The 112,215-nt window shown below is 68.3% G+C and carries 101 protein-coding genes, 2 tRNA genes and 2 pseudogenes (1 of these 105 only partly in view); 50 read left to right on the forward strand and 55 right to left on the reverse strand.

Translation table 11 applies throughout. The annotated features are described in order from the left end of the window. Positions 1-1,221: ABC transporter ATP-binding protein (locus ACTJKF_RS12080; RefSeq protein ID WP_440623771.1), on the forward strand; the 1,221-nt coding region annotated here is incomplete at its 5' end. 73 nt (positions 1,222-1,294) lie between these two features. On the opposite strand, the gene ACTJKF_RS12085 is transcribed toward ACTJKF_RS12080, so the two are convergent. Beyond that, complete coding sequence (locus ACTJKF_RS12085; RefSeq protein ID WP_440623772.1) at positions 1,295-1,789, reverse strand: hypothetical protein; 495 nt, start codon at positions 1,787-1,789, stop codon at positions 1,295-1,297. Beyond that, on the reverse strand, positions 1,786-2,337 hold the full coding sequence (locus ACTJKF_RS12090; RefSeq protein WP_440623773.1) for a hypothetical protein: 552 nt from the start codon (positions 2,335-2,337) through the stop codon (positions 1,786-1,788). The genes ACTJKF_RS12085 and ACTJKF_RS12090 overlap by 4 nt, the downstream gene beginning before the upstream one ends. Before the next feature lie 288 nt (positions 2,338-2,625). Between ACTJKF_RS12090 and ACTJKF_RS12095 the strand changes: the two genes are divergently transcribed. The 3 genes from ACTJKF_RS12095 (at position 2,626) to ACTJKF_RS12105 (ending at position 4,969) form a co-directional block, all read left to right on the forward strand. Continuing rightward, positions 2,626-2,823, forward strand: coding sequence for a hypothetical protein (locus ACTJKF_RS12095; protein ID WP_440623775.1), 198 nt, complete (start codon positions 2,626-2,628; stop codon positions 2,821-2,823). A gap of 150 nt (positions 2,824-2,973) precedes the next feature. Next, on the forward strand, positions 2,974-4,395 hold the full coding sequence (gene otsA / locus ACTJKF_RS12100; RefSeq protein ID WP_440623776.1) for an alpha,alpha-trehalose-phosphate synthase (UDP-forming): 1,422 nt from the start codon (positions 2,974-2,976) through the stop codon (positions 4,393-4,395). After that, entirely contained in the window at positions 4,388-4,969 is a 582-nt protein-coding gene (locus ACTJKF_RS12105) for an AAA family ATPase (RefSeq protein ID WP_440623777.1), read from the forward strand. The genes otsA and ACTJKF_RS12105 overlap by 8 nt, the downstream gene beginning before the upstream one ends. A 31-nt stretch (positions 4,970-5,000) precedes the next feature. On the opposite strand, the gene ACTJKF_RS12110 is transcribed toward ACTJKF_RS12105, so the two are convergent. Together ACTJKF_RS12110 and ACTJKF_RS12115 are read right to left on the reverse strand one after the other, a co-directional pair. Continuing rightward, positions 5,001-6,368: an MFS transporter gene (locus tag ACTJKF_RS12110; RefSeq protein ID WP_440623778.1), complete on the reverse strand. Its 1,368-nt coding sequence runs from the start codon at positions 6,366-6,368 to the stop codon at positions 5,001-5,003. 182 nt (positions 6,369-6,550) lie between these two features. Further along, positions 6,551-6,931 (reverse strand): DUF5594 family protein, encoded by a 381-nt coding sequence (locus ACTJKF_RS12115; RefSeq protein ID WP_440623779.1) that lies wholly within the window; start codon positions 6,929-6,931, stop codon positions 6,551-6,553. 156 nt (positions 6,932-7,087) lie between these two features. On the opposite strand from ACTJKF_RS12115, the gene ACTJKF_RS12120 reads away from it, so the two are divergent. Further along, a complete protein-coding gene (locus ACTJKF_RS12120; protein WP_440623780.1) occupies positions 7,088-7,450 on the forward strand; it encodes a hypothetical protein in 363 nt (120 codons plus the stop codon). Between the two features lie 215 nt (positions 7,451-7,665). Here the strand turns inward: ACTJKF_RS12120 and ACTJKF_RS12125 are convergent, their stop codons facing one another. Further along, a complete protein-coding gene (locus tag ACTJKF_RS12125) occupies positions 7,666-8,001 on the reverse strand; it encodes a hypothetical protein (protein WP_440623781.1) in 336 nt (111 codons plus the stop codon). Between the two features lie 143 nt (positions 8,002-8,144). On the opposite strand from ACTJKF_RS12125, the gene eco reads away from it, so the two are divergent. Continuing rightward, positions 8,145-8,645 carry a serine protease inhibitor ecotin gene (gene eco, locus ACTJKF_RS12130; RefSeq protein ID WP_440623782.1) on the forward strand — a complete coding sequence of 167 codons (501 nt, stop codon included), beginning with the start codon at positions 8,145-8,147 and terminating at the stop codon, positions 8,643-8,645. 207 nt (positions 8,646-8,852) lie between these two features. On the opposite strand, the gene ACTJKF_RS12135 is transcribed toward eco, so the two are convergent. From ACTJKF_RS12135 to ACTJKF_RS12145, 3 genes are all read right to left on the reverse strand, one after another. Beyond that, positions 8,853-8,929: transfer RNA gene (locus ACTJKF_RS12135), tRNA-Met, on the reverse strand. A gap of 229 nt (positions 8,930-9,158) precedes the next feature. Continuing rightward, positions 9,159-9,233: transfer RNA gene (locus ACTJKF_RS12140), tRNA-Arg, on the reverse strand. Positions 9,234-9,381: 148 nt separating this feature from the next. Next, positions 9,382-9,564 carry a rubredoxin gene (locus tag ACTJKF_RS12145; protein WP_034190709.1) on the reverse strand — a complete coding sequence of 61 codons (183 nt, stop codon included), beginning with the start codon at positions 9,562-9,564 and terminating at the stop codon, positions 9,382-9,384. A gap of 195 nt (positions 9,565-9,759) precedes the next feature. Between ACTJKF_RS12145 and ACTJKF_RS12150 the strand changes: the two genes are divergently transcribed. The 5 genes from ACTJKF_RS12150 to ACTJKF_RS12170 all read left to right on the forward strand — a co-directional run bounded on the left by ACTJKF_RS12150 (position 9,760) and on the right by ACTJKF_RS12170 (position 17,818). Then, positions 9,760-10,164: a DUF4399 domain-containing protein gene (locus tag ACTJKF_RS12150; RefSeq protein WP_440623783.1), complete on the forward strand. Its 405-nt coding sequence runs from the start codon at positions 9,760-9,762 to the stop codon at positions 10,162-10,164. Between the two features lie 228 nt (positions 10,165-10,392). Further along, on the forward strand, positions 10,393-12,342 hold the full coding sequence (locus ACTJKF_RS12155) for an ATP-binding cassette domain-containing protein (protein WP_440623784.1): 1,950 nt from the start codon (positions 10,393-10,395) through the stop codon (positions 12,340-12,342). A gap of 241 nt (positions 12,343-12,583) precedes the next feature. Then, on the forward strand, positions 12,584-14,566 hold the full coding sequence (locus tag ACTJKF_RS12160; protein WP_440623785.1) for a DNA topoisomerase IV subunit B: 1,983 nt from the start codon (positions 12,584-12,586) through the stop codon (positions 14,564-14,566). 224 nt (positions 14,567-14,790) lie between these two features. Continuing rightward, the gene (gene parC, locus ACTJKF_RS12165) at positions 14,791-17,112 is read left to right on the forward strand and encodes a DNA topoisomerase IV subunit A (RefSeq protein ID WP_440623786.1); all 2,322 of its coding nucleotides are present in this window, start codon (positions 14,791-14,793) and stop codon (positions 17,110-17,112) included. A 247-nt stretch (positions 17,113-17,359) separates the two neighbouring features. Then, positions 17,360-17,818, forward strand: coding sequence for a CopD family protein (locus tag ACTJKF_RS12170; protein WP_440623787.1), 459 nt, complete (start codon positions 17,360-17,362; stop codon positions 17,816-17,818). Between the two features lie 62 nt (positions 17,819-17,880). Here the strand turns inward: ACTJKF_RS12170 and ACTJKF_RS12175 are convergent, their stop codons facing one another. Beyond that, positions 17,881-18,765 (reverse strand): LysR family transcriptional regulator, encoded by an 885-nt coding sequence (locus ACTJKF_RS12175; RefSeq protein ID WP_440623788.1) that lies wholly within the window; start codon positions 18,763-18,765, stop codon positions 17,881-17,883. Positions 18,766-18,877: 112 nt separating this feature from the next. Between ACTJKF_RS12175 and ACTJKF_RS12180 the strand changes: the two genes are divergently transcribed. Beyond that, entirely contained in the window at positions 18,878-19,324 is a 447-nt protein-coding gene (locus tag ACTJKF_RS12180; protein ID WP_440623789.1) for a multidrug/biocide efflux PACE transporter, read from the forward strand. 57 nt (positions 19,325-19,381) lie between these two features. Here ACTJKF_RS12180 and ACTJKF_RS12185 read toward each other — a convergent pair whose 3' ends face one another. The 7 genes from ACTJKF_RS12185 to ACTJKF_RS12215 all read right to left on the reverse strand — a co-directional run bounded on the left by ACTJKF_RS12185 (position 19,382) and on the right by ACTJKF_RS12215 (position 27,747). Then, positions 19,382-20,590, reverse strand: coding sequence for a chromate transporter (locus ACTJKF_RS12185; protein WP_440623790.1), 1,209 nt, complete (start codon positions 20,588-20,590; stop codon positions 19,382-19,384). 202 nt (positions 20,591-20,792) lie between these two features. Next, positions 20,793-23,132 carry a bifunctional diguanylate cyclase/phosphodiesterase gene (locus ACTJKF_RS12190; RefSeq protein WP_440623791.1) on the reverse strand — a complete coding sequence of 780 codons (2,340 nt, stop codon included), beginning with the start codon at positions 23,130-23,132 and terminating at the stop codon, positions 20,793-20,795. Between the two features lie 220 nt (positions 23,133-23,352). Continuing rightward, positions 23,353-24,234 carry a PhzF family phenazine biosynthesis protein gene (locus ACTJKF_RS12195; protein WP_440623792.1) on the reverse strand — a complete coding sequence of 294 codons (882 nt, stop codon included), beginning with the start codon at positions 24,232-24,234 and terminating at the stop codon, positions 23,353-23,355. Positions 24,235-24,241: 7 nt separating this feature from the next. Beyond that, a complete protein-coding gene (locus ACTJKF_RS12200; RefSeq protein ID WP_006478174.1) occupies positions 24,242-24,700 on the reverse strand; it encodes a RidA family protein in 459 nt (152 codons plus the stop codon). A 42-nt stretch (positions 24,701-24,742) separates the two neighbouring features. Next, positions 24,743-25,924: a PLP-dependent aminotransferase family protein gene (locus ACTJKF_RS12205; RefSeq protein ID WP_440623793.1), complete on the reverse strand. Its 1,182-nt coding sequence runs from the start codon at positions 25,922-25,924 to the stop codon at positions 24,743-24,745. Positions 25,925-26,090: 166 nt separating this feature from the next. Then, complete coding sequence (locus ACTJKF_RS12210) at positions 26,091-26,999, reverse strand: DMT family transporter (protein ID WP_440623794.1); 909 nt, start codon at positions 26,997-26,999, stop codon at positions 26,091-26,093. Positions 27,000-27,054: 55 nt separating this feature from the next. Continuing rightward, entirely contained in the window at positions 27,055-27,747 is a 693-nt protein-coding gene (locus tag ACTJKF_RS12215; RefSeq protein ID WP_440623795.1) for a VOC family protein, read from the reverse strand. Between the two features lie 238 nt (positions 27,748-27,985). Between ACTJKF_RS12215 and ACTJKF_RS12220 the strand changes: the two genes are divergently transcribed. From ACTJKF_RS12220 to ACTJKF_RS12235, 4 genes are all read left to right on the forward strand, one after another. After that, positions 27,986-29,446 carry a PLP-dependent aminotransferase family protein gene (locus tag ACTJKF_RS12220; RefSeq protein ID WP_440623796.1) on the forward strand — a complete coding sequence of 487 codons (1,461 nt, stop codon included), beginning with the start codon at positions 27,986-27,988 and terminating at the stop codon, positions 29,444-29,446. A gap of 158 nt (positions 29,447-29,604) precedes the next feature. Continuing rightward, the gene (htpG, locus tag ACTJKF_RS12225) at positions 29,605-31,503 is read left to right on the forward strand and encodes a molecular chaperone HtpG (protein ID WP_440623797.1); all 1,899 of its coding nucleotides are present in this window, start codon (positions 29,605-29,607) and stop codon (positions 31,501-31,503) included. A gap of 8 nt (positions 31,504-31,511) precedes the next feature. Continuing rightward, complete coding sequence (locus ACTJKF_RS12230) at positions 31,512-32,108, forward strand: chorismate--pyruvate lyase family protein (protein WP_440623798.1); 597 nt, start codon at positions 31,512-31,514, stop codon at positions 32,106-32,108. Then, positions 32,108-32,584, forward strand: coding sequence for a DNA-deoxyinosine glycosylase (locus ACTJKF_RS12235; protein ID WP_440623799.1), 477 nt, complete (start codon positions 32,108-32,110; stop codon positions 32,582-32,584). The genes ACTJKF_RS12230 and ACTJKF_RS12235 overlap by 1 nt, the downstream gene beginning before the upstream one ends. 57 nt (positions 32,585-32,641) lie before the next feature. Here the strand turns inward: ACTJKF_RS12235 and ACTJKF_RS12240 are convergent, their stop codons facing one another. The 5 genes and pseudogenes from ACTJKF_RS12240 to ACTJKF_RS12260 form a co-directional block, all read right to left on the reverse strand. Then, positions 32,642-33,757: a succinylglutamate desuccinylase/aspartoacylase family protein gene (locus ACTJKF_RS12240; RefSeq protein WP_440623800.1), complete on the reverse strand. Its 1,116-nt coding sequence runs from the start codon at positions 33,755-33,757 to the stop codon at positions 32,642-32,644. Positions 33,758-33,813: 56 nt separating this feature from the next. Next, on the reverse strand, positions 33,814-34,590 hold the full coding sequence (locus ACTJKF_RS12245) for an ABC transporter substrate-binding protein (RefSeq protein WP_440623801.1): 777 nt from the start codon (positions 34,588-34,590) through the stop codon (positions 33,814-33,816). Positions 34,591-34,931: 341 nt separating this feature from the next. Further along, positions 34,932-35,255, reverse strand: coding sequence for a helix-turn-helix domain-containing protein (locus ACTJKF_RS12250; protein ID WP_440623802.1), 324 nt, complete (start codon positions 35,253-35,255; stop codon positions 34,932-34,934). After that, positions 35,252-35,538, reverse strand: a pseudogene (locus ACTJKF_RS12255) (type II toxin-antitoxin system RelE/ParE family toxin). The gene ACTJKF_RS12250 and the pseudogene ACTJKF_RS12255 overlap by 4 nt, the downstream one beginning before the upstream one ends. A 242-nt stretch (positions 35,539-35,780) precedes the next feature. After that, complete coding sequence (locus ACTJKF_RS12260; RefSeq protein WP_440623803.1) at positions 35,781-36,035, reverse strand: hypothetical protein; 255 nt, start codon at positions 36,033-36,035, stop codon at positions 35,781-35,783. Between the two features lie 140 nt (positions 36,036-36,175). Between ACTJKF_RS12260 and ACTJKF_RS12265 the strand changes: the two genes are divergently transcribed. The 3 genes from ACTJKF_RS12265 (at position 36,176) to mctP (ending at position 39,081) form a co-directional block, all read left to right on the forward strand. Beyond that, entirely contained in the window at positions 36,176-37,093 is a 918-nt protein-coding gene (locus ACTJKF_RS12265) for a spermidine synthase (protein WP_440623804.1), read from the forward strand. A 198-nt stretch (positions 37,094-37,291) separates the two neighbouring features. Next, a complete protein-coding gene (locus ACTJKF_RS12270) occupies positions 37,292-37,534 on the forward strand; it encodes a DUF3311 domain-containing protein (protein ID WP_011657556.1) in 243 nt (80 codons plus the stop codon). Continuing rightward, the gene (gene mctP, locus ACTJKF_RS12275) at positions 37,531-39,081 is read left to right on the forward strand and encodes a monocarboxylate uptake permease MctP (RefSeq protein WP_440623805.1); all 1,551 of its coding nucleotides are present in this window, start codon (positions 37,531-37,533) and stop codon (positions 39,079-39,081) included. Before ACTJKF_RS12270 ends, mctP begins: the two co-directional genes overlap by 4 nt. Before the next feature lie 83 nt (positions 39,082-39,164). On the opposite strand, the gene ACTJKF_RS12280 is transcribed toward mctP, so the two are convergent. The 5 genes from ACTJKF_RS12280 to ACTJKF_RS12300 form a co-directional block, all read right to left on the reverse strand. Further along, positions 39,165-39,620 (reverse strand): VOC family protein, encoded by a 456-nt coding sequence (locus ACTJKF_RS12280; protein ID WP_440623806.1) that lies wholly within the window; start codon positions 39,618-39,620, stop codon positions 39,165-39,167. 243 nt (positions 39,621-39,863) lie between these two features. After that, complete coding sequence (tal, locus tag ACTJKF_RS12285) at positions 39,864-40,817, reverse strand: transaldolase (protein WP_440623807.1); 954 nt, start codon at positions 40,815-40,817, stop codon at positions 39,864-39,866. Between the two features lie 168 nt (positions 40,818-40,985). Further along, complete coding sequence (locus ACTJKF_RS12290; RefSeq protein WP_440623808.1) at positions 40,986-42,197, reverse strand: benzoate/H(+) symporter BenE family transporter; 1,212 nt, start codon at positions 42,195-42,197, stop codon at positions 40,986-40,988. 59 nt (positions 42,198-42,256) lie between these two features. Further along, on the reverse strand, positions 42,257-43,432 hold the full coding sequence (locus tag ACTJKF_RS12295) for a vWA domain-containing protein (RefSeq protein WP_440623809.1): 1,176 nt from the start codon (positions 43,430-43,432) through the stop codon (positions 42,257-42,259). 21 nt (positions 43,433-43,453) lie between these two features. After that, entirely contained in the window at positions 43,454-44,296 is an 843-nt protein-coding gene (locus ACTJKF_RS12300) for an AAA family ATPase (RefSeq protein ID WP_440623810.1), read from the reverse strand. A gap of 245 nt (positions 44,297-44,541) precedes the next feature. Here ACTJKF_RS12300 and ACTJKF_RS12305 point away from each other — a divergent pair, with 245 nt between their 5' ends. Then, positions 44,542-44,901 carry a c-type cytochrome gene (locus ACTJKF_RS12305; RefSeq protein ID WP_440623811.1) on the forward strand — a complete coding sequence of 120 codons (360 nt, stop codon included), beginning with the start codon at positions 44,542-44,544 and terminating at the stop codon, positions 44,899-44,901. 41 nt (positions 44,902-44,942) lie between these two features. Continuing rightward, positions 44,943-45,302, forward strand: coding sequence for a c-type cytochrome (locus tag ACTJKF_RS12310; protein ID WP_440623812.1), 360 nt, complete (start codon positions 44,943-44,945; stop codon positions 45,300-45,302). Positions 45,303-45,430: 128 nt separating this feature from the next. On the opposite strand, the gene ACTJKF_RS12315 is transcribed toward ACTJKF_RS12310, so the two are convergent. Then, positions 45,431-45,898 (reverse strand): DUF1841 family protein, encoded by a 468-nt coding sequence (locus tag ACTJKF_RS12315; RefSeq protein WP_440623813.1) that lies wholly within the window; start codon positions 45,896-45,898, stop codon positions 45,431-45,433. Between the two features lie 195 nt (positions 45,899-46,093). Here ACTJKF_RS12315 and ACTJKF_RS12320 point away from each other — a divergent pair, with 195 nt between their 5' ends. Continuing rightward, a complete protein-coding gene (locus ACTJKF_RS12320) occupies positions 46,094-47,023 on the forward strand; it encodes a DMT family transporter (protein ID WP_440623814.1) in 930 nt (309 codons plus the stop codon). 105 nt (positions 47,024-47,128) lie between these two features. Here the strand turns inward: ACTJKF_RS12320 and nth are convergent, their stop codons facing one another. After that, on the reverse strand, positions 47,129-47,773 hold the full coding sequence (nth, locus tag ACTJKF_RS12325) for an endonuclease III (protein WP_440623815.1): 645 nt from the start codon (positions 47,771-47,773) through the stop codon (positions 47,129-47,131). After that, positions 47,770-48,789 carry an electron transport complex subunit RsxB gene (gene rsxB, locus ACTJKF_RS12330; protein ID WP_440623816.1) on the reverse strand — a complete coding sequence of 340 codons (1,020 nt, stop codon included), beginning with the start codon at positions 48,787-48,789 and terminating at the stop codon, positions 47,770-47,772. Before rsxB ends, nth begins: the two co-directional genes overlap by 4 nt. Before the next feature lie 156 nt (positions 48,790-48,945). On the opposite strand from rsxB, the gene ACTJKF_RS12335 reads away from it, so the two are divergent. Beyond that, complete coding sequence (locus ACTJKF_RS12335) at positions 48,946-49,578, forward strand: TetR family transcriptional regulator (protein WP_440623817.1); 633 nt, start codon at positions 48,946-48,948, stop codon at positions 49,576-49,578. A 104-nt stretch (positions 49,579-49,682) separates the two neighbouring features. Here the strand turns inward: ACTJKF_RS12335 and ACTJKF_RS12340 are convergent, their stop codons facing one another. Together ACTJKF_RS12340 and ACTJKF_RS12345 are read right to left on the reverse strand one after the other, a co-directional pair. Further along, on the reverse strand, positions 49,683-51,170 hold the full coding sequence (locus tag ACTJKF_RS12340; protein ID WP_440623818.1) for a polyhydroxyalkanoate depolymerase: 1,488 nt from the start codon (positions 51,168-51,170) through the stop codon (positions 49,683-49,685). A gap of 207 nt (positions 51,171-51,377) precedes the next feature. Then, positions 51,378-53,207 carry a glycoside hydrolase family 15 protein gene (locus ACTJKF_RS12345; protein WP_440623819.1) on the reverse strand — a complete coding sequence of 610 codons (1,830 nt, stop codon included), beginning with the start codon at positions 53,205-53,207 and terminating at the stop codon, positions 51,378-51,380. Between the two features lie 180 nt (positions 53,208-53,387). On the opposite strand from ACTJKF_RS12345, the gene ACTJKF_RS12350 reads away from it, so the two are divergent. Beyond that, a complete protein-coding gene (locus tag ACTJKF_RS12350) occupies positions 53,388-54,635 on the forward strand; it encodes a lactonase family protein (protein WP_440623820.1) in 1,248 nt (415 codons plus the stop codon). Positions 54,636-54,732: 97 nt separating this feature from the next. On the opposite strand, the pseudogene ACTJKF_RS12355 reads toward ACTJKF_RS12350, so the two are convergent. Continuing rightward, a pseudogene (locus tag ACTJKF_RS12355) lies at positions 54,733-56,391 on the reverse strand (DNA translocase FtsK); the annotation flags it as partial. A gap of 2,711 nt (positions 56,392-59,102) precedes the next feature. Continuing rightward, on the reverse strand, positions 59,103-59,648 hold the full coding sequence (locus ACTJKF_RS12360; protein ID WP_440623821.1) for an META domain-containing protein: 546 nt from the start codon (positions 59,646-59,648) through the stop codon (positions 59,103-59,105). A 216-nt stretch (positions 59,649-59,864) separates the two neighbouring features. Here ACTJKF_RS12360 and purT point away from each other — a divergent pair, with 216 nt between their 5' ends. The 4 genes from purT (at position 59,865) to ACTJKF_RS12380 (ending at position 63,777) form a co-directional block, all read left to right on the forward strand. Beyond that, positions 59,865-61,079: a formate-dependent phosphoribosylglycinamide formyltransferase gene (gene purT / locus ACTJKF_RS12365; protein ID WP_440623822.1), complete on the forward strand. Its 1,215-nt coding sequence runs from the start codon at positions 59,865-59,867 to the stop codon at positions 61,077-61,079. Between the two features lie 18 nt (positions 61,080-61,097). Beyond that, on the forward strand, positions 61,098-61,310 hold the full coding sequence (locus ACTJKF_RS12370) for a DUF6726 family protein (RefSeq protein ID WP_440623823.1): 213 nt from the start codon (positions 61,098-61,100) through the stop codon (positions 61,308-61,310). A 94-nt stretch (positions 61,311-61,404) separates the two neighbouring features. Beyond that, positions 61,405-61,788 carry an MliC family protein gene (locus ACTJKF_RS12375; protein ID WP_440623824.1) on the forward strand — a complete coding sequence of 128 codons (384 nt, stop codon included), beginning with the start codon at positions 61,405-61,407 and terminating at the stop codon, positions 61,786-61,788. A 429-nt stretch (positions 61,789-62,217) separates the two neighbouring features. After that, the gene (locus ACTJKF_RS12380) at positions 62,218-63,777 is read left to right on the forward strand and encodes a DEAD/DEAH box helicase (RefSeq protein WP_440623825.1); all 1,560 of its coding nucleotides are present in this window, start codon (positions 62,218-62,220) and stop codon (positions 63,775-63,777) included. A gap of 280 nt (positions 63,778-64,057) precedes the next feature. Here ACTJKF_RS12380 and gluQRS read toward each other — a convergent pair whose 3' ends face one another. Together gluQRS and ACTJKF_RS12390 are read right to left on the reverse strand one after the other, a co-directional pair. Continuing rightward, positions 64,058-64,951 carry a tRNA glutamyl-Q(34) synthetase GluQRS gene (gene gluQRS / locus ACTJKF_RS12385; RefSeq protein ID WP_440623826.1) on the reverse strand — a complete coding sequence of 298 codons (894 nt, stop codon included), beginning with the start codon at positions 64,949-64,951 and terminating at the stop codon, positions 64,058-64,060. 22 nt (positions 64,952-64,973) lie between these two features. Beyond that, complete coding sequence (locus ACTJKF_RS12390; protein ID WP_440623827.1) at positions 64,974-65,828, reverse strand: sulfurtransferase; 855 nt, start codon at positions 65,826-65,828, stop codon at positions 64,974-64,976. A 220-nt stretch (positions 65,829-66,048) separates the two neighbouring features. Between ACTJKF_RS12390 and dnaE the strand changes: the two genes are divergently transcribed. The 3 genes from dnaE to ACTJKF_RS12405 all read left to right on the forward strand — a co-directional run bounded on the left by dnaE (position 66,049) and on the right by ACTJKF_RS12405 (position 72,409). After that, positions 66,049-69,582 (forward strand): DNA polymerase III subunit alpha, encoded by a 3,534-nt coding sequence (gene dnaE, locus ACTJKF_RS12395; protein WP_440623828.1) that lies wholly within the window; start codon positions 66,049-66,051, stop codon positions 69,580-69,582. 304 nt (positions 69,583-69,886) lie between these two features. Further along, positions 69,887-70,981, forward strand: coding sequence for a glycosyltransferase family 9 protein (locus ACTJKF_RS12400; RefSeq protein WP_440623829.1), 1,095 nt, complete (start codon positions 69,887-69,889; stop codon positions 70,979-70,981). A 249-nt stretch (positions 70,982-71,230) separates the two neighbouring features. After that, positions 71,231-72,409, forward strand: coding sequence for a glycosyltransferase family 9 protein (locus ACTJKF_RS12405; protein ID WP_440623830.1), 1,179 nt, complete (start codon positions 71,231-71,233; stop codon positions 72,407-72,409). A 172-nt stretch (positions 72,410-72,581) separates the two neighbouring features. Here the strand turns inward: ACTJKF_RS12405 and ACTJKF_RS12410 are convergent, their stop codons facing one another. The 3 genes from ACTJKF_RS12410 to ACTJKF_RS12420 all read right to left on the reverse strand — a co-directional run bounded on the left by ACTJKF_RS12410 (position 72,582) and on the right by ACTJKF_RS12420 (position 75,735). After that, on the reverse strand, positions 72,582-73,862 hold the full coding sequence (locus tag ACTJKF_RS12410; protein WP_440623831.1) for an O-antigen ligase family protein: 1,281 nt from the start codon (positions 73,860-73,862) through the stop codon (positions 72,582-72,584). Between the two features lie 134 nt (positions 73,863-73,996). After that, positions 73,997-74,839: a glycosyltransferase family 2 protein gene (locus ACTJKF_RS12415; protein WP_440623832.1), complete on the reverse strand. Its 843-nt coding sequence runs from the start codon at positions 74,837-74,839 to the stop codon at positions 73,997-73,999. 143 nt (positions 74,840-74,982) lie between these two features. Beyond that, on the reverse strand, positions 74,983-75,735 hold the full coding sequence (locus ACTJKF_RS12420; RefSeq protein ID WP_440623833.1) for a glycosyltransferase family 2 protein: 753 nt from the start codon (positions 75,733-75,735) through the stop codon (positions 74,983-74,985). A 224-nt stretch (positions 75,736-75,959) separates the two neighbouring features. Here ACTJKF_RS12420 and msbA point away from each other — a divergent pair, with 224 nt between their 5' ends. Both msbA and ACTJKF_RS12430 read left to right on the forward strand, forming a co-directional pair. After that, on the forward strand, positions 75,960-77,711 hold the full coding sequence (gene msbA / locus ACTJKF_RS12425) for a lipid A export permease/ATP-binding protein MsbA (protein WP_440623909.1): 1,752 nt from the start codon (positions 75,960-75,962) through the stop codon (positions 77,709-77,711). A 110-nt stretch (positions 77,712-77,821) separates the two neighbouring features. Next, complete coding sequence (locus tag ACTJKF_RS12430; RefSeq protein ID WP_440623834.1) at positions 77,822-78,223, forward strand: RcnB family protein; 402 nt, start codon at positions 77,822-77,824, stop codon at positions 78,221-78,223. 57 nt (positions 78,224-78,280) lie between these two features. Here the strand turns inward: ACTJKF_RS12430 and ACTJKF_RS12435 are convergent, their stop codons facing one another. From ACTJKF_RS12435 to upp, 14 genes are all read right to left on the reverse strand, one after another. Then, positions 78,281-78,865, reverse strand: coding sequence for an FUSC family protein (locus ACTJKF_RS12435; protein ID WP_440623835.1), 585 nt, complete (start codon positions 78,863-78,865; stop codon positions 78,281-78,283). A 36-nt stretch (positions 78,866-78,901) separates the two neighbouring features. Beyond that, positions 78,902-80,161, reverse strand: a complete 1,260-nt coding sequence (locus ACTJKF_RS12440) for an MFS transporter (protein ID WP_440623836.1) — start codon at positions 80,159-80,161, stop codon at positions 78,902-78,904. Continuing rightward, the gene (locus ACTJKF_RS12445) at positions 80,158-81,120 is read right to left on the reverse strand and encodes a PRC-barrel domain-containing protein (RefSeq protein ID WP_440623837.1); all 963 of its coding nucleotides are present in this window, start codon (positions 81,118-81,120) and stop codon (positions 80,158-80,160) included. Before ACTJKF_RS12445 ends, ACTJKF_RS12440 begins: the two co-directional genes overlap by 4 nt. Positions 81,121-81,378: 258 nt before the next feature. Next, complete coding sequence (locus ACTJKF_RS12450; RefSeq protein ID WP_440623838.1) at positions 81,379-82,590, reverse strand: collagen-like triple helix repeat-containing protein; 1,212 nt, start codon at positions 82,588-82,590, stop codon at positions 81,379-81,381. A gap of 456 nt (positions 82,591-83,046) precedes the next feature. Next, entirely contained in the window at positions 83,047-83,382 is a 336-nt protein-coding gene (locus tag ACTJKF_RS12455; RefSeq protein WP_440623839.1) for a YggL family protein, read from the reverse strand. A 124-nt stretch (positions 83,383-83,506) separates the two neighbouring features. Next, on the reverse strand, positions 83,507-84,976 hold the full coding sequence (gene rng / locus ACTJKF_RS12460; RefSeq protein ID WP_440623840.1) for a ribonuclease G: 1,470 nt from the start codon (positions 84,974-84,976) through the stop codon (positions 83,507-83,509). 8 nt (positions 84,977-84,984) lie between these two features. After that, complete coding sequence (locus ACTJKF_RS12465) at positions 84,985-85,662, reverse strand: Maf family protein (protein ID WP_440623841.1); 678 nt, start codon at positions 85,660-85,662, stop codon at positions 84,985-84,987. Positions 85,663-85,713: 51 nt separating this feature from the next. Then, complete coding sequence (gene rlmH / locus ACTJKF_RS12470) at positions 85,714-86,184, reverse strand: 23S rRNA (pseudouridine(1915)-N(3))-methyltransferase RlmH (RefSeq protein ID WP_440623842.1); 471 nt, start codon at positions 86,182-86,184, stop codon at positions 85,714-85,716. 19 nt (positions 86,185-86,203) lie between these two features. Next, complete coding sequence (rsfS, locus tag ACTJKF_RS12475) at positions 86,204-86,650, reverse strand: ribosome silencing factor (protein ID WP_440623843.1); 447 nt, start codon at positions 86,648-86,650, stop codon at positions 86,204-86,206. 4 nt (positions 86,651-86,654) lie between these two features. Next, a complete protein-coding gene (locus ACTJKF_RS12480) occupies positions 86,655-87,368 on the reverse strand; it encodes a nicotinate-nucleotide adenylyltransferase (RefSeq protein ID WP_440623910.1) in 714 nt (237 codons plus the stop codon). 41 nt (positions 87,369-87,409) lie between these two features. Then, complete coding sequence (gene hemF, locus ACTJKF_RS12485; protein ID WP_440623844.1) at positions 87,410-88,330, reverse strand: oxygen-dependent coproporphyrinogen oxidase; 921 nt, start codon at positions 88,328-88,330, stop codon at positions 87,410-87,412. A 118-nt stretch (positions 88,331-88,448) separates the two neighbouring features. Further along, complete coding sequence (gene purD / locus ACTJKF_RS12490) at positions 88,449-89,726, reverse strand: phosphoribosylamine--glycine ligase (RefSeq protein WP_440623845.1); 1,278 nt, start codon at positions 89,724-89,726, stop codon at positions 88,449-88,451. A 105-nt stretch (positions 89,727-89,831) separates the two neighbouring features. Then, positions 89,832-90,560 (reverse strand): YebC/PmpR family DNA-binding transcriptional regulator, encoded by a 729-nt coding sequence (locus ACTJKF_RS12495; RefSeq protein ID WP_321820505.1) that lies wholly within the window; start codon positions 90,558-90,560, stop codon positions 89,832-89,834. Between the two features lie 218 nt (positions 90,561-90,778). Continuing rightward, positions 90,779-91,429: a uracil phosphoribosyltransferase gene (gene upp / locus ACTJKF_RS12500; RefSeq protein ID WP_006478229.1), complete on the reverse strand. Its 651-nt coding sequence runs from the start codon at positions 91,427-91,429 to the stop codon at positions 90,779-90,781. 262 nt (positions 91,430-91,691) lie between these two features. On the opposite strand from upp, the gene ACTJKF_RS12505 reads away from it, so the two are divergent. The 17 genes from ACTJKF_RS12505 (at position 91,692) to ACTJKF_RS12585 (ending at position 109,011) form a co-directional block, all read left to right on the forward strand. Beyond that, positions 91,692-92,471, forward strand: a complete 780-nt coding sequence (locus ACTJKF_RS12505) for an SDR family oxidoreductase (protein WP_440623846.1) — start codon at positions 91,692-91,694, stop codon at positions 92,469-92,471. 52 nt (positions 92,472-92,523) lie between these two features. Next, positions 92,524-92,916, forward strand: coding sequence for a methylglyoxal synthase (locus ACTJKF_RS12510; protein ID WP_440623847.1), 393 nt, complete (start codon positions 92,524-92,526; stop codon positions 92,914-92,916). A gap of 179 nt (positions 92,917-93,095) precedes the next feature. Further along, positions 93,096-94,070 (forward strand): quinone oxidoreductase family protein, encoded by a 975-nt coding sequence (locus ACTJKF_RS12515; protein ID WP_440623848.1) that lies wholly within the window; start codon positions 93,096-93,098, stop codon positions 94,068-94,070. A 191-nt stretch (positions 94,071-94,261) separates the two neighbouring features. Further along, a complete protein-coding gene (locus ACTJKF_RS12520; protein WP_440623849.1) occupies positions 94,262-94,384 on the forward strand; it encodes a hypothetical protein in 123 nt (40 codons plus the stop codon). Next, positions 94,381-94,473: a K(+)-transporting ATPase subunit F gene (gene kdpF, locus ACTJKF_RS12525; RefSeq protein WP_006752209.1), complete on the forward strand. Its 93-nt coding sequence runs from the start codon at positions 94,381-94,383 to the stop codon at positions 94,471-94,473. The genes ACTJKF_RS12520 and kdpF overlap by 4 nt, the downstream gene beginning before the upstream one ends. Then, a complete protein-coding gene (gene kdpA, locus ACTJKF_RS12530; protein WP_440623850.1) occupies positions 94,470-96,275 on the forward strand; it encodes a potassium-transporting ATPase subunit KdpA in 1,806 nt (601 codons plus the stop codon). The genes kdpF and kdpA overlap by 4 nt, the downstream gene beginning before the upstream one ends. A gap of 45 nt (positions 96,276-96,320) precedes the next feature. Beyond that, entirely contained in the window at positions 96,321-98,432 is a 2,112-nt protein-coding gene (kdpB, locus tag ACTJKF_RS12535) for a potassium-transporting ATPase subunit KdpB (RefSeq protein WP_440623851.1), read from the forward strand. A 25-nt stretch (positions 98,433-98,457) separates the two neighbouring features. After that, entirely contained in the window at positions 98,458-99,039 is a 582-nt protein-coding gene (gene kdpC / locus ACTJKF_RS12540; RefSeq protein WP_440623852.1) for a potassium-transporting ATPase subunit KdpC, read from the forward strand. Between the two features lie 149 nt (positions 99,040-99,188). After that, on the forward strand, positions 99,189-102,026 hold the full coding sequence (locus ACTJKF_RS12545; protein ID WP_440623853.1) for a DUF4118 domain-containing protein: 2,838 nt from the start codon (positions 99,189-99,191) through the stop codon (positions 102,024-102,026). After that, on the forward strand, positions 102,019-102,717 hold the full coding sequence (gene kdpE / locus ACTJKF_RS12550) for a two-component system response regulator KdpE (RefSeq protein WP_440623854.1): 699 nt from the start codon (positions 102,019-102,021) through the stop codon (positions 102,715-102,717). The genes ACTJKF_RS12545 and kdpE overlap by 8 nt, the downstream gene beginning before the upstream one ends. Positions 102,718-102,874: 157 nt before the next feature. Beyond that, the gene (locus ACTJKF_RS12555) at positions 102,875-103,159 is read left to right on the forward strand and encodes a putative hemolysin (protein ID WP_440623855.1); all 285 of its coding nucleotides are present in this window, start codon (positions 102,875-102,877) and stop codon (positions 103,157-103,159) included. A 182-nt stretch (positions 103,160-103,341) separates the two neighbouring features. Beyond that, entirely contained in the window at positions 103,342-103,662 is a 321-nt protein-coding gene (sugE, locus tag ACTJKF_RS12560) for a quaternary ammonium compound efflux SMR transporter SugE (RefSeq protein WP_440623856.1), read from the forward strand. A 221-nt stretch (positions 103,663-103,883) separates the two neighbouring features. After that, positions 103,884-104,501, forward strand: a complete 618-nt coding sequence (locus ACTJKF_RS12565; RefSeq protein WP_057929256.1) for a DUF4126 domain-containing protein — start codon at positions 103,884-103,886, stop codon at positions 104,499-104,501. Between the two features lie 107 nt (positions 104,502-104,608). Continuing rightward, positions 104,609-107,113 carry an ABC transporter permease gene (locus tag ACTJKF_RS12570; RefSeq protein ID WP_440623911.1) on the forward strand — a complete coding sequence of 835 codons (2,505 nt, stop codon included), beginning with the start codon at positions 104,609-104,611 and terminating at the stop codon, positions 107,111-107,113. A 42-nt stretch (positions 107,114-107,155) separates the two neighbouring features. Then, positions 107,156-107,566 (forward strand): group II truncated hemoglobin, encoded by a 411-nt coding sequence (locus ACTJKF_RS12575; protein WP_440623857.1) that lies wholly within the window; start codon positions 107,156-107,158, stop codon positions 107,564-107,566. A gap of 99 nt (positions 107,567-107,665) precedes the next feature. Then, complete coding sequence (locus tag ACTJKF_RS12580; protein ID WP_440623858.1) at positions 107,666-108,397, forward strand: alanyl-tRNA editing protein; 732 nt, start codon at positions 107,666-107,668, stop codon at positions 108,395-108,397. Further along, the gene (locus ACTJKF_RS12585) at positions 108,394-109,011 is read left to right on the forward strand and encodes a DUF924 family protein (protein WP_440623859.1); all 618 of its coding nucleotides are present in this window, start codon (positions 108,394-108,396) and stop codon (positions 109,009-109,011) included. The genes ACTJKF_RS12580 and ACTJKF_RS12585 overlap by 4 nt, the downstream gene beginning before the upstream one ends. Before the next feature lie 108 nt (positions 109,012-109,119). On the opposite strand, the gene ACTJKF_RS12590 is transcribed toward ACTJKF_RS12585, so the two are convergent. The 3 genes from ACTJKF_RS12590 to ACTJKF_RS12600 form a co-directional block, all read right to left on the reverse strand. Continuing rightward, positions 109,120-111,009: an ArnT family glycosyltransferase gene (locus ACTJKF_RS12590; RefSeq protein WP_440623860.1), complete on the reverse strand. Its 1,890-nt coding sequence runs from the start codon at positions 111,007-111,009 to the stop codon at positions 109,120-109,122. Positions 111,010-111,223: 214 nt separating this feature from the next. Next, entirely contained in the window at positions 111,224-111,985 is a 762-nt protein-coding gene (locus ACTJKF_RS12595) for an SDR family oxidoreductase (protein ID WP_440623861.1), read from the reverse strand. A 20-nt stretch (positions 111,986-112,005) separates the two neighbouring features. Further along, positions 112,006-112,215: the 3' end of a TIGR00730 family Rossman fold protein gene (locus ACTJKF_RS12600; protein ID WP_440623863.1), read on the reverse strand. The gene runs 372 nt beyond the window's last position; only the last 210 of its 582 coding nucleotides appear in the window; its start codon lies beyond the right edge, outside the window; its stop codon occupies positions 112,006-112,008.

The raw sequence follows: 112,215 nt of genomic DNA on the forward strand, positions 1-112,215 counted from the left end.
CTGCTCGTGCTCGACGATGCGAACCTGTCGCTGCGCGAAGGCGAGATCGTCGGGCTGCTCGGCCGTTCCGGCTCGGGCAAGTCCACGCTGCTGCGGATCATCGCCGGCCTGATCGAGCCGACCGGCGGTGAGGTGACCTATCTCGGCAAGCCGCTGGACGGCCCGGCCGAAGGCGTCGCGATGGTGTTCCAGACGTTTGCGCTGTTCCCGTGGCTGACCGTGTTGCAGAACGTGGAAGCCGGGCTGGAGGCGCTCGGCGTCGGCGCGCGCGAGCGGCGCGAACGCGCGCTCGCCGCGATCGACCTGATCGGTCTCGACGGCTTCGAGAACGCGTATCCGCGCGAGTTGTCGGGCGGGATGCGCCAGCGCGTGGGCTTCGCGCGCGCGCTCGTCGTCGACCCGACGATCCTGCTGATGGACGAGCCGTTCTCGGCACTCGACGTGCTGACGGCCGAGACGCTGCGTACCGACCTGCTCGACCTGTGGACGCAAGGCCGGATGCCGATCAAGTCGGTGCTGATCGTCACGCACAACATCGAGGAAGCGGTGTTCATGTGCGATCGCATTCTGGTGCTGTCGTCGAACCCGGGCCGCGTGATCGCCGAGATCAAGGTGCCGTTCAAGCATCCGCGCAACCGGCTCGACCCCGCGTTCCGCAAGCTGGTCGACGACATCTACGCGAAGATGACGGCGCGCCAGACCGGCGAGGCGACGAAGAAGGGGCTGGAGCTCGGCAGCTGGCTGCCGCAAGTGTCGACCAACCTGATGGCCGGCCTGATCGAGACGCTCGCGATGGCGCCGTATCACGGCCGCGCGGACATGCCGGAAATCGCGCGCACGCTGCATCTGGAAGTGGACGACCTGTTCCCGATCGCCGAAGTGCTGCAGTACCTCGGGTTTGCGGACGTGCGGGAAGGGGACGTGTTCCTGACGCCGCCGGGGCGCGTGTTCGCCGAATTCGGCACGCAGGAGCGCAAGCTGATGTTCGCCGATCATCTGCTGAAGCACGTGCCGCTCGCCGCGCGGATCAAGAAGGTGCTGAACGAACGCCCGGGCCATCGCGCGCCGCGCGTGCGCTTCGAGCAGGAGCTGGAGGATTTCCTGTCGGACGGCGCGGCGGAGGAAACGCTCGACGCGGTGATCGACTGGGGCCGTTACGGCGAGATCTTCTCGTACAACGACCAGACCGAAATCTTCAGTCTCGAGGACGTCGAGTCCTGAGCCGGTGCGCCGGGCCGTGCGGCCCGGCATCCGCATGCGTGGCGCTCGCAATCAGGCGCCGCGCATCGCATCGTTACTGCAAATTGCCCCACCGGTCGACGGCCGGTTCCGCCGACGCCCACTTCCAGTGCGTGCCTTGCTGGCACGCATTCGCGAAATACCAGTCGGCCTTGTCCCCGTCCTTCACCGAGAAAGCGAATTCCTTGCACAGCGCGAGCGCCGTCGAATACGCACGCGCCACGCGCACCTCGCCCTCGCCGTTTTCCAGCGGCAGCGTGTTCTGCACCTTCCACGGTTTCACTTCGCCGACGGCCAGGCTGCCGGCCACCTTCGCGATCGCGTCCTGCTGGTTCTGATGGAGCTGCTTCATCGTGCGGTTGACGGCCTCGTCGGTTGCCGCCTGCACGGCAATTCCGACCCCGACGCCGACGGCCGGGTTCGCGGTGACGAGACCCGTCGCCGCGCCGGCGAGTGCGCCGCTTGCCGCGCCGACCGATCCGCAGCCCGACAGCGCGGCGGTGGCCGCGCACAGCGCGCCGATCGCCGCGATACGGATCGCGATGCTCATTGCAGCGCGCCCCAGCGTTCGGTCGCGGGTTCTGCCGACGCCCATTTCCACACGGGGCCGTCGCGGCAGATCGTGGCGACGTAGAACGCCGATTGCGCGACCTTGTCGGCCTTCGCCGGCGTGTCGACCGCGAACACGATTTCCTTGCAGTCGAGCGGGCCGATGCTGATCATCCGGCTGACGGTCACGCGGCCCTGTTCGTCGTCCTCGATCGGGAACGAATGGTGCGTCGACCACGGCGCGACGCCGCCGACGTCGAGCGGACCGGCCGCCTTCGCGATCTGTTCCTGTGTGTAGCGGTGTGCGACGCGCTGCGTGTACTGGACGCCCGCACGCGCGCCGGCAACGGCGCCGAGGCCGATGCCCGTCGCGACGGCGGCATTGTTGGTGACCTTGGAGGCGATCGCGGCGCCCGCGATGCCGGCGCCGGCCGTCGCGCCTTCGCTGTACAGCGAATTGCAGCCGGACAGCAGGGCGGCCGTGGCGAGCGTGGCCAGCACGATGCGCGCCGGCATGGCCCGGCGCGGCGGTTCAAAACGAATGTTCATCCCTGAGTGCAAATCCTGTCTGGGTGAGCGGCGACGCATGCGCGCCCCCTTGCCGCGTCATTGTTTCGCAATTGTCATAGGAAAACTGCAAAGCTCTGACAAATCGCCGGCCGGCGGCACGCGCGCGTATGCGCGGCGCTATTGTCGGACAAGTGGCTGGTTCGGGGTCGAAACGTTACAAATTGAAGGCAATTGTTACCTCGGCATGCAAGGAACCGACCTAGACTGTTTTGTTATGGAATGTTTCTACGACGGCTCCGAGCCGCGCGCCATATGAGACACCCAGTCATGCGCCGTTCGAAACGGCTTGCTCACCGGCCAGCCGATGCGGGTGCCGACCGCCCGCGCCCGCCGACCGACGCGCCGGGCGCAACGCCAGCCGGTGCACCCGACGAGACGCCGTCCGACGGCGATCACAACCAGGGCGGCGCACGCCCGGAAGGGCTCGACTATCAACGCGACCTCGGTCAGGAGCAGGACGCTTGATCCCGTCGTCGTTGCATTCCGCCATCGCATTTCATTGCACGTCTGGTCGCATCGCTCACATCTGAATCGCCGCGCGACTGCCTTCGGGCCGTCGCGTCCGCCTTGGCGCGCGTCGCGCGTCATCCAATCGAATCGAGGAGGGGAAGCCGCATGAGCAGATTGATCGTGGTATCGAACCGTGTCGCCGCCGGCGAGGACACGCGCCCGAGCGCAGGCGGCCTCGCGGTCGGCGTGATGGACGCGCTGAAGGACACCGGCGGCGTCTGGTTCGGCTGGAACGGCGAGATCGTCGGCACGCCCGACGCCGCCCCCGCGATCCGGCAGGACGGCAACGTCACGTATGCGACGGTCGGGCTGACCCGGCGCGACTACGATCAGTACTACCGTGGCTTCTCGAACGCGACACTGTGGCCGGTGTTCCATTACCGCGGCGATCTCGCGCGCTTCGACCGGCAGGAGTACGCGGGCTATCTGCGCGTGAACGCGATGCTTGCGAAGCAGCTCGCCGCGCTGCTGAAGCCCGACGACCTGATCTGGGTGCACGATTATCATCTGCTGCCGTTCGCGCATTGCCTGCGCGAGCTCGGCGTGAAAAATCCGATCGGCTTCTTCCTGCACATTCCGTTTCCGTCGCCCGACCTGCTGCGCGTCGTGCCGCCGCACGAGGAACTCGTGAAGTTCATGTGCGCGTACGACATCGCGGGCTTCCAGACCGATGCCGACAAGCAGGCGTTCACCGACTATATCGAGCGGCGCGGGATTGGTGCCGCGAGCGACGACGGGATGCTGCATGCGCACGGCCGCGTCGTGAAGGTCGCCGCCTATCCGATCGGCGTGCATCCGGATGCGATTGCCGAAGCGGCCGTCCAGTACGGCTCGCGCAAGCCGGTGAAGATGCTGCGCGACGCGCTCGACGGCCGCAAGCTCGTGATGAGCGTCGACCGGCTCGACTATTCGAAGGGGCTCGTCGAGCGCTTCCAGTCGTTCGAGCGGATGCTCGCCAACGCGCCGGGCTGGCAGGGGCGCGTGTCGCTCGTGCAGATCGCGCCGCCGACGCGCGCCGACGTGCAGACCTACCAGCGCATTCGCGAAACGCTCGAAGGGGAGGCCGGCCGCATCAACGGCCGCTTCTCCCAGCTCGACTGGACGCCGATCCAGTATCTGAACCGCAAGTACGAGCGCAACCTGCTGATGGCGTTCTTCCGGATGTCGCAGGTCGGCTACGTGACGCCGTTGCGCGACGGGATGAATCTCGTCGCGAAGGAATACGTCGCATCGCAGGATCCGGCCGATCCGGGCGTGCTCGTGCTGTCGGAATTCGCGGGCGCGGCGGCCGAGCTGACCGGTGCGCTGCTCGTCAATCCGTACGATCTGTCGCAGATGGCCGATGCGCTCGAGCGTGCGTTGTCGATGCCGCTCGCGGAGCGGCAGGCGCGGCATGAAGAGAACCTCGCGCGGCTGCGCGAGAACGACCTGTCGGTCTGGCGCGATACGTTCGTCGCCGATCTGCGCAGCGTCGCGGCCACCGCGTCGGTCACGCAGCGCGCGGGCCGGCGAGTCGCGCATGTCTGAGCGCAGGCAGACGGGCGGCGGCGCGGACGATGCGTCGGCCCGCTTCTTCGTCGTCACCGGCGGCCCCGGCTCGGGCAAGAGCACGTTGCTCGATGCGCTCGAGCGTGCCGGCTTTGCGCGCTCGCACGAGGCCGGGCGCGGCGTGATCCGCGACCAGATGGCGATCGACGGCCCGGCGCTGCCGTGGCGCGACCGGGCCGCGTTCGCCGAACTGATGCTGAACTGGGAGATGCGCTCGTATCATCTCGCGCGGTGCGCGCGGGGGCCCGTGTTCTTCGATCGCGGCGTGCCGGACGTGATCGGTTACCTGCGATTGACGGGCCTCGCGGTGCCCGCGCATGCGGACGCCGCGGCGCGGCGCTTCCGTTATCACCGGCGCGTGTTCATCGCGCCGCCGTGGCCCGAGATCTATGTGCAGGACACCGAGCGCCGGCAGGATTTCGCGGAAGCCGTGCGCACCTACGACGCGATGGTCGACTGCTATACGGCGTACGGCTATCGGCCGATCGAACTGCCGCGCGTGAGCGTGGCGGCGCGCGTGCGCTTCGTGATGGACGCGCTCGACGGCGCGTGAGGCGCGGGTTCGCAGGCGATGCGTGGCCGCGTCACGTTGCCGCGTCGGGCCGCGGCGACGCGATGCGCAGCATGCTGACCACCGCGGCGACTGCCGCGAACACCGTGGCGACGTAGAGCGCGATCGTCGGCCCGCGCTCGGGCACGAGTCCGAAAATCAGTGCGACGAGCGCGGCGCCGAGCGTCTGGCCCGTCAGCCGGGCCGTGCTCAGCATCCCGCCCGCGCCGCCGCTGCGCTCGCGCGGCGCCGACGACAGCATCGCGCGGTTGTTCGGCGACTGGAACAGCCCGAAGCCCGCGCCGCACAGCGCCATCCGCCACACGATGTCGACGGTGCCCGGGTGCGCGCCGATCGTCGCGAGCGACAGCAGGCCGGCCGCGAACAGTGCGAGCCCGATCCCGCCGAGGATGCCGGCCGAGTAACGATCCGACAGCACGCCGGCGAGCGGCGCGGCGAACACGATCACGAGCGGCCACGGCGTCATGTAGAGGCCGGTTTCGACCTGCGAGAAGCCGAGCGAATTCTGCAGCCAGAACGGCAGCGCGACGAACGCGAGCATCTGCGACGTGAACGACGCGACCGACGTGCAGATCGATAGCGCAAACATCGGGATGCGCATCAGGTCGACCGGCAGCAGCGGCGCCGGCTGCGACAGCTGCCGCTTCACGAAGAAGTAGCCGACACCGAACGCGACCGCCAGCTCGGCCGCGACGTACGCGTGGCCTTCGCCGTGACCGAGGCCGTCGACGGCCATGAGCAGCAGGCCGAACACGCAGGCATTCATCAGCGCGCTCGGGATGTCGTACGGTGCGTCGTGCAGCGGGTTGGCCGGCAGCGCACGCATGCTGCCGAATACCGCGGCGATGCCGATCGGCACGTTCACCGCGAACAGCCACGGCCACGACGCGAACGACAGGATTGCCGACGCGACCGTCGGGCCGATCGCCGACGACAGCGCGACCACCATCGCGTTGATCGACAGCCCGCGCCCGAGCATCGACGTCGGATAGATCATCCGCACGAGCGCCGCGTTGACGCTCATGATGCCGGCCGCGCCGAACCCCTGGATCACGCGCATCACCGCGAGCGTCGGCAGCGAGCCGGCGAGCGCGCAGCCGAGCGACGCGGCGGTGAAGAGCGCAAGACCTGCGATATAGATGCGGCGATAGCCGACGCGCTCGCCGAGCGACGCGAGCGGCAGCAGCGTGATCGTGACCGCGAGCTGGTACGCGTTGACGATCCAGATCGAGGCGGCGTCGGACGCGTGGAGATCGCGTGCGATCGTTGGCAGCGCGACGTTCGCGATGGCGCCGTCGAGCACGGCGAGCGTGATGCCCAGTGCGACGCAGGCGATCGCCCAGTAGCGTTGCGGAAGCGGCAGGCCGGTATCGGCGTTCATGACGGAGCGAAGGCGTGGTTGTCCGCGTTTGGGGGCCGGTTGCGTGCGCAACCATGCTCGCGGGTGGCGGCGGCGGTGAATGACCCGGCCGGCAGCGCGGCACCGGCGCGGGACCGGTCGAGTGTATCACCGGGCCGTATTGCGCGACGCCGGCGCAACCGGCCGCCGGCTGGCGCGTGCATTCAGCCTTCGAAGTCCAGGCCGCCGAGCCGCACGAGCGGGTCGGCCTGCGTGCGCGACGCGAGATCGATGTCGCGCGCACCTTGCCATGCGCTCAGCTTTCTCGGCAGCGCGCTCAGGTAGTGCTCGAAGCGTGTCGCGCCGTCAGGCTGCATCAGCCGTTCGATTTCGTCGGTGTCCCAGGTCAGCTCGAGGTTCAGCGGATGCACGAAGCCGCTCACGTGTTCGTGCGGCGCGCTGCGGATCTGCACGCACGTCGGGCGCCCGTGCCCGCCGTACGGGACGACGTCGGCCCGGACGTGCTCGGTGAAGAAGGCGGCGATCGCCTGCGCAATGCGCGGCGCGAATTCGGTATCGAAACGGCGGGCGGTTTCGGGCTGCATGAAGGCGTCTCCTGTGTGCCGAAAATCGTAGCACGGCAGTGCCGCGTTTCGGTGAGCGAGATACCCGTAATGGCGCGTTACCACTTGCTGCATCTATTACGGCCGCGGGCAGCCACAATGCATCGCATCCAGTGCCACTTCGCGTGGGAGTCCATCATGAAAAAGATTGCCGCAGTATGTGTTCTCGCCGGTTCGCTCGCGGTGGCGGGGCCGGCGTCCGCGCATGGCCGCGACGGGGGCGCCGTCATCGGCGCGCTGATCGGCGGTGCGGTGCTCGGCGCGATCGTGACTTCCGCGATGAATCCGCCGGTCGCGTACCAGGCGCCCGTGTATCAGGCACCGGCGTATCAGCCGCCGACGTATTACCAGGCGCCGGCGTACCAGCAGCCGGCTTATCCGGCCTACCAGCAGGCGCAGTACCAAGACGACGGCCCGAACTATTGCTACGACCGCTACCAGCGCGCGTACGTGTGCGGTGCGCCCGTGTCGGGTGGCTATGCGCAGCCGGCCGGCTGGTGAGCGGTGAACGGTGAATGACCCGTGAGTGACCCGATTCGGCGCCGCATGGCCGGCGCCGATTGAACCCTCGGTTCGCGGGACGACACAACAGAATGACAAAGGCCCTCGCACGATGCGAGGGCCTTTGTCATTTTGCGGACGCCGGTTGTTGCGCGCCGTGCGGCGATCGTATGCGGCCGCGGGCGGATACAAACGGTTGCAATTACGGTAGCGGATCAGTGCTCCCGACCGCCGCCGTCGCCGTGGCCGCGCCCGCCGCCGCCTTCGTTCCAGTCGCCGCGGCGTCCGCCGCCCCCGCGTCCCCAGCCGCCATGGTCACCGCGATCGCGATCCCCGCGGCGGTAGTCGCGGTGGCCGCGGTCCCAGTCGCGTCCACCGCCGCCGCCCCAGATATTGACCGTCCCGTAGACGGGCGCCGCCCCGTAGGCCGGCCCATACGCGTAGCCGGGATCGGAATAGTAGGGCTGTCCGTAGCCGTATCCGGCGTCCGGACCGACGACGCAGCCCGCCAGCAGCGTGGCGACGCCGGCGGCAGCAATGAGCTTCAGCATGATGTTCTCCGTTGATTCCCCTATAAATACCGCGCGCGGAGATCGCCGACTGTTTGCAATTGTGTCGTTAAATTACGGTGCCGTAAGGTCTTGCGGCGAAAGTGTTAGCATCCGGGGCCATTTTGTTTATCAGGAGCACATCGATGAAATTCGCGATCCGGGCCGTCCTGGCCGCCTTTTGCGTGACGACCGCCGCCGCCTGCGCGGCCGGGCCCGCATCGGCGCCCGCCGTTTCGGCCGAGTCGATCAAGATGTTCCCGCAGCCGGCGGCCGGCCAGCAGCGCGCGGTGATCGCGCTGCCCGCGCTCGCGAACGAAGGCGACGCGCGCGTCGAGCTGATGATCGGCAAGACGTTGCAGACCGACTGCAACCAGCAATGGTTCGGCGGCGAGCTGACCGCCGAGGACGTGAAGGGCTGGGGCTATACGTATTATCGGTTGACCGACGTGAAAGGGCCGGCGTCCACGCTGATGGCCTGCCCGGGCCAGGCGCCGCAGCAGCGGTTCGTGCAGGTGCGTGGTGACGGTCAACTGCTGCGCTACAACAGCCGCCTGCCGGTCGTCGTGTACGTGCCGGACGGTTTCGACGTGCGCTACCGCGTCTGGCATGCATCGAAGGACGTGCAGCACGCAGTGGCGCAGTAACGCACCGGCGCGGAGAGGCGAGGACGCTTGTCGCGTTCGTCGCCGGGCCGAATCATTGCCGGTGTTCGTACGCTGGAAAATATTCGGGGTTCTACGCAATATTCGGCGCATGTCCTCGGCGATCGGGCCAGGTGCGGTTGGGTGTCGCATGCAATGTCCGCAAACGACAAAAAGCCCGCTTGCTTTCGCAGAGCGGGCTTCGGTATTTGGTTGCGGGGATAGGATTTGAACCTATGACCTTCGGGTTATGAGCCCGACGAGCTGCCAGACTGCTCCACCCCGCGGCGCGTAGTGTACTCACGTGGATACGGGGAGTCAATTCATTTGTGACATTCGTTGAACGGGGCTCGCGATGCGTCGGACTGCACACGTCGTTTGGATGTGTGCATCACTTGCTCGCGTTGGCTGGCATGCAGGCGGCTATCTCGGGCAACGATGCAGTGTAATAGTCCAGGGCAGCACAAGGCTGTGCGCGACTTTTTGGGCAAACTTGGGAAGTGTTGGGAACTACGATGGTCCCCCCGACAGGAATCGAACCTGTATCTAGCGCTTAGGAGGCGCTTGTTCTATCCATTGAACTACGGGGAGGGCCATGTCCGCGATTCCGCGTGCAGAAGACGCGAACGGGACGGCGATGTGGACAGCGCGCAGAGTATAGCAAACGCGCGGCGCGTCGGCGGGGCGGAATGCGCACCGACGCGCGTATCGCGTGATCAGCCGCGATCGGAGCGGAGCATCAGAAGTCGACGACGACGAAATCTTCCTTGCCCACGTCGCATAGCGGGCAGCGCCAGTCGGCCGGAATGTCGGCGAAACGGGTGCCGGCGGCGATGCCCTCGTCGGGCAGCCCTTCCGCTTCGTTGTAGACCCACCCGCAAATCAGGCAGACCCAGCTCTGGTATTCGGTTACTTCGCTCATGTGACGCTCGGGATAGGAAAGTCGTGACGCCGCCCGCAGCGTAGCCGGCGGACGAAAGGCGCAATGGTACCGGAATTTCGCCGAACGCCTCCGCAACGTCGTTTTAAACGTACGCATCGCGAACAGCGATCGACATCGCGCGTGCGGGGCACGCAGTGTATGCTTCGTGAGCCTTTCAATCTGAAGGAGAAAACGATGCTCAACAAGAAATGGATCGCAGGTGCGATGTGTGTCGCGGCACTGGCCGTGTCGACGCTCGCGCGTGCCGAGGCGCGCGTGTTCTTCGTCGAGCCGCAGGACGGCGCGACGGTGTCGAGCCCCGTGCACGTGAAGTTCGGTCTCGAAGGCATGGCGCTCAAGCCCGCCGGCGACATGACGCCGGACACGGGCCACCATCACCTGCTGATCGACGGCAAGCCGGTGCCGAAGGGCGACGTGATCCCGGCCACCGAGCACTCGCTGCATTTCGGCAAGGCCCAGACCGAAACCGACGTGAAGCTGCCGCCCGGCCAGCACACGCTGACGCTGCAGCTCGGCGACGGCGCGCACCGTTCGTACGGCCCCGAGCTGAGCTCGACGATCACGGTCAACGTGAAGTAATTGCGCGTCCCGCATGCGGGCGCCCGGTCGGCAAGCACCGGCCGGATGCCTGCTACCGGCCCGGCGCACGCCGAAGTGCGGCATGCCGGGCCCGTCCGCCGTACGTCCCGGCATGCCGCCGCGGCACGAACAGCGCCGCGCACCGGCCTAGTCCATCCGGTCATCCCGGTGCAGGCGTCCGCCACCGGTACAATGGGCGCTTCCGATTTCTCTCTTCGCCGTCTCCCCATGTCGCTTTATTCCATTACCGGCGCGCAACTCGCGTTCGGTCACGTCGCGTTGCTCGATCACGCGGACTTCTCGCTGGAAGCCGGCGAACGCGTCGGCCTGATCGGCCGCAACGGTGCGGGCAAGTCGTCGCTGCTGACGATCGTCGCCGGGCTCGCGAAACCCGATGACGGGCTGATCACGCGCCAGCAGGAGCTCGTGACCGTCTACGTGCCGCAGGAGCCCGAATTCGAACCCGGCGCAACGGTGTTCGACGCCGTGGCATCGGGGCTCGCGCACACGCGCGAAGTGCTCGAAGAATACGATTCGATCGCGCACCGCCTCGCGGATACCCCGGAAGGCGCCGAGCACGACGCGCTGCTCGCGCGGATGAACGCGCTGCAGTCGTCGCTCGACGCGCACGACGCGTGGAACTGGCGCACACGCGTGTCGATGACGCTCGCGCAGATCGGCCTGACGGACGGCGACGCGCAGGTCGATGCGCTGTCGGGCGGGATGCAGAAGCGCGTCGCGCTGGCGCGCGCGCTGGTGCTGCAGCCCGACGTGCTGCTGCTCGACGAACCGACCAACCACCTCGACTTCGACGGCATCCGCTGGCTGGAAGAGCTGCTGGTCTCGCAGCGCGCGGGCCTGCTGTTCATTACCCACGATCGCGCGTTCCTCGACCGCGTCGCGACCCGCATCGTCGAGCTCGATCGCGGCCGGCTGCTGTCGTATCCGGGCAATTTCTCCGCGTACCAGACGCGCAAGGCGCAGCAGCTCGAAGTCGAGCGCGTGGAAAACGAGAAGTTCGACAAGCTGCTCGCGCAGGAAGAAGTGTGGATCCGCAAGGGCGTCGAGGCGCGTCGCACGCGCAGCGTCGGCCGCATCGCGCGGCTCGTGCAGATGCGCCACGAGCGCGAGGAGCGCCGCAATACGCAGGGCAACGTGAAGCTCGACGTCGCGCAGGGCGAGAAGTCGGGCAAGATCGTCGCGGAACTGACGGACGTCACGAAGCGCTACGGCGACCGCACGGTCGTCGACACGTTCTCGACAACCGTCATGCGCGGCGACAAGATCGGTTTCGTCGGCCCGAACGGCGCCGGCAAGACCACGCTGCTCAAGCTGATCCTCGGCGAACTGAAGCCCGACGCGGGCACGGTGCGCACGGGCACGAACCTGCAGGTCGCGTATTTCGACCAGATGCGCGCCCAGCTCGACCAGGAAAAGAGCCTGGCCGACACGATCAGCCCCGGCAGCGAATGGGTCGAGATCGGCGGCGTGCGCAAGCACGTGATGAGCTATCTCGGCGATTTCCTGTTCGCGCCGGAACGCGCGCGTTCGCCGGTGAAGTCGCTGTCGGGCGGCGAGCGCAACCGGCTGTTGCTCGCGCGCCTGTTCGCGCGCCCGGCCAACGTGCTGGTCCTCGACGAACCGACCAACGACCTCGACATCCCGACGCTCGAACTGCTCGAGGAGCTGCTGGCCGACTACGACGGCACGGTGCTGCTCGTCAGCCACGATCGCGCGTTCCTCGACAACGTCGTGACGTCGGTGATCGCGGCGGAAGGCGACGGCAAGTGGCGCGAATATGTCGGCGGCTTCACCGACTGGCAGATCCAGAGCGAGCGGTCGCAGCAGCTCGCCCAGCAGGAAGCGGCGAAGCGCGCGGTGAAGGAAGCGGCGCCGGTCAAGGAAGACGCGGCGAAAAATGCCGCCGGTCGCAACGCGCAGCGCACGGTGAAGCTGTCGTTCAACGAGCAGCGCGAGCTCGATGCGCTGCCGCAGAAGATCGCGGCGCTCGAGGAAGAACAGAAGACGATCAACGCGCAACTCGAAGATGGTTCGATCTTCGCGAAGGATCCGCAGGAAGGCACGCGCCTGACCGAGCGGTTCGCGGCGATCGACGACGAACTCCTCGCCGCGCTCGAGCGGTGGGAGACGCTCGAGGCGAAGCGCAAGCCGGTCTGACGCACCGCGCCGCGGGCCGGCCCGCGGCGCGGTGCGAACGATCTTGCGATGGCGTGCCACGCGGAACCAGTAAAATACCGCGCGTCCCGGGCAGCGCGTCGCAATCCGCGCGCCCGCTTTCGGAGCAGTCCAAGCACACCGTTGTTTCGATTCGCTTTTTTACGGAACTCAACGTTTTGTCCACGACGTTATCCACGCGAGATGTGGACAACGTCCCGATGAATGACGAAATTCAGCGCCTATGTCAACGAAGAAGCCCAGCGCGGCCTATAGCGAAGCATCGATCAAGGTGCTCAAGGGCCTCGAGCCGGTCAAGCAGCGGCCCGGCATGTACACCCGTACCGAAAATCCGCTGCACATCATTCAGGAAGTCATCGACAACGCGTCCGACGAGGCGCTCGGCGGCTACGGCAAGCAGATCACGGTCACGCTGCACGCCGACCAGTCGGTGTCGGTCGAGGACGACGGCCGCGGCATCCCGTTCGGCATGCACCCCGAAGAAGGCGTGCCGGTCGTCGAGATCGTGTTCACGCGCCTGCACGCGGGCGGCAAGTTCGACAAGGCCGCCGGCGGCGCGTACACGTTCTCGGGCGGCCTGCACGGCGTCGGCGTGTCGGTCACGAACGCACTCGCGACGCGCCTGGACGTCACCGTCTGGCGCGACGGCAAGGTCGCCGAACTCGGCTTTGCCGACGGCGACGTCGTGAAGCCGCTCGCGACGCAAGGCCTCGGCCGCGGCGAGAAGAAATCCGGCACGCGCGTGCAGGTGTGGCCGAATCCGAAATATTTCGATTCGCCGAACCTGCCGCTCGGCGAGCTGCAGCGCCTGCTGCGCTCGAAGGCCGTGCTGCTGCCGGGCGTCGAGGTCGTGCTCGTCAACGAGAAGACCGGCGAGCGCCAGACGTGGAAATACGAGGACGGCCTGCGCGGCTACCTGCTCGACGAAATGAACGGCAGCGAGCTGTTGATCCCGCTGTTCGAAGGCGAGCGTTTCGCCGATTCGCGTTCGGGCGACGATACCTTCGCCGAGGGCGAGGGCGCATCGTGGGTCGTCGCATGGAGCGAGGAAGGCTCGCTCGTGCGCGAGTCGTACGTGAACCTGATCCCGACGCCGGCCGGCGGCACGCATGAATCCGGCCTGCGCGACGGTCTCTACCAGGCGGTGAAGAGCTTCGTCGAACTGCACAACCTGCAGCCGAAGGGCGTGAAGCTGCTCGCGGAAGACGTGTTCGCGCGCGTGTCGTTCGTGCTGTCCGCGAAGGTGCTCGATCCGCAGTTCCAGGGGCAGATCAAGGAACGCCTGAACAGCCGCGACGCGGTGAAGCTCGTGTCGTCGTTCTCGCGCCCGGCGCTCGAACTGTGGCTGAACCAGCACGTCGAGCACGGCAAGAAGCTCGCCGAACTCGTGATCAAGCAGGCGCAGGCGCGCACGCGGGCCGGCCAGAAGGTCGAGAAGCGCAAGAGCTCGGGCGTCGCGGTGCTGCCCGGCAAGCTGACCGATTGCGAGACGGAAGATATCGCGCGCAACGAACTGTTCCTGGTCGAGGGCGACTCGGCGGGCGGTTCCGCGAAGATGGGCCGCGACAAGGAATACCAGGCGATCCTGCCGCTGCGCGGCAAGGTGCTGAACACGTGGGAAACCGAGCGCGACCGCCTGTTCGCGAACAACGAGGTGCATGACATCTCGGTCGCGATCGGCGTCGATCCGCACAGCCCGGACGACACCGTCGACCTGTCGAACCTGCGCTACGGCAAGATCTGCATCCTGTCGGACGCGGACGTCGACGGCTCGCACATCCAGGTGCTGCTGCTCACGCTGTTCTTCAAGCATTTCCCGCAACTGATCGAGCGCGGTCATGTGTGTGTCGCGCGGCCGCCGCTGTTCCGCGTCGATGCGCCCGCGCGCGGCAAGAAGGCCGCGCAGAAGCTCTATGCGCTCGACGACGGCGAACTCGAAGCGATCCTCGACAAGCTGCGCAAGGACGGCGTGCGCGAGACCCAATGGAGCATCAGCCGCTTCAAGGGCCTCGGCGAAATGAGCGCCGAGCAGCTGTGGGACACGACGATGAACCCCGACACGCGGCGCCTGATGCCGGTGAAGCTCGGCGAGCTCGACTACGAGGCAACGGTTGCGCGGATGACGATGCTGATGGGCAAGGGCGAGGCAGCCGCGCGGCGCGGCTGGCTCGAGGAAAAGGGCAACGACGTCGAAGCGGATATTTAGTGCAGTGTTCGACACCAATCGGCACTGATGCGCTGCGCCTTCGCGCCCGTGGCGGCGTCGCAAATCCTCGCGATGCCGCGTGGCATCGCTGCGGTTTGCTTCTTGCCACGAACGCGAATCCGCTGGCGCATCAGCACCGCTTGGCATCGAACACTACACCGCCTCCGCGTGGCCGGACATGACGCCCGGCCCGGTCTCACGCCACTTACGAATACGGAATTCAGATGGACGACAACACTTCCGATCTCTTTGCCAGCCCCGACGCGCCCGAGAGCGATGCGCTGACGCTCGGCAACTACGCGGAGCAGGCGTACCTCAGCTACGCGGTCAGCGTCGTGAAGAGCCGCGCGCTGCCCGACGTGTGCGACGGCCAGAAGCCGGTGCAGCGCCGGATCCTGTTCGCGATGAACGAAATGGGCCTCGGCCCCGACGCGAAGCCGGTGAAGTCGGCGCGCGTGGTCGGCGACGTGCTCGGTAAATACCACCCGCACGGCGACCAGTCGGCGTACGACGCGCTCGTGCGTCTCGCGCAGGATTTCTCGCTGCGCTATCCGCTGATCGACGGGCAGGGCAACTTCGGCTCGCGCGACGGCGACGGCGCGGCGGCGATGCGTTACACCGAAGCGCGGCTCACGCCGATTTCGAAACTGCTGCTCGACGAGATCGACCAGGGCACGGTCGACTTCATGCCGAACTACGACGGCTCGTTCGAGGAACCGAAGACGCTGCCGAGCCGCATGCCGTTCGTGCTGCTGAACGGCGCATCGGGCATCGCGGTCGGTCTCGCCACCGAAATCCCGTCGCACAACCTGCGCGAAGTCGCGGCGGCGGCGGTCGCGTTGATCCGCAATCCGAAGCTCACGCATGCGGAGCTGATGAACCTGATTCCCGGCCCGGACTTCCCGGGCGGCGGCCAGATCATCTCGAGCGACACCGAGATCGCGGCGGCGTATGAAAGCGGCCGCGGCAGCCTGAAGGTGCGCGCGAAATGGAAGATCGAGGATCTCGCGCGCGGCCAGTGGCAACTGGTGGTCACCGAGCTGCCGCCGAGCACGTCGAGCCAGAAGGTGCTCGAGGAAATCGAGGAGCTGACCAACCCGAAGCTCAAGCTCGGCAAGAAGACACTCACGCCGGAGCAGCTCAACACCAAGAAGGCGATGCTCGACCTGCTCGACGCGGTGCGCGACGAGTCGGGCAAGGAAGCGGCGGTGCGGCTCGTGTTCGAGCCGAAGTCGCGCACGATCGACCAGACGGAATTCGTGAACACGCTGCTCGCGTACACGAGCCTCGAGTCGAACGCGACGCTGAACCTCGTGATGATCGGCGCCGATGGCCGGCCGGGCCAGAAGGGCCTGCTGACGATCCTCGACGAATGGGTGAAGTTCCGCCAGCTGACGATGACGCGCCGCTGCCGCCACCGTCTCGCGAAGGTCGACGACCGCATCCACATCCTCGAAGGCCGGATGATCGTCTTCCTGAACATCGACGAGGTCATTCGCATCATCCGCGAGGCGGACGAGCCGAAGGCCGCGCTGATGAGCGCGTTCGGCCTCACCGACCGTCAGGCGGAAGACATCCTCGAAATCCGCCTGCGCCAGCTCGCGCGGCTCGAGAAGATCAAGATCGAGAAGGAACTCGAGGCGCTGCGCGACGAGAAGGCGAAGCTCGAGGAACTGCTCGCGAACGAAAGCGCGATGAAGCGGCTGATGATCAAGGAGATCGAGGCCGACGCGAAGCAGTACGGCGACGATCGCCGCACGCTGATCCAGCAGGAAAAGCGCGCGACGTTCGAGGCGAAGGTCGTCGACGAGCCGGTGACGGTCGTCGTGTCGCAGAAGGGCTGGGTGCGTGCGCTGAAGGGCCACGGGCTCGACCCGGCTGGCTTCACGTTCAAGGCCGGCGACCACCTGTACGCGGCGTTCCAGTGCCGCACGCCCGATCGCCTGATCGCGTGGGGCAGCAGCGGCCGCGTGTACTCGGTCGACGTGTCGGTGCTGCCGGGCGGGCGGGGCGACGGCGTGCCGGTCACGTCGCTGATCGAGCTCGAATCGGGCTCGCACCTGATGCACTACTACGCGGCGCCGGCCGACCAGCAACTGCTGCTCGCGTCGAGCAACGGCTTCGGCTTCCTCGCGAAGGTCGGCGACATGGTCAGCCGCGTGAAGGCCGGCAAGGCGTTCATGACCATCGATGCGGGCGCGGTGCCGCTCGCGCCGATGCCGGTGCTGCCGAATGCGACGCAGGTCGCGTGCCTGTCGAGCGGCGGCCGCTTGCTGGTGTTCGGGATGGACGAGATGAAGACGCTGTCCGGCGGCGGCCGCGGCGTGATCCTGATGGCGCTGGACGACAAGGAAACGCTCGTGCAGGCACTCGCGATCGATCCGGCCGGCGTCGTGCTGATCGGCACCGGGCGTGGCGGCAAGGCGCAGGACGAAACGCTGTCGTACGCGGGGCTCGCGCCGCACATCGGCAAGCGCGCACGCAAGGGCCGCGCACCGGACACGAAGCTGAAGGTCGTCAACGAAATGCGTCCGCTGCTCGGCTGACGCCGCATCCGGTCGGCGGTTCGACCGGCATCGCAGGCCGAACCTTCGCTTTGGCGGGCGGGCGGCCTGTTCCTTTTTGGGCGGCGTATCCAGGTAAGCGAGCGTGGCGCCGTCGCGTGAAACTTGCAAAATATTGTGAAATTCCGCCTAGGGTCTGAACCGAGTCGCGGCGGGCCGGTCGAACGTCGCTCCAGACCGCGTGTGACGCGGCGCTTCGTTGCATTCAACCCACCACAGGATTGCCGCCATGTCCCACGCTGTTGCCGTCGCGCTGTTTCTTCATCTGCTGGCCGTCGCCGTGTGGGTGGGCGGGATGGTCTTCGCGAACTTCTGCCTGCGCCCGGCGCTGTCCGACCTGACGCCGCAGCTCCGGCTGCCGCTGATCGAGGGCGTGTTCGGCCGGTTCTTCAACTGGGTGTCGGGCTCGGTGATCGTGATCCTGCTGTCCGGCGGGTTCCTGCTGATGGAGTTCGGCGGCGCGCATGCGACGTGGACACTGCATGCGATGGCGGGGCTCGGCGTCGTGATGATGCTGATCTTCGGCCACATCCGCTTCGCGCTGTTTCCGCGCATCCGCCGCGCGGTGCAGGCGCAGAACTGGCCCGACGGCGCGCGCGCGGTGAACGGCGTGCGCCTGCTCGTCGTCGTCAATCTCGTGCTCGGCGTCGTGACGATCGGCGCGGCCGTGTTGTCGCGCGGCTTCTGATCGCCGAACGCTGACCTGGCGGCGCCGTTTGGCGCCCGCCGGCGGCGCGGGGCCGCGCACCGCTACGCGGCCAGCATCGCATCGAGCAGCCACGCGCCGGCCGGGCCGAGCGGCCGGTTGCGCGACCACACCGCATCGACCCGCACGCGGCGCGGCCAGCCGCGCGAGCGCAGCTCGCACAGCCGATCGTGCGCGAAGTGCTCGACCATCCAGCGCGGCAGCTCGGCCCAGCCGAACCCCAGCACCGCCATCTCCAGCAGCATCAGATAGCTCGGCGCGAGCCAGCGCTGCGTGCCGACGACGATCCGGTCGTCGGCGCCGCGATCCTCCGGTTTCACATACGTGTTGAGGCGCAGTTCGCGCGCGTCGCGCAGCGCCGCATGCGGGACCTCGGCGTCGCCGCAGGCCGCCAGCGCGTGCGTGCGCCCGACGAACAGCCCGATTTCCGATTCTTCCGCAATCGTCGCCGCGCCGATGTCGGGCGGATAGACGGCGCGCGCGGCCATCAGCCCGAGCTGCGCGCGGCCCTGCTGGATCAGGTCGAGCACGTCCTCATGCTCGGCGATCTGGCATTCGAGCTCGAGCGCCGGAAAGCGCCGCTCGAGCGCCATCAAGGTTTCCTCGTAATGCTTCGACTGATACGTGTCGGACACGACGAGCGTGAGCCGCGCTTCCTCGCCCCGCGCGAGCCGCGCGGCGGTGCGGTCGATCGCGGCGCCCGCTTCCAGCGCGCGCTGCACCTGCGGCAGCAGCGCGCGGCCGGCGTCGGTCAGCGTCGGCGTGCGCGTCGAGCGATCGAACAGCTGCACGCCGAGATCGATCTCGAAATTCGCGATCGCTTCGGACACCGTCGACTGGCGCTTGCCGAGCTTGCGCGCGGCAGCCGTGAACGAGCCGAGCAGCGCGGCTTCGGCGAACGCGAGCAGGGCTTCGGGAGCGTGACGCATACGGCGCACCTCATGGTGTTATATCGGTAAAACCGATGATAATAAACTGGTTTCATACGGTTTAACCGATCAAAATGGTCGACATGAGTGGGACAAACGCATCGGAGGAATCATGAAACAGACGAATAAAACGGTGACGGAACGTCTCGTTCACGCACTGACGTTCGAATTGGTGGCGATCGCGCTGTGTGCGCCGATCGGCGCGTGGCTGCTCGACATGCCGGTGTCGCACGTCGGCGTGCTGACGGTGATGGTGTCGCTGATCGCGATGGCCTGGAACATGACGTTCAACACGCTGTTCGACCGCTTCGAACGCCGTGCTGGCCTCACACGCACGCTCGGCATGCGGATCGCGCATGCGGTCGCGTTCGAGCTCGGCCTCGTCGCGATGGTGGTGCCGGTCGCCGCATGGTGGCTGAACGTGAGCCTCGTCGAGGCGCTGCTGCTCGACCTCGGCATCGTGCTGTTCTTCCTGCCTTACACGTTCTGTTTCAACCTCGCGTACGACGCGCTGCGGGCCCGCTGGGTCGCACGCCGCGTCGCGGTGCAGCCAGGCTGAGCGGTACGCGGCCGGCACGGTGGCAGTGGCGGCGAGGGCCGTGACCGAGGCCGGCCGTCAGTGCGCGACGGCCCACAGCCACACGCCGCACGCGATCGCGACCGCACCGTAGACGGCATACACGGGCACCTTGAAGCGCGCGAAGCACAGCGTCGCGAAGGCGCCCGTGAGCCAATAGACGGGATCGGCCGGCTCGCGGTGCAGGATCTTCACGACGGCGACGACGAGAAAGCCGGTCGTCGCCGCGCGCAGCAGGCGCATGCCGTGCTCGAAGCGCGAATGACGCTTGAGCCGGAACAAGTGGCTCTGGGCAAACACGACGAGACACCCCGACGGAATGAACAGCGCGGCGGTCGCGAGCAGCGCGCCGATCCAGCCGTCGGTCAGGTAGCCGAGAAACGGCACGACGTTCAGCAGCGGGCCGGGCGAGACCGGCGACAGCGCGAACGCGAGCGTGAAGTCGTGATCGGAGATGCCGGTGGCCGGCGACACGAACAGCGTCTTGAGCACGGGCAGCGCGGAGAAGCCGCCGCCGAACAGCGTCATGCCGGCGCCGGCGAGCCGTGGCCACAGCAGCGTCATCTGGTAGCTGCCGGGCAGCGGCAGCGCGAACAGCGCGACCAGGACGGCAAGCAGCACGAGCAGGTTGCGGTCGCGCCTCGACAGCCTGAAATCGACCGCGTCGTCTTGCGGCGGCCCGGTCAGCCAGCCCGCTGCAAACGCGGCGAAAAGAATCCCGACGAAAGCAGCCGGACTATGCGCGAAAGCAAGCAGAATCGTCGACAGCGCGGCGATCAGCCGTTCGAGCCGGGTGCGCGCGAGCGTGCGCAGCTGCTTGAGCCAGGTGACGCCGATCAGCGCCGCGAGCACCATGCCGAAGTGATTGATCAGCATCGGCGCGGCGAGCGAGCGCACGATCGGCGTGCGATAGAAGATCGCGAACAGCGTCATCAGCACGAAGAACGGCAGCACGCTCGCGATGCCGGCGATCCATGCGCCGGCGCGTCCGTGCAGCGTCTGGCCGACCTGCACCGCGACGTTGCAGCCGACGGGGCCGGGCACGAGCCACGCGAGCGCGACGAGATCGGCGAACGCGTGCGGTTCGATGCGCTGCAACCGGTCGACATAGTGGCGCTCGAGCTGCGCCATCATCGAGAGCCCGCCCCACGACACGGCCGATATGCCGGCCATGACCTTGAACAAGGCCCACAGGGAGGCCTGTGCCCGTTGGACACGTGCGGCTGCTTCGACTTCGACGGTTGTCATGTTTGGTGCTGTTGGCGCAGGGCCTGGTCTCGCATGTAGTGACGTGCCGCCGGCCCGCCGGCACGATGGCCCTCCCGATTGTCCGCCGCGCATCGTGACACTGCCATGCGCGAAAACGCTAGTTCATGAACGAGGCAACCGGATCGGAAGCCGAAATAATCGGTGGACTGCGCAACAGGAGGGTGTCGCGCGTGCGGGCGGCTCAGGCGCCCGTGCTGCCGGTCGCGCGGTGCGCGAGGAGGTTCGGCCGGCCGCCGCGCACGCCGAAGCGCGCGATCAGCGCGGGGATTGCGTCGGCCGGCACCGGGCGCGAGAACAGGAAGCCCTGCGCCTCGATCTCGCCGAGCGCGGACAACCACGTGATCTGCTCCTCGGTTTCGGTGCCTTCGACGACGACCGTCAAGCCAAGCGAGCGCGCGAGATGCACGATCGACGACACCATCACGCACACGCTGCGATCGTTCGGAATCGCCTGCACGAACGAGCGGTCGACTTTCAGCGTATCGACGGAGAAGCGGTGCAGGTACGAGAGCGACGAATAGCCGGTGCCGAAATCGTCGAGCGCGATGCGGATGCCGAGCTTCTTCAGCGCGACGATCTTCTCGGACACGAGCTCCGGATATTCCATCATCGCCGTTTCCGTGATCTCGATCTCGAGCCGGTTCGCGTCGATGCCGGTGTCCTGCAGCGCCTGCGAAATCGTCTCGATCAGGTCGCCGCGCCAGAACTGCACCGGCGAGATGTTGACGGCGAGCGTCAGCGTGTCGTGGCCGTCGTCGCGCCAGCGCGCGATCTGCTCGCACGCGGTGCGGATCACGAAGTCGCCGATCGGCACGATCAGGCCCGTCGATTCCGCGATCGAAATGAATTCGTTCGCGGAGATGATTCCGTGCTCGGGGTGGTCCCAGCGCGCGAGCGCCTCGAACCCGGTGATATAGCGGTGCGTGAGGTCGATCTTCGGCTGGTACGCGAGGAACAGCTGCCCTTCGGCGAGCGCGACGCGCAATTGCTGCTCCCAGCGCATCAGGTGGTCCGCGCGGTGCGACAGGTGCGGCGCGTAGAACTGATAGCAGTTCTTGCCGGCGTCCTTCGCGCTGTACATCGCGAGATCGGCCTTCTTCAGCAGGTCGATCTCGCTTTCGTTCGCGACGGTGTGCAGCGCGATGCCGATGCTTGCGTGCAGCACGAACGAGCTGCCGCGTACGTCGAACGGCTCGCCGAACATCCGGATGATCGCTTCCGCGAGCCGCACCGCGCGCCGCTCGACATCGTCGCCCTTCATCACGACCACGAACTCGTCGCCGCCGATCCGCGCGAGCGAGCCTTCGTCGCCGACGGCATCCGACAGGCGCGATGCGGTCATTTGCAGCACGATGTCGCCGGCGTTGTGGCCGAGCGTGTCGTTGACGGTCTTGAAGTTGTCGAGGTCGATGAACAGCAGGCCGAGCCGCGACAGGCTGGCCGGCATCGACACGTCGTTGCGCAGCCCGCGCAAGGTCGCGTAGCGGTTCGCGAGGCCGGTGAGCAGGTCGTACTCGGCAAGCTGGGTCATCTCGCGCTCGCGGCCGAGCAGCTTGCCGATCAGCCCCGTCGCGACGCCGAAGAACGCGAGCATCGCGAGCGTGATGAAGCTCGTCATCAGCAGGTAGACGTTGCGCGTGTGGTAGTAGTCCGCGAATTCCTCGGCCTGCGACAGCCCGACCATCACCGCGAGCGGGTAGCCGTCGAGGTGGCGGTACGACACGATGCGCGTCACGCCGTCGATCGGGTCGATGATCGTGCCCGTCACGCGCTCGGCGATCGGGTACACGCCCGAGGCGGAGAACGCGCCCGGCGCGTTGTTGACCGAGCCGGTGCGGCGTGCGAGCACGGCGCCGGTGTCCGACACGACGGAGATCACGCCTTCCTTGCCGATCGCCGCGTTGTTGTAGAAGTCGTTCGTGAAGTAGCTCGGGTCTTCCGACACCACGACGATGCCCGCGAAGCTGCCGTCCGGGTTGTTCAGGCGCCGCGTCATCTGCAGTGTCCAGTGGCTCGACACGCGGCCGAGCACGGGCTTGCTGATGTACAGGCGGTCGTCGTTGTGCGCGAGGTGGACCTTGAAGTGCTCGCGGTCGGACAGGTTGATCGGCTGAGGATGAAGTTCGGCCGTGTTCGCGAACAGGATGCCCTTCGCGTTGACGAGCGACACCTGGATCAGCGTGTCGCTCGGTACGACGCCTTTTTCGACCGCGCTCGCGAGATTGAAATGCGCCGGCGATTTCTCGAATTCGAACTTGACGAAGCGGGTGATCTGGTCGACCTGGTGGATCGCCTTGACCGTGTGCTGTTCGAGCGCGGACGACAGGATCCCCGCGGAGGCCGCCGCTTCCTTGTACGCGCTGTCCTTCTCGACCGACAGGCGCGCCACGATCACCGCCCACAGCAGCGCAAGCGCCAGCATTCCGAGCAGCGGGATCGCGAACAGCGCGCGCCGGCGCGACTTGCGCGGCGCGCGTAGCGGCCGGGTCGGCGGCGTGTGGTTTGACCGGGCGGAGCTCATCGAAGAAGGCGGCGTCCTGCGCGCGTGCGGCATTCCCTGTCGGGATGGCCGGCTATGGTTGGGGTCGCACCGGCGTCTGTTCGTTCGCGGGATGCGTAACCAAGGACAGACCCGCCGAAGCGACGGATTAGGCCCGATATTACTGGCTGGAACGTTTTTGCGATAGCCGGGGGAATCGTAGGGCGCCGGCCGGGCCGGCGCCATCGCACATGGCGAAACGTCAGGCGGGCGCCTGGAACGTGCCGTCCACGACCGTCACGACGTGGCCGCCGATCCAGATCGTGCCGTCGTCGTCGTAGCGGACGGTAATGCGGCCGTCGCGGCCGATCGCCGTGCCCTGGCGGGCGGTATAGGACGTGCCGGGGCGCTGCTGCTGGCGACTCAGCAGCCCGGCCAGCGCGGCGTTCGCGCTGCCGGTGACGGGATCCTCGCCGGTACCGAAACCGCCGCCCGTCATCAGGCAGCGGATTTCGAACGTCGCGGGGCCGCTGTCCGGGTGGGGCGCATACACGGCCAGGCCGTCCGTGCCGTAGCGGTGGGTGAGGGCCTCGAGCGCGGCCGGATCGGGCGCGAGGCCGATGCAGGCCTCGGCCGACGTGAGCCGCACGACGAGCCACGGCGCACCGTTATCGACCGCGTACGGTTCGGCGTCCGGATCGATCGCGTCGCTGCGCAAGGCGGCCGCCAGCGCCGGGTAGTCCGAACGGTCGAGCGGCGTGAACCGGGCCGGCGGCGCGGCAAAGGCCCAGCCATCGGCCTGTTCGCGCAGTTCGACCCGTCCGACCCCGCATTGCTGGACCAGCCGGCCCGGCGTGCGCGGCCGCGCGCCGCTTTCGAGGAACGCGTGCGCGGTGCCGAGCGTCGGGTGGCCGGCGAACGGCAGCTCGCCGCACGTCGTGAAGATCCGGACGCGGTAGTCGGCCTCCGGATCCGTCGGCGTGCAGACGAACGTCGTCTCCGACAGGTTCGTCCAGCGGGCGATCGCCTGCATGTCGTCGTCGCTGAGCGAATCGGCGTCGAACACCACGGCAAGCGCATTGCCCTTGAACGGCACCGACGTGAAAACGTCGACCTGCTTGAAGCGGACGCGGTGGCCGGTCATCGTGCCGTTACGCGACTTCGGCGATCAGTTCGATCTCGACGCACGCGCCGAGCGGAATCTGCGCGACGCCGAATGCCGAACGCGCGTGCTTGCCCGCGTCGCCGAACACTTCCGCGATCAGTTCCGACGCACCGTTCGTGACGACGTGCTGTTCGGTGAAGTCGAGCGTTGAGTTGACGAGGCTCATCAGCTTCACGATGCGCGTGACCTTGTTCAGGTCGCCGGTGTGCGCGTGCAGCGTCGCGAGCAGGTCGATCGCGATCGAGCGTGCGGCGGCCTTGCCGTCTTCCGTCTGCAGATCCGCGCCGAGCTTGCCGGCCCAGACCTTGCCGTCCTTCTTCGCGATGTGGCCCGACAGGTAGACCGTGTTGCCGCTTTGCGCGCTCATCACGTAGGCCGCAGCCGGTGCGCCGGCGGTCGGGAGCTCGATGCCGAGCGACTTCAGTTTGTCGTAGACGTTAGCCATGTGTTCGATTCCTCGTAGAGAGTCGTGACAGGAAAAAGGGGCTCAGAGACGCTCGCGCAGCAGCTTGCCGAGCCGCGCGACGCCTTCCTCGATCTTTTCGGGCGGCACCGTCACGAACGACAGGCGCAGCGTGTTCTGCTGCGCGTTCTCCGCGAAGAACGGCGCGCCCGGCACGAAGGCGACGTGGTTGTCGACCGCCGCGGCGAGCAGCTTCATGCTGTCGATCTGCGGGGGCAGGTCCACCCAGATGAACATCCCGCCTTCCGGGCGGTTCCACGTGACGCCTTCCGGCATGTGGCGCGCGAGCGACGCGAGCATCGCTTCGCACTGTGCGCCGTACAGCTGGCGGATCGTCGGGATGTGTTCGTCGAGGAAGCCGTCCTTGATCACTTCGTGCGCGATGCGCTGCGTGAGCGTCGGCGTGTGCAGGTCGGTGGCCTGCTTGGCCTGCACCAGCTTGAAGTGGAGTTCCTCGGGGGCAATGATGTAGCCGATCCGCAGGCCCGGCGCGAGCACCTTCGAGAACGTGCCGAGGTGGACGACGTGATCCGGCGCCATCGACAGCATGGTCGGCAGCGGCTCGCCCTGGTAGTTCAGCGCGCCGTACGGATCGTCTTCCAGCACCGGGAACGGGCTCGTCTGCGCGAACGCGGCGAGCGCGCGGCGGCGCTCGACGGGCAGGCGGCGGCCGGTCGGGTTCTGGAAGTTCGGCTGCGCGTACAGCAGGCGCGCGCCTTGCGTGAGTTCGGGCGTGAGGCCTGCGGGCAGCAGGCCCTGCTCGTCCGTCGGCACCTGGACGTAGCGCGGCTCGTACAGCGAGAACGACTGCAGCGCGCCGAGGTAGGTCGGCGTTTCGACGAGGATCGGGCTGTCCGGATCGATCAGCGCCTTGCCGAGCAGATCGAGCGCCTGCTGCGAGCCGGTCGTGATCAGCACCTGCGACACGCGCACGCTGTAGCGCTCGGCGATCCATTCGCGCAGCGGCAGGTAGCCTTCGGTCGCGCTGTACTGGAGGGCGGCGGCGGGCGAATCGCGCAGCACGCGGTCGGCCGCGGCGCGCATGCGTTCGGCCGGGAACGTCGCGGGAGCGGGCAGGCCGCCGGCGAACGAGATGACCTCGGGGCGTTCCGTGACCTTCAGGATCTCGCGGATCGCAGAGCTCGTCAGCTTGCGGGCGCGTTCGGAAAGCTGCCAGTGCGGCGGATGCAGGTCGCTCGGATTCATAGTCTCCTCGTTCGGATATCGTGGTCAGTCAAGAAAGGTCGATCAGGCCGATTGCGTCGACGCAGCCGGGTGGGCATGCGGGAGCGCGAGCGGGCCGTCACGGCCGGATGGGCACGGCCAGTCAGGCAAAACCGTTCAGGCAAAACAAACATTATGGCGCACCTGATCAACCGGCGCGAGCGGGACGCGGGGCCGTGGCCACCGCCGAGCGCCGGCCGAGCATCACGGTCGCGATGACGGCGGCGGCGAACAGCCACGTCGACGGCGTGACCGTTTCGCCGAACAGCAGCGCGGAAAAGGCGATCGTGAAGAAGATCTGCAGCAATTGCACCTGGCCGACGCGCGCGATGCCGCCCATCGCGAGCCCCGCATACCACGCGAAAAAGCCGATGAATTGCGAAAAGAGGGTCACGTAGCCGAACGCGAGCCACGTGCGCAGCGCGAGCGGGGCCGGATGCGCGAGGTGCTGCGTCCACGCGAGCCAGCCGACCGGCAGCACGAGGAACGGCGCGGACACGACGAGCGCCCAGCAGATCACCTGCCAGCCGCCGATCTGGCGCGCGAGGCGCGCACCTTCCGCATAGCCGAGCGCGCCGATGCCGACCGCGACGAGCATCAGCGCGTCGCCGGCCTGCACGGTGCCGCCGCCGTCGCGCAGCGCGAACGCGATCACCAGCGCGCTGCCGGCCAGCGCGCTGACCCAGAACGCCTTCGACGGCCGCTCGTGCGACAGCCACGCCGCGTACAGCGCGACGAACAGCGGCTGCAAGCCGTTGACGACCGCGCCGTGCGATGCCGGCACCGTCTTCATCGCCCACGCGGAGAACACCGGATACGCGATGATCACGCCGGCCGACACGACCGCGAGGCTTTTCAGTTGCGCGCGGCTCGGCAGCCGTTCGCGGCGCCACCACAGCAGCAGGCCGGCCGGCACCGACGCGGCGAGCGCACGGCCGAGCCCGTTGAGCAGCGGATTGAGTTCGGAGACGACGATACGCGTCATCGGCAGCGTCAGGCTGAAGATCATCACGCCGATGAGGCCGAGCAGCATGCCCCGGGTTTCGCGCGAATTCATTGACTGGGTGTCTCCGTAGTGCGGGGTTCGTGTAGGGGAAGCGGCGGCAGGGCGGTCAGCGCAGCGTGCGCGCGCCTTGCGGCGTGTCGAACTCGGCGACGAGGGCCGGCGGGCCGTCGCCGGTTTCGAGATCGAGCAGATGGCCGGCGCCGAGCCAGTCGAGCTGCTCGCGGATCGTGTCCGCACGCGGGTGGACCCCCTTGAGCGCCGTCAGCGCGACGCCGTCGTGCGGCAGCGATTCGGCCGGATGGCGCGGGCTGTCCCACTGGATCAGCGACGGCAGGAGGCCGTCGCCGGCACCTTGCCACGCGGGGAACGCACCGTCGTCGGGCACCGTCAGGCCCCAGCTCAGGTCGCCGCGGCGCATCGCGACGACCGGCGCGATGCGCGCCGGGTACTGGCCTTGCCACAGCGCCAGCTGGCGCGGACGATCGACGCGCGCGACCCAGTGCGCGAGGAACGGGCCCTGCGCGAGCCGCGCGTGCATCGCCGGATCGTCGAGGCCGAACAGCCGCGCGCGCGGCGGCGTGGCGTCGTCGCCGGTGCCGGGCGCGTCGGGATCGATCGCGATGACTTCGAGGTACAGCCCGCCCCATGCGCCGAACAGCGCGTTATGGGTGCGCATCAGCGGATGGCGGCCGCCGCCGGCCGGTTCGATGCCGAGCGCGTCGGCGACATGACGCACGCCGGCGTCGAGCGTGCGGGCTGCGATCACGAGATGGTCGAGGGTCAGGGAGCGGGCTGGCATGAACGTCGGGCGGAAAGCGAAAGTGTCATGGTGGGCGGGCGAGGCGTCGGACGGTTGCGCGGCCGGCCGGTGGCTGGGCCGCGCACGCAGGCCGTACCGGGCCGCGGCGCGTGCGGCAGGGCGGAGCGGCGGCCGCGCGATCGCCATTCCGGTCAACTGTAATCGTCGGCACCGGCACAGTAACGGTACAATCGGCGCGATAGCTTTCGGTACAGTTGGAGCCCCGCCGATGTCCACCATGTCCACCGTCCCTCTCGCCCAGATTCCCGTGCCGCACGACACGGCCACGCTCACGCTCGTCGATCAGCTCGTCCAGTGGGCGCGGCGCCGGATCGACGAGCGCGTGTTCCGGCCCGGCATGCGGATGCCGTCGATCCGCAAGCTCGCGCTCGACAAGAGCGTGTCGCGCTTCACCGTCGTCGAGGCGTACGAGCGGCTCGTCGCGCAGGGTTATCTCGATTCGCGGCGCGGCTCCGGTTTCTACGTGCGCGAGCGCACGGCCGTCGGTCCGCAGCCGATCGACAACGTGACGCGCGTGGCCGAGGCCGCGCCGGTGCACAACACGATCGACGTCGTCTGGCTGCTGCGCAACATGCTGCACACCGCCAGCCCGGAAAAGGGGCCGGGTCTCGGCTACCTGCCGGGCCGCTGGCTCGACGGCGAGCTGATCACCGGCTCGCTGCGCGCGCTCGGCCGCCAGTCCGGCGCGCAGATGCTCGGCTTCGGCACGCCGCAGGGTTTTCTGCCGCTGCGCCAGCAGTTGCAGACGCGGCTCGCGGAAGTCGAGATCGGCGCGAAGCCCGAGCAGCTCGTGATGGTGTCGGGCATCACGCAGGCGATCGACCTGATCTCGCGGATCTACGTGAAGCCCGGCGACGCGGTGATCGTCGGCGATCCCGCGTGGTTCCAGATGTTCGGCCGCTTCGCGTCGCAGGGCGCGCAGCTGGTCGGCATGCCTTATACGCCCGACGGTCCCGATCTCGATGCGCTGGAAACGCTCGTGCAGATGTGGCGGCCGAAGATGCTCGTGATCAATTCGGTGCTGCAGAACCCGACCGGCACGTCGCTGTCGGCCGCACAGGCGTTCCGGATCCTGAAGCTCGCGGAGGCATACGACTTCCTCGTGGTCGAGGACGACGTGTACGGCGACCTGTGCCCCCCGAGCTATCCGGCCACGCGGCTCGCGAGCCTCGACCAGTTGAAGCGCGTGATCTACCTCGGCAGCTATTCGAAGACGCTCGCGGCGAACCTGCGGGTCGGCTATGTCGCCTGCGCGCCGGAGATCGCGAAGGCGATCACCGACCAGAAGATGCTGGTCGGGATGACGACGCCGGAGCTCAACGAGCGCGTGCTGTACAAGATCCTGACCGAAGGGCATTACCGGCGCCACGTCGAGCGGCTGCGCGCGCGGCTCGACGGCGTGCGCGACAAGACCGCGCGGATGCTCGAGCGCACCGGGCTGCGGCTCTTCACGATGCCGGCGGCCGGGATGTTCCTGTGGGCCGACACGGGCGTCGATTCCGACGCGCTCGCGGCCGCCGCGCACGAGGAAGGGTTCCTGCTCACGCCGGGCAGCCTGTTCTCGCCGCAGCAGTCGTCGTCGACGTGGACGCGCTTCAACGTCGCGAACTGCGGCGATCCGGCGCTGCCGGGTTTTCTCGCGCGCTATATCGAGTCGGCGGCACGACGGGCGTCGTGACGGCACGGGCGGCGCCGTCCCTTGAAATCCGCTCGCCCGTCCCCAGATACCCGCGCAAACCGCTTGCGCCAGGCGGTCGTCCTTGACAGGCCCGCCGGCCTCGCGCGCCGGGCGCCTGCGCCACACCATTCAAGTTCAAGTAAGAGGAAACAGCATCCATGGCACATGAAACGATGAGCTTTCAGGCAGAGGTCAAGCAACTCCTCCATCTGATGATTCATTCGCTCTACAGCAACAAGGAAATCTTCCTGCGCGAACTGGTGTCGAACGCGTCCGACGCGGCCGACAAGCTGCGTTTCGAAGGGCTCGCAAACAACGCGCTGTACGAGAGCGATCCGAACCTGCGCATCCGCATCGGCTTCGACAAGGCCGCCCGCACGATCACGATCGACGACAACGGCATCGGCATGAGCCGCGACGAAGCGATCGCGAACCTCGGCACGATCGCGCGTTCGGGCACCAAGGAATTCTTCACGAAGCTGTCCGGCGACCAGCAGAAGGATGCGGCGCTGATCGGCCAGTTCGGCGTCGGCTTCTACTCGGGCTTCATCGTCGCGAACAAGATCACGGTCGAGACGCGCCGCGCGGGCCTGCCGGCGAACGAAGCCGTGCGCTGGGAAAGCGCGGGCGAGGGCGACTTCACGATCGACGCGATCGAGCGCGCGCAGCGCGGCACGACGATCACGCTGCACCTGCGCGAAGGCGAGGACGAACTGCTGTCGTCGCACCGCCTGAAGTCGATCATCCAGAAGTATTCCGATCACATCGCGCTGCCGATCCTGATGCAGAAGGAAGAGTGGGATCAGGAAAAGGGCGAGATGGTCCTGAAGGACGAGGACGAGACCGTCAACCAGGCGAGCGCGCTGTGGACGCGCTCGAAGAACGACGTCACCGACGAGCAGTACACGCAGTTCTACCAGCACATCGCGCACGATCACCAGGATCCGCTCACGTGGACCCACAACCGCGTCGAAGGCCGCAGCGAATACACGCAGCTGCTGTTCGTGCCGGCGCACGCGCCGTTCGACATGTGGAACCGCGACTATCGCGGCGGCCTGAAGCTGTACGTGAAGCGCGTGTTCATCATGGACGACGCCGAGCAACTGCTGCCGCAATACCTGCGCTTCGTGAAGGGCGTCGTCGATTCGGCGGACCTGCCGCTGAACGTGTCGCGTGAAATCCTGCAGGAAAGCCGCGACGTGAAGGCGATCCGCGAAGGCGTGACGAAGCGCGCGCTGTCGATGCTCGAGGAACTCGCGAATGCGGAAGAGGATGCCGGCAAGGAGAAGTACCGGACGTTCTGGAGCGCGTTCGGCCAGGTGCTGAAGGAAGGCCTCGGCGAGGATCACGCGAACCGCGAGCGCATCGCGAAGCTGCTGCGCTTCGCATCGACGCACGGCGACACCGATGCGCAGGACGTGTCGCTCGCCGACTACGTGTCGCGCATGAAGCCCGAGCAGAGCAAGATCTACTACGTGACCGCCGATACGTGGCAGGCCGCGAAGAACAGTCCGCATCTGGAAGTGTTCCGCAAGAAGGGCGTCGAGGTACTGCTGCTGACCGATCGCGTCGACGAATGGATGCTGTCGTTCCTGCATGAATTCGACGGCAAGCCGCTCGCGAGCGTGGCCCGCGGCGATCTCGACCTCGGCGAGCTGAACGACGAGGAAAAGAAGGCGCAGGAGCAGGCGGGCGAGGCGATCAAGCCGGTCGTCGAGAAGATGAAGGAGGCGCTCGGCGACAAGGTGAAGGAAGTGCGCGTCACGTTCCGCCTGACCGATTCGCCGTCGTGCCTCGTCGCGGACGACAACGACATGAGCGGCTACCTGCAGCGGATGCTGAAGGCGGCCGGACAGAACGCGCCGGCGATGCAGCCGATTCTCGAGATCAACCCGGAGCACGCGCTCGTGAAGCAGCTGAACGCCGAGAGCGCCAACTTCGGCGACTGGTGCCATCTGCTGTTCGACCAGGCATTGCTGGCCGAAGGCGGGATGCTCGACGATCCGGCGAGCTTCGTGAAGCGGACCAACGCGCTGCTGCTGTCGCGCACCGCGTGAACACGCGAATGCGATTCGACGGCGCACAGCTGGGCTGGCGCGACACGCCCCGGCCCGGCTGCTCGCTCGACGAGCGCGACTGGCTGACGCGCGGCGGGTCGCTGACCGCGCATCTCGCGCGGCTCGGCCGCGTGAACGTGCGCGTGACGCGCGAGGCCGTCGACCGTGCGTGGTTCGACGAGCCGGACGCGCTCGACAGCGCGCCGCGCGCGCCGATGTGGGTGCGCGAGGTGATCCTGTCGGTCGACGGCACGCCGTACGTCGCCGCCCACAGCATCGCGCCGCTCGCGGCCAGCAAGGGTGTCTGGCAGGCGATGCGGCGATTGCGCACGCGACCGCTCGCGGAGCTGCTGTACAGCGATCCGCAGGTCGAGCGCTCGGCCCTCGTCAGCCGGCGCGTGATCGCCGGTCATCCGTTGTATGCGCTCGCGAGCCATGCGTTGCAGGGTGCGCGTGCGCCGCATGCGTTCGCCGCGCGGCGCTCGGTGTTCCAGCGGCACGGCAAGCCGTTGATGGTCACCGAATGCATGCTGCCCGCGCTGTGGCGTCATCTCGATGCGCACGGCGACGGGCCGCGTTCCGCCGGGCCGCGCGGAGCCGTGTGATGCTGCAAGGTTTTCCGCCGGTCGTCGGGCCGACCACGCACACGATGATCCTGGGGAGCTTTCCCGGCGAGGCGTCGCTCGACGCCGCGCAGTATTACGCGCACCCGCGCAATCAGTTCTGGCGGCTGTTGGAGGCGGTGCTCGGCGAGCCGGGGCTGCACGCGCTTGCGTATGACGCGCGGCTCGAACGCGTGTTGAAGCACGGCATCGGCATCTGGGATGTGCTCGATGCATGCCATCGGCAAGGGAGTCTCGATTCCGCGATCCGGGATGCGAAGCCCAACGACTTTGCGTCGTTGCGCGAGCATGCGCCGTTGCTGAAGCGCGTGTGTTTCAACGGGAAAACGGCAGGGCGGTTTGCCGACGTGATCGGGCAGGCCGGGTACGACACGCTCGTGCTGCCTTCGTCGAGCCCGGCGAATGCGATGCTGTCGTTCGAACAGAAGCTGTCGCGCTGGCGGGACATTCTTTCCTGACGACATCCGGACGCAGGCCGGTCCTTGCCGGTGCGCCGGGCCCGCCGCGCGAGCGGCTCAGTTCGGCAGCAGCGAGCCGCTCCGAATCGGCTCGGCTCCCGCGACACACGCGATCTCCAGCCCCGCGGTGGCGAAGCGCGTGCGTTGCCGCGCATACAGCACGCCGGCGACGGCGTTCGTGATCGTGACGACGCGACCGGTCAGCGGGTCGACGATGTCGGCGATCGCCTCGCCGGGATCGACCCAGACACCGAGCGGCGCGCGGAACACGAGCACGCCGGAAATCGGTGCCACGAGCGGTTCGCTGCCGGAGAAAGGCGTGGCCGCGAATGCGAGTTCCGGCAACGGCGCGGGCGTGCCGTCGATGACGCCGCGCAACGTCAGGTATTCGACGATTGCGTTCGCGTCATGTTCGGCGAACGCGTAGCTCACGTCCGCCTGGCCGCGCAGCTCGATCGTCACCGAGATCGAGCCATGCGGAATCGGATAGCGTTCGCCATAACGGGCGCGCAGCTCGGACCAGCTGAAGCTGTGAATCTCGTCGAACGGATTGCCGATCGAATTGAGCGCGAGCAGCGACGTCTTCGCGTCGAGATAGCGCGCGAGCGGCTCGACGTCGGGCCACGTGTCGGGATTCGTGAACAGATGCATCGCCGCTTCGAAGTCGCAGTGCAGGTCGAGCACGACGTCGGCGTCATAGGACAGGCGCTGCAGCGCGAGGCGCTGCGATTCGAGCTCGGTGGTCGGCGTTTGCTCGTCGAGCGCCTCGCGCATGGCGGTGCGCACGGCGAGCAGGTTCCGTTGCGCGTCGCCGGTCAGGTGAGACTCGATGCGCGGGATCACGAGCTCGGCCAGGTGATGGAAGTTGCGATTGAAGTTCGCCGCGGTGCCGCTTTCGAAGCGGCCAACCATGTGGCCGAGCACCCGCTGGTTGAGGCCGATCGGATTGGGGACCGGCACGATGACGATTTCGCCGCGCAGCCTGCCCGCCGTCTCGAGGGCGTCGAGGCGTTTGCGCAGTTCCCATGCGACCAGCATGCCCGGCAGCTCGTCGGCATGCAGCGACGACTGGATGTAGATCTTCTGTCCGCCGGTCGGACCGTAATGGAAGCTCGTCAGTTGCCGCCCGGTGCCGAGCGACGGGGAAATCAACGGATGGGTTCGTGTTTGCATGATGGTGTGAATGTGCGACGCCATACGGGCGCGGGAGCATCCCGCGCCATTGCCTGTCAGCTGCCGTACACGTCGAAGCTGAAGTACTTGGCTTCGATCTTCTTGTACGTGCCGTCCTTGATCATGTCGGCCATGGCCTTGTCGATCTTCGCCTTCAGGTCGGTGTCTTCCTTGCGCAGGCCGATGGCGGCGCCATTGCCGAGCGCGCCCTTCGGATCGCTCAGGTCGCCGGGCGTGAACGCGAAACCTGCGCCGCGCGCGGTCTTCAGGAAGCCCATGTCGGCCTGCACCGCGTCCTGCAACGCCGCATCGAGACGGCCCGAGATCAGATCCGCATACACCTGGTCCTGATCCTGGTACGGCACGACCTGCACGCCCAGCGGCGCCCAGTTCGCCTTCGCGTACGCTTCCTGGATCGTCCCCTGCTCGACGCCGATCGTCTTGCCCTTCAGCGATTCCGGTGTCGGTTTCAGATTCGCGCCCTTTTTCGCGACGAGACGCGTCGGCGTGTGGAACAGCTTCGTCGAAAACGCGATCTGCGCTTCACGCTGCGGCGTCATCGACATCGACGACAGCACGCCGTCGAACTTGCGTGCCTTCAGCGCCGGGATCATGCCGTCGAACGCGCTCTCGACCCACACGCACTTCGCGTTCAGACGCTTGCAGATCTCGTTGCCCAGATCGATGTCGAATCCGACCAGCTTGCCGTCCGTGCTCTTCGATTCAAACGGGGCATAACTCGCATCGACGCCGAACCGGACGGTGGACCACTCTTTGGCGGAGGCGGAGGTTGCGATCGCCAGGATCGCGATGCACAGGGCGAGCTTCTTCATCGATTTGAATCTCCAATGGGATCGTCGGCGCACCCTTGTAGGGCGCAGCACATTCAACCGGACTATTTCATCAGCCTAGTTGTATATACAAGATAACGAATTGGAGATAGCGGCAGAAGTAGGGTTTTCGCTGACGGCACACGAAGCACCTTCAGAATCGACGGGGCTTGCGCGGAAAATGAAATCTGACGGGGTATCGAAGCGAGCGTTGGAGGCAATGAATGTATAGACAACTTGATCGCGATGGCGAAGGCTCGACGATCGGCGACGCCGCAGTGGCCTGCTCCGTTTCCGTCGTGGGGGGACAATCCGATGGGGCGGCCATCGGCAGTACGCCGCCGTCAGGCGGCGAATACGACTTCGATGTGCCCTTCGACTTCCGAATGACGGTCGGGCCCGACGACGATCCGCACGTCGCGTCCGAGCTTCGCCAGACATTCGAGCATCTTCGTTTCGCTCACGCCGCGAAACTGCCCGCGCAGCATGTTCGACAGCTTCGGCTGCGTCATGCCGAGCAATCCGGCCGCATGCTGCTGCGTCCATTTGCGCGCCTTGATGATCTCCGCGATCTTGGCGGCGAGCTGGGCCTTCACGCGCATTTCGTCGGCATCGCGCATGCCCAGATCAGCGTAGACGTTCCCGCTGCCCTGTTCGATTTCGATCATCGGCTTTCTCCTTTTGCGTGTGCCTCGGCTGCTTTCAGGCGTTCGCGGACCAGGTCGCTGCACGGCTTCGGTGTCGCGATGCCGCTCGACGATTTCTTCTGGAAACAGTGCACACGTACACGCTGTTCCCGAGCTTCACCGTGTAGACCGCGCGGTACGTGCCGTTGTCTTCCGATTCCACGATCTCGAGCACGCCGGCCGATCCGAATCCCTTCAAGGGCTTGCGTCCCGTCTGCGCCAGATACAGCGCATAGCCGAATGTGTCCTGCACGGCTTCGGGCATGGCTATCAGGTCCTTGCGCGCCGAGCCGGGCCAGTACAGCGGTTTGATAGACGGATCCCGCGTGTGATCTGCCGGCCCGCGGCCGTTCCTTCACATCTTTGCGTCGCATGGAGACTGGGGACAATTCAGCCGTTCGATAGAGCATCGTCGCTGCGTATCGATGACGATGGGATGACGAAGGGGATGGGGTGTGCCTTACTGACGAACCGCTACCGCATGGTTGAGCGCATCGCGCGTGACGCTCAATGGTCCTTGCCCCATCGCCACGCGGGCTTCTCGCCCTTGAGCCAGCAAACGGCAGTCAGCAGCGCGACCAGCACCACGATGCAAGCACCGTACGCAAACGGGGATCGATGCGGCGGCACCAGCCACGCGCTCGCGACGGTGCCGATCGCGAACAGCAGCAGCACGACCCAGCCCTGCCACGCGACCGGCAACCCCCATCCCCAGCCGTAGCGCTTGGCCGGAAACCAGATTTTCCTGTCGTTCGAGATCATGTGTCCTCCATCGATCGCTGAATGCAGCGTAGTACCAACCGGATGCGAAGTCATGCATTGAGGGGCACGCCGCACGGCCGCCACCTCCACCAATGCTATCCTCTCGTCCGCTCATCCGGCATCACCCAGCGAGATTCAACATGACCCGACTGATCAAGCGCGCGTCCGCCGAGGCGCGCGCGTTCAAGCAACGCAAACCGTCCGCCTACAACGGCTCCGAAAAGCTCCAGCCGCCGCGCGTGAAACGCCGCCCGGAGATCGACGAACATGACGACGTGCCCGTCCTCGACGCGCCGCGCAAGCCGCGCTTCGCGCCCGTCACGTTCTCGGAAGAGCGCGGCGTGCGTTTCCTGCACTTCGGTACCGAATGGGTGCAGGGCGCGATGCGGATCTCCAAGCCGCTCGCCATCGAACTCGAATACGCGCAGCAGATGATGGCATGGCTGCTGTTCCTCGAAACGCCCGAGCGGATTGTCCAGCTCGGGCTCGGCACCGGCGCGCTGACCAAGTTCTCGCACCGCTTCCTGCCGCACGCGAAGGTCGAGGCCGTCGAACTGAACCCGGCCGTGATCGTCGCGGCGCGCACGATGTTCTCGCTGCCGCCCGATGACGAACGCCTCGTCGTGCACGAAGCCGACGCGTGGGACTTCGTCAACGATCCGGCCAACCGCGGCACGACGGGTGCGCTCCAGATCGACCTGTACGACGCGACCGCGCGCGGCCCGGTGCTCGACAGCGTCGCGTTCTACCGCGCGGTGCGCGGCTGCCTCGCCGACGCGGGCATCGCGACGATCAACCTGTTCGGCGACCATCCGAGTTTCGTGCGCAACATGAAGCACCTGAACGCGGCGTTCGATCATCGCGTGATCGCGCTGCCGGAAGTGCACGACGGCAACCGGATCGCGATCGCATTCTCGGGCCCCGCGCTCGACGTGTCGTTCGCACAGCTGGAAACCCGCGCGAAGCTGATCGAGGACACGCTGAAGCTGCCCGCGCGCAAATGGGTGAAAGCTTTGAAAGAAACGACGGGCGCGCGCGACGCGTCGTTCGCGATCTGACGCTCATGCACCGGCCGCATGCCGGTGCATGAGCGCGAGTAGGGGCGGATCACCTCGGGTTCGCCCCCGCTTGACCGCGCGCTCGCGGCTCCTATACTGGCGCGAAGCCAGGGGAGCCGCAGCTTACCCGTTTTGCCGCTCCTCTCGCTGCCGTACCCGCTCAACAAGATCGATAACCGGGAAAGATGAGGAGACGTCATGGCTCACGATGCCGACGCCAATCGGGCCGCCAAGCGCTGGCTCTGGCTGCTGGTGCTGCCGCTGATCGCGATGGTCTGGGTGCCGTCGTATAGCAAGATCGAACCGCAATGGTTCGGCTTTCCGTTTTTCTACTGGTACCAGCTGCTGTGGGTGTTCATTAGCGCGGTGATCACCGCGTTCGTCTATTTCAAGACCAAGAACGCGTGGAAGGCGAGCGGCCCGCAGGGAGGTGCGCGATGAATCTCGGCGCTACCTTCGTCTTCGTACTGCTATTCATCGGCGTCACGGTCATCGGCTTCCTGGCCGCGAACTGGCGGCGCGGCGATCTCGCGCACCTCGACGAATGGGGTCTCGGCGGCCGCCGCTTCGGCACGATCGTCACGTGGTTCCTGCTCGGCGGCGACCTTTACACAGCCTACACGTTCGTCGCGGTGCCCGCGCTCGTGTTCGGTGCCGGCGCGATGGGCTTCTTCGCGTTGCCGTACACGATCCTGATCTACCCGTTCGCGTTCGTCGTGTTCCCGAAGCTGTGGAGCATCGCGAAGCGCCACGGCTACGTGACAGCCGCCGACTTCGTGAACGCACGCTATGGCAGCCGGATGCTCGCGCTGGCGATCGCGGTGACGGGCATCCTCGCGACGATGCCGTACATCGCGCTGCAGCTCGTCGGCATCGAAGTCGTGATCGGCGCGCTCGGCTTCGACACGACCGGCTTCATCGGCGACCTGCCGCTCATCATCGCGTTCGCGATCCTGGCCGCGTACACGTACACGTCGGGGCTGCGCGCGCCCGCGATGATCGCGATCGTGAAGGACATCCTGATCTACATCACGATCGCCGCGGCGGTCATCGTGATTCCCGCGAAGCTCGGCGGCTTCGGGCACATCTTCGCGGCGGTGCCGCCGGCGAAGCTGCTGCTGAAGGCGCCTGACGCGATGAGCCTGAACGGCTACAGCGCGTACGCGACGCTCGCGATCGGTTCCGCGCTCGCGCTGTTCCTGTATCCGCACTCGGTCACGGCGATCCTGTCGTCGGCGTCGGGCAACTCGATCCGCCGCAACATGGCGATGCTGCCCGCGTACTCGTTCGTGCTCGGCCTGCTCGCGCTGCTCGGCTACATGGCGCTCGCGTCGGGCGTGAAGGACATGCCGCAGTACGCGCCGTACTTCAAGGCGTTTGGCCCGAACTTCGCGGTGCCCGCGCTGTTCCTCGAGTATTTCCCGTCGTGGTTCGTCGGCGTCGCGTTCGCGGCGATCGGCATCGGCGCGCTGGTGCCGGCGGCGATCATGTCGATCGCGGCCGCGAACCTGTACACGCGCAACATCCATCGCGAGTTCGTGAACCGCAACATGTCGCACGACCAGGAGACGCACGTCGCGAAGCTGGTGTCGCTGATCGTGAAGGTGGGGGCGGTCGCGTTCATCCTCGGGTTGCCGCTGACCTACGCGATCCAGTTGCAGCTGCTCGGCGGGATCTGGATCATCCAGACGCTGCCGGCGATCGTGCTCGGCCTGTACACGCGCGTGCTCGACCATCGCGGCCTGCTGGCCGGCTGGGCGGCAGGCATCGTGTGCGGCACGTGGATGGCGGTCTCGCTGAAGCTGGCCAGTTCGATCTTCACGATCCACCTGTTCGGTCTCGCGATCCCCGGCTACGCAGCCGTGTGGTCGCTGATCGTGAACCTGGTGGTGTCGGTGGTGGTGAGCGTGCTGGTGCGCGTGATGGGCATCGCGCATGCGGAGGACCGCACGCGGCCGGAGGATTATCTCGACGTCGTCGAGAGCTGATTCGGGTAGCGCGGCCGCGAGCCGCGCATCGTGCCGCAAGTACGGCGCCCGCCACTGCGAAGTGGTGGGCGTTTTTGCTGGCGTCAGCCTTGTGCGCGTTTCGAGAGATCCTCGCGCTGCGACAGATCCTCGACGTTGACCATCCAGTGCACGCCGAAGCGATCCTTCGCCATCCCGAAGCCGAGCGCCCAGAACGTCTTGCCGAACGGCATCGTCACTTCGCCGCCGTCGGCGAGCGCATTGAACAGCTTCTGGCCTTCCTCGACGGTCGCCGGGTTCAGCGACAGCGAGTAGCCGGCGTGCACGCCGCCGCCCGGCTGGCTGCAGTCGCCGTCCGAGCACATGATCATCGAGTCGCCGATCGTGAAGCTCGCGTGCATCACCTTGTCGGCCATCTCCGGCGACATCGGGTAATCCGGATTCGGCGGCGCATCCTTGAAGTGCATCTTGAACATCGTCTTCGCGCCGAGCGCCTTTTCGTAGAACTGCAGGGCTTCGTCGGCACGACCGTAGAACGTCAGATACGGTTGGACTTGCATCGTTGTCTCCTGTTGACCGGGGCGGGGTGTCGGTGCCGGCCCGGGTACGACCAAGATTGACCGGGAAGAGCACGCCAGGACGCGGCCGACGTACTCGTGACGTGGATTGTAGTGCGCGCCTGACGATGGAGTGAAAAATAAAAACGGCCGCGAACACGACGTTCGCGGCCGTTCATCGCACGGGCTGACGGCTGCTGTCAGGCTTGCTGACAGTTCAGCTGACAGCGCTCACCCATGCGCAATTCAACGTAGTGCGTCGATCAGCTTCTCGAGCTTTACCGCATCGGCGGCGAACACGCGGATGCCTTCGGAAAGTTTTTCCGTGGCCATCGCTTCGTCGTTCAGCTGGAAGCGGAACGATGCCTCGTCGATCGCGACGCGCTCGGCGGGCTTGTCGTGCAGCGCATCCGGCGACAGCTTGCGCGCCACCGTGTCGTTGCTGTCCTGCAGCTTCTGCAGCAGGTCGGGGCTGATCGTCAGCAGGTCGCAGCCCGCGAGCTCGGTGATCTGGCTCGTCGTGCGGAAGCTCGCGCCCATCACTTCGGTGTTGTAGCCGAACGTCTTGTAGTACGTGTAGATGCGGCGCACCGACTGCACGCCTGGATCGTTCACGCCGCCGTTCTTCGCTTCATCCCAGTCCGCGCCGGCCTGCTTCTTGTACCAGTCGTAGATGCGGCCGACGAACGGCGAGATCAGTTGCGCGCCGGCTTCCGCGCACGCGGCGGCCTGCACGAGCGAGAAAAGCAGGGTCATGTTGCACTTGATCCCTTCCTTCTGCAGTACTTCGGCCGCGCGGATGCCTTCCCACGTCGACGCGAGCTTGATGAGGATGCGCTCGCGGCCGATGCCGGCGGCTTCGTACAGCTTGATCAGTTCGCGACCCTTGTCGATCGAGCGCTGCGTGTCGAACGACAGGCGCGCGTCGACCTCGGTCGACACGCGGCCCGGGATCAGCTTCAGGATCTCGGTGCCGAATGCGATCAGCAGGCGGTCGATGATGAAATCGGTGTTTTCGTTGCGATGATCGCGGACGGTTTTCTCGAGGATCGGCTTGTACGCGTCCTTCTGGACGGCCTTCAGGATCAGCGACGGGTTCGTGGTCGCGTCCTGCGGCTTGTATTGCGCAAGCTGCTGGAAATCGCCCGTGTCGGCGACGACGGTCGTGTATTGCTTCAGCTGGTCGAGTGCGGTAGTCATGGCGATTCGGGAGGAGGGCGCGGGGCGCCGGGGTTCTCACGGGCCGCGCGAGCGCGGCAGCGAAGCGAGGCGGCGCCGGGCGCCGCCTCCGATCCACCATTTTAGGCCCGATTCGCCTTGCGCACGTTTTGGCGTGCCGTTGGCAGTGCGGACGCCTGCCGCATTGCGCTACGCGGGGCGCCGCGCGTTCAGGATCACCTGCGTGACGATCCCCGCGACGAGCCCCCAGAACGCCGAGCCGATCGACAGCAGCGTGAGGCCCGATGCAGTGACCATGAACGTGACGAGCGCTGCTTCACGCTGCTTGACGTCCTGCATCGCGTTCGCGAGCCCGCTCATGATCGAGCCGAACAGCGCGAGTGCGGCGACCGACACGACGAGCGCCTTCGGCAGCGCCGCGAACAACGCGGCGATCGTCGCGCCGAAGATCCCGGCGATCAGGTAGAACGTGCCGCACCACACGGCGGCCGTGTAGCGCTTCGCGTGATCCTCGTGCGCTTCGGGGCCCGTGCAGATCGCCGCGGTGATCGCCGCGAGGTTCACGCCGTGCGAGCCGAACGGCGCGAGCAGCAGCGATGCGAGGCCGGTGGTCGCGATCAGCGGCGATGACGGTGTCCGATAGCCGTCCGCGCGCAGCACCGCGATGCCCGGCACGTTCTGCGACGCCATCGCGACGACGAACAGCGGAATGCCGATGCTGACGATCGATGCGATCGAGAACGCGGGCATCGTGAACACGGGGTGCGCGAGCGCGATGTGGAAGCGGCTGAAGTCGAGCAGGCCGAGGCCGCCCGCCACCGCCGTGCCGACGATCAGCGTCGTGACGATCGCGTAGCGCGGCGCGAGCCGCTTGACGATCAGGTACGTGAAGAACATCGCGAGCACGAGGGCCGTCTGGAACTGCGCGGCGCGGAAGATCTCGATGCCGATCTCGAACAGGATGCCCGCGAGCAACGCGGCCGCGATGCCGGCCGGAATGCGCTTCATCAGCGTGTCGAACAGTCCGCTCACGCCGACCGCCGTCAGCAGCAGCGCGCACATGACGAACGCGCCGATCGCCTCGGGATACGGCACGCCGGGCAGCGATGCGATCAGCAGCGCGGCGCCGGGCGTCGACCAGGCGACCACGACGGGCGCGCGAAAGCGCAGCGACAGGCCGATCGTCGTCAGCGCCATGCCGATCGACAGCGCCCAGATCCACGACGAGATCTGCGCGTCGGTCAGGTGGGCGGCGCGGCCGGCCTGGAACATCAGCACGAGCGAGCTCGTGTAGCCCGTCATCATCGCGACGAAGCCGGCGACGAGCGCGGAGACGGACGTATCGGCGAAAAAGCGGCGGCCGCCGGCGCGGCCGGCGCTCGCGGTGGGCGAAGGGTTCATGCTATCTCCGGGGGGAGGCCGCTCGGACGCGGCCTTCGTGTCTGCAGGGTGGGGGTTCGTTACTTGCTGAGTGCGCGCATCGCGGTTTCGAGACCCGCGAGCGTCAGCGGATACATGCGCTGGCCCAGCACGTCGCGAATGATCGCGATCGATTGCCGATATTCCCATAGCCGTTCGGGCTCCGGGTTCAGCCATGCATGATGGGGGAACTGGTCGGCGAGGCGGCGCAGCCACACGGCGCCGGCTTCCGGGTTGTTGTATTCGACCGAGCCGCCGGGCTGCAGCACCTCGTACGGGCTCATCGTCGCGTCGCCGACGAAGATTAGCTTGTAGTCGGGCGTGAACTTGTGCAGCACGTCCCACGTCGCGGTGCGCTCGGCGTGACGGCGGCGGTTGTGCTTCCACAGGTGGTCGTACACGCAGTTGTGGAAGTAGTAGAACTCCAGATGCTTGAACTCGGCCTTCGCGGCGGAGAACAGCTCCTCGGTGCGCTTGATGTGGTCGTCCATCGAGCCGCCGACGTCGAGCAGCATCAGCACCTTCACGTTGTTGTGGCGCTCGGGCACCATCCGCAGGTCGAGCCAGCCGGCGTTCGCGGCCGTGCTGCGGATCGTGCCGGGCAGGTCGAGCTCCTCGGCCGCGCCTTCGCGTGCGAAGCGGCGCAGGCGCCGCAACGCGACCTTGATGTTGCGCGTGCCGATCTCGACCGAATCGTCGTAGTCGCGGTAGGCGCGTGCCTCCCACACCTTGACCGCGGTGCGGTTGCCGTTCGACGGGCCGCCGATGCGCATGCCTTCGGGGTTGTAGCCGCCATGCCCGAACGGCGACGTGCCGCCGGTGCCGATCCACTTGTTGCCGCCTTCGTGGCGTTCCTTCTGCTCGTCGAGCAGTTCCTTCAGGCGCGCCATCAGCTTGTCGAGCCCGCCCATCGCGTCGATCTGCGCCTTTTCCTCCGGCGACAGCTCGCGTTCGAGGCGCTTCTCGAGCCAGTCGAGCGGAATGTCGAACGCTTCGGTCGGCAGCGCGGACACGCCGTGGAAATACGCGCCGAACGCCTGGTCGAACTTGTCGAAGTACTGCTCGTCCTTGACGAGCGTCATCCGCGCGAGGAAGTAGAACGCGTCGATCGACGGCGAGATCAGCCCGGCCTTCAGCGATTCGAGCAGCGTCAGGTATTCCTTCACCGAGACGGGCAGCTTGGCTGCGCGCAGCGCGTAGAAGAAATTGAGCAGCATGACCGGGCCTTCGCGGATGGGTTACCGGTTGTGCCGGTTCATGTAGACGAGCCGTTCGAGCAGGCTCAGATCCTGCTCGTTCTTCAGCAGCGCGCCCGCGAGCGGCGGCACGATCTGCTTCGCGTCGGCGCCGCGCAGCGCGTCGGCCGGGATGTTCTCGGCGAGCAGCAGCTTCAGCCAGTCGAGCAGCTCGGATGTCGACGGCTTCTTCTTCAGCCCCGACACGCTGCGCAGCTCGAAGAAACTCTGCAGCGCCGCGTGCAGCAGCTCCTCGCGGATGTTCGGGAAGTGGACCGCGACGATCTGCTGCATCGTCGACGCGTCGGGAAACTGGATGTAGTGGAAGAAACAGCGGCGCAGGAACGCGTCGGGCAGTTCCTTCTCGTTGTTCGACGTGATGATCACGAGCGGGCGATGCTTCGCGCGAATGGTCTCGCGCGTCTCGTACACGTGGAATTCCATCCGGTCGAGCTCGCGCAGCAGGTCGTTCGGGAATTCGATGTCGGCCTTGTCGATCTCGTCGATCAGCAGCACGCTCGGGTGCTCGGCGTCGAACGCCTGCCAGAGCACCCCCTTCACGATGTAGTTCGCGATGTCCTTCACGCGCGCGTCGCCGAGCTGCGAGTCGCGCAGCCGCGAGACCGCGTCATATTCGTACAGGCCCTGCTGCGCCTTCGTCGTCGACTTGATGTGCCACTGCAGCAGCGGCATGTCGAGCGCGGCCGCGACTTCCTCGGCGAGCATGGTCTTGCCGGTGCCGGGCTCGCCCTTGATCAGCAGCGGGCGTTGCAGCGTCAGCGCGGCGTTGACCGCGAGCTTCAGGTCGTCGGTGGCGACGTAGTGCGAGGATCCTTCGAAACGCATGGCGGCGCTCTTCTTAATCGCAAAAAAACCCAGTATAAGTCAGAAGGGCTGTCCGGTTGGGCCGCGCCCGCGTATCGTTGCGGGGCTGCGGCGGGGGTGGACCGGGGCGCCATATGGACGCGTTCCCCACCGACGCGGTACAATCTGGCCGTTTTTTTTGGCCTGCGTGGCGATCCGATCAGCAACACGGCGCGGGCCGTTGCCGCTTCGGCGCCAGTTTCCCCTCAAGCTAGGTTACAAGAGCTATGAACAAATTCGTCGGCAAACACGTCGTTGTCGCAGCGCTCGTGGCGCTCGCGGGCAGCGCGCAGGCGGCCGGTGTGGTCGGCAACCCGAAGGACGGGGCAGGCAAGGCCGCCATGTGCATCGGTTGCCACGGCATCCAGGATTACCGCGCGGCCTACCCGGAGGTCTACCGGGTGCCCGTCATCGGCGGCCAGAACCAGCAATACCTCGAGAACGCGCTGAAGGCCTACCGCAAGAAGGACCGTCACTTCCCGTCGATGAACGCAATCGCCGGTTCGCTGACGGACCAGGACATCGCGGATCTGGCGGCCTACTACGCCGCCCAGAAGGCCGACTCGAAGGACAATCCCTACAAGTAAAGCGCGCGCCGCCGATTCTCGCCGGCGGGACAGGAGCATTCATGAACAACGCATTCAAGACGGCGGCGGTTGCACTGGCGGCCGGCCTCGCGATCGGTACCGCGCACGCGGCGGACACCTCGAAAGGCAAGGAACTGGTCGAATCGCACAACTGCGCGGCCTGCCACGGCGCGCAGCTGAACAAGCCGATCAACGCCGAGTATCCGCGTCTCGCGGGCCAGCACGCCGACTACCTCGTGTGGGCGATGCGCCAGTACCAGATGGGGCTGACGAACCCGCTGCTCGGTCGCAACAATGCGATCATGCAGGCGCAGGTGCAGAGCCTGTCGGTCAGCGACATGAAGGACATCGCGGCCTACATCGAGTCGCTGAAAGAGACCGACCTCGTCTTCAAGAAGTAAGCACGCCGGGCCTTGCCGGTCCGTGCAGCCGGAATACCCCGCGGCGGCGGGGTATTTTTTTGTCCGCGTCGCTCGGTCGCTCGGTCGCTCAGCCGCTCAGTCGCTCAGTCGCTCAGTCGCTCAGTCGCTCAGTCGCGCGATGCGCGGCGCAGGATGCGCTGCAGGTACGCGTCCGTATCGGGCGGCGTGCCGGTGCGCTGCGCTTCCCAGATCGTCTCGCCGAGGCATTCCATGATCACGTGCTGCGCGTCGTGCGTCGAGTCGAGCTTCGCGGCCAGCTTGTCGTGCGCGGCGCGGATGCCGGGTGGCTGGTCGATCGACAGCTGCTCGCTGATCGCGAGGTGCATCGACAGGTGCAGGAACGGGTTTGTGCGGCCTTCCTCGGGCGTGTAGTTGCGCGCGGCGGCGCCGTCGGCGTCCGCGAGGTCGTCGTGATATTCGGGGTGCTCGACGATCCAGTCGGCGGCCATCGCTTCCAGCGGCGTCAGGATCTCGCCTGCGCGCTGCTTGCGCCAGGTCTCGGTGAAAAAGCGACGGACTTCGTCGCGACTCGGATTGAACATGGTGGGGAGACGTCGTGATTCGGGCGGCGTCATGCCGCGTCGGGCATTGTACGCCGGGTCGGCGCACGGTGCTGGCCGCGGGTGGCGCGCGGGCCGCGCACCGGGCGCCGCGCTGGTCGCAGCCGGCCGGCGCGGGCCGCGGCGCAACGGGTAAGCGCGGGCTAGGCTGCCGGCCGCCGCGCCGCTACACTTCGGCGATTCCCGTCGTCGCGCTCGCGCCGTTTTCTCATGTCCGCTACCGCCCGCTCATCGTCCGCCGCGCTGCAGGGCGCGCTCTATGTTGCGCTGTCCGCCGCCGCATTCGGCGCGATGGCAATCTTCGGCCGCTATGCGTACGCGGCCGGCGTCGACGTGCTCGGGCTGTTGATCGTGCGTTTCGCGCTCGGCGGCGCGATCCTCGCCGCGATCGCCCGGCATCGTCGCGTCGCGTGGCCGCGCGGCCGCACGCTCGCGCCGCTCGTGGCGATGGGCGCGCTCGGCTACGTCGGGCAGTCGTTCTGCTATTTCAGTGCGCTCCAGCATGCGCAGGCGAGCCTCGTCGCGTTGCTGCTGTACCTGTATCCCGCGTTCGTCACGCTGCTGGCCGCGTGGTGGCTCGGCGAGCGCCTCACGCGCGCGAAGGCGGTCGCGCTCGTGCTCTGCGTCGCAGGCTCCGCGCTGATGGTCGGCGGCGGTCACGGCGAACCGCTCGGCATTGCGCTGGCGCTGGCCGCGGCGGTGATCTATTCGCTGTACATCGTCGGCGGCACGAAGGCGACGCGCGGCGTCGATCCGCTTGCGACCACCGCGATCATTTGCCTGTCGGCGACCGCGACGCTCGTCGCCATTGCGATCGTGCGGACCGTGGGGTTCGGTGTGCCGCCGCGCTGGCCGGTGACGGCCGCCGGCTGGGCATCGATGCTCGCGATCGCGCTGGTGTCGACGGTCGCCGCGATGCTCGCGTTCTTCGCCGGGCTCGAGCGGCTCGGGGCCGCGCGCACGTCGATGCTGTCGACGCTCGAACCGGTCGTGACGGTCGCGCTTGCGGCGCTGCTGTTCGGCGAGGCACTCTCGCCGCTGCAGTGGGCGGGCGGCGTCGCGATCCTCGCGGCCGTGCTGGCGCTCGTGCGCGCAGGCGGCGCGGCGGCCGACGACGCGACCGCCACGTCCAATGCCTAGCGGGGAAGGGGCACGCCGCCGGCGCCGCAATGGGGCCGGCCGGTGGTGCCGCGCGCGGCCCGGGCGGCCGGCGCGGTGCGCGGATACGTCAGCCGCGGCTGGCGCTCACTCGTTCGGCGGCGGCGTCTTCGGCCGGAATTCGCACAGCGGCTCGATCGCGCAGTGCCAGCATTCGGGCTTGCGGGCCTTGCACACGTAACGCCCGTGCAGGATCAGCCAATGATGCGCGTCCTGCAGGAATTCCTTCGGCGTGAACTTCTCGAGTGCGGCTTCGACGGCTCGCACGTCCTTGCCCGGCGCGAGCCCCGTGCGATTCGCGACGCGGAAGATGTGCGTGTCGACCGCGATCGTCGGCTGGCCGAACGCGGTGTTCAGGATGACGTTCGCGGTCTTGCGGCCGACGCCCGGCAGGCTCTCGAGCGCGTCGCGATCGGCCGGCACTTCGCCGTCGTAGCGTTCGAGCAGGATGTTGCACGTCGCGATCACGTTCTTCGCCTTGGTGCGGTACAGGCCGATGGTCTTGATGTAGTCGGCGACGCCTTCCTCACCGAGCGCGACGATTTGTCGCGGCGTGTTCGCGACCGGAAACATCTTCCGCATCGCCTTGTTGACCGACACGTCGGTCGCCTGCGCGGACAGCATCACCGCGATCAGCAGCTCGAACGGCGTCGTGTATTCGAGCTCGGTGGTCGGATGCGGATTGAGGCTCTGCAGCGTTTCGTAGATCGCGCGTCGTTTGGTGGCGTTCATGGACGGTGCTGGTCGGACGGCGCGGACGGGCCGTTCCGGTCGTCGTTGTTGTCGTCGGGCGTGTCGCCGTCGCCGGCTGCCGCGGCCTCGGCGTCGCGCTGCGCCTGCTGTTCGGCGAGCCGCTTGCGGCGGGCTTCGGCCGCGTCGATCTGCGCCTGGACGGCCGCGCTCACGCCTTCGGTGTTCTTTGGCCCGGCGCCTTGCTCGGACAGTGCTTCCTTCTTCTTGCGAGCACGTTCGAGCGCGGCGGCGATGATCGCGCGTTTCTTCGCGTCGGCGTCGGCGGCCGGGGCGGTGCCCGGTACACCCGGCTGCGTGCCGGGCTCTGCCGCGCCCGGCGCTGCCTTGGCCGCCTTGGCTGCGTCGGCGCTGGCCGCGCGACGCGCGGCGGCGCGTGCTTCGGCGGCCTCGCGTTCGCGGCGCTGGCGCGCGAGCCGCTGGTCGTGGCGCGCGCGCGCGGCATCCGCCTGTTCCTGCGACCACGCGTCCCAGCCGGTGTCGTCACTGGTCACGGGGATCATCGCGATGCAGTCGACCGGGCACGGCGGCACGCACAGGTCGCAGCCGGTGCACAGCGACGCGACGATCGTGTGCATCTGTTTCGGTGCGCCGACGATCGCATCGACCGGGCACGCCTGCATGCACAGCGTGCAGCCGATGCACAGGCTTTCGTCGATGAACGCGACGGCGCGTGGATGCTCGGTGCCGTTGACGGGGTTCAGCGGAATCACGGGCTTGCCGAGCAGCTTCGCGAGGCGCGCGATGCCTTCGGCGCCGCCGGGCGGGCACTGGTTGTAGTTCGCATCGCCGGCGGCGATCGCGTCGGCGTACGGACGACAGCCGTCATAGCCGCACTTCGTGCATTGCGTCTGGGGAAGCAGATCTTCGATGCGATCCGCGAGGGTCTTGGAATCGGTCACGGTGACAACGGGCGCAGCAGCGCCGACTGGCTCTCGGCCGCGTCTGGCGCGGCCGGAAAGGTTTGCCAAACCTTGATTATCGCCGATTTCCCGCATTGCGCTGGACGCCGTCTATGCGCATAATCGAACCGCTTTTTTGCAGGGGCTCAGCAGGAGGGCGGCCGCACGCGGCGCGCCCGTTCCAGGGCGGCCGGCGCCGAGGCGGTGGGGGTGCCGGTCCGGATCAAGCGGCTCACATAGCAAAGCGCCACCATGAATCAGCCAAAAATCAAAAGAGATCCTGAAGGTACACGCCGTCGCATCCTGATGGCGGCCGCCGAAGAGTTCGCGAGCGGCGGGCTGTTCGGCGCACGCGTCGATCAGATCGCGCGCCGGGCCGAAACCAACGAGCGCATGCTCTATTACTACTTCGGCAGCAAGGAGCAGCTGTTTACGGCCGTGCTCGAACACGCGTTCTCCGCGCTGACCGAGGCCGAGCGCGTGCTCGATCTCGATGGCGTCGCACCCGTCGAAGCCGTCACGCGGCTCGCGCATTTCGTGTGGGACTACTACCGCGACCATCCGGAACTGCTGCGGCTCATCAACAACGAGAACCTGCACGAAGCGCGCTACCTGCACAAGTCGACGCGGATCCGCGAGCTGATGTCGCCGATCGTCGCGAAGCTCGGCAACGTGCTGATGCGCGGCCAGAAGGCCGGGCTGTTCCGCGCCGACGTCGATCCGCTGCGCTTCTACGTGACGCTCTCCGGGCTTGGCTACTACATCGTGTCGAACCGCTTCACGCTCGCGGCGACGCTCGGCCGCGACTACAGCGAAGCCGACGAGCGCGCGGAGATGGTCAGGATGAACACCGAGGTGCTGCTCGCGTATCTGCTGCGGCGCTGAACCGGCGCGCCGCCGAGGCGCCGGGCGGCCCACCGTCCGCCGCCGGATAAAAAACGCCGCCGTGCGCGAGCATCGGCGGCGTTTTTGCGTCGGCGCGCGGTGCGTCAGGCGGCCTTGCGCGCGCGAACGGCTTTGGCGCGCGGGTTGCCCGCGCGTTTCGCGGCCGGTGCCGCCTTCGCGGCGACCGTCTTGGCGGGCGCAACCGTCGCGGCCGGTGCCTTCGCGTGCGCGCGCTTCGCGGTGGCGGTGCGCTTCGTCGCTTCCGACTGCGGCCGGACGGCCGGCACGGTGCCGATCGTTGTCGCGTCCTGTGCGTCGGGGGGCAGCCTGGTCACGCCGTTCTTCGGTTCCGGCGCATGCTCGCGGATGAAGTCGCGCAGTTGCGGGTAGATGATCGTGCGCCAGCGGCGGCCCGAGAAGATCCCGTAGTGACCGCACTTCTCGGCGGTCAGGCTGCGGCGATCGTCCTGCGGGATGCCCGTGCACAGTTCGTGCGCGACGTGGGTCTGGCCGCTGCCCGAGATGTCGTCGAGTTCGCCTTCGATCGTCATCAGTGCGGTGTGCTTGATGTCCTGCGGACGCACGCGCTCGCCTTCGACATCCCACGTGCCTTCCGCGAGCCGGAATTCCTGGAACACGACGCGGATCGTCTCGAGGTAATACTCGGCGGCCATGTCGAGCACCGCGTTGTACTCGTCGTAGAACTGGCGGTGCGCTTCGGCGTCTTCCTCGTCGCCGCGCAGCAGGCTCTGGTAGAAGTCCCAGTGCGATTGCGCGTGGCGTTCCGGGTTCATCGCGACGAAGCCCGTGTGCTGCAGGAAGCCCGGATAGACCTGGCGGCCTTCGCCCGGATAGTTCGCGGGCACCGTGTGGATCACGTTGTTCTCGAACCACGCGGTCGAGTGTTGCGTCGCCAGCGAATTGACCGACGTCGGGCTGCGGCGCGCGTCGATCGGGCCGCCCATCATCGTCATCGTGAGCGGCGTGTCCTCGCCGCGGCTCGCCATCAGCGAGATCGCCGCGAGCACCGGCACCGTCGGCTGGCACACGGAGATCACGTGCAGGTTGCGCGCGCCGATGTGGCGGATGAATTCCTGGATGTACGCGATGTAGTCGTGCAGGTGGAACGGGCCCGTCTCGACCGGCACCATCCGTGCGTCGATCCAGTCGGTGATGTACACCTTGTGATCCTGCAGCAGCGTGCGCACGGTGTCGCGCAGCAGCGTCGAGTGGTGGCCCGACAGCGGCGCGCAGACCAGCACGACCGGTTCGTCCTTCAACTGCGTGACGGCGTCGGCATCGTCCGAATAGCGTTTGAAACGCAGCAACCGGCAGAACGGCTTCTCGATGATCGTCTGCTCGACGATCGGGATGTTGTGGCCGTCCTTGACGATCTGGTGAAGGTTGAATTCGGGCTTCTCGTAATCCTTGCCGAGCCGGTACATCAGTTCGTATGCGGCAGCCATCCGCGGCGCGCCGGGTATCAGCGAGAACGGACTGGACGGATTGGCGAACGACTTGGAAGCGGCCTGGGCCCAGGCCGTGAGCGGGCTCAGCATTGCCCGCTGGAATTCGTGCAGTTGGTAAAGCATGCAGACTACTCCCGCTTGGGGGACGGTGCGGGCGGCGTGGGGCGTCGCGGCGTGCCGTGTGGGTCAGCGACCGGCCATGTTGCAGTGCGGCCGGACAATCGAGTCGATCATATCGGACAACGATGGGTGTTGCAATGCAACATTTCCCCGATTTTTCATCAAACTTTTGCGAATTGACGATCTCTGAACAAGCCGGCCCGCCGCCCGTCAGCGCCCCGTCGCCACGGCCGGCGCGGGCTGGCCGGCCGCGCGCGCCATCGCTTCTTCGTGGTGCATCAGGTTCATCGCGGTATGCACCAGCGCCACGTGCGAGAACGCCTGCGGGAAATTACCGACGAGCCGGCCTTCGACCGGATCGTATTCCTCGGCGAGCAGCCCGAGGTCGTTCGACAATGCCAGCAGCCGGCTGAACAGCCGGTGCGCGTCGTCGATCCGGCCGAGCAGCGCGTAGTTGTCGACCAGCCAGAAGCTGCATGCGAGAAACGTGCCTTCGCCGGGCGGCAGGCCGTCGTCGTATTCGGTCGTGCGGTAGCGCATCACGAGGCCGTCGTGCAGCAATTCCCGCTCGACCGCTTCGACCGTGCCCACGATGCGCGGGTCTTCCGGCGGCAGGAAGCCGAGCAACGGCATCAGCAGCACGCTCGCGTCGAGTTCGTCGCTGCCGTAGCTCTGCACAAACGCCTGTTTGCCTGCATGCCACGCGTGGTCGCACACGTCCGCATGGATGCGGTCGCGCAGCGCGCGCCAGCGGTCGAGCGACGCCGGCAGCCGGAACATCTCCGCCGACTTGATCGCACGGTCGAACGCGACCCACGCCATCACCTTCGAGAACGTGAAGTGGCGGCGGCCGCCGCGCGTTTCCCAGATGCCTTCGTCGGGTTCCTGCCAGATCTTCTCCAGATGGTCGAGCAGCGAACACTGGACGGACCATACGGTGTCGTCGGCCTGCAGGCCGCCCACCCGCGCGAGGTGCAGCGCGGCCATCACTTCGCCGAACACGTCGAGCTGGAGCTGATTCGCGGCGCCGTTGCCCACGCGGACCGGTTTCGAGTCCTGATAGCCGGGCAACCAGTCGAGCTCCATTTCCGGCAGCCGGCGCTCGCCCGCGATCCCGTACATGATCTGGATCTGCTCGGGCGAGCCGGCCATCACGCGGCCGAGCCACGTGCGCCACGCGCGTGCCTCGTCGTAGTAGCCGCCGCGCATCAGCGCGAGCAGCGTGATCGTCGCGTCGCGCAGCCAGCAGTAGCGGTAATCCCAGTTGCGGTTGCCGCCGATCTTCTCGGGCAGCGACGTGGTCGGCGCCGCGACGATCCCGCCGGTCGGCTCGTACGCGAGGGCCTTCAGCGTGATCAGCGAGCGGCGCACGGCGGCCGCATAGCGGCCCTGCACCTGGCAGCGCCCCGACCATTCGAGCCAGTAGTTCTCGGTGCGCGCGAGCATCGACAGCGGATCGCGCGCGGGCGGCAGCCGCAGGTGCGACGCCGCGTAGCCGAGCGAGAACGGCACGCGCTCGTCGGCGCTCACCGTGAATTCGGCCAGCGTGTGCAGGTTCTTGCCGGTGAGCGGCACGGGCGTGCGCAGCACGACCGTATCGGGGCCGGCGATTGCTTTCATGCCGTTTTCGCGTGACAGCTGCGTGACCCACGGAATCGAGAAACCGTAGTCGAAGCGCAACACCAGCTCCATGCGCATCTTCATCGTGCCGTGCCGGCCGACGACGATCCGCACGAGTTCCGACCAGCCGTTGCCGGGCGGCATGAAGTCGATCACGGTGACGGCGCCGTCGGCGCTTTCGTAGTCGGTTTCGAGGATCAGCGTGTCGCCGCGATAGCGGCGTGTCGTGTGCGTGATCGCGGCGTCGCCGGCCGGCGCGAGCAGCCAGCGGCCGTGCTCGGGCGTGCCGACCAGCGCCGCGAAACAGGCGCCCGAATCGAAGCGGGGCCAGCACAGCCAGTCGACGGAGCCGTCTTTCGAAATGAGCGCGGCGGTATGGCCGTCGCCGACGAGGGCGTAGTCTTCGATCAGGGCGGGCATGGGCAAGCGGTCCTTGGATATTCGAGTTCACAATGCAGGCTGCGGCGCCGGGGTTCGCGTGCCGGCGTCGCGCCCCGTATTTCCGTATCCCCGTATACTCGGCCGGGCGGCGGAGCGCATGGTCGGCCGGCGTTTCGTCCTATCTCAACACTTGAAGCGACTCGACGCAAGGAGGATTCAATGTCCAACCGTTCACGCGAGCATGACGCACGCGCTTCGACACGAGGGTTCCCGCTCGGGTTCGCTCACTGGATGAAAGGTTTGGCGATCGTGCTTTCACTGTCCGCGACCCACGCGTTCGCACAACAATCGCCGGCACCGGCCGACGGCGTCTACAACCTGCTCGTCGGCACCTACACGGGCCACGGCAGCGACGGGATCTACGTGTACCACTTCGATACGAAAACGGGCAGCGTCACACCCGTGTCGTCGGCGAAGGCCGTGAATCCGTCCTACCTGTTGCCGAGCCGCGACGGCCACACCGTCTACGCGGTCAACGAACTGCCCGGCGACAACGGGCCGGCCACGCAGCGCGGCGGCGTCAGCGCGTTCGGCTTCGATCCGAAGACGGGCGCGCTCACGTTCATCGACCGCGTGTCGTCGGAAGGCAACGATCCGTGCTATCTCGCGCTGTCGCCGGACGGCAAGTACCTCGTCGCGGCCAATTACTCGGTCGCGGCCGATCCGGGCGGCAGCTTCTCGGTATTCCCGATCCGTGACGGCGGCGCGGTGGGGGCGGCCGCGCTGACCGTGCATCACGAAGGCACGGGGCCCGTGAAGGGGCGCCAGGACGGCGCGCACGTGCACTCGACGGTGTTCTCGCCGGATGGCCGTTACCTGTTCGTGCAGGATCTCGGCACGGACAAGATCTACGGCTACCGCTACACGGTGGACGGCAGCCGCGGGCTGATCAGCCCGACCGACACGCGCTACACGCCCGTGAAGGCCGGCTCCGGCCCGCGTCACATGGTATTCAGCGCCGACGGCCGGTTCGCGTACGTGACGAGCGAACTCAACGCGTCGGTCGAGGTGTTCGGCTACCACGACGGCAAGCTGACGCCGGTCGAGACGCTGCCGATGACGGTGCCGGGCTTCAAGGGCAAGATCGGGGGCGGCGCGATCCATCTGTCGCCGGACGGCCGGTTCCTGTACGTGACCAACCGCGGCGACGTGAACGACATCGTGATCTACGCGGTGAACAAGGCCGACGGCCGGCTGAAGACGGTGGGCCGCCAGTCGAGCCTCGGCAAGACGCCGCGCGAATTCATGATCGATCCGACCGGAAAGTGGCTGATCGTCGGCAACCAGGACAGCGACACGTTCTACGTGTTCAGCCGCGATGTCGAAACAGGGCAGCTCGGCCCGAATCCGCAGAAGGTGGCGGTTGGCAGCCCGGTCGACTTCAAGCTGGTGCCGGTGGCGCAGTAAATGCAACAAGGGCGCAGCCGATGCAGCGCCCCCGGGATTCGGGCGGCCGCTCGCGCGGTGCGCCCGTATCGTCGCGGCGGCCGCGCGGCCGCCGCGCTCAGTCGGCCGCGGCCGGCACGAGCACCTCGCGGCTGCCGTTGATGCCCATCGGCGACACGAGTCCGGCCGCTTCCATCTGCTCGACGAGGCGCGCGGCACGGTTGTAGCCGATGCGCAGCTGGCGCTGTACCGACGAGATCGAGGCGCGCCGCGTGCGCACGACGAACGCGACCGCCTCGTCGTACAGCGGATCGGCTTCCGCATCCGGCGCATCGCCGAACAGGTCCTGCGTCGCACCGTCGGCGGCCGGGCCGTCGAGAATCCCTTCCTCGTACTGCGGCTCGCCGAACTGCTTCAGGTATTCGACGACCCGGTGCACTTCCTCGTCGGCGACGAACGCGCCGTGCACGCGCTGCGGATAGCCGGTGCCCGGCGGCAGGAACAGCATGTCGCCCTGGCCGAGCAGCGATTCGGCGCCCATCTGGTCGAGGATCGTGCGCGAGTCGATCTTCGACGACACCTGGAACGCGACACGCGTCGGGATGTTCGCCTTGATCAAGCCGGTAATCACGTCGACGGACGGGCGCTGGGTCGCGAGGATCAGGTGGATGCCGGCCGCGCGCGCCTTCTGCGCGAGACGGGCGATCAGCTCCTCGATCTTCTTGCCGGCGACCATCATCAGGTCGGCCAGCTCGTCGATCACGACGACGATCAGCGGCAGCTTCGACAGCGGCTCGGGATCCTCGGGCGTCAGCGAGAACGGGTTGCCGATCTTCTTTTCCTTCGCTTCCGCGTCGCGGATCTTCTGGTTGAAGCCCGCGAGGTTGCGCACGCCGACGGCCGACATCAGCCGGTAGCGCTTTTCCATTTCGCCGACGCACCAGTTCAGTGCGTTCGCCGCGAGCTTCATGTCGGTGACGACCGGCGCGAGCAGGTGCGGGATGCCTTCGTAGACCGACAGCTCGAGCATCTTCGGGTCGATCATGATGAGCCGCACGTCCTCGGGCGTCGCCTTGTACAGCAGCGACAGGATCATCGCGTTGATCGCGACCGACTTGCCCGAGCCCGTCGTGCCCGCGACCAGCATGTGCGGCGCCTTCGCGAGATCCGTGACGACCGGGTGGCCGGTGATGTCCTTGCCCATCGCGATCGTCAGTTGCGACGTCGAATGCTGGTACTGGCGCGACTCGAGGATCTCCGACAGGCGGATCATCTGGCGTTTCGCGTTCGGCAACTCGAGGCCCATGCAGGTCTTGCCGGGAATCGTCTCGACGACGCGGATCGACGTGAGGCCGAGGCCGCGCGACAGATCCTTCATCAGGCCGACGATCTGGCTGCCGCGCACGCCGAGTGCGGGCTCGATCTCGAAGCGCGTGATGACCGGGCCCGCCGATGCGCCGACCACCGTCACGGGCACCTTGAACTCCTGCAGGCGCTGCTCGATCACCTGGCCGGTCTGCGCGAGGTGCTCCTCGGTGATCGTTTCGACGTCGCCGGTCGCGGGCTCGAGCAGGTCGAGCGTCGGTAGTTCGACGTTGAACGACGCGGGCGCATGGAATTCGAACGCGTTCGGACGGGGCGGGCGTGCGGGCACGGCCGATACGTCCGGTTCCGCGGGGGCGACGGGATCGGCTGCCGGCGGCTGGGTGGCTTCGGGACGCGTTGCGGTCGGGAGCGGCGCGGTGGTCGCGGCCGACGCGGGCGTTGCGCCGGCGGCGGATATGGACCAGCTTGCCGGCGCGGCGGCGAACGACTGCGCTTGCTGTGCCGGTGCGACGAGTTGCGCCGGGGGCGGCGCGACGGACTGGAAGGCGGTGCCAGCCGATGTCGTCAGGGCAGGCGCCGACGTGATCGGCGCCGCACCCGTCGCACCGATCGGCGACGATGCAGCCGGCGCGCGATCGCTGACGCTGTACGCGGTGCCCGTGATGCCCGTCGCCGCGGACGGCGCAACCGCGCCAGCGGACATCGCCGATGCGACCGGTTGCGACGGCGAACCGGAGGCCGTATTCGTCATGCCGGCAAACGAAGGCGTCGCGGCGACAGGCGTGTGGTTCGACGCGTTCGCCGTTGCCGGCGCAGCAGAACCGGCCATGCTGCCGACGGGCGACGGCGCGCCGGTTGCCGAGGACGTCGGCGCGGCGGCGAACGGTTCAGCAGACAATGGCCTCGACCACGACGCGGATGCGGTGGTGTCGACGGAAGCTGGCTCGGCGATGGCGGCGGTCAACGTATCAGGCGCCGATGCCGGCGGCGCGGCGCGTTGCGGGTCTGCGGGCCAACGCGTGGTGTCGCCAGCGGGTTTCACTGCCGCGTTCCAGGCCGTTCCCGTCACGGCGTCGGCCGGCGTCGGATTCGCCGCGGCCACGGTTGCCGTCGCCGCTGCTGCCGCAGCAGGCATCGCCTCGGCGAGCGGACGCGTCGGCGTTGCCGCGATCGCGGAAGCGGGGAGGGGAGCAGTCGGCGCAGCCTGCTCGACGGGCTTCAGGCCGTCCAGCGCGACGTGCGCGTTTGGTTTCGCATCGGCCGATACGATGGCATCGGCGAAACGTGCAGGTCGCGACGGGTACTGGCCGGCGATGCCGGCGGCCGGCGCCGCATCCTTCGTATCGACGGTGCGACCCAGGCCGCTTGCCGCGGCGGGGGCGGCGATCGACGCGCCTGCCTCGTCGCCTGCCTCTGCCAGCGGTGCGGCCACCGGCGTTCCGTGTGACACGTCGAATCCGGAAACCGGCTGACTGACGATGTCTTCCCACGGTGCAAAGTCGATTGGTGCATCGAATGCTGGTGCGGCAGGGACCTTGGCGTCCCGCGGATGCTCGCTGTCTGCATGAAGCGTCGGCGCATCGGCCTTGACGCCGGGATGCGGCGTTGCAGGCCGCGCAGCGTCATCGAACGCCCGGGCGCCGGTATCGACAGCCGGCGTGCGCACGCCCGGCTCGGCCGGCATGAACGCATCCAGCACGATCGGTGCGTTGTCGTCGTATGCCGACGACGCAGTGTCGTGCGCGTCCGGATGCGCAGCCGGAACGACCGCCGCAGGCGCAACCGCGGCCGGCACGACCGCCGATGCCGAGGCGGCCGCGCTGCCTGCCGCCGCCACCGCGCCGGCCAGGGGCGCGGCCGTGGCTGCGGCCGTCATCGGCGACGCATCCGTCGTCCGCACGCCGTCCAGCGCCGCCCACTGCGCGGTACTGGCCTCGATCGAGCGCAGCGTGTCGTGAACGCTCGGCGCCGGCATGATCGGCTCGGCGGGCTGTTGCACCCACGCGTAGAGCGGCGCGCGCGCGGGTGTCGGCGCTGCGGGGCGGCGGCGTGCCGCGTCCGGCGACTGGCCGGCGGCGGCGCCCGTCACCGGTCGCGCGGGCGTGCGCGGCGGCGTCGCGGGCACCGGGCGCGGCGTGACCGCGGTGCGCGGCGCGGCCGGCTGCTTCTGGGCGGCGGCGGCAGGCCGCGCGGCGGTCGGTTGAGGCCGAACGGGCGCGAATCCGGCCGGCAGCGGGGCCGGATTCGGGCGCGGCACCTGGGCGTTCGCGGCGGCGCGCGCGAGGCTGGCCGTGCTGCCGGTCGTCGGCGGCGGCATCGCGCTCGTCGCACCCGGTGCGGGAGGCGCCGGCATGCGACTGGAAGGCGTGGGCTTCAGCCAGCCCGATGGCGCGACCGGCTCCGCGAGCGGACGCGGCGCGGTCTTGCTGCGCGGCTTCGGCCGGGCCTGCGGATCGGGTTTCCACAGCGTCGGGCGCGAATACCGGCCGTTCTGCCGGGGCGCCATCGAGTTCACGGTATGGGCGGTGGTCGGCTGCACGATGTCGTCGTCGCGGTGCAGCGCGCTGCGCGGCAGGTCGGCGACGCCGCGCACGTCGTCGTCGACGTCGCGCGCGAGCTTCACGCCGAACGACGTGTCGACCCACGCGGCGAACTGGCGCCAGCCGATGCCCGTCAGCCACGGCAGGCCCGCGAAGAACAGCACGACCATCGCGACCGGCGTGCCGATGGGGCCGAGCACGTGCGCGAAGCCGTTCGACAGCGCGTGACCGAGCACATTCGTGTCGGGGCCCGACAACGGGCTCGTCAGCGCGCAGCTTGCGACGAACACGGCCGCGAAGCCGAGCCACAGGCGAATCGAGCCGCGGCCGGCGAGTCCGCCGCCGCCGGGCAGCATCGCCTGAACGAGACGCCAGAAGAGAAGGAGGAACCAGACGGCGGAGATGCCGAACCAGCCGAAGACAACCGTGTGCATGCTTTGATGAAACAGGAAGAGGGCGGGGAGCGCGGTGCGCGACCCGCCGAGTTTAACCGTCCGGCGAACCGAACTGACAGGACGCCGGGGCAGCATGAAGGCGCCGATGCGCGTTCACGCCGCGGGCCGCGGGCGTCCGGGATCCGCGCGTGGCGAAGGCGGCCGGTCGGCCCCGCCCGCGCGCTGCTTCAGGGGCTCCGGCGCGTGAAGGTCAGTGTCGCGCCGGCTTCGGTCACGATCTGCAATTGCTGCGGTTCGCGCATCTGCACGCCGGTCTTCTCGATGTGCGCAAGCGCGTCGAGGTACGCGTGCTCGAGCTGGCCGCCGAGCGCGTTCGGGCACGCCATGCGCGTGCCGGCGAGCGGCCCGAAGCTCAGCAGGCCGTTCTTGATCGCGTAGGTGCCCATATAGCGGTTGCAGCCCGAAAAGCCGCTGGCGCGCCGGATCCCCGATTCGGTGGACAGCGCGAGCCTGATCGGCTCGCCGTTGTCGCCGTGCGGAATCGTGCGCGGCGTGCCGTCGGCGTTCAGCCAGCTCGTAAGCTCCCAGCTCGTGTCGTCGAGCAGCTGGACGGCGGCGGGGTTGTACGGATCGGGGGCAGGGGCGGCGGAGTCGGGGTGGGTCGGCATCGCGCAGGCGGCGAGAAGCGTGGCAAGCGTCAGCGCGCAAAGCGGCGCGCGCAACGGGCGAAGCAGGCCGGTGCGTGCGCGTGCGGCCGCGGACAGGTGGGACATGAGCCTCGTTCCTCATCGGATTCTGATCAAGGCGTAAGAGTAACGCACCCGCCCCGCGCGAGGCGAGCCGACACTTCACGCGTGAAAACGTTCGCGGCCTGCCCGCGGGCCGCGCGCGGCGCGGCGCCGGCGCGACGAAACCGTCCAGACCGGCTGGAGTGCGCGTGTTAACATCGAAGCCGTTTTCGTCCTTCAACAGAACCAGCGGGAAATCACATGCAGATCGGTCAGCGGCTCGGTACGCCGCTTTCTCCGTCGGCCACGCGCGTCATGCTGCTCGGCGCCGGCGAACTCGGCAAGGAAGTCATCATCGCGTTGCAGCGGCTCGGCGTCGAAGTCATCGCGGTCGATCGCTATCCGGACGCGCCGGGCCACCAGGTCGCGCATCGCGTGCACGTGGTCGACATGACCGACGCCGCCGCGCTGCGCGCGATCGTCGAGGCCGAGCGTCCGCATCTGATCGTGCCGGAAATCGAGGCGATCGCGACCGACGCGCTCGCGGCGATCGAGGCGGCCGGCCTGGCCGAGGTGATTCCGACCGCGCGCGCGACGCAGCTCACGATGAACCGCGAGGGCATTCGTCGGCTCGCGGCCGAGGAGCTCGGCCTGGCGACGTCGCCGTTCGCGTTCGCCGAATCGTTCGACGCGTTCAGCGCGGCCGTCGCGAAGATCGGCATGCCGTGCGTCGTGAAGCCGGTGATGTCGTCGTCGGGCAAGGGGCAGTCGGTCGTGCGGACCGAGGCCGACGTGAAGCCCGCATGGGACTACGCGATGGCGGGCGGCCGCGTGAACCACGGTCGCGTGATCGTCGAGGGCTTCATCGATTTCGAGTACGAGATCACGCAGCTGACCGTGCGCGCGATCGACCCGGCGACGCTCGAGACGCGCACCTACTTCTGCGAGCCGGTCGGCCATGTGCAGGTGGCGGGCGACTACGTCGAATCGTGGCAGCCGCAGCCGATGAGCGCGGCCGCGCTGGACAAGTCGCGCGAGATCGCGCACAAGGTGACCGAGGCGCTCGGCGGGCGCGGAATGTTCGGCGTCGAGCTGTTCGTGCGCGGCGATGACGTCTGGTTCTCCGAGGTGAGCCCGCGGCCGCACGATACCGGCCTCGTCACGCTGGCGTCGCAGCGCCAGTCGGAGTTCGAGCTGCATGCGCGCGCGATCCTCGGGCTGCCGGTCGATCCGACGCTCGGCTCGCCGGCCGCGTCCGCGGTGATCTATGGCGGCCTCGACGAGCGCGGCATCGCGTTCGAGGGCGTGCGCGACGCGCTGGCGGTGCCGGGCGCCGACCTGCGCCTGTTCGGCAAACCGGAAAGCTTTGCGAAGCGGCGCATGGGCGTCGCGCTCGCGACCGGCGCGACCGTCGACGAAGCCCGCGATCGCGCAAAGCGCGCCGCGGCAGCCGTGCGGCCCGTGTCGGCGCGCTGACCCGACGAGGAGCGTGTGATGGCGCCGACGTTGCCGCATCGCGAACGTACCGGGCAGCTTGGCCGGATCGGCAAGCTCGGCGCCGCGCTGGCGCTGGTCGCGAGCCTCGCGGGTTGCGGCCTCGCGGCCGCGCCGTGCCGGGTCGCCTCGGCCGGGCTGAAGATCGTGCCGCTCGTCGGCCATGTGGCCGCGGCGCCGACCGATGCGTGTGCCGACGTCATCGATCCCTGACCGGCCCCGTCATCGACGCATGGCGAACGCATCGCCAACGATAACCGCGCGTCCCGCGAGGGCGCGCTTCCCCCCGTCTCGTGAGAGGACCCGCATGATTCGCCAAACCTTCGCCGCGCTCGCGCTGGCCGGCACCGCCGTTTCCGTCGCGCATGCCGCGCAACTGACCGTCGAGGAAATCGACGCCGATGCGCGCGAGCAGACCGTCTATCAGTGCGCGACCCAGAAGCAGCCGGTACGCGTGTCGTACTGGCGCGCGGCCAACGGCCAGAGCTTCGCGCTCGTGCCGGTCAACGGGCAGCAGCTGCTGTTCGTCGATACCGTATCGGCGTCGGGCGTGCGCTACCAGGCCGGACGCTATACCTGGTGGACGAAGGGCAAGGAGGGGACGCTGCGCGACGAGATCGCCGATCAGAATGCGGCGCCGCTGCTCGGCGACTGCGTGCAGGTCGAGAAGAAGAAAAAGAAGAAAGGCTGAGCGTCGCCTGTGCGATCGGGTTTGTGTGCCGATCGCCGGGATTGCCGGGGTCGGCCGAGGTGACCTCGGGCCGGAGAGCAAGGCGACCGTCGGCCAGCCTCGGCTGGTCGCCCGGCCGCGTTCGTTCTGCCGGACGCGATCGGGAGTTGACCCCGAATTCGGTCCGTCGGCCGATCGGGATAGCTCGATCGCACAAGGGTGTCGCCCGTGCCGTGCCAGCCGGGGCACACCGCGAACCGCCGCCGGGGCCGTTCGCGGCGTTGTCACGGACAGATGGCCGCGCAGTGCTACAATACGGCCCTTTCCGCCGGCATTCGCGCCGAACGGAGTCCGCACGGCCTGTGGCGCCCGCTGTTCGAATTGAACCGGTCCCAAGCGCCAGAGCGGCGCCGCGCGGCGCGCCGCGGCTCCGTCTACTTCCGAAATGTGATGAGCGCAGGCCCGGCCGGCCTGACGCACGATGCCCCCGCCGCGCCTTTTGAGCGAAACGCCACCATGTCCGATTCTGTCGCCAAGCCAGCCGACGCAACCTTCGATCAATTCGGCCTTGCCGCCGATATCCTGAAAGCCATTGCGGAGCAGGGCTATACGACGCCGACGCCGATCCAGGCGCAGGCCATTCCGGTCGTGCTCGCCGGCCGCGACGTCATGGGCGCCGCGCAAACGGGTACCGGCAAGACCGCGAGTTTCTCGCTGCCGATCATCCAGCGGCTGCTGCCGCAGGCCAACACGAGCGCGTCTCCGGCGCGCCACCCGGTGCGTGCGCTGATCCTGACGCCAACCCGCGAACTCGCCGACCAGGTCGCCGCGAACGTGCACGCCTACGCGAAGCACACGCCGCTGCGCAGCGCGGTCGTGTTCGGCGGCGTCGACATGAATCCGCAGATGGCCGAGCTGCGCCGCGGCGTCGAGATCCTGATCGCGACGCCGGGCCGCCTGCTCGACCACGTGCAGCAGAAGACGGCGAACCTCGGCCAGGTCCAGATCCTCGTGCTCGACGAAGCCGACCGGATGCTCGACATGGGCTTCCTGCCCGACCTCCAGCGCATCCTGAACCTGCTGCCGAAGGAGCGCCAGACGCTGCTGTTCTCGGCGACCTTCTCGGGCGAAATCAAGAAGCTCGCGTCGACCTACCTGCGCAACCCGCAGACGATCGAGGTCGCGCGCAGCAACTCGACCAACGCGAACGTCACGCAGATCGTCTACGACGTCGCCGAAGGCGACAAGCAGGCGGCCGTCGTGCAACTGTTGCGCGATCGCGGGCTCAAGCAGGTGATCGTGTTCTGCAACAGCAAGATCGGCGCGAGCCGGCTCGCCCGCAACCTCGAGCGCGACGGCGTGGTCGCGTCGGCGATCCACGGCGACAAGACGCAGATCGAGCGGATGCAGGCACTCGACGCGTTCAAGCGCGGCGAGATCGAGGCGCTGGTGGCGACCGACGTGGCCGCGCGCGGTCTCGACATCGCCGAGCTGCCGGCCGTGATCAACTTCGACCTGCCGTTCAACGCGGAAGACTACGTGCACCGGATCGGCCGCACGGGCCGCGCGGGCGCGACGGGCGATGCGCTGTCGCTGTGCAGCCCGAACGAGCGCAAGCAGCTCGCCGATATCGAAAAGCTGATCAAGCGTCCGCTCGAGGTGCTGACGCTCGCGCTCGACAAGCCCGCGCGTCATCGTCACGACGAGCGCGTCGGTGAGCGTGGCAGCGAGCGAAGTGGCGAGCGCAGCGGCGAACGCGGCGGCCGCCGCGAGCGCGACGAGCATCGTGGCGCGGCGGGGCGTCGTTCGGGCAGTTCCGAGCGTGGCGGTCATCACCGCCGCCACGAGGCGCCGGTCGACGATTTCTTCCTGAAGCCGTATGAACCGTCGGCGTCGGCGAAGCAGCCGGAAGAGGCGACGCCCGCGCAGCAGCCCGAGAAGAAAGGGCCGAAGCGTCAGGTCGCCGCACTGCTCGGCGGGTTTGGAATGCCGCGCAAGCCGTCGGCGTAAGCGGTCGGTTCAAGCGGTCGGTGCGGTGCGCGAGCGCGGCCGTAGAAACGGGTGCATGCGATGGCATGTGCCCGTTTTTCATTGGGCGGGGCGACTGGAAGGGCGCGCGAAGGGGCGCTTGCTTGCCGCATGCGGCAGCGGCGGTGCCTGAGACGTCGCCTTGCCGTGTCGTCGGCAGGCGTTCCTTCGGCTGCCGTCACGTTTTCATTCGCCAGGATGCAACGCCGACGGGGGCAGGCGGCAGGGAGCCGGCCGGCACACACGGCCGTCCCGCGAGTGGTCAAGCGACCCGCGGCCCGAAGCGACGCGCCCACGCATCGGTCGCGGCCGCGTAGAACGCATCCAGCGTATCGCCCGATCGCGCGCCATCGGCCGCAAGGCCGAGATGCGCGGCGGCGGCCCGCAGCGCCGGCAGCGGATCGTCGTGTTCGAGCGCGAGCGCGCCCGTCTGCTTGCTGAGCTTTTCTCCGTGCGCATCGACGACGACCGGCACATGCAGATATTCGGGCGTCGGCACGCCGAGACAGCGCTGCAGGTAGATCTGGCGCGCGGTCGAATCGAGCAGATCGGCGCCGCGCACGACGTGCGTGATCCCCGCGTCGGCATCGTCGACCACGACCGCGAGCTGATATGCCCATTGGCCATCCGCGCGCTTCAGCACGAAATCGCCGACGTCGGTCGCGAGGTTCTGCGCTTGCGTGTGCTGCCAGCGGTCGTCGAACGTGACGATTGCAGCGTCGCCGTCCGGCACGCGCAACCGCCATGCGCGCGCGGGCTTGCCGTGCAGGCCGGTGCGGCAGGTGCCCGGATACGCGAGCGTCGTGTGGCGCTCGTGCGCGGCCCGCAGCGAATCGGCGATTTCCTTGCGCGTGCAGCCGCACGGATAGACAAGCCCCGCGGCGACGAGCCGTTCGAGCGCGGCCGCATAGTCGGCCTCGCGCGTGCTTTGCCACACGGGCGGCTCGTCGGGCGTCATGCCGAAATGCGCGAGCGTCGCGAGGATGTGGTCGGCGGCGCCAGGCACCGTGCGCGGGCCGTCGATGTCCTCGATGCGCACGAGCCATGCGCCGCCGTGCGCGCGCGCGTCGAGCCAGCTCGCGAGCGCGCCGACCAGCGAGCCGAAGTGCAGCGGGCCGGTGGGCGACGGCGCGAAGCGGCCGCGGTAGCCTGTCATCGGGGCGCGGAGCAACGCGCGCTTACGCGGCGCTGGCTGCCTGCGCGCAGGCCGGGCAAGACTGGCCGGGCACGTAGCTCGGCGATTGCTGGGCTTCCGGCGTGACGACCGCGCGGCACGCGAAGCACGTGACGTTCGCGGTCGGCTGCAGTTGCGGGTTCAGCGCGGTGCGGTAGTCGAACACGAAGCAGTCGCCGTGGTAGTGCGCGCCGCCGACTTCCTCGAAATACTTCAGGATCCCGCCCTCGAGCTGGTACACGTTCTCGATGCCGATTTCCTTCATGTGGATCGCGGCCTTCTCGCAGCGGATCCCGCCGGTGCAGAACGACACGACCGTCTTGCCTTCGAGGTCGGCGCGGTTCGCGGCGATCACTTCCGGGAATTCGCTGAACTTGTCGATCCGGTAGTCGAGCGCGTTGTCGAACGTGCCGACGTCGACCTCGAATGCGTTGCGCGTGTCGAGCATCACGACCGGGCGGCCGGTGTCGTCGTGGCCGCGGTCGAGCCATGTCTTGAGCGTGGGGGCGTCGACGAACGGCGCGCGACCGAGTTCCGGCTTGATCGCGGGCTTCTTCATCGTGATGATCTCGCGCTTCAGGCGCACGAGCATCCGGCGGAACGGCTGCGAATCGGACAGGCTTTCCTTGAACTGCAGCGTCGCGAACTTGCCTTCGAACAGCGGATCGTGGCGCAGGTAATCGATGAACGCGTCGGTCGCTTCGCGCGGGCCGGCGATGAACAGGTTGATGCCTTCCGGCGCGAGCAGGATCGTGCCGCGCAGGCCGAGTTCGTTGCAGCGGGCGGTGACGAGCGGGCGCCATTGCTCGGTCGCGTCGAGCGACACGAAGTGGTAGGCGGCGAGGTTGACGATGGTCATGGTGATCCGACGGAAAACGGCCGCGGCCGTGCGGCGGGCGCACGGCGGCCCCGCAAATAAGGGTGCGAAGCCGGGGCGGTGATTCGAAAAGCCGTATTATCCCGCAAACTGCGCATGCACCGGCACCCGGCCGTTCGGCCGGGGTCGCATGCATCGGCCGAACGGCCGGGCGCGGGATTTTTTGGGCAGCCTGCGCGACGACGCGGCTACAATAACGCCCATGTCAGATCCCCGCTTCGTCCACCTCCGCGTTCACTCCGAATTCTCGATTGCCGACGGCATCGTGCGTCTCGACGACATCGTCAAGGCGGCCGCCGCAGACGGCCAGGGCGCGCTCGCCCTCACCGATCTCGGCAACGCGTTCGGCCTCGTCCGTTTCTACCAGGAAGCCCGCGGCAAGGGCATCAAGCCGATCGCCGGCTGCGACGTCTGGATCGCCAATCCCGACGATCGCGACAAACCGTCGCGCCTGCTGCTGCTGGTGAAGGACAAGGTCGGCTACCTGAACCTGTGCGAGCTGTTGTCGAAGGCATGGCTCACGAACCAGTACCGCGGCCGCGCGGAGCTCGACGCGAGCTGGCTCGATGGCGAGCTGTCGCAGGGGCTGCTCGCGCTGTCGGGGGCGCAGCAGGGCGACATCGGGCTCGCGCTCGCGGCCGGTAACGAGGAAGCCGCGCGCCGTCATGCCGAGCGCTGGGCGAAGGTGTTTCCGGGCGGCTTCTACATCGAGCTGCAGCGTTACGGCCAGCCGGGCGCCGAGGCGTACATCCAGCAGGCCGCGACGCTTGCCGCGTCGCTGAAGCTGCCGGTCGTCGCCACGCATCCGACGCAGTTCATGACCGACGACGATTTCACCGCGCACGAAGCGCGCGTGTGTATCTCGGAAGGCGACATGCTCGCGAATCCGCGGCGCCAGAAGCGTTTCACGACCGATCAGTTCTTCCGCACGCAGGACGACATGGTCGCGTTGTTCGCCGACCTGCCGTCGGCGGTCGCGAACACGGTCGAGATCGCGAAGCGCTGCAACCTGAAGCTCGAGCTTGGCAAGCCGAAGCTGCCGCTGTTCCCGACGCCGGACGGCATGTCGCTCGACGACTACCTGGTCCAGCTGTCGAAGGAGGGGCTCGAGAAGCGCCTCGAACAACTGTATCCGGATGCCGCGGAGCGCGACGCGCAGCGCGACACGTACTACAAGCGGCTCGAATTCGAATGCGGGACCATCACGAAGATGGGCTTCCCGGGCTACTTCCTGATCGTTGCCGACTTCATCAACTGGGCGAAGAACAACGGCGTGCCTGTCGGCCCGGGCCGCGGCTCGGGCGCCGGTTCGCTGGTCGCGTACGCGCTCGGCATTACCGATCTGGATCCGCTGCGCTACAACCTGCTGTTCGAGCGATTCCTGAATCCGGAACGCGTGTCGATGCCCGACTTCGACATCGACTTCTGCCAGCACGGCCGCGATCGCGTGATCCAGTACGTGAAGGAAAAATACGGCGCGGACGCCGTGTCGCAGATCGCCACCTTCGGCACGATGGCCGCGAAGGCGGCGGTGCGCGACATCGGCCGCGTGCTCGATCTCGGCTACATGTTCACCGACGGCGTCGCGAAGCTGATCCCGTTCAAGCCGGGCAAGCACGTAACGATCGCCGACGCGATGAAGGAGGAGCCGCAGCTTCAGGAGCGCTACGACCACGAGGACGAAGTGCACCAGCTGCTCGACCTCGCGCAGCGTGTCGAAGGCCTCACGCGTAACGTCGGGATGCACGCGGGCGGCGTGCTGATCGCGCCCGGCAAGCTGACCGATTTCTGCCCGCTGTACACGCAGGGCGACGAGGGCGGTGTCGTCAGCCAGTACGACAAGGACGACGTCGAAGCCGTCGGCCTCGTGAAGTTCGACTTTCTGGGCCTCACGACGCTGACGATCCTCGACTGGGCCGAGCGCTACATTCGGCGCCTCGATGCGTCGAAGGCCGACTGGTCGCTCGCGCAGGTGCCGCTCGACGATCCGGCATCGTTCCAGATCCTGAAGAAGGCCAACACGGTCGCCGTGTTCCAGCTGGAAAGCCGCGGGATGCAGGGGATGCTGAAGGACGCGCAGCCTGACCGCTTCGAGGACATCATCGCGCTCGTGTCGTTGTACCGTCCGGGCCCGATGGACCTGATCCCGAGCTTCTGCGCACGGAAGCACGGGCGCGAGAAGGTCGACTATCCGGATCCGCGCGTCGAACCCGTCCTGAAAGAGACCTACGGCATCATGGTCTATCAGGAGCAGGTGATGCAGATGGCGCAGATCATCGGCGGCTACTCGCTCGGCGGCGCCGACTTGCTGCGTCGCGCGATGGGCAAGAAGAAGCCCGAGGAGATGGCCAAGCATCGCGAGATCTTCGCCGAGGGTGCGGCGAAGAACGGCCTCACGCGCGAGAAGTCCGACGAGATCTTCGACTTGATGGAGAAGTTCGCGGGCTACGGCTTCAACAAGTCGCACGCGGCCGCCTATGCGCTGCTCGCGTATTACACCGCGTGGCTGAAGGCGCACCATCCGGCCGAATTCATGGCGGCCAACATGACGCTCGCGATGGACGACACCGACAAGGTGAAGATCCTGTTCGACGACTGCGTCGTGAACAACCTCGCCGTGCTGCCGCCGGACATCAACCAGTCGCATTACCGGTTCGAGCCGGTCGCGGAAGCGGACGGCAAGCGCTCGCGCACGATTCGCTACGGCCTCGGTGCGGTGAAGGGCAGCGGCCAGAACGCGATCGAGGAAATCCTGCGCGCTCGCGAGGAAAAGCCGTTCTCCGACCTGTTCGACTTCTGCGAGCGGATCGACCGGCGCGTCGTCAACCGTCGCACGGTCGAGGCGTTGATCCGCGCCGGCGCGTTCGATTCGCTGAACGCGAACCGCGCGCAGATGCTCGCATCGGTGCCGCTCGCGATGGAAGCGGCCGACCAGGCCGCGGCGAACGCGATGCAGGCCGGCCTGTTCGACATGGGCGCCGAGTCGCCGCACGCGCATGCGCTCGTCGACGAGCCCGCGTGGGACGACAAGCGCCGGCTGCAGGAAGAGAAGGGCGCGCTCGGCTTCTACCTGTCCGGCCACCTGTTCGACGCGTATCGCGACGAAGTGCGCCGGTTCGTGCGGCAGAAGGTCGGCGACCTGAAGGAAGGCCGCGACAAGCTCGTCGCGGGCATCATCGCGTCGCTGCGCACGCAGATGACCCAGCGCGGCAAGATGCTGATCGCGCTGCTCGACGACGGTTCGGGCCAGTGCGAGATCACGATCTTCAACGAACAGTTCGAGGCCAACAAGGCGCTGTTCAAGGAAGACGAACTGCTGATCGTGCAGGGGCAGGCGCGCAACGACGCGTTCACCGGCGGCATTCGTTTCACGGCCGACACGGTGATGGATCTCGAGCGCGCGCGCAGCCGCTATGCGCAGGCGGTGCGGCTGACGATGAACGGCAATGCCGATGCGGCGGCACTGCGCCGCGTGCTCGAGCCGCACGTGTCGAAGGACGATCCGGCGGCCGCGCCCGCCGTCGAGGCGCCCACGCCGCGCGGCGGCGGCCGCGACGGCGGCCGTCGCCCGCAGGCGCCGCTGCCGAACGGGCTCGCGGTCCAGGTCCACTACAGCAACGCACGCGCGCAGGGCGAAATGCGTCTCGGCGACGCGTGGCGCGTGAAACCGAGCGACACGCTGCTCGCGGAGCTGCGGGCGGCGTTCGACGGCAGTCGCGTCGAAATCACGTACTGACCCAGCCCCGCCGTATGGCGGTCGCCCGGCGCGGCCTGTCGCATCGCCATTGTGCGGTGCGGCAGGCCGTTTTCATTTTGGGCGCTTGGGACTGCCGTCCGGACGCTATACAATCCGTCGCACGCGACGCGCATGCGGTGCCGGCCGAGGTTTATCCACTGGTCTACGCCGCCTCTTCGCGTGAAAACGGGGACGGTTCCGCGCGGCGATGCACGGCGATGCCGCGAGCGGCCGGCACGGGGCAGCACGCCAGGACACCGGCCCGGTACCCGACGATAAAAAAACCGACAGTCTCACCACGACAATGGCCAACGGGAAACCGGCGCAGCGGATCCTCGTGATCCGGATTGATTTTCTGGGCGACATGCTGTGCACGACCGCCTTTCTCGGCGCGCTGAAGCAGCGCTGGCCCGACGCGGAACTGCACGTGGTCGCGAACCGCTACAACGCGGCCGCGCTGGCCGGCAATCCGGACGTGCATGCGGTCCATACGTACGTGTATAGCCGTCAGTGCGAGCGCAACGACCGCCCGGGCCGGATGCGCGCGTTCTTCGACCGGCTGCGGCTCGTGCGCCGGCTGCGCCGCCTGCGGTTCGATCTCGTGGTCGTGCCGAATGGCGGCATGCATCGCAGCAGCATCCAGTTCGCGCGCCAGCTCGGCGCGCGGGATTGCCGCTGGCACGATGCCGATTCCGAATTCGACGATCGCAAGCCCGAGCATGTCGCGACGCGGCCGATCGGCCATGAGGCGCTGTCGGGCTTCCGGCTGGTGCCCGAACTCGGCCGCACCGATCTCGACGGTCTCGCGCTGTCCGTGCACCCGGACCGTGCGCTGCAGGACACGTGGTATCGGCTGCTCGGGCCGCGCACGAAGCCGCGCGTCGGCCTGTTCGTGTCGAACAAGGCGGCCGAGCGTCGCTGGCCTGCCGATCGATGGCGCGAGCTGGCCAGGCGGCTCGCACCGGTCGCCGACGTGATCGTGTTCTGCGATCCCGCCGTGTCGGCTGCGACCGGCGCCGATGGCGACGGGTGGCGGGACGTGAACGCGCGGCACGTCACGCCGTCGTCGGTCGCCGAACTGGTGGCCGCCGCGAGCTTGCTCGATACGATCGTGTCGGCCGACAGCGCGCCCGTGCATCTCGCGTCGGCGCTCGGTGTACCGGTCGCCGCGCTGTTCGAGGACCGTCCCGAGAAATACCTGCGCTGGCATCCGCTCGGCGTGCCGCATACGATCTTGCGGGCCGGTGCGACGGTCGACGCGATCGACGTCGACGCGCTGGAGCGCGCGGTGCTTCATCTGCTGACGCCGGCCGGACAGCCCGACAACGCGCCAGGCGGCGCAATGCCGCTGCCGGCCGTGCAGGCCGCGACGCCCGGGATCGGCGCGATCGCTTCGTAGAGCCTGCGCAAGGCCGGCAGCGTCGGCAACGCGACCGGACGGATACTTGGGAGCGGCAGCCGGCCGCGCACGCCGGACCACCGGGGCGGGCCGCTGCACCGCCCACCGCCCACCGCCCACCGCCCACCGCCCACCGCCCACCGCCCACCGCCCACCGCCGCTTCGCGCCTTCGGCCCGGCCGCACGCCGGCGGCCGCAAAATCCTGTACATTGCGAGCCTTGTTCAGCCAGCTAGACGGATCGATTGACGTGGCCCTGTTTTCTTCCGCCCGCCCGCCCAGAACCATCCTCGTTGCCGCACCGCGCCGTATCGGCGACGTGCTGCTGACGACGCCGCTCGTGCGTTCGCTGAAGGCGCGCTGGCCCGACGCGCAGATCGACATGCTGGTGTTTCGCGGCACCGAGGGCGTGCTGGAGCACAACCCCGACGTGCGGCGCGTGATCGTCGTCGCGCAGCGCGCGGGATTTGGCGAGCGGTTGCGCGACGCGCTGTCGATGTGGCGCCGCTACGATCTCGCGTGCGCGGCGCTGAGCTCCGACCGGCCGCGCTTCTACAGCTGGTTCGCCGGCCGCAAGCGCGTCGGCCTCGTCGATCCGAACCGCGTCACCTGGCTCACGCGGATGATGCTGAACGGGATCGCGATCAATCACCACGAATCCGCGCATACGGTCGTCAGCACGCTCGCGCTGGCGCCGGTGATCGGTATCGAGCCGGTGTCCGAGGTCGTCGCGCCCGGCATCGGCGACGATCCCGCGCGGCGCGCGCGCTTCGACGCGTGGCTCGCGGAATCGCCGGCGATCCGCGACGGCAAGCCGCTCGTCGTGCTGCATCCGTATCCGATGTTCCGTTACAAGCAATGGCGGCTCGAGGGCTGGGTCGAGATGATCGCGTGGCTGCGCGCGCAGGGGTTCGCGATCGCGCTGTCGGGCGGCCCGGCCGATCGCGAGCGCGAGTACGCGGAGCAGGTCGCGGCCGAGGCGGGCGGCGACGTGCTGAACCTGGTCGGCCGCCTCACGTTCGGCGAAAGCGCGGAGCTGGTGCGGCGCGCGCGGCTGTTCATCGGGCCCGATACCGGCGCGACGCACGTCGCGGCGGCGACCGGCACCGACACGATCGCGCTGTTCGGTCCGTCCGACCCGGTGCGCTGGGGGCCGTGGCCGCAGCACTGGCCGCCGACCGAAAACCCGTGGGCGCTGCGCGGCTCCGCGCGGCACGGCAATGTGTGGCTGCTGCAGGGGGAGGGTGACTGCGTGCCATGCCGGCACGAGGGCTGCGAGCGTCATGTCGACAGCCGCAGCGACTGCCTCGCCAACCTCGGCACGCAGCGCGTGAAGGCCGCGGCGGCCGAGATGCTCGGGCTGAATCTGCCCGGCGCGGCCGATGGCGTCATCGACACGTCGCGGCTGCATCGCGCGCGCCCGGACTGACGCGCGACGACCGGACGTTGTCCTGATCTGAAAAGCGGGGGAGGGATCGCGGCGCGCTGACGGCGCGCGGCGGCTCGTCTGACAGCGGCGCGCGTGCGCCGCTAGGAAAGCCGATCGCGCGGCAGGCCGCGCGCACTGCCGGCTGCCTGCCGCCGCGTTGCGCGGCCCTGGGTCAAGCGCTGCGCCGGATCGCCGACGTCTCGCGCGGCAGCGTCTCGCCGCGCACGCCGCAGCCGATCAGGATGCCGGCGAGCAGCACCAGCAGGTGCCCTTCGGCGAAATCGAGCAACAGCGAATTGGCGAGACTGCCGATCGCGAAGATCGTGAGCCACGCGAGCAGCAACTGCCGCGAGCGCGGATCGAGCGTACGACTGCCGCGCGCGATCTGCACGATCAGGTTCACGAACAGCAGTACGCCGAGCGTGCCGAGCTGCACGGCCATCAGCAGGTATTCGTTATGCGGATTCGACGTGAGCTGGCCCTCGGCGGCCGTCTTGCCGGCCGTGAGCTTCTGGAACTCGAACTCGAGGCCGCCCGCACCGTAGCCGATCGCGGGGCGCTCGCGATACAGCTCGAGCCCCTTCTTGTACCACTCGAGACGCAGCCCGGTCGACGTGATCGCGTCGGTCCGCCGATACTGCTGCACTTCCGACACGACCTTCACCAGCCGGCCGTTGTGCTCCGTGCACGCGGCGGCGACGAGCGCGACGCCCGCCAGCACCAGCGCACCGGCCGCGAGCCCCGCGCGCAGCGCCGACTGGCGGCGCAGCAGCAGCACGAAACGCACCGCGACGACGAGCATCAGCAGCAGCGCGATAACCTGCCCGGTGCGGCCCTGCAGCATCACGAACACGTTGATCAGCGACCACGCGGCGACGCCCGCATACGCGGCGCGCGACAACGTGGTACGGGCCGACAGCGCGAGGTCGGCGGCCTGGTAGAACAGCAGCGCGCCGAACATGCCGGCTGCGATATGGTTCTTGAACACCCACGCACGCGACAGCGGCAGCTCGGTCGCATGCGCGGGCCCGATCGCGGTCAGCCCGAGATAGTTGGTGGTCGACAGCAGCAGGATCACGCACAGCGTGCCGAACCACGCGCGCCGCACGATCGGTGCCCAGTTCGAATGACGGAACGCGAGCAGGGCAAACGGCAGCAGCAGCAGCTTGTCGTACTTGGCGACCCAGTTCCAGGCCTTCGGGTGCGGCGCGACCGTATACGTGACGCTCGCGGTCAGCGCCGCGAGGATCAGCAGCGCCGCGAGCGACGCCGGTTCGGTGACCAACGAGCGCAGGTCGCGCCAGAATTCGGGCGAGATGACGAGCGCGACCGCGAACAGCCCGCAGAACACGTTGGTCAGCGCGGTCGAGACGGGCACCATGCAGAGCGCGATGACGGCGAAGGCGCGGGCGGCGGTCAGGCGCCGCGTGGCGGGAGCGGAAAACGAAAGCATCGGAACCTGTCGAATGGACGATTGCGGCATGCGGACGCCTTGTTGCGCGCCGCGCGTCCCGGCGGCACCGCGCGGGACGAAGCGCGCAGTATACGCGAAGCCGCGCGCGTTTCCGTGCCGTTTCCGGGGCCCGATCAGCTGAATGCGCGCTTGATCCGCGAGCGCAGCAGCGCGCGCTTGAGCCGTCCTTCGACCGCCGGCGTGTCGAGCGCGACACGCGAGCCGGCCGGCTCGCCGCGATGCAGGTAATAGCGGTCGAACGTGGCCTGGGTCATGCCCCATTTGTTGAGGAACTGGCGGCGGCCGTCGTTCTTGACGATCTTGCCCGTGCTCTTTTGCTGGAAGTGATAGACGAGGCTGTCGCCGACGCCGAGGAAGATCCGGCAGCCGGCGTCCCAGAATTTCATCGAGAAGTCGTTGTCGCTGCTCATTCCGGGCGACAGCTCGCTGCTGTAGCCGCCGATGCGGTTCCACCAGTCGCGGTGCACGAGCGTCGGCGGCCAGGTCGAGCCGAGCCAGTCCGCGCGCGCGAGCTTCGGCGTGGCCGCGATGAGGCCTGCTGCGTCGAACTGGTCGGCATCCCGGCCGAAATTGCTGACGACGACGCACGGGTTGCGCGTATCGACCGGCTCGACCATCGTGCCGGACAGCATGAACAGGTCGGTCGGCATCTGCTCGATGCGCCGCACCAGCGCCGCGTCCCAGCCGGGGCAGCAGTACATGTCGTCGTTCATGTAGACGACGTAGTCGTGCGTCGCGCGCGCGGCGGCCAGGTTCACCGCGTGGCAGATGCCGATGTTGGCCGGCGACGACGTGTGTTCGAGGCCTTCGCTGCGCACCCAGTCGAGCGTGCCGTCCGAGCCGTCGTTCACGTGCACGATGATCTGGTGGTCGTACGCCGAATGCCGGCGCAGGCTGTCGACGACGAGCTTGAGGTACGGCAGGTTGTTCCAGGTCGGGATGATGATGGAGAACATGGCGGTCGGATTCGGTGGTCGTCGTGTCGGCGGCGCGCGATGCGCCGCCGCTTGGGCGCGCATGGCGCGCGGGCAGCCCGGCATTGTAACGCCGGGCCGGCCCCATGCCGGTGGTGTCGGGGCGGGAGGATGGCCGGGCGCGCTCAGCGCGCCGCTTCGTGGCCGAGTTTCAGGAACCGGTAGTAGACCGTTTCCGCATTGAACACGGCGATCATGAAGCCCGCGCGGCCGTCGAGAAAGCCGCGCCGCAGCAGGTAGGTGCGCACGAACGCCCACAAGCCGCGCGCGAGCGCCTTGCCGAAGCCGCCGCGCTGGCCGGCCGCGCGGCGCTGGCGCGCGCCGGCCGTCGAATACGCATCGAGCTTGCGCACGACGGTTTCGAAATCTTCGTACGAATAGTGCATCAGCTTGCCCGGCAGCCGCTGCGCGGGTGTATCGAATACGAGCCGTTCGTGCACCAGATCGTCGGAAAAGCGGGCAGTGCCGCGCCGGAATAGGCGCGGCACCCAGTCCGGATACCAGCCGCTGTGGCGGATCCACTGGCCGCAGAAGCTCGACAGCCGGTCGAGCGCATAGACCTGCGCGGACGGCGCGCGGATCGCGGCGCGAATCGACTGCGCGAGCGCCGGGCTGACCACTTCGTCGGTGTCGAGCGACAGGATCCAGTCGGTGCCGAGCGCGTCGAGCGCGCGGTTCTTCTGCGGGCCGAAGCCCGGCCAGTCGCGCTCGACGATCACGCGCGCGCCGTGCGCGCGGGCAATCGCGACGGTGTCGTCGGTGCTGCCGCCGTCGATCACGACGATGTCGTCGGCGAAAGTCAGCGCGTCGAGGCACTGCGCGAGCCGCGCGGCCGCGTTGAGGGCGATGAGGGCGACGCCGAGGGTGGGTTCTGCCATGAAATCGTCGAAAAGGCGGAGAAAACGGTGAGCGGCAGTATACCCGCGCACCGGCCGGCGGCCGCTTCGGCAGCGGCCGTGCCCGCGGGGGCGGTCCAGCTATAATGTTGGGCCTTTTTCGGCACCCGCCGGACGGGGGCGAAACCCGGGCAGCCATGCCCCGGGCGTCGCGTCGCGGCTCAAGAAGGATTGCCTTGGAAACCCAGAACACTCTTCGCAAACCGATGGACGGCACCAGTACGTCGCCCGTCACGGTCCTCAAGCGCTTGTGGCCGTACATCCGGCCGCTCATCGGCATCGTGGTGCTCGCCGTGATGACGATGGGCGTCGTCGCGGCCACGGAAGCCGGGATCCCGGCGCTGCTCAAGCCGCTGCTCGACCACGGCTTCGGCTCGCACGGCAGCGACCGCGCGAAATGGTACGTGCCGATCGCGGTGATCGGCCTCGCGCTCGTGCGCGGCGTGTCGCAGTACGCGTCCAACTACCTGCTCAACTACGTGTCGAACCGCATCCTGCTGCAGCTGCGGCTCGAGATGTTCCAGCGGATGATCCACACCGGCGCGTCGTTCTTCCAGCGCGAGACCGCGAGCACCGTGATCAACGCCATCGTGTTCGAGGTCAACCAGATCCTGTCGGTGCTGACCGGCGTGATGGTCACGCTCGTGCGCGACTCGCTGACCGTCATGTTCCTGCTCGGCTACCTGTTCTACCTGAACTGGCGCCTCACGCTGATCGTCGCGGTGATCCTGCCGGGCATCGGCTGGCTCGTCAGCAAGATCAACCGCCGCCTGCGCCGCCTGAACCGCGAGCACCAGACGCTGACCAACGAGCTGTCGTACATCGTCGAGGAGACGGTCGGCGGCTACAAGGTCGTCAAGGTGCACAACGGCGAAGCGTACGAGATGGACCGCTTCACGACGATGAGCAAGCGCCTGCGCGGCTACGCGATGCGCATGACCATCTCGGGCGGGCTCGCGCAGCCGCTGACGCAGTTCCTCGCATCGATCGCGCTCGCGGTCGTGATCACGATCGCGGTCGTGCAGTCGACCAACGACCAGACGACGGTCGGCGGCTTCGTCGCGTTCGTCACGTCGATGCTGCTGGTGATTTCGCCGCTCAAGCACCTGATCGACGTCAACCAGCCGCTGCAGCGCGGGATGACGGCCGCCGAGCTGATCTTCGGGCTGATCGACGAGCCGGCCGAGCCGCAGGGCGGCGGCCGTGCGCTGCCGCATGCGCGCGGCGAGATCGAATTCCGCGACGTGTCGTTCGACTACGGCGCCGCCGAGCGGCCGACGCTCGACCGCATTTCGTTCAAGGTCGCGCCGGGCGAGATGATCGCGCTCGCGGGGCCGTCGGGCAGCGGCAAGACGACCCTCGTGAACCTGTTGCCGCGCTTCTTCGATCCGACGGACGGCGCGATCCTGGTCGACGGCGTGCCGGTGGCCGACTACGATCTCCACGCGTTGCGCGGCCAGATGGCGATGGTCAGCCAGGACGTCGTGCTGTTCAACGACACGATCGCCGCCAACGTCGCATACGGGCAGACGCCGGATCGCGCACGCGTGCAGGCGGCGCTCGAGGCCGCGAACCTCGCCGACGCGGTCGCCGCGATGCCCGACGGGCTCGACACGCTGGTCGGCGGCAACGGGATGCGTCTGTCGGGCGGCCAGCGGCAGCGGCTCGCGATCGCGCGCGCGATCTACAAGGACGCGCCGATCCTGATCCTCGACGAGGCGACTTCCGCGCTCGATTCGGAATCCGAGCGCCACGTGCAGGCTGCGCTCGAGCGGCTGATGGAAGGGCGCACGACGCTCGTGATCGCGCACCGGCTGTCGACGATCGAGCGCGCGGACCGGATCCTCGTACTCGAAGCGGGGAAGATCGTCGAGGAGGGCAGTCACGACGCGCTGCTGCGCCACGGCGGGCTGTACGCGCATCTGCACCGGATCCAGTACCAGCAGCAGGCGGCGTGACGCCGGATCATGCCGGTGTGCTAGGCTTGATCGGGCAGGATCAGTGGTTCCAGTGGTTCCAGTGGTTCCAGTTGTTTCCGGTTCGACGTGACAACACGGAGGGAAGGACAATGAGGACGATGCACGGGATGATGCTGGCCGCGCTGATCGCGGCGGGTTTCGCGGCGCCGGTGGCGATGGCGCAGGATCACGGCAACTACGACAATCGCGGCGATCATGGCAATCACGGCGGCCGCGGCATGCAGCGCGGCCACGGCCCGCAGCACATGCCGCCCGGCCAGGCGATGCATCGCGACGACGACATGCCGCAGCGCTGGGCCGATCAGCCGCGCCGCGACTGGCACAAGGGCGACCGGCTCCCGAACGAATTCCGCGATCGCCAGTACGTGGTCGACGATTGGCGCGGCTACCACCTGAGCCAGCCGCCGCGCGGCTATCAATGGGTCGGTGTCGGCGGCGACTATCTGCTCGTGCAGATCGGCTCGGGCATCGTGCTGCGGGTCGGCCCGTAACGCTTCCCGTCGATCATCGATCCATCCGGCTGCCGGGCGTGCGTCCCGGCAGTCGCGTCACTTCTCCTGGTGGTTGTCCCGGTCCACCGCCCGGCGGAACCAGCGCCGCTCGATCCGCGCCATCACCCAGCACACGCCCAGCGCGCAGACGGTGCCGAGCGCGACTTCTCCGAGCCGCATCAGCGGAATGTCCCAGAGCGGGCCGTTGCCCGGAAACAGCAGCACGATCGTCGCGGTAACGCCACCGAGCCGTGCCGCGCTGCCGACGTTCAGGCACCAGCAACTGACGATCACGACCGCGACCGTGATCGCATACGCGACGAGGCGGTCGCCGCCGAGCGCCGCGCCGGCAAAGCCGAGCAGGCCGCCGATCATCGCGCCGACGAACTGGTCGCGCGACAGCGACATCGTGTCCGAGTAGTTGTGCTGCGTGACGGCGATCGCGGTGATCGCCGCCCATACGGCCTGCTCGGTATGCAGGGCGCGGCCGATCGCATACGCGAGGCACGCGCCGCACACGGTCTGCAGCGCCATCAGCGTGCCCTGCGTGAGCCGTTCGCCGAAGGTCAGCCCCTTGAACAGATCGAAGATCGACTGCTGGATTTGCTGACGGGCTTCGTTGAGGGTTCTGAGCGTATCCATCGTGTGCGAGCCGGGAAGCGGGGAGGGGCGAGCGCGTCAGTGCGCCTGTTCGGACGGCGCGGCCGCCGGCTCACCGGTGGTCGCGTCGCCGTTTTCGACGCGCGTTTCGGGCATCGCGAGCCAGACCAGCAGCACCGCGAGCGCGCCGGCGCCGGCGAGCCCGAAGAAGCTGACCGCGTTGCCGAAGTGATCGGCGACATAGCCGGCCACGGCCGTGCTGAGCGTCGCGCCGATCCCGGCCGCGAGACCGAACAGCCCGATGCACAGGTTGTAGCGGCCCTTGCCGCCCGCGACGTCGGCTGCGATCAGCGGCAGCATCACGCCGAACACGGCCGCGCTGATGCCGTCGAGCATCTGCACCGGCACGAGCAGGTACGGGCTGCTCACGCCGGCGAACAGCAGCGCGCGCACCGGCAGGGCCGAGAAGCCGAGCAGCAGGATCGGCCGGCGTCCCCAGCGTTGCGAGGAGCGGCCGACCCACGGCGACAGCATCGCGACGATCGCCTGCGGCACGATGATGCACGCGGCGATCACGAGCTGCACGTTCTCGCCCATCCCGGCCGTCACTTCGCCGGCCGCGAGGTTGAGCATCGCGGCGTTCGACAGGTGGAACAGCACGACACAGGCCGCGAAGGTCAGCATCCGGCGATCGCGCAGCAGCTCGAGCAGCGTCTCGCGCTCCGCGCCTTGGTCGTGATCGTCGGGCTTCGACGACTGCGGGATCACTTCGTGCGTCGGCTGGATCATCGCGAGCGCGAACAGCGCGGGCAACGCGAGCACGGCGGTCAGCCAGAACACCGCGCGCGCGGAGAAATACTCGCCGGTGAGCCCCATCAGGCCCGCCGCGACCGCGCTGCCGATCGACGCCCAGCGCGCATTGCGGCCAAGCCGGTCGCCGAGGTCGGCGCGGCCGACCAGCGAGAACGAGATCGCGGCCATCGCGGGCACGAGCATGCAGCTCGCGAAGCCGTGGAACACTTCGGCCGCGATCACCGGCACGATCGTCGGGCTCGCCGCGAGCAGTACCGCGGACAGGATGATGGCCGCGATCGCCCACGCGGCCGCGCCCTTCTTGTTCTTCAGCGCGTCGACGGCGGCACCGCCCGGCACCTGGCTGACCATCGCGCTGATCGTGCCGATCGACAGCACCATGCCGATCTCGCCCTGCGTCCACTTGTGCGACGCGAGGTAGGACGCGATGAACGGACCGAACCCGGTTTGAACGTTTGCAACGAAAAAGTTGAGCCAGTCGAGGGACCGCAGACTGCGTACGCTGACGGATTGCTTGATCGTCATCGGGCAGCACTCGCAGACGAAGCCGCGGCCGGAGCAGCGGGCGGGTAGACCGCGATGATCGGCTTGTCGGCCGCGTAGGGCGGCGACGCCTTGATCTGCGCATCGTTCAGGTCGAGCTGCGGATGCAGCGCCTTGTTGCGCGTGACGAAGCGCAGCGCGCCCCAACTCGCGGCGATCGAGCGGCGGTCGGTATTGACGAGCCCGCCGAGGTCGAGCACGACGGCCTGCGGCTGGGCGGCGCGGTCGATCAGCACGTCGACGACGCGTCCGATCTTCGTGCCGTTCGGGCGCTCGACGTCGTTGTCGAGCATCGGCAGTCGTGTCGTGGGCGACGCCGCGGCCGAGTCCGACGGCGGCACGGCCTTCGGCCGCGCGGCCGGGGGCAGTTCGCCCGACGGCACGTCGAGCACGATCGGTTCCTGTTTGCCGCCCGGCGTGAAGCGGAACACATTCCACGGGAAGATGACCTTGCGGTCGCCGATGCCCATGAAGCCCTGCAGGTTGACGACCATCTCGCGCGGCTTGCCGCTCGCGTCGACCACCATGTCGACCGCGCGGCCGATCACCTTGCCGTTGCGGCGCGCGACTTCGCTGTCGAGCAGCGCATGGATCTGGGTGCGGTCGAGCGGGCGCGTCGCGACCAGCGGGGCCGGCGGTGGAGGAGGCGGCGTCGGCGATTCGGGGTGCTGCACCGGCTTCGGCCGCGTCACCTCGCGGTGCGGCTTTTTCGGCGCTTCCGGTTCCTCCGGCTGCACGGGCGGCGGCACGGGCGGCATCGTCAGCGGTTCGCCGGCGGTTTCCTCGATGGGTTCGACGAGCGCCTCGCTGATCGGCGCGGGCGGATTCTGCGTCGGCAGCAACCCGCAGCCGGACAGCAGCGCGGCGGCGGCGAGAACCAGGAAGACCGTCGAGGACGGGAACGACATGCGGGATGCGGGAAACGGAAGTCCGCCGCTCATTGACACTCACTCCATGGGTCGGGGGCGGCCCGGAGGCACGCGGCTGGCGATGGATGGCGGGTGCGGGCGGCGCACCACGCGAGGTGAGAGTTTAACGTGTCTTCCTTTCAGGACCGATTTCCGCGGGGACGGGACGCGCCGGACGGCAAGCAAAGGGCGGGGACGGACCGCGGGTGCGCACGGGGTCGGGGGCCGCAACGAACGCGGCGCCCGACCGCCGCCGACGGTTCGGGCGCCGCGCTGCCGGCCGGTGTGGCGTTACTTGACCAGCGCGCCGAGCGTCGTCGTCACCGGGGCGAGCAGGCCGCCGCCGGTCTTCGACAGCGCGCCGGTGCCGGTGCCGCCCGTCAGGCTGCCGACCGGCGAGCTGCCGGCCGCGCCCGTCACGGCGCCGACCGCCGACGTGAGCGCACCGGCCGGATTGCTGCCGCCGGTCGCGCCGCCGAGCGCGCCGGTCGACAGGAGTCCCGTCACCGGTGCGAGCGGATTCGTCGCGGCCGAGCCGCCGCCGAGGAGTGCCGTGCCGGCGGTCGCGACCGTGTTGCCGGTCGCGGTCACGACGTTGCCGACACCGGTCGCGAGCGGATTGTTGCCGGTCTTCGCGAGCGTCGTGCCGGCGTTCGCGACGCCGTTGCCGACGGTCGTCACGAGGTTCGTCAGCGGCGCGCCGAGCGGCGTGCTCGCCGCGACCGTCTGGGTGACCGAGCCGACCGTCGTCGTGATCGGCGTGATCGCCGAGCTGGCCGTGCCCGTGATCTGCGCGACCGGCCCGGTCGACAGTTGCGTGCCGAGCGTCGCGCCGCCGCCGGCGATCGTGTTGCCGAGCGCGGTCACCGCGCCGCCGACGGGCGACGTGACGGGCGCGAGCGGCGCAAGGGCGGAGCCGCTGGCACCGAGGCTCGACACGACACCGCCCGTCGCGGCGACGGCCTGGCCGAGATGAGTGACCACGCCCCCCGTGCTCGAGACGGTCGTGCCGACCGGATTCGGCGATGCGCCGAGCTGGCCGAGGCCCGACCCGAGCCCGGTGCCGAGCGTCGTGACGGCCGCGCCGACGTCCTGCACGACCGTGCCGAGCCCCTGCGTGGTCGAGGCGCTCGTGCCGGGCAGCGACTGGCCCGCGATCGCCGTGCCGACGCCCGATATGGCACCGCCGCCGGCCGTCACGATGTTGCTCGACCCACCGATCGTCTGGCCGAGCGCATTGGCGGATGTGTCGCTGCCTGCCGAGCCGGTGCCCGAGCCGCTGCCCGTGCTACCGACTGTCGAACCGCTTCCCGAGCCGCTTCCCGAGCCGTTGCTCGTCCCGCCCGTGGTGGCCGTCGTGTCGCCGGACCCCGACCCGGAGCCGCCGGTGCCCTGGCTCAGCGAGCCGGAGCCGCCGCATGCGGACAACGACATCAGTGCCGCGGCGCCGGCCGCGATCATGATCATTCGGAGTCCTGCGTGTTGATTGGTGAGCGTGTTCATGTCGTCCTCGTCTTGATTATGGAAATGAATCAGGCGGCTCGCGTGTGCGCCGACGTATCGTCGCTGCGGAAGCAAAGCGTCGGGCGCATCGTTGTTGTCTCCCTGATGGACCTGTCGCCGTGTCGCGTATTCGCCCGAATCGGAACCCGGAGCGCCAGCAGGACGAAGCGTTTGCATTCTTTCGTCTTGCTTGCCATTCGTGCCGGATATAACCGGATTCGTACGAACAGAGTAGGTCCGTCGGCGCGAGACGTCTTTTAATGATCGTTAAATTGAAGTAAGCGTCCGATTCACTGCCGGAGTCGGGGTAATCACGGTCGACGCGATGCGCGTCGTGTGATGGGGGAAGGGGAAGAGGGGGAAGAAAGGAGGGCGGGGCGGCGCCTGCCCCGCCGTGATGGCGGGCAGGCGCGGACGCTGCCAGAGCGGCGGCGTAACGGAGGCGTAACGCAGGCGTCAGGCGTCCGGATACCACGCGTCGGTGAATTCGCTGACCTGGACGTCGGTCAGTTCCGGACGTGCGGCCAGCCAGCCGCGCACGCTTTCGCGATCGGCGTCGGTCGTCGTGCCGCGCGGCGCGCCGGAGATCACGTAGGCGCCGATTCCTTCGTCCGCGGACGCGACGGTCAGCAGCCCGTTCGCTTCGACGAAATCGATGAACGCATCGATCAGTTGGCCGCGCTCGAGGTCGGACAGCTCGTTGCGGTATTGCGCGGTCGCGTTGAACGCGAGTTCCTGGAACTCGGCGATGTGGAGTTTCTTGCGCTGACGGCGGTTGTGGCGTTGGCTCATGGTGGGTGATGAACGAGAAGAGGAAAAGGGCAGCGGCGGCGGGCGCTGGCGCAACATGCGCGAGCGGCCCGGGCGCCGCATCGGGGCGCCGCACGGCCAGGCCGGCGGCGGGCAGGGCGGAACGTTACATCAGCACGATATCGTACTGCTCCTGGCTCAAATTCGACTCGACCTGCAGCGATACCGGCTTGCCGATGAAGTCGATCAGCATCGCGAGATGCTGCGATTCTTCATCCAGGAACAGGTCGATCACCTGCTGCGCGGCGATCACGCGGAATTCGCGCGGGTTGAACTGGCGCGACTCGCGCAGGATCTCGCGCAGGATGTCGTAGCACACGGTGCGCGAGGTCTTCACCTGGCCCTTGCCCTGGCAGGTCGGGCAGGGCTCGCACAGCACGTGCGCGAGCGATTCGCGGGTGCGCTTGCGCGTCATCTCGACGAGCCCGAGCTGCGAGAAGCCGTTGACCGTCACGCGCGTGCGGTCGCGCGACAGCGCCTTCTTCAGCTCGGACAGCACCGCGTCGCGATGCTCGGCGTTCTCCATGTCGATGAAGTCGATGATGATGATCCCGCCGAGATTGCGCAGCCGCAACTGCCGCGCGATCGTATGCGCGGCCTCGAGGTTGGTCTTGAAGATCGTGTCGTCGAAGTTGCGCGCGCCGACGTAGCCGCCGGTGTTCACGTCGATCGTCGTCATCGCCTCGGTCTGGTCGATCATCAGGTAGCCGCCCGACTTCAGGTCGACGCGGCGCGACAGCGCGCGCTGGATCTCCGTCTCGATGTTGTACAGGTCGAACAGCGGCCGCTCGCCGGTGTAGTGATGCAGCTTCGGGCTCACCGCGGGCGTGAACTCGCCGGCGAATTCCGCGAGGCGCTGGAACGTCTCGCGCGAATCGACCTGGATGCGCGTCGTGTCGTCGTTCGCGAAATCGCGCAGCACGCGTTGCGCGAGGTCGAGATCCTGGTACAGCAGGCTCGTCGCCGGCAGCCGCTGCGCCTGCGCGACGATCGTCGCCCAGGTCTTGCGCAGGTAGGTGACGTCGCCCGCCAGTTCGTCCGAGGTGGCGTCCTCGGCGATCGTGCGCACGATGTAGCCGCCTTTCTCGTCCGGCGGGATCACGGCGGTCAGCCGCGCGCGCACGGCTTCGCGCTCGGCCTCGCTCTCGATCTTCTGCGAGATGCCGATGTGCGGCTCCTGCGGCAGGTACACGAGCGTGCGGCCCGCGATGCTGACCTGCGTCGACAGCCGCGCGCCCTTCGTGCCGATCGGATCCTTGATCACCTGGACCATCAGCGTCTGGCCTTCGAACACGATCTTCTCGATCGGCTGGTGCGGCGCGCCCGACAGCGGCTCGCCCGCGAGACGCGGATGCCAGATGTCGGCGACGTGCAGGAACGCCGCGCGCTCGAGGCCGATGTCGATGAATGCCGACTGCATGCCGGGCAGCACGCGCACGACCTTGCCGAGGTAGATGTTGCCGACCCGCCCGCGCGACAGCGTGCGCTCGACGTGAAGCTCCTGCACCGCGCCTTGCTGGACGAGTGCGACCCGCGTTTCCTGCGGCGTGAGGTTGATCAGGATTTCTTCGTTCATGGTGGGATTCAGAAGGCGACGCGCGCGGCGCGCAGCAGCGCGGCAGTCTCAAAAAGGGGCAGACCCATGATACCCGAATGGGAACCGTCGATTCGCTCGATGAATTCGGCGGCGCGCCCCTGGATCGCGTACGCGCCGGCCTTGCCGAACGGTTCGCGGGTGTCGACATAGCGCTCGAACGCGGCGCGCGGCGGGTTCGAAAAGCGTACCGACGAGCGCGACAGCGCGGGGGGCAGCAGTTCGCCGTCGGCGCCGATCACGGCAACGGCGGTCAGCACTTCGTGTTCGCGGCCCGCGAGACGGGTCAGCATGGCGAGCGCGTCGTCGGCATCGGCCGGCTTGCCGAGGATCGCGCCGTCGATCGTCACCGTGGTATCGGCGACGAGCACCGGCGCGGCCGGCTTGCCGCTCGCGACGAGGCGCGCACGCGCGGCCTCGGCCTTCGCGACGGTCACGCGCTGCACGTACGCGTCGGCGGCTTCGCCGGGCAGTTCGGCTTCGAGCGCCTCGGCGTCCTCGTCGGGGCGCGGCAGCAGCAGTTCGAAGTGCACGCCGATCTGCTGCAGCAGTTCCTGGCGGCGCGGGCTTTGCGAAGCGAGGTAAAGGGTCGGGAACAGCGGGGTCGGGAACGGCGGGGCCGGAAACAGGGGGGACGGCAAAGGCGCGGAAGGCGTGCTGGACGGCATGGTGTCGTTATCTCGTTGAGCGCGCGCGGCGCGCGTCCCGAGGACGACACGTCATGCGCGATGATAGGGGTGATTCTGCGTGATGCTCCACGCGCGGTAAAGCTGTTCGGCAAGCAACACGCGCACCATCCCGTGCGGCAGCGTCATGCTCGAGATACGCAGCAGCGTGTCGGCGCGCGCCTTGAGTTCCGGATCGAGCCCGTCGGCGCCGCCGATCACGAACGCGACGTCACGGCCGTCCTGCTGCCAGCCGGGCAGCGCCTGCGCGAGCTGCATGGTGGTCCAGTCGCGGCCGCGCTCGTCGAGCGCGACGATGCGCGCGCCCTTCGGCAGCGCGGCCTCGATCTTCTGCCGCTCGGCCGCCATCACGCTTTCCGCGCTGCGGCCGCCCGAACGCAGTTCGGGCTTGATCTCGCGCAGCTCGATGCGCAGCTCGGGCGGCATCCGCTTCGTGTATTCGTCGAAGCCGGACGCGATCCAGCTGGGCATCTTGTGGCCGACCGCGAGGATGAAAAGCTTCATCGGGACGACTCGCGGCGACTCAGCGGCGGCGCGCTGCGGTCTTGCGCGCCGGGCGTGCGGGTGCTTCTTCCTCGTCGTCCTCGTCTTCGCTGGCGGTTGCGAACCCGTTCGGGCCCTTGCTGCCGCCGAGCTTCATCCGGACGGGCTTGTCGCCCCAGATTTCCTCGAGGTTGTAGTACTGGCGCAGCGCCGGCTGCAGGATGTGCACGACCGCGTCGCCGCAGTCGACCAGCACCCATTCGCCGGTGTCTTCGCCCTCGGAGCTGACGATGTCGCCGCCGGCTTCCTTGACCTTGTCGCGCACGCTCGACGCGAGCGCCTTGGTCTGGCGGTTCGACGTGCCCGACGCGACGATCACGCGGTCGAACAGTTCGGTCAGGTGGCTGGTGTTGAACACCTTGATGTCTTGCGCCTTGATGTCTTCGAGTGCGTCGACGATCACGCGCTGCAGTTTGCGGATATCCATGGAATCAGGAATGGTAGAGACGATGTTGAAGAATATAGGCCCAGACGGCGGCCGGCACATGCTCGGCCGACGCATCGGGCATTTGCGCATGACGCGCGATGCATTCGCGCAGGTGCGCGCGGATGTCGGTTGCGGCGATATCGAACGCCAGGGTCGTGTCGATCAGCAGGTGACCGGACGGCGTGGCTTTCAGCACGTCGGCGCCGGCCTGGCGCCGCGCGATTTCCTGTGCGACGTCCGGCGGCGCCGCGCCGAGGTCGAAGCCTGGGCGCGTCGACGCGCACACGTGCGCATGGTCGAACAGCGTGCGCCAGTCGCGCCAGGTGTCGAGCCGGACCAGCTGGTCGGCGCCGATCAGCAGCGACAGCGACGCATCGGGGCCGATTCGCTCGCGCCAGCGCGCAAGCGTCTCGACCGTGTAGGTCGGCCCTTCATGCTCGATCTCGTCGGTCGCGACGGTGACCGTCACGCCGGGCAGCGACAGCGCGCCGGCCGCGGCGCGCGTCATCGCGAGCCGATGCTCGGCTGCCGACACGTCGCGCTTCTGGTACGGCTGCCCGGCGGGCAGCAGCACGAGTTCGGTCAGGCCGAGCACGTCGGCGAACCGGCGCGCGAGCGCGAGATGGCCGTCGTGGATCGGGTCGAACGTGCCGCCCAGCAGGCCGATGCGACGTGACAGCGGGCGCGGCTGCGGGGCGGGGCAGGCTTTGGTGTCCAGAAAAACGTGTCCTGTTCGTGGGGCGGCGGGGCGCGGCGGGCTCAGACCCAGTCGCGCGGCACGAGGAAGTCGGTCAGGCGCGCCTCCGGCGAGCCCGGCTCGGGCTGCCAGTTGTAGCGCCAGTTCGCGACCGGCGGCATCGACATCAGGATCGATTCGGTCCGGCCGCCGCTTTGCAGGCCGAACAGCGTGCCGCGGTCGAACACCAGGTTGAATTCGACGTAGCGGCCGCGCCGGTAAGCCTGGAACTCGCGCTCGCGTTCGCCGTACGGCAGCGCGACACGGCGCTCGACGATCGGCAGATACGCGTTCAGGAACGCGTCGCCGACGGCTTGCATCATCTCAAACGAGCGTTCGAATCCGGGTTCGGAGAAATCGTCGAAGAAGATCCCGCCGATGCCGCGCGTCTCGTTGCGGTGCTTCAGGAAGAAGTACTCGTCGCACCACGTCTTGAAGCGCGGATAGAGCTCGGCGCCGAACGGCTCGAGCGCGTCCTTGCAGGTCTGGTGGAAATGACGTGCGTCGTCCTCGAACGGATAAACCGGTGTCAGATCCATGCCGCCGCCGAACCAGAAGATCGGCGCCTCGCCCGGCTTCGTCGCGATCAGCATCCGCACGTTCATGTGCACGGTCGGGCAGTACGGGTTGCGCGGGTGCAGCACGAGCGACACGCCGAGCGCCTCGAAGCCGCGGCCGGCCAGCTGCGGGCGCGCGGCGCTCGCCGATGGCGGCAGCGCGTCGCCCGCGACGTCGGAAAAACCGATTCCCGCGCGCTCGAACACGCGGCCGCCTTCGAGAATCCGCGTGCAGCCGCCGCCGCGCAGGCGCTCTTCAGGCCCGCGCTGCCACGCGTCGGTCGCAAGCGGCGTGCCGTCGAGCGCGCCGAGCGCGTCGGCGATGCGTGTCTGCAGGCCCTGGAGGTACGTGCGCACGCGCGCCACGTCGTAGGTCGAATCGGTCATGTCTGGACTGGGTGCCTCCGCGTCAAGCGGGGGGCGTAAAAAAGGCATCTGCCGGGCATTCTATCGAACCCCGGCAGAGGAGCGGGCGCGCAGCGTCGCGGCGCGCCCGAAGCGATCGTCACGCGCTCTTGCGGTTCAGCGCGCGGAAGCCGATGTCGCGGCGATACTGCATGCCTTCGAAATTGATCTGGTTGATCGCGTCGTACGCATGCTGCTGCGCTTCGCGCACCGAATCGGCGAGGCCGACCACGCACAGCACGCGGCCGCCGGACGTCGTCAGCTTGTCGCCGTCGAGCGTCGTGCCCGCATGGAACGTCACGGCCTGTTCGGTCTCGGCCGGGATCCCGTTGATGCGGTCGCCCTTGCGCGGCGCGTCCGGATAGCCGTGCGCGGCCAGCACGACGCCGAGCGCGGTGCGGCGGTCCCAGTCGAGCTCGACCGTGTCGAGCGTGCCCGCGATCGCTTGCTCGACGACCTTCGAGAAATCGCTCTTCAGGCGCGCCATGATCGGCTGCGTCTCGGGGTCGCCCATCCGGCAGTTGAATTCCAGCGTGCGTGGATTGCCTTCCTTGTCGATCATCAGGCCCGCATACAGGAAGCCCGTGAAGCGGATGCCGTCCTTCTCCATCCCGCGCACGGTCGGCATGATGATTTCGCGCATCACGCGTGCGTGCATCTGCGGCGTGACGATCGGGGCAGGGGAGTAAGCACCCATGCCGCCGGTGTTCGGGCCGCGATCTTCATCCAGCAGGCGCTTGTGGTCCTGGCTGGAAGCCAGCGCCAGCGCGTGCTTGCCGTCGACCATCACGATGAAGCTCGCTTCCTCGCCATCGAGGAATTCCTCGATCACGACGCGCGCGCCGGCGTCGCCGAGCTTGTTGCCCGACAGCATCATGTCGACCGCGGCGTGCGCTTCTTCCAGCGTCATCGCGACGACGACACCCTTGCCGGCCGCGAGGCCGTCGGCCTTCACGACGATCGGCGCACCCTTCGCGTCGATGTACGCGTGCGCGGCGGCCGCGTCGGAGAAGGTTTCGTAGTCGGCGGTCGGGATGCCGTGGCGCTTCATGAACGCCTTCGCGAAATCCTTCGAGCTTTCGAGCTGGGCGGCTTCGCGGGTCGGGCCGAATACCTTCAGGCCGCGCGCGCGGAACAGGTTGACGATGCCGGCCGCGAGCGGCGCTTCCGGCCCGACGAGCGTGAACGCGACGCCTTCGCTTTCCGCGAAATCGGCCAGCGCGTCGAGCGACGTGATGTCGACGTTCTTCAGACGCTCGTCCTGCGCCGTGCCGCCATTGCCGGGCGCGACGTAGACCATCTGGACGCGCGGCGACTGCGCGAGCTTCCACGCCAGCGCATGTTCGCGGCCGCCGGAACCGACGACGAGTAGTTTCATGGGATTCCCCGCAGACTAGAAAACAGGGCGGCCGGCACGCTCAGGCGCGCCGGCCGCGAAATCGGTCGGGCCGCCGTCGCAACGCTGCGCACGGCGGCCGGCATCTCATTCCTCGACGATGACGGCGTTCGTATACACGTCCTGCACGTCGTCGAGGTTCTCGAGCGCGTCCAGGAGCTTCTGCATCTTCGCCGCGTCGTCGCCGGTGAATTCGACTTCGTTCTGCGGCTTCATCGTCACCTCGGCGAGTTCGGCCTTGAAGCCCGCGGCTTCGAGCGCGTCCTTCACCGCCGAGAACGTCTGCCAGTCGCACAGCACTTCGATCGAGCCGTCTTCGTTCGTGCTGACGTCGTCCGCACCGGCTTCGAGCGCCGCTTCCATCAGCGCGTCTTCCGACGTGCCGGGCGCGAACAGGAACTGGCCGACGTGATCGAACATGAACGCGACCGAACCGTCGGTGCCCATGTTGCCGCCGAACTTCGAGAACGCGTGGCGGACTTCCGCGACCGTGCGGGTGCGGTTGTCGGTCAGCGTGTCGACGATGATCGCCGCGCCGCTGATGCCATAGCCTTCGTAACGGATTTCTTCGTAGTTCGCGCCGTCCGCGCCGCCGACGCCGCGATCGATCGCGCGCTTGACGTTGTCCTTCGGCATGTTCGCGTCGGCTGCCTTGTCGACCGCGAGACGCAGGCGCGGGTTCGAGTTCGCGTCGCCGCCGCCGAGGCGGGCCGCGACCTGGATTTCCTTGATCAGGCGGGTCCAGATCTTGCCGCGCTTCGCGTCGGCCGCTGCCTTCTTATGCTTGATGTTGGCCCATTTCGAATGACCAGCCATACCTTTCTCCGTGCCCGGGCGCGCTGCGCGGGCGATTGTGCCAATGTGTCGTTGAATCGGCGGCCGTCTGGGCGGGCGTGATGCCGCGGGGCCGCGCGTGTCGAGTGGAACGTGATTTTATCACGCGGCGACCGTCGCTTCGGGGCCGTCGCGCATGGCCGAACGGCCGAATGGCCGGGCGGCCGACGCGGCCCGCCGGCGCCGGCAGGCCGGTTCCGTCAGTTCTTGGTGCCGAACAGGCGGTCGCCCGCGTCGCCCAGGCCCGGCACGATGTACGCGTGCTCGTTCAGGTGCGAGTCGAGCGACGCGACGAACAGCTTCACGTCCGGGTGCGCGTCCTGGAACACCTGCACGCCTTCGGGCGCGGCGACCAGCGCGACGAACATGATGTTCGCGGCCGGCACGTTGCGGCGCTTGAGCACGTCGACCGCGTGCACGGCCGAGTAGCCGGTCGCGACCATCGGATCGCACAGGATGAAGATGCGGTCTTCCAGGTCCGGCAGGCGCACCAGGTACTCGACCGGGCGGTGATCCTCGGCGCGGTACACGCCGATGTGGCCGACGCGCGCGGACGGCACCAGGTCGAGCAGGCCGTCCGACATCCCGATGCCCGCCCGCAGCACCGGCACGATCGCGAGCTTCTTGCCCGCGATCACCGGCGCGTCGACCGCCACCAGCGGGGTTTCGACCCGCTTGGTCGTGATCGGCAGGTTACGGGTGATCTCATAGCCCATCAGCAGCGTGATCTCGCGCAGCAGTTCGCGGAACGTGCGCGTCGACGTGTCCTTGTCGCGCATGTGCGTGAGCTTGTGCTGGATCAGCGGGTGATCGGTAATGAAGAGATTCGGGAAACGGCTGTCCTGTTTCATGACGGGGGTGCCTTGGCGGCAAAAGGGGATCGGGGGCGGCGGCGGGCGCGAGGCCGGCTGCCGCTTATGGCCGCAATTTTACCAAGGCGCGCCGCGCGATCCGGATATTATCGACGTCTCACGACAATCCGCGCGCCGTTTTCGCCCATTCGTCCATTCGCTCGTTCGCCCGTTCGCGACCGTTCGCCTGCCCGGCGGCGCGGCCGGCGATTTGGCTGGCGATTCGGCCGGGCCGGCGCGCGTCGCCATAAAGGAATCGACGATGGATCTCGGCATTGCAGGCAAGACCGCGCTCGTGTGCGCGGCGAGCAAGGGGCTCGGGCGCGGCTGCGCGGAAGCGCTGGCCGCCGAGGGCGTGAATCTGGTGATCGTCGCGCGCACGCGCGACACGCTGGAGGAAACCGCGCAGGAGATCCGCGCCGCGTCGAACGTGTCGATCACCGCAGTCGCCTGCGACATCACGACGCCCGACGGGCGCGCGGCCGCGCTTGCCGCGTGCCCGCAGCCGGACATTCTCGTGACGAATGCCGGCGGCCCGCCGCCCGGCGACTTCCGCGATTTCTCGCACGACGACTGGATTCGCGCGCTCGAGTCGAACATGCTGACGCCGATCGAGCTGATCCGCGCGACCGTCGACGGGATGATCGGCCGCGGCTTCGGCCGGATCGTCAACATCACAAGCTCGGCCGTGAAGGCGCCGATCGACGTGCTCGCGCTGTCGAACGGCGCGCGCTCGGGGCTGACGGGCTTCGTCGCGGGGCTGTCGCGCAAGGTCGCGGGGCAGGGCGTGACGATCAACAACCTGTTGCCGGGGCTGTTCGACACCGACCGGATCGCGACGACGCTGGCCGCGTCGGCGAAGGCGCAGGGCGTGACGGTCGACGCGCTGCGCGCGCGGCGCACCAAGGGCATCCCGGCCGGGCGCCTCGGCACGCGCGCCGAATTCGGCGCGGCATGCGCGTTCCTGTGCAGCGTGCATGCCGGCTACATCACCGGGCAGAACTGGCTGCTCGACGGCGGCGCGTATCCGGGCACGTTCTGACGCGCGCACCGCCATTCACGACGACACTAATCGAACCACGAAGGAAACGGAGATGAGCAAACCCCGCATCGCACTGATCGCGCACGACGCGAAGAAGGACGACATCGTCGCGCTCGCGGGCCAGTACCGCGCGACGCTCGCACAATGCCGGCTGGTCGCGACCGGCACGACGGGCGGCCGCATCGCCGCCGCGCATGGGCTCGAGGTCGAGCGCAAGCTGTCGGGGCCGTGCGGCGGCGACCTGCAGATCGGCGCGGAACTGGTCGACGGCCGTGTCGACATCGTCGTGTTCCTGCGCGACCCGATGACCGCGCAGCCGCACGATCCGGACATCACCGCGCTGGTGCGCGCCTGCGACGTGCACGACGTGGCGGTCGCGACCAATGTCGCGACCGCGCGGATGCTGCTCGACGATCTGGCGCGGAACATGCAGGACGTTTGCTGATCGTCGGCGCGGCCGATTGCCCCTGCTATCGGCAGGGCCATGCACGCGCGGCGGCGACGCGCGAGAATCGGGCGTCGCGACGCGCATCGGCCGCCGGAGCCAGCCTGCACCGGTCGGCGCCGGTCCGCGCGTCGGTGACCGACTATCCCCTGACCGATTCAGAAACGAGGAGCGAAACGATGCCGAAAGCAATCCGATACGACCAGCCGGGCGGCCCGGACGTGATGAAGTGGGTCGATGTCGAGGTCGGCGAGCCGAAGGCGGGCGAAGTCCGCATCCGGCAGCACGCGGTCGGGCTCAACTACATCGACGTGTATTTCCGCACGGGTCTGTATCCGCAGCCGCTGCCCGGCGGCCTCGGGATGGAGGCGGCGGGCGAGGTGACGGCCGTCGGCGACGGCGTGAGCGCGCTCGAGGTCGGCGACCGCGTCGCCTACGTCGGGCAGCCACCGGGCGCATATGCGCAGGAACGCGTGATGCCGGCCGAGCGGCTCGTGAAGCTGCCGGACGGGATCAGCGACGACGATGCGGCATCGGTGATGCTGCAGGGGCTGACCGCGCACTACCTGCTGCGTCGCACGTACCCGGTGAAGGCGGGCGACACGATCCTGATCCACGCGGCGGCCGGCGGTGTCGGCCTGCTCGTGTGCCAGTGGGCGAAGGCGCTCGGCGCGACCGTGATCGGCACGGTCGGCTCCGACGAGAAGGCCGCGCTCGCGAAGGCGCACGGCTGCGACCACCCGATCGTCTATACACGAGAGAACTTCACGCAACGCGTGAAGGAGATCACGAACGGCGCGGGCGTGCCGGTCGTCTACGATTCGATCGGCAAGGACACCTACATCGGCTCGCTCGACAGCCTCGCGCCGCTCGGGCTGTTCGTCAGCTTCGGCAATGCGTCGGGTCCGCTCCCGCTGATCGATTCGAAGGAATTCTCGTCGCGCGGCTCGCTGTTCTTCACGCGGCCGACGCTGTTCTCGTACATCGCGAAGCGCGCCGATCTCGAGGCCGCGGCCGCCGAGCTGTTCGACGTGCTGCTGTCGGGCAAGGTGAAGACGAGCATCAACCAGCGCTACCCGCTCGCGGAAGTCGGCCGCGCGCACGAAGATCTCGAAGCGCGCAAGACCACCGGCTCGACGATCCTCGTTCCCTGACGCATCCCCACGTGCCGGCGTCATGCCGGCACGCGCCTTTCCGGGCGGCGCCACGGCGCCGTCCGTCCCGCCCCCGGTTCCCGCCGTCCTCCCCCGCATTCCACGTTTACGCGTTTTTTATACGCGCCCCGATACCTTTGACCCGTCCTTTACGTGCGTTCCCATAAGGTTCTAGTCGTCCGATTTCGACGATGGAGAACACAAAAATGGATGGGGTTTTCATCGGCGCACTGGTGCTCTTCACCGCGCTGATCCTCGGTTTGATTGCCGGTTGCGACAAGCTCGTGCAATACGGTCGCGGGGGGCGCGCATGACCTGGATGCTTTGGCTGGCGGGCGCCTCGACGGCCCTGCTGTTCGCGTATCTCGTCTTTGCGCTGCTGCGCGCGGAGGACATTGAATGAACGCGAACAATCTCTTTCAAACGCTGCTCTTCATCGTCGTGCTGCTGGCGGCGGCCGTTCCGGTCGCGCGCTATCTGTCCGCGGTGATGGACGGCAGCGCGCGCGTCGTGCGCGTGTTCGGGCCGCTCGAGCGCGCGCTGTACCGCGTTGCCGGCGTCGACGCCGGCAGCGAGATGAACTGGAAGCAGTACGCGATCGCGACGATCGCATTCAACGCGCTCGGCGCGCTGTTCCTCTACGGGCTGCTGCGCCTGCAGGGCTTCCTGCCCGGCAACCCGCAGCAGTTCGGTGCGATGACGGTCGACGGCGCATTCAACACCGCCGTCAGCTTCGTCACCAACACGAACTGGCAGGACTACACGCCCGAGCAGACCGTCAGCTACCTGACGCAGATGCTCGGCCTGACCGTGCAGAACTTCCTGTCGGCGGCCACCGGCATCGTCGTCGTGATCGCGCTGATCCGCGGCTTCGCACGCCATACCGCGCAGACGATCGGCAACTTCTGGGTCGACCTCACGCGCGTGACGCTGTACGTGCTGGTGCCGATGGCGGCGCTCGTCGCCGCGCTGCTGATGAGCCAGGGCGTGATCCAGAACCTGAAGGCATACCAGGACGTGCCGGTGCTGCAGGCGAGCACCTATGCCGCGCCGAAGCTCGACGCGCAGGGCAATCCGGTGAAGGACGACAAGGGCAATCCGGTGACGGTGCCGACCCCGCTCACGAAGCAGACGCTTGCAATGGGCCCGGTCGCGTCGCAGGAAGCGATCAAGATGCTCGGCACCAACGGCGGCGGCTTCTTCAACGCGAATTCCGCGCATCCGTACGAGAACCCGACGCCGTTCGCGAACTTCATCGAGATCTTCGCGATCCTGATCATCCCGGCGGCGCTGGCCCTCGTGTTCGGCCGCATGATCGGCGACCGCCGGCAGGGCATCGCCGTGCTTGCGGCGATGACGGTCGCGTTCGCGATCGCGGTCGGCGTCGAGGTGAGCGCCGAGCAGGGCGGCAACCCGACGCTCGCCGCGCTGCACGTCGACCAGTCGGCGAGCGCGCTGCAGCCGGGCGGCAACATGGAAGGCAAGGAAACGCGCTTCGGCATCGCGCAGACCGGCATCTTCACGGTCGCGACGACGGCCGCGTCGTGCGGCGCGGTCGACACGATGCACGATTCGTTGACGCCGCTCGGCGGCCTCGTGCCGATGCTGCTGATACAACTGGGCGAAGTGGTCTACGGCGGGGTCGGCTCGGGTCTCTACGGGATGCTCGTGTTCGCGCTGCTCGCGGTGTTCGTCGCCGGCCTGATGATCGGCCGCACGCCCGAATACGTCGGCAAGAAGATCGAGTCGTACGAGATGAAGATGGTGTCGATCGTCGTGCTGCTCACGCCGCTGCTGGTGCTGGTCGGCACGTCGATCGCCGTGCTCGCCGATGCCGGCAGAGCCGGCATCGCGAACCCGGGCCCGCACGGCTTCTCGGAAATCCTGTACGCGTTCAGCTCGGCCGCGAACAACAACGGCAGCGCGTTCGCGGGCCTGACGGTCGGCACGCCGTTCTACAACTGGATGACCGCGATCGCGATGTGGTTCGGCCGCTTCGGCACGATCGTGCCGGTGCTCGCGATCGCCGGCTCGCTCGCCGCGAAGAAACGCATCGCGGTGACGAGCGGCACGCTGCCCACGCATGGCCCGCTGTTCGTCGTGCTGCTGCTCGGCACCGTGCTGCTGGTGGGCGCGCTGACCTACGTGCCGGCGCTCGCGCTCGGCCCGGGCGTCGAGCACCTGATGATGTGGCTGGGCGCGTGATGCGCGCACGCATGGCGACACATTGAAAAGACTGAAGAGATCGCAATGACTCAACATTCCGCAACACGGTCCATGTTCGATCCGGCGCTGCTGCGCCCGGCGATCGTGGACTCGTTCAAGAAACTCACGCCGCGCACGCAGTTCCGCAATCCGGTGATGTTCTGCGTGTACGTCGGCAGCATCCTGACCACGATCCTGTGGATCGCGGCGCTCGCCGGCCAGGCCGAGGCGCCCGCGGGCTTCATCCTCGCGATCGCGCTGTGGCTGTGGTTCACGGTGCTGTTCGCGAACTTCGCGGAAGCGCTCGCCGAAGGGCGCTCGAAGGCGCAGGCCGCGTCGCTGCGCAGCGCGAAGAAGGACGTGATGGCGAAGAAGCTCAACGAGCCGCATCCGAAGTCGCCGATCCGCATCACGACCGCGTCCGACCTGCGCAAAGGCGACGTCGTGCTGGTCGAGGCCGGCGACGTGATCCCGGCCGACGGCGAAGTCGTCGACGGCGTCGCGTCGGTCGACGAATCCGCGATCACCGGCGAATCGGCGCCGGTGATCCGCGAGTCGGGCGGCGACTTCTCGTCGGTGACGGGCGGCACGCGCGTGCTGTCCGACTGGATCGTCGTGACCGTCACCGCGAACCCCGGCGAGGCGTTCCTCGACCGGATGATCGCGATGGTCGAAGGCGCGAAGCGCAAGAAGACGCCGAACGAGGTCGCGCTCACGATCCTGCTCGTCGCGCTGACGATCGTGATGTTGCTCGCGACCGCGACGCTGCTGCCGTTCTCGATGTTCTCGGTCGACGCGATGAAGGCGGGCCATGTGGTGACGATCACCGCGCTCGTCGCGCTGCTGGTGTGCCTGATCCCGACGACGATCGGCGGGTTGCTGTCCGCGATCGGCGTGGCCGGGATGAGCCGGATGATGCAGGCGAACGTGATCGCGACGTCGGGCCGCGCGGTGGAGGCGGCCGGCGACGTCGACGTGCTGCTGCTCGACAAGACCGGCACGATCACGCTCGGCAACCGCCAGGCGTCGACGTTCGTGCCCGCGCCGGGCGTGACCGAGGAGGCGCTGGCCGACGCCGCGCAGCTGTCGTCGCTCGCCGACGAAACGCCGGAAGGCCGCAGCATCGTGGTGCTGGCGAAGGAGCGCTTCAACATCCGCCAGCGCGACATGGCGCAACTGCACGCGACGTTCATCGGCTTCTCCGCGCAAACGCGGATGAGCGGCGTCGACCTGGCGCCCCAGGGGACGTCCTCCGCGGCGCCGGGCCGCGAGATCCGCAAGGGCGCGGCCGATGCGATTCGCCGCTACGTCGAGACGCACGGCAGCCGTTTTCCGGAAGAAGTGCGCCGCGCCGTCGACGAGGTCGCGCGCCGCGGCAGCACGCCGCTCGTCGTGGCCGACCTGCAGGACGGCGTCGCGCGCGTGCTCGGCGTGATCGAGCTGAAGGACATCGTGAAGGGCGGCATCAAGGAGCGTTTCGCCGAACTGCGCAAGATGGGCATCAAGACCGTGATGGTGACGGGCGACAACCGGCTGACGGCCGCGGCGATCGCGGCGGAGGCGGGCGTCGACGACTTCCTCGCGGAAGCGACGCCGGAAGCCAAGCTCGCGACGATCCGCGAGCATCAGGCGGCGGGGCGCCTCGTCGCGATGACGGGCGACGGCACCAACGACGCGCCGGCGCTCGCGCAGGCCGACGTGGCGGTGGCGATGAACACCGGCACGCAGGCCGCGAAGGAAGCCGGCAACATGGTCGACCTCGATTCGAACCCGACCAAGCTGATCGAGATCGTCGAGATCGGCAAGCAGATGCTGATGACGCGCGGCTCGCTGACGACCTTCTCGATCGCGAACGACATCGCGAAGTATTTCGCGATCATCCCGGCCGCGTTCGTGACGACGTACCCGCAATTGCGCGTGCTCGACATCATGCACCTGACATCGCCGGCCTCCGCGATCCTGTCGGCGGTGATCTTCAACGCGCTGATCATCGTCGCGCTGATCCCGCTGGCGCTGAAGGGCGTCACGTACCGGCCGCTCGGCGCGGCCTCGCTGCTGCGCCGCAACCTGCTGGTGTACGGCCTCGGCGGCGTGCTGTTGCCGTTCCCGTTCATCAAGCTCATCGACATGACGCTCGCTGCACTCGGCTGGGCCTGAGCCGGCCGTATTTGAAGGAAACATCATGAAAACGTTGATTCGTCCGCTCGTCGTGATCTTTGCCGTGCTGACCGCGGTGACGGGGCTCGCTTACCCGGCCGTGATGACCGTGTTCGGCCAGGCCGTGTTCCCGTCGCAGGCGAACGGCAGCCTGATCGAGCAGGACGGCAAGGCGGTCGGTTCCGCATTGATCGGCCAGCAGTTCGATGCGCCGAAATACTTCTGGGGCCGCCTGTCGGCCACGTCGCCGATGCCGTACAACGCGACCGGCTCCGGCGGCTCGAACCTCGGCCCGCTGAACCCGTCGCTCGCCGATCAGGTCAAGGCGCGCATCGCCGCGCTGCGCGACGCGGGCACCGACCTGTCGAAACCCGTGCCGGTCGATCTCGTGACGGCGTCCGCCAGCGGCCTCGATCCGGAGATCACGCCGGCTGCCGCCGCCTACCAGGTCGAGCGCGTCGCGAAGGCGCGCAAGCTCGCACCGGACACGGTCGCGCAGCTCGTCGCCGCGAACACGACGGGCCGCCAGTTCGGCGTGCTCGGCGAGCCGCGCGTGAACGTGCTGAAGCTGAATCTCGCGCTCGACGCGGCGCAGGCCGCGCACTGAGCGCGCGTGCATCCGGGCTTCCCGGCGCGGCGGGTTGCGCGCCGGGGCCGGCTTACCGACGGCGCATGCGCCGTCTTTGCCTTTTGCGGCGATTTGGAACCACAATGCCTGTATTTCGCGCACCATCCGGCGCTTCGCCGTCCTGACGCATGAACCGCCCCGATCCCGACCAACTCCTCGACAAGCTGCAGCGCGACGAAGAAAAGCAGCGGCGTGGCCAGCTCAAGATCTTCTTCGGCGCGTCTGCCGGCGTCGGCAAGACCTACGCGATGCTGCAGGCCGCGCGCCAGCGGCTGCAGGACGGTGTCGACGTCGTGGTCGGCATCGTCGAGACCCACGGTCGCGGCGAAACCGCCGCGCTGCTCGACGGCTTCGACGTGCTGCCGCTCGCGCGCCTCGACTATCGCGGTCGCACGCTCGCCGAATTCGACCTCGACGGTGCGCTCGCGCGTGCGCCGCAGCTGATCCTCGTCGACGAGCTCGCGCACTCGAACGTGCAGGGCGCGCGTCACCTGAAGCGCTGGCAGGACGTCTACGAGCTGCTCGACGCGGGCATCGACGTGTACACCACGGTCAACGTCCAGCATCTCGAGAGCCTGAACGACGTGGTCGGTGCGATCACCGGCATCCGCGTGTGGGAGACCGTGCCGGACCGCGTGTTCGACGCGGCCGACGAGGTCACGCTGGTCGACCTGCCGGCCGAGGAGCTGCTCGAGCGGATGCGCGACGGCAAGGTGTATCTCGCGCAGCAGGCCGAGCGCGCGGTGCGCAACTTCTTCCGCAAGGGCAACCTGATCGCGCTGCGGGAACTGGCGTTGCGGCGCACGGCCGATCGCGTCGACGCGCAGATGCGCGAGTATCGCGCCGACCGTTCGATCCAGCGCATCTGGCAGGCGCGCGAGCGGCTGCTCGTGTGCGTCGGGCCCGGCGCCGAGGCGCCGACGCTGGTGCGCGCGGCCGCGCGGCTCGCCGCGAGCCTGAAGGCCGACTGGATCGCCGTGTACGTCGAGACGCCGCGGCTGCAGCGGCTGCCCGACGCGCGGCGGCAGCGCACGCTCGATGCGCTGAAGCTCGCGGCCGAGCTCGGCGCGGAGACGGCCACGCTCGCCGGCGACGATGCGGTCACGGCGCTGATCGGTTATGCGAAGGTGCGCAACGTGTCGAAGATCGTCGCGGGCGGCTCGCCGAAGGTCGGGCTCGCGCGCCGCTTCGCGCGGCCGTTCGGTGACAAGCTCGCCGAACGCGCGGGCGACGTCGACCTGATGCTGATCCGTGCGTCGGCGAGCGACGAAGTGCGCGCCACGCCGCTCGACGCGCGCGCCCGCGACTGGCGCGACGCGTTCGCGCAGTTCGGCATGCGGCGTTCGCCGCCGCGTCATTACCTGTACGCGGCCGCGATCTGCGCGGCAATCACCGGGGTCGCGAGCGTCGTGTCCGCGCGGCTCGACCTGACGAACCTCGTGATGCTGTACCTGCTCGGCGTGGTGTTCTCGGCCGTGCGGCTCGGACGCGGCCCGGGCGTGCTGCAGTCGTTCCTGTCGGTCGCCGCGTTCGATTACTTCTTCGTGCCGCCGCGCATGTCGTTCTCCGTGAGCGACACGCAGTATCTGCTGACCTTCTTCGGGATGCTGCTGACGTCGCTCGTGATCAGCCACCTGACGTCGACGTTGACGCGCCAGGCGAGCATCGCGCAGCGCCGCGAGCGCCGCACCGGTGCGATCTACGCGATGGCGCGCGAGCTCGGCGCGGCGCTGACGACCGAACAGATCGTCGAGATCGGCAGCCGCCACGTGGGCGAGGTGTTCCGCGCGCGCGTCGCGTTCCTGCTGCCCGACAGCGCGGACCAGGTGCGGCAGAAGATCGAGGAACCCGACGCGGCCGTCACGCTGACGGGCGCGGCGCTCGACTGCGACGTCGGGCAGTGGGTGTACGACCAGCAGAAGCCGGCCGGCCGCGGCACCGACACGCTGCCCGCGACCGCCGCGCTGTATCTGCCGCTGAAGGCGCCGATGCGCACGCGCGGCGTGCTCGCGGTGGCGTCGCGCGATCCGCGCGAGCTCGAGGTGCCCGAGCAACTGCGCATGCTCGATGCGTTCGCCGCGCAGATCGCGCTTGCGCTCGAACGCGTGCACTACGTCGAGATCGCGCGCGACGCGCTCGTCAACATGGAGTCCGAGCGGCTGCGCAACTCGCTGCTGTCGGCCATCTCGCACGACCTGCGCACGCCGCTCACGACGATCGTCGGCTTCTCGTCGATGCTCGCGAACGCGCGCGCGGCCGAGCCGCACACGCCGGCGGCCGAACGGTCCGCGCAGCGCGAAGGCGAGCTGGTCGACGCGATCCACGACGAGGCGCTGCGGATGACGGGCATCGTCACGAACCTGCTCGACATGGCGCGGCTGCAGGCGGGCAGCCTGCAGCTCAAGCGCCAGTGGTCGCTGCTCGAGGAAACCGTCGGCGCCGCGCTTGCCGCGTGCAAGCGCGTGCTCGCGCGCCATCCCGCGCGCGTGTCGCTGCCGGCCGACCTGCCGCTCCTGCAGATGGACGCGGTGCTGATGGAGCGCCTGTTCACGAACCTGTTCGAGAACGCGGCGAAGTACACGCCGCCCGACACGCCGATCGAGATCGGCGCCGAACGCGTGACCGACGACGGCCAGCCCTGCGTGCGCGTGCACGTCGACGATCACGGCCCGGGCTTGCCGGCCGGGATGGAAACGCGGATCTTCGACAAGTTCACGCGCGGCGAAAAGGAATCGGCGACGCCGGGCATCGGGCTCGGCCTCGCGATCTGCCGCGCGATCGTCGAGGCGCATGGCGGTAGAATCGGCGCGCTCAACCGTACCGGGCCCGACGGCCGCGTGACGGGCGCGCGCTTCTGGTTCACGCTGCCGGTCGAGACGCCGCCGGCCGTGCCTGCCGTACCCGACGACGATTTCGACGCGCCCGGCGCATCGTCCCCCTCCGAGCCTTTGCCAGACCATGAGTGAACCGAGCCTGACCGTCGTCCTGATCGAGGATGAAAAACAGATCCGCCGCTTCGTGCGCGCCGCGCTCGAGGAGGAGGACATCGCCGTGTTCGAGGCGGAGACGGGCAAGCAGGGGCTGATCGACGCGGCGACCCGCAAGCCCGATCTCGTGATCGTCGATCTCGGCCTGCCCGATACCGACGGCCTCGACGTGATCCGCGAGCTGCGCGGCTGGTCCGAGGTGCCGGTGATCGTGCTGTCCGCGCGCACGCAGGAAGACGAGAAGGTCGCGGCACTCGACGTGGGCGCCGACGACTACCTCACCAAGCCGTTCGGCGTGTCCGAGCTGCGCGCGCGGATCCGCGCGCAACTGCGCCGGCGCAACCAGGGCGGCGCGAACGAATCGCCGAAGGTGAGCTTCGGCGGCGTGACCGTCGATCTCGCGCTGCGCCAGGTGTGGCGCGACGGCGAGATCGTGCACCTGACGCCGCTCGAATACCGGCTGCTCGCGACGCTCGTGCGGCACGCGGGCCGCGTGCTCACGCATCGCCAGCTGCTGCGCGACGTGTGGGGGCCGTCGCACGTCGAGAGCCATCACTACCTGCGCATCTACATGGCGCACCTGCGCCAGAAGCTCGAGCGCGATCCCGCGCAGCCCGAGCACATCGTCACCGAAACGGGGGTCGGCTACCGGCTCGTCGGCGCGGCGTGACGTGCGCGGCATGCCGCGCGATACGGCCGGAATGCAAGGCCGCACGCCGGTGAAGTTGCTTCGGCGCGACAGTGCCGCCGCGGGCGCCGGACGTGCACACCGGCCACGCATTCCCCGCTATGCTGACCGTTCCGCGAACGAAATCGAGGAGCGTGCAATGTCCGTCCGTCTGGTCGTCATCGGTGCGCTGGCGCTTGCAGCGCCCGGCGCGTTCGCGCAGCCGCTGCCGCCCGGGCAGCAGCCTTCGGCGCCGCAAGCGGCGCTCGCCAATCCCGCGTCGGTCAATTGCGAGAAGCTCGGCGGTCGCCACGTGATTCGCAACCTGTCGAGCGGGCAGGTCGGGATGTGCGTGTTCAAGGACGGCCGCGTGTGCGAAGAATGGGCGCTGTACCGCGACGACCGCTGCGTCGGCGGGGGCGGCCCCAAGCGCGTGTCGAACTGATCGACCGGGCGCGGCGGGCGCGGGCAGTCGCGCCCGCGCCATGTGCGGGCCCGATTCATCGTTCGAACCCGGCCGCATCCGGCATGCCCGTAAGCATCTTGTTATACTCGGCGCCACCCGGGGACGACCCCGGGTCATTCGCTTCAGCGGGGACGGCCCCAACCGATACGGAGTGCGTCGAGATGGCGTGGGTATGGTTGTTGATCGCCGGTTTGCTGGAAGTGGCCTGGGCGGCCGGCATGAAATCGTCCGAGGGTTTCACGAAACTCGGGCCGTCGGTGTTGACGATCGTGACGGCGCTTGCCAGCTTCGGGCTGCTCGCGGTCGCGATGCGCCAGTTGCCGCTCGGCACCGCGTACGCGATGTGGACGGGCATCGGCGCGGTGGGCGCGTTCGTGTTCGGGATCGTGATGATGGGCGAGGCGCTGACCGTCGCGCGCGTCGCGAGCGCGTCGCTGATCGTGCTCGGGCTGATCGGCCTGAAGCTGTCGTCGGCTGCCTGACGCCGACTCGCCGGGCGCCGGCCGGCGCCCGTATCCGGCGTGACGCACTGCGGAATTGCGCCGGCTCTCCTGCCAGCCTGTCTATAATGGAACGCATTCGGGCCTGAATGCCGTTGCGCCGTTCGCGGCCATCGGCGCCGGTCGCCACGCGCCGCGCGGCCGGTCATGCCGACTCGATCCGATCAATCGGCAAATCGCACGGAAAGTGCAAGGAGAGGGCCATGATCGAAGCCATTTCGCTCGGCGCGGGGCTCGCGTGGGCGAGCGGGCTGCGCCTTTACCTGACGGTGCTGATCGCCGGCGTGCTCGCGCGGGTCGGCTGGCTCCATCTGCCCGATACGCTCGCAGTCCTCACCTCGCCGTGGGTCATCGGCGCCGCCGCCGTGCTCGCCGTCACCGAATTCCTCGCCGACAAGATTCCCGCGTTCGACTCGCTGTGGGACGCCGTGCACACCTTCATCCGCATTCCGGCCGGCGCGGTGCTGGCCGCCGGTGCGCTCGGCCATGCCGACCCGACCGTGCTCGCGGTCGCCGGGCTGGCCGGTGGCTCGCTCGCCGGTGCCGCGCACATCGCGAAGGCCGGCACCCGCGCACTGATCAACCTGTCTCCCGAACCGATCTCGAACTGGGTCGCGTCGTCCACCGAGGACGGGCTCGTGTTCGGCGGCCTCGCCCTCGCGTTCTTCGTTCCGCTCGCGTTCCTCGTGCTGCTCGCCGCGTTCATCGCGGCGTCGGCCTGGGCGCTGCCGCGTCTGTGGCGCGGCGTATCGGGCGGGTTCCGCGGGATGGCGAACCACATGGTGACGCGGCTCAACTCGATCGGGGGCAAGCGCGATTGAAGGCGCCGGCACCCGTCGAGCGGCAGCACGCCGACCCGTCACCTGCCGGGCGGCCCGCGCAGGCCGGCCGCTTCGGCTGGCACGACCTGATCCGCCAGGCCGCGCGGATGACCGCACGCGACTGGCGTGCCGGTGAACTGACGCTCCTCGTGCTGGCCTTGGTGCTCGCGGTCGCCGCGCTGACGAGCGTCGGTTTTCTCGCCGACCGGTTGCGCCAGGGGCTCGAGCGTGATGCGCGCCAGATGCTCGGCGCCGATTTCGTCGTGCGCGCCGACCATCCCGTCGATCCGTCGTTCGATCGCGAGGCGCGCGCACTCGGGCTGCGCACCGCGACCACGGCGATCTTCCCGAGCATGATCGCGTCGGCCGGCGGCGGGCAGGCGAACGGTGCGGCGCCCGCACGCCTCGCGGCCGTGAAGGCCGTGTCGCCTCAGTATCCGCTGCGCGGCGCGGTCGAGATCGTGCCGGCCGGCGCGCGCGCCGCGCACAAGGCGACCGCGATTCCCGCGCCCGGCACCGTGTGGGCCGATCCCGCGCTGCTCGACGCGTTGCATCTGAAGGCGGGGAACACCGTGCGCGTCGGGCTGCGCACGTTCACGGTCGCCGCGTCGATCTCCCGCGAACTCGATCGCGGCTTCTCATTCGTCAATTTCTCGCCGCGGTTGATGATGCGCGCGGACGAACTCGCCGGGACCGGGCTCACCGGCTACGGCAGCCGCGTGACGTACCGGCTGCTCGTGGCCGGCGACACGCCGGCCGTCGCGCGCTTCGAGGCCTATGCGCACGGGCGCGTCGACGGCGGCAAGCTGCGCGGCGTCGGTCTCGAGTCGTTGCAGGAAGGGCAGCCTCAGGTGCGGCAGACGCTCGATCGCGCCCGCCATTTCCTGACGCTCGTCGCGCTCCTGACCGCGCTGCTCGCGGCGGTCGCGATCGCGATGGCCGCGCAGCGCTACATGCGGCGCCATCTCGACGGCTGCGCGACGATGCGCTGCCTCGGCGTCAGCCGTCGCACCCTCGGTGCGCTGTTCGCGCTCGAATTCGCCACCATCGGCATCGTGTCGGGCGTCGCGGGCGCGGTGCTCGGCTACGGCGGCCACTGGGCGCTGCTGGCGGCACTCGGCGGCCTGATCGACGTCGTGCTGCCGCCGCCGACCCTGTGGCCCGCGCTCGTCGGCATCGGGGCCGCGCTCGTGCTGCTGCTCGGCTTCGCGCTGCCGCCGCTCGCGCCGCTTACGCGCGTGCCGCCGGTGCGCGTGCTGCGGCGCGACTGGGGCGACGCGTCGCGCACCGCGTGGGCCGCGTATGCGGTCGGCGTCGTGTTGTTCGCCGGGCTGTTGATCGTCGCGGCGGGCAACCTGAAGCTCGGCCTGATCGTCGCGGGCGGGTTCGCAGGTGCGCTGGTCGGCTTCGCGCTGATCGCACGGCTGGTGCTGTACGCGGCGGCGCGCACGGTGCGCAACGCGCGCGTGAGCGCGGGCATCGGCTGGCGCTACGCGCTCGCGTCGCTGCACCGGCGCGGCACGGCGAGCGCGCTGCAGATTACCGCGCTCGCACTGGGCCTGATGTGCCTGCTGCTGATCGCGATCACGCGCAACGACCTCGTTGCCGGCTGGCGGCAGTCGACGCCGCCCGATGCGCCGAACCAGTTCCTGATCGACATCCAGCCCGACCAGCGCGACGACGTCGCCGCGTGGCTCGCCGCGCACGGCGTGCGCGACGCGGTGCCCGAGCCGATGGTGCGCGGCCGGCTCGTCGCGATCAACGGCAAGCCGGTGAACCCCGACGCGTATCCCTCCGACGACGCGCGCCGGCTCGTCGATCGCGAGTTCAACCTGTCGTATACGACCGAGTTGCCGTCCGACAACCGGATCGTCGCTGGCGACTGGTTCGGGAACGCGGCCACGCCGCAGATCTCGATCGAGGCCGGGCTGGCGAAGATGATCAACGTGAAGCCGGGCGATACGCTGCGTTTCGACGTGACGGGGCTGACGGTCGATGCGCCGATCACCAGCGTGCGCAAGCTCGACTGGGGCTCGTTCCGCGTCAACTTCTTCGTGCTGATGCCGCCGCCCGTGCTGAAGGATTTCCCGGCCGTGTACCTGACGAGCTTCCACTTGCCGGCCGAACAGGCGGCGCTGCTCGATCCGCTGATCGCGCGCTATCCGAACCTGACCGCGATCGACGTCGCGCCGATCCTCGCGCAACTGCAGCGGATGATGCTGCAGGTGGTCGGCGCGGTGCAGTTTCTGTTTGCGTTCACGCTCGCGGCCGGCGTGCTCGTGCTGTACACCGCGCTTGCCGGCTCGCGCGACGAGCGCGTGCGCGAGGCCGCGCTGCTGCGCGCGCTCGGCGCGTCGCGCGCGCAGGTCAATGCGGTGCAGCGCGCGGAATTCATCGTCGTCGGCGCGCTGGCCGGTGCGCTGGCATCGGCGGGGGCGATCGCCGTCGGCTGGGTGCTCGCATCGCGCGTGTTCGACTTCCAGCTCGCCGTCGATCCGTGGCTCGTGCCGGCCGGCATCGCGGCCGGTGTCGCGTGCGCCGGTGCGGCCGGCTGGCTGAGCCTGCATAATGTGTTGCGGCGCCCCGCGCTGCAGTCGCTGCGCGACGCGTGAGCGCCGCCGGCGGCCCCGATTATCCCGTTTCCGATTATCCGTATGACCGATGTGAATGATGATGCGCCGTCGCAGCCGACGGCCTTCGAACTCGTGGGCGGCGAAGCGCGCGTGCGCGACATGGTGGACCGCTTCTACGACCTGATGGACCTCGAGCCGGAGTTCGCGGAGATTCGCGCGCTGCACCCGGCGTCGCTCGACGGCTCGCGCGACAAGCTGTTCTGGTTCCTGTGCGGCTGGCTCGGCGGCCCCGACCACTACATCAGCCGGTTCGGTCACCCGCGGCTGCGCGCACGGCACCTGCCGTTCCCGATCGCGTCGGCCGGGCGCGACCAGTGGCTGCGCTGCATGGCGTGGGCGATGGAGGACATCGGGTTGCCCGAGCCGTTGCGCGAGCGGCTCATGCATTCGTTCTACGACACGGCCGACTGGATGCGCAACCGGCCCGGTTGATCGACCGGTACGCTGCTGCCTGAGGGCCGGTCCAGGTGCGTCTGGCCGCCGGTGATGCGTGGCCCGACACTGACCGTTTCCCCATCGATACGAGGCGCGATGATGACCCAGGCACTGTTTCGCGAAGATGCCTACCTGACGCAATGCGAGGCCGTCGTCGCGGCCGTGGGCGATGACGGTATCCGGCTCGACCGCACCGTGTTCTATCCGCTCGGCGGCGGGCAGGCGGGCGACAGCGGCACGCTGACGCTGCCCGACGGCAGCACGATCGCGATCGCCGACACGCGCAAGGCGAAGTTCGACGGCGCAACGCCCGACGATGCCGTGCACGTGCCCGCGGCAGGCCAGGAAGCGCACGTCGCGGCGCTCGCGCCCGGCGCGCGCGTGGTGGCGGACATCGACTGGCTGCGCCGCTACCGGCACATGCGGCTGCATACGGCCGCGCACCTGATGTGCGCGGTGTTGCCGTATCCGGTCGACGGCTGCAGCGTGACGGCCGACTACGTGCGGCTCGATTTCGCGACGTCGGACGCGATCGACCGCGTCGACGTCGAGCACCGCCTCGCGGGGCTCGTCCATGGCGCGCATGCGGTCACGACCGAATGGATCACCGACGCGGAGATGGCCGAACGGCCCGACCTCGTGCGCACGATGAGCGTGAAGCCGCCGATGGGGCTGGGCCGCGTGCGGCTGTTGCGCATCCACGGCGTCGACCTGCAGCCGTGCGGCGGCACGCACGTGCGCAATACGTCGGAAATCGGCGACCTGCGGGTCGCCAAACTTGAAAAAAAGAGCGCGCGGACACGGCGCCTCGTACTGGAGTTTGCATGACGATCGACACCCCGACGGACAGCGCCGCGGCGCTCGACCCGCACGCGCGCGAGATGCTCGATTTCTGGTTCGGCGCGCCGGGTTCGGCGGAGTTCGGCCACGCGCGCAAGGCATGGTTCAACGGCGGCGCGGCGTTCGACGACGTGCTGCGCACGCGCTACGGCGCGTTGCTCGATACCGCGTGCGACGGCGCCTGCGATCATTGGGCCGATACGCCGCTCGGCGCGCTCGCGCTGATCGTGGTCCTCGATCAGTTCTCGCGCAACATTCATCGCGGCACGCCGCGCGCGTTCGCCGCCGATCCGAAGGCACTCGCGCTTGCGCGGCGCGTCGTCGCGGCCGGGTGGGACGCGCAATTGCCGAGCGGCCATCACCGCGCGTTCGCGTATCTGCCGTTCGAACATGACGAGTCGCACGAGAGCCAGCGCGAGGCCGTGCGGCTGTGCGCGGGCATTCGCGGCGAGGCCGGGTGCGAGAGCTACCACGACTTCGCGTTGCGCCATGCGGCCGTGGTCGGGCGCTTCGGGCGGTTTCCGCACCGGAACGCGATTCTCGGCCGCGCGTCGACCGACGAGGAGACGGCCTTCCTGCGCGAGCCCGGTTCGTCGTTTTGATGGGTGGGGAGGCCGCGCGGCCGGCAGGAAGCCGGGCGCTTGCGCGATGGGCGGCCGCTGGCGTCGCCGGCCGGAGATGACGACGGCGCCGCTGGGCGCCGCCTTGCATTACTGCGCTTCGTGCTCTTCGGGCGTGCGCACGTAGACGCGCAGCAGTTCCTCGTTGTCGCCCGGGCGCGCGCCGGTCCAGAACAGTTTCCATTCGCTGCCCGGTGCCGGATCGACGTTCCGCACGCCCTGGACGATCATCCACGTGCAGCGCGTGGTCTTCGCATCGTCGATCGGCGTGTGCTGGATGCCGGAGAAGTAGTACAGCATCGGCGCTTCCGACTCGCCGAGCCCGTGCAGGCTCGCCATGCAGTCGCCGTCGCGCCATTCGAGCGCGAGATGCGCGTTCAGATCGTCGAACACCGACCGGTAGCTCTTCGCGACGTCGAGCCACGGCAGCAGCAGCGTATACACGAGCCCCCACGCGACCAGCGCGCCCGCGCCCCACGACAGCGCGCCGCGCCACAGGCCGGTCGTGCGCAGCTTCGGCAGCAGCGACAGCCAGCCGACCGTCAGCACGAGCGCACCGATCACGAATCCGGGCACGATCGGCATGGTCCAGTCGAGCGGCAGCCAGCGACCGAGCAGCGCGATGCTGGCATGCGACGCGTTCGGATCGGCCATCACCGCCCAGATCCCCCATGCAAGCGCGACGACCGTGCCGAACAGCAGGCGGCTCAGATAATCCCACGCGAGATGCAGCCCGCGCGGCAGGCGGTCGATCGCCTGCGCGGCGACCAGCGAGAGCGGCGCGAAGAACGGCAGGATGTAGAGCTGACGCGACGTCGCGGACACTTGCAGCACCGCGAGGCCGATGCCCGTGAACAGCACGGGCAGCGCGACGCTCGGCGTGTGCCAGTCGCGCCATGCGCCGCGCGCGAGCGCGACGATCGCGAGCGGCGCGACCGGGAAGCCGAGCAGCAGGAACGCGCGCAGGATGAAGAACGGCTTGTCGTTTTCCGCGCCGAGTTCGGGCACCGAAAAGCCGAAGAAGCGGCCGACGTTGTTGTCCCAGAACCACGCCATGAACAGCGTCTCGGAGCGCAGGAACAGCGCGATCGGCCAGATCAGCGCGAACGGTGCGAACACGAGCGCGGCGACCCCGAGCGAACGCGCGAACGCGCGCGTGCGGCAGGCGGGGTAGAGCACCAGCGCGCCCGTGAGCGTGGCCGCGAACACGAGCGGCACGAACAGTCCCTTCGCCATCAGCGCGATGCCGACGCCCGCACCGAAGATCGGCGCGGCCCAGCGACCGGACGGCCGCACCGGTAGTCCGTGCCGCATGCGCCGCGCGCGCGCGACGTGCTGCATCACGAGTTCGAGCAGTCCGCAAAAGCCCATCGCGGTGCCGGCAAACAGCGCGACGTCCGTCATCATGTCGTGCACGTGCTTGATGACGACGAGCGTGCCGGCGCTCAGCACGACGGGCCCGATCACGCGCAGGTCGAGCCAGCGGCCGGCGCAGCTGGCGCTGCGCGCCGCGCGTGCGATGAAGCCGAACGCGAGCGCCGCGAACAGCGCGCTCGCCAGTCGCGCCGCGTCGTGCAGCGGCATCACCCGCTGCAGCAGCCACGCGAGGCTCGTCGCGACCCACGCGTAGAGCGGCGGCTTTTCCATGAACGGCAGGCCGGCGTTGGTCGGCACGACGAAGTCGCCGGTCTCGAGCATGTGCTGGATGATGCCGAACGTATAGGTTTCGTCCTGCTTCCACGGATCGTGGCCGAGCACGCCCGGAAGCGTATACGCGCAGACCAGCGCGGCAACCAGCAACCAGACGCGCCAACCGAGCCCGAGCACACGATTGCGGGCGGCGTCGGAGCGGCCGGCCACGGCGGGCGTGCCGGCGGTAGTGAATGTCGTGCCGAGGTCGGGGTCGGTCGCTGTTCGGGGGGGCTGGGCCGAAGCGGGCATGGACGTGCGTCGCCGGCCGGGCGCTGCGGTTCCTGGCATGGAAAGGATCTCGGTCGGGTCAAGACGGTCCGGCGACATGGGCCGGGACCATAAGGGTCGCATCGAGGCGAAATGACAGCCGGATGACCGACTGTTTGACTGGGCGCTAGTAAAGCACGGATCTGTTACGGATGTTTACCGAAACGGTCACGATATTGTGGAGATTTGTGGTGTCGTGACCACGGCGCGTCCGGCCGGTGCTTCGGGCGAGCGATTATCGGCCGCCGCCGACGTCGAGCAGGGCGCCCGTCGTGTATGACGCTGTGTCGCCGAGCAGCCAGACGATCGCTTCGGCGATTTCCTGCGCCTCGCCCGCGCGGCCGAGCGGCGTCTGGGCGCCGAGGCGCGCCGCACGGCCCGGCTGGCCGCCGCTTGCGTGGATTTCGGTCTCGATCAGGCCGGGACGGACCGCGTTGACGCGCACGCCGTGCGGGCCGAGTTCCTTCGCGAGGCCGATTGTCAGCGAATCGACTGCTCCCTTCGATCCCGCATAGTCGACGTACTCGTTCGGCGAACCGAGCCGGGACGCGATCGACGACACGTTGACGATCGCACCGCCGCGCCCGCCGCGGTCGGTGGACAACCGGCGCGCGGCTTCGCGCGCGCACAGGTACGCGCCGAGCACGTTGGTGTCGAACATCCGCCGCAGCCGGTCGGCCGGCATATCGGCGAGCGGCATCGACGGTGCGACGATCCCCGCATTGTTGACGAGCGCGTCGAGGCGCCCGAACGCCGCCGTGACGGTGTCGAACATCGCGATGACGTCCGCTTCGTTCGCGACGTCGCCGGCGACGATGCACGCACGTCCGCCGGCGTCGCGAACCGCTTGCGCGGTCAGTTCGGCCGCCGCCGCGTCTCGCGCGTAGTTGATGCCGACGTCCCAGCCGCGCTTGGCCGCGAGCACGGCGGTCGCGCGGCCGATGCCGCGGCTCGCGCCGGTGATGAGGACGGCCTTGCGATCGGACGGTGCGGGCATGGCGTGCGGTTCCCGATGGGTTACTTGGCCGCGTCGGGCGCCCACTTGTCGCTGGCGGGCGGCTGGTAGCGGCGCAGCTGTTCGATCAGCGCGACCGGTTCGGCGTCGATGCACAGCGCGTCGAAGTAGGTCGGACGCATGAAGCCTTCGTCGACCGTATGGCGCAGCAGCGCGATCAGCGGATCGTAGAACGAAGCGATGTTGTACAGCGCGACCGGCTTGCGGTGATA

It is taken from the genome of Burkholderia sp. 22313 (genome assembly GCF_052045245.1).
Classification (GTDB): Bacteria; Pseudomonadota; Gammaproteobacteria; order Burkholderiales; family Burkholderiaceae; genus Burkholderia.

Excerpts from the sequence above, each read along its gene's own strand:
- ACTJKF_RS12555 (WP_440623855.1), top strand. The coding sequence starts at position 102,875 with ATGTCCGTCCGTCTGGTCGTCATCGGTGCGCTGGCGCTTGCAGCGCCC.
- ACTJKF_RS12510 (WP_440623847.1), top strand. The coding sequence starts at position 92,524 with ATGAGCAAACCCCGCATCGCACTGATCGCGCACGACGCGAAGAAGGAC.
- ACTJKF_RS12595 (WP_440623861.1), bottom strand. The coding sequence starts at position 111,985 with ATGCCCGCACCGTCCGATCGCAAGGCCGTCCTCATCACCGGCGCGAGC.
- ACTJKF_RS12200 (WP_006478174.1), bottom strand. The coding sequence starts at position 24,700 with ATGGCTAACGTCTACGACAAACTGAAGTCGCTCGGCATCGAGCTCCCG.
- msbA (WP_440623909.1), top strand. The coding sequence starts at position 75,960 with ATGGACGGCACCAGTACGTCGCCCGTCACGGTCCTCAAGCGCTTGTGG.
- ACTJKF_RS12270 (WP_011657556.1), top strand. The coding sequence starts at position 37,292 with ATGGCTCACGATGCCGACGCCAATCGGGCCGCCAAGCGCTGGCTCTGG.
- ACTJKF_RS12240 (WP_440623800.1), bottom strand. The coding sequence starts at position 33,757 with ATGCAAACACGAACCCATCCGTTGATTTCCCCGTCGCTCGGCACCGGG.
- ACTJKF_RS12570 (WP_440623911.1), top strand. The coding sequence starts at position 104,609 with ATGACCGCACGCGACTGGCGTGCCGGTGAACTGACGCTCCTCGTGCTG.
- ACTJKF_RS12315 (WP_440623813.1), bottom strand. The coding sequence starts at position 45,898 with ATGACGCCGCCCGAATCACGACGTCTCCCCACCATGTTCAATCCGAGT.
- ACTJKF_RS12110 (WP_440623778.1), bottom strand. The coding sequence starts at position 6,368 with ATGAACGCCGATACCGGCCTGCCGCTTCCGCAACGCTACTGGGCGATC.
- ACTJKF_RS12575 (WP_440623857.1), top strand. The coding sequence starts at position 107,156 with ATGACCGATGTGAATGATGATGCGCCGTCGCAGCCGACGGCCTTCGAA.
- ACTJKF_RS12220 (WP_440623796.1), top strand. The coding sequence starts at position 27,986 with ATGTCCACCGTCCCTCTCGCCCAGATTCCCGTGCCGCACGACACGGCC.
- ACTJKF_RS12335 (WP_440623817.1), top strand. The coding sequence starts at position 48,946 with ATGAATCAGCCAAAAATCAAAAGAGATCCTGAAGGTACACGCCGTCGC.
- ACTJKF_RS12090 (WP_440623773.1), bottom strand. The coding sequence starts at position 2,337 with ATGAACATTCGTTTTGAACCGCCGCGCCGGGCCATGCCGGCGCGCATC.
- kdpC (WP_440623852.1), top strand. The coding sequence starts at position 98,458 with ATGAAAACGTTGATTCGTCCGCTCGTCGTGATCTTTGCCGTGCTGACC.
- ACTJKF_RS12590 (WP_440623860.1), bottom strand. The coding sequence starts at position 111,009 with ATGCCAGGAACCGCAGCGCCCGGCCGGCGACGCACGTCCATGCCCGCT.
- ACTJKF_RS12375 (WP_440623824.1), top strand. The coding sequence starts at position 61,405 with ATGATTCGCCAAACCTTCGCCGCGCTCGCGCTGGCCGGCACCGCCGTT.
- otsA (WP_440623776.1), top strand. The coding sequence starts at position 2,974 with ATGAGCAGATTGATCGTGGTATCGAACCGTGTCGCCGCCGGCGAGGAC.
- ACTJKF_RS12235 (WP_440623799.1), top strand. The coding sequence starts at position 32,108 with ATGCTGCAAGGTTTTCCGCCGGTCGTCGGGCCGACCACGCACACGATG.
- tal (WP_440623807.1), bottom strand. The coding sequence starts at position 40,817 with ATGACTACCGCACTCGACCAGCTGAAGCAATACACGACCGTCGTCGCC.
- ACTJKF_RS12410 (WP_440623831.1), bottom strand. The coding sequence starts at position 73,862 with ATGCTTTCGTTTTCCGCTCCCGCCACGCGGCGCCTGACCGCCGCCCGC.
- kdpB (WP_440623851.1), top strand. The coding sequence starts at position 96,321 with ATGACTCAACATTCCGCAACACGGTCCATGTTCGATCCGGCGCTGCTG.
- kdpF (WP_006752209.1), top strand. The coding sequence starts at position 94,381 with ATGACCTGGATGCTTTGGCTGGCGGGCGCCTCGACGGCCCTGCTGTTC.
- parC (WP_440623786.1), top strand. The coding sequence starts at position 14,791 with ATGGACGACAACACTTCCGATCTCTTTGCCAGCCCCGACGCGCCCGAG.
- ACTJKF_RS12435 (WP_440623835.1), bottom strand. The coding sequence starts at position 78,865 with ATGGATACGCTCAGAACCCTCAACGAAGCCCGTCAGCAAATCCAGCAG.
- ACTJKF_RS12400 (WP_440623829.1), top strand. The coding sequence starts at position 69,887 with ATGGCCAACGGGAAACCGGCGCAGCGGATCCTCGTGATCCGGATTGAT.
- upp (WP_006478229.1), bottom strand. The coding sequence starts at position 91,429 with ATGAAACAGGACAGCCGTTTCCCGAATCTCTTCATTACCGATCACCCG.
- dnaE (WP_440623828.1), top strand. The coding sequence starts at position 66,049 with ATGTCAGATCCCCGCTTCGTCCACCTCCGCGTTCACTCCGAATTCTCG.
- ACTJKF_RS12300 (WP_440623810.1), bottom strand. The coding sequence starts at position 44,296 with ATGCGTTTCGAAGGATCCTCGCACTACGTCGCCACCGACGACCTGAAG.
- ACTJKF_RS12160 (WP_440623785.1), top strand. The coding sequence starts at position 12,584 with ATGTCAACGAAGAAGCCCAGCGCGGCCTATAGCGAAGCATCGATCAAG.
- ACTJKF_RS12155 (WP_440623784.1), top strand. The coding sequence starts at position 10,393 with ATGTCGCTTTATTCCATTACCGGCGCGCAACTCGCGTTCGGTCACGTC.
- ACTJKF_RS12580 (WP_440623858.1), top strand. The coding sequence starts at position 107,666 with ATGATGACCCAGGCACTGTTTCGCGAAGATGCCTACCTGACGCAATGC.
- kdpE (WP_440623854.1), top strand. The coding sequence starts at position 102,019 with ATGAGTGAACCGAGCCTGACCGTCGTCCTGATCGAGGATGAAAAACAG.
- ACTJKF_RS12390 (WP_440623827.1), bottom strand. The coding sequence starts at position 65,828 with ATGACCATCGTCAACCTCGCCGCCTACCACTTCGTGTCGCTCGACGCG.
- eco (WP_440623782.1), top strand. The coding sequence starts at position 8,145 with ATGAAATTCGCGATCCGGGCCGTCCTGGCCGCCTTTTGCGTGACGACC.
- ACTJKF_RS12370 (WP_440623823.1), top strand. The coding sequence starts at position 61,098 with ATGGCGCCGACGTTGCCGCATCGCGAACGTACCGGGCAGCTTGGCCGG.
- ACTJKF_RS12495 (WP_321820505.1), bottom strand. The coding sequence starts at position 90,560 with ATGGCTGGTCATTCGAAATGGGCCAACATCAAGCATAAGAAGGCAGCG.
- ACTJKF_RS12125 (WP_440623781.1), bottom strand. The coding sequence starts at position 8,001 with ATGCTGAAGCTCATTGCTGCCGCCGGCGTCGCCACGCTGCTGGCGGGC.
- ACTJKF_RS12115 (WP_440623779.1), bottom strand. The coding sequence starts at position 6,931 with ATGCAGCCCGAAACCGCCCGCCGTTTCGATACCGAATTCGCGCCGCGC.
- ACTJKF_RS12095 (WP_440623775.1), top strand. The coding sequence starts at position 2,626 with ATGCGCCGTTCGAAACGGCTTGCTCACCGGCCAGCCGATGCGGGTGCC.
- ACTJKF_RS12515 (WP_440623848.1), top strand. The coding sequence starts at position 93,096 with ATGCCGAAAGCAATCCGATACGACCAGCCGGGCGGCCCGGACGTGATG.
- ACTJKF_RS12520 (WP_440623849.1), top strand. The coding sequence starts at position 94,262 with ATGGAGAACACAAAAATGGATGGGGTTTTCATCGGCGCACTGGTGCTC.
- nth (WP_440623815.1), bottom strand. The coding sequence starts at position 47,773 with ATGAACGCCACCAAACGACGCGCGATCTACGAAACGCTGCAGAGCCTC.
- rsxB (WP_440623816.1), bottom strand. The coding sequence starts at position 48,789 with ATGCGGGAAATCGGCGATAATCAAGGTTTGGCAAACCTTTCCGGCCGC.
- ACTJKF_RS12170 (WP_440623787.1), top strand. The coding sequence starts at position 17,360 with ATGTCCCACGCTGTTGCCGTCGCGCTGTTTCTTCATCTGCTGGCCGTC.
- ACTJKF_RS12465 (WP_440623841.1), bottom strand. The coding sequence starts at position 85,662 with ATGCCGTCCAGCACGCCTTCCGCGCCTTTGCCGTCCCCCCTGTTTCCG.
- hemF (WP_440623844.1), bottom strand. The coding sequence starts at position 88,330 with ATGACCGATTCGACCTACGACGTGGCGCGCGTGCGCACGTACCTCCAG.
- ACTJKF_RS12545 (WP_440623853.1), top strand. The coding sequence starts at position 99,189 with ATGAACCGCCCCGATCCCGACCAACTCCTCGACAAGCTGCAGCGCGAC.
- ACTJKF_RS12340 (WP_440623818.1), bottom strand. The coding sequence starts at position 51,170 with ATGCTTTACCAACTGCACGAATTCCAGCGGGCAATGCTGAGCCCGCTC.
- ACTJKF_RS12205 (WP_440623793.1), bottom strand. The coding sequence starts at position 25,924 with ATGAATCCGAGCGACCTGCATCCGCCGCACTGGCAGCTTTCCGAACGC.
- purT (WP_440623822.1), top strand. The coding sequence starts at position 59,865 with ATGCAGATCGGTCAGCGGCTCGGTACGCCGCTTTCTCCGTCGGCCACG.
- ACTJKF_RS12430 (WP_440623834.1), top strand. The coding sequence starts at position 77,822 with ATGAGGACGATGCACGGGATGATGCTGGCCGCGCTGATCGCGGCGGGT.
- ACTJKF_RS12585 (WP_440623859.1), top strand. The coding sequence starts at position 108,394 with ATGACGATCGACACCCCGACGGACAGCGCCGCGGCGCTCGACCCGCAC.
- ACTJKF_RS12215 (WP_440623795.1), bottom strand. The coding sequence starts at position 27,747 with ATGCCAGCCCGCTCCCTGACCCTCGACCATCTCGTGATCGCAGCCCGC.
- gluQRS (WP_440623826.1), bottom strand. The coding sequence starts at position 64,951 with ATGACAGGCTACCGCGGCCGCTTCGCGCCGTCGCCCACCGGCCCGCTG.
- ACTJKF_RS12195 (WP_440623792.1), bottom strand. The coding sequence starts at position 24,234 with ATGACCGGCCACCGCGTCCGCTTCAAGCAGGTCGACGTTTTCACGTCG.
- ACTJKF_RS12415 (WP_440623832.1), bottom strand. The coding sequence starts at position 74,839 with ATGTTCTCCATCATCATCCCGACCTGGAACAACCTGCCGTACCTCAAG.
- ACTJKF_RS12320 (WP_440623814.1), top strand. The coding sequence starts at position 46,094 with ATGTCCGCTACCGCCCGCTCATCGTCCGCCGCGCTGCAGGGCGCGCTC.
- htpG (WP_440623797.1), top strand. The coding sequence starts at position 29,605 with ATGGCACATGAAACGATGAGCTTTCAGGCAGAGGTCAAGCAACTCCTC.
- purD (WP_440623845.1), bottom strand. The coding sequence starts at position 89,726 with ATGAAACTACTCGTCGTCGGTTCCGGCGGCCGCGAACATGCGCTGGCG.
- ACTJKF_RS12345 (WP_440623819.1), bottom strand. The coding sequence starts at position 53,207 with ATGCCCGCCCTGATCGAAGACTACGCCCTCGTCGGCGACGGCCATACC.
- rsfS (WP_440623843.1), bottom strand. The coding sequence starts at position 86,650 with ATGGATATCCGCAAACTGCAGCGCGTGATCGTCGACGCACTCGAAGAC.
- ACTJKF_RS12150 (WP_440623783.1), top strand. The coding sequence starts at position 9,760 with ATGCTCAACAAGAAATGGATCGCAGGTGCGATGTGTGTCGCGGCACTG.
- ACTJKF_RS12420 (WP_440623833.1), bottom strand. The coding sequence starts at position 75,735 with ATGGCAGAACCCACCCTCGGCGTCGCCCTCATCGCCCTCAACGCGGCC.
- ACTJKF_RS12265 (WP_440623804.1), top strand. The coding sequence starts at position 36,176 with ATGACCCGACTGATCAAGCGCGCGTCCGCCGAGGCGCGCGCGTTCAAG.
- ACTJKF_RS12380 (WP_440623825.1), top strand. The coding sequence starts at position 62,218 with ATGAGCGCAGGCCCGGCCGGCCTGACGCACGATGCCCCCGCCGCGCCT.
- rlmH (WP_440623842.1), bottom strand. The coding sequence starts at position 86,184 with ATGAAGCTTTTCATCCTCGCGGTCGGCCACAAGATGCCCAGCTGGATC.
- ACTJKF_RS12350 (WP_440623820.1), top strand. The coding sequence starts at position 53,388 with ATGTCCAACCGTTCACGCGAGCATGACGCACGCGCTTCGACACGAGGG.
- ACTJKF_RS12305 (WP_440623811.1), top strand. The coding sequence starts at position 44,542 with ATGAACAAATTCGTCGGCAAACACGTCGTTGTCGCAGCGCTCGTGGCG.
- ACTJKF_RS12245 (WP_440623801.1), bottom strand. The coding sequence starts at position 34,590 with ATGAAGAAGCTCGCCCTGTGCATCGCGATCCTGGCGATCGCAACCTCC.
- mctP (WP_440623805.1), top strand. The coding sequence starts at position 37,531 with ATGAATCTCGGCGCTACCTTCGTCTTCGTACTGCTATTCATCGGCGTC.
- ACTJKF_RS12505 (WP_440623846.1), top strand. The coding sequence starts at position 91,692 with ATGGATCTCGGCATTGCAGGCAAGACCGCGCTCGTGTGCGCGGCGAGC.
- ACTJKF_RS12250 (WP_440623802.1), bottom strand. The coding sequence starts at position 35,255 with ATGATCGAAATCGAACAGGGCAGCGGGAACGTCTACGCTGATCTGGGC.
- ACTJKF_RS12310 (WP_440623812.1), top strand. The coding sequence starts at position 44,943 with ATGAACAACGCATTCAAGACGGCGGCGGTTGCACTGGCGGCCGGCCTC.
- ACTJKF_RS12145 (WP_034190709.1), bottom strand. The coding sequence starts at position 9,564 with ATGAGCGAAGTAACCGAATACCAGAGCTGGGTCTGCCTGATTTGCGGG.
- ACTJKF_RS12565 (WP_057929256.1), top strand. The coding sequence starts at position 103,884 with ATGATCGAAGCCATTTCGCTCGGCGCGGGGCTCGCGTGGGCGAGCGGG.
- ACTJKF_RS12440 (WP_440623836.1), bottom strand. The coding sequence starts at position 80,161 with ATGACGATCAAGCAATCCGTCAGCGTACGCAGTCTGCGGTCCCTCGAC.
- sugE (WP_440623856.1), top strand. The coding sequence starts at position 103,342 with ATGGCGTGGGTATGGTTGTTGATCGCCGGTTTGCTGGAAGTGGCCTGG.
- kdpA (WP_440623850.1), top strand. The coding sequence starts at position 94,470 with ATGAACGCGAACAATCTCTTTCAAACGCTGCTCTTCATCGTCGTGCTG.
- ACTJKF_RS12260 (WP_440623803.1), bottom strand. The coding sequence starts at position 36,035 with ATGATCTCGAACGACAGGAAAATCTGGTTTCCGGCCAAGCGCTACGGC.
- ACTJKF_RS12360 (WP_440623821.1), bottom strand. The coding sequence starts at position 59,648 with ATGTCCCACCTGTCCGCGGCCGCACGCGCACGCACCGGCCTGCTTCGC.
- ACTJKF_RS12445 (WP_440623837.1), bottom strand. The coding sequence starts at position 81,120 with ATGAGCGGCGGACTTCCGTTTCCCGCATCCCGCATGTCGTTCCCGTCC.
- ACTJKF_RS12120 (WP_440623780.1), top strand. The coding sequence starts at position 7,088 with ATGAAAAAGATTGCCGCAGTATGTGTTCTCGCCGGTTCGCTCGCGGTG.
- ACTJKF_RS12105 (WP_440623777.1), top strand. The coding sequence starts at position 4,388 with ATGTCTGAGCGCAGGCAGACGGGCGGCGGCGCGGACGATGCGTCGGCC.
- ACTJKF_RS12295 (WP_440623809.1), bottom strand. The coding sequence starts at position 43,432 with ATGCTGCTCAATTTCTTCTACGCGCTGCGCGCAGCCAAGCTGCCCGTC.
- ACTJKF_RS12455 (WP_440623839.1), bottom strand. The coding sequence starts at position 83,382 with ATGAGCCAACGCCACAACCGCCGTCAGCGCAAGAAACTCCACATCGCC.
- ACTJKF_RS12085 (WP_440623772.1), bottom strand. The coding sequence starts at position 1,789 with ATGAGCATCGCGATCCGTATCGCGGCGATCGGCGCGCTGTGCGCGGCC.
- rng (WP_440623840.1), bottom strand. The coding sequence starts at position 84,976 with ATGAACGAAGAAATCCTGATCAACCTCACGCCGCAGGAAACGCGGGTC.
- ACTJKF_RS12230 (WP_440623798.1), top strand. The coding sequence starts at position 31,512 with ATGCGATTCGACGGCGCACAGCTGGGCTGGCGCGACACGCCCCGGCCC.
- ACTJKF_RS12280 (WP_440623806.1), bottom strand. The coding sequence starts at position 39,620 with ATGCAAGTCCAACCGTATCTGACGTTCTACGGTCGTGCCGACGAAGCC.
- ACTJKF_RS12290 (WP_440623808.1), bottom strand. The coding sequence starts at position 42,197 with ATGAACCCTTCGCCCACCGCGAGCGCCGGCCGCGCCGGCGGCCGCCGC.
- ACTJKF_RS12210 (WP_440623794.1), bottom strand. The coding sequence starts at position 26,999 with ATGAATTCGCGCGAAACCCGGGGCATGCTGCTCGGCCTCATCGGCGTG.
- ACTJKF_RS12190 (WP_440623791.1), bottom strand. The coding sequence starts at position 23,132 with ATGAGCTCCGCCCGGTCAAACCACACGCCGCCGACCCGGCCGCTACGC.
- ACTJKF_RS12450 (WP_440623838.1), bottom strand. The coding sequence starts at position 82,590 with ATGAACACGCTCACCAATCAACACGCAGGACTCCGAATGATCATGATC.
- ACTJKF_RS12180 (WP_440623789.1), top strand. The coding sequence starts at position 18,878 with ATGAAACAGACGAATAAAACGGTGACGGAACGTCTCGTTCACGCACTG.
- ACTJKF_RS12175 (WP_440623788.1), bottom strand. The coding sequence starts at position 18,765 with ATGCGTCACGCTCCCGAAGCCCTGCTCGCGTTCGCCGAAGCCGCGCTG.
- ACTJKF_RS12185 (WP_440623790.1), bottom strand. The coding sequence starts at position 20,590 with ATGACAACCGTCGAAGTCGAAGCAGCCGCACGTGTCCAACGGGCACAG.